This is a genomic window from Segetibacter koreensis DSM 18137 (genome assembly GCF_000374045.1).
Classification (GTDB): domain Bacteria; phylum Bacteroidota; class Bacteroidia; order Chitinophagales; family Chitinophagaceae; genus Segetibacter; species Segetibacter koreensis.
The window spans coordinates 1-115343 of the sequence record NZ_KB893315.1 but is presented as its reverse complement, the minus strand read 5'-3'; the positions used below and the strand labels follow the sequence as shown (position 1 = coordinate 115343).

The following is a 115343-nucleotide window of genomic DNA, read 5'->3' as shown; positions in this document are numbered from 1 at the left end:
ATGTTATGCTTCGTGCAGAAATGTTAACGAGGTTATCAAATGGAGGAAATAAAAAGCTGATCGTAACCCATCCTGAAGCATTGTTTGAAAAAGTTGTTCTTCCAAAGACCCTTTCGGGCAATATTATCCAGATTAAAACAAATGATACCATAAACTTAGATGGGTTGATGGAGTTGTTTGTGATGTATGGCTTTGAACGAACAGACTTTGTTTACGAACCGGGTCAGTTTGCTTTGCGTGGAGGTATTTTGGATATTTATTCTTTCGGCAATGAAAAGCCTTATCGCGTTGAACTTTTTGGTAACGATGTTGACAGTATTAGAATTTTTGATCCTGAAACGCAGCTGAGCGAAAGAAAGCTGATGCAGGTAAGCATTATTCCTAATGTTGATACTCAATTTGATAGCGGTGAGAAAGTATCACTGTTAGAATTTTTGCCTGAAAATACAGTTGTCTGGACTCAGGATTGGCAATTTGCAAAGGAAAGAATTTTAATACAGGAAGAAGATCTTGATTTTTTTGTTGAATTGCAAAAAGAAAGTGCAGGTAAAACTCAGCAGGTTGAAGAAGATGATGATACTAAAGTTCTTAAAAATGTAAGTCTTGAAGATTTTGTAAAAGCTAGCGTAATAGAGCAGCAGCTTGCAACCAGGCACATTGTGGAATTTGAAAGACCCAGTTTCAATAATAGTTTTGAAATCGAGTTCAACACAAAAGAACAACCATCGTTTAACCGTCAATTCGATCTTTTAATCAAAGATCTGAAGCAATGGGAAAAGAAAGGATTCGAGCTGTTTATTTTTGCAGAAAATCCTAAACAGCTTGAAAGGCTTCACAGCATTTTTGAAGATCTGAAAGCTGAAATAACATTTACACCACTTGCAAATGATATCCATCGTGGTTTTATTGATGAAGATCTAAAAGTAGTTTGCTATACTGATCACCAGGTTTTTCAACGATACCACAAATACAAGGTTAAGCAGGCCTATAATAAAAATAAAGCTCTTACGCTACGTACTCTTCGCGAGTTACAACCAGGAGATTATGTTACCCACATTGACCACGGCGTAGGCACTTACAGCGGATTGCAAAAAATTGAAGTAAATGGTCGTTTACAGGAAGCAGTAAGAATCATATATAAAGACAATGATATTCTGTATGTAAACATTAACTCCCTTCATAAAATAAGTAAATACACAGGTAAAGAAGGAAGCGTGCCTAAGGTTAACAAGATCGGCAGCGATGCGTGGCAAAAACTGAAGGAAAAGACCAAAACAAAAGTTAAGGAAATTGCGTTTGACCTTATACAACTATACGCTGAAAGAAAAGCACAACAGGGTTTTGCATTTAGCCCTGATAACTATATGCAAACCGAACTGGAGGCTTCGTTTATATATGAAGACACTCCTGACCAGAGCAAGGCAACAGCCGATGTAAAAAAAGACATGGAAAGTCCTTCGCCAATGGACAGGTTAGTCTGTGGAGATGTTGGCTTTGGTAAAACGGAGGTTGCCGTTCGTGCCGCATTCAAGGCAGTGATAGATGGAAAACAGGCAGCAGTCCTCGTTCCGACAACTATTCTTGCTTTTCAACACTATAAGACTTTTAAAGACCGTTTAAAAGATTTTCCTGTCACAGTAGATTTTGTAAATCGTTTTAAATCCTCAAAAGAGAAAAAAGAAACCCTTCAAAAATTACAGGAAGGTAAAGTTGATATCATTATCGGTACCCACTCCCTGCTTGGTAAGGAAGTTCATTTTAAAGATTTGGGAATAATGGTGATTGACGAGGAACAAAAGTTTGGAGTGGGAGCTAAAGAAAAACTTAAGACCTTAAAAACCAATGTTGACTGCTTAACGTTAACGGCAACACCGATTCCCCGTACGTTGCAGTTTAGCTTGATGGGAGCGAGAGACTTAAGCATCATTAATACACCTCCCCCTAATCGCCAGCCGATACAAACGGAGCTGCACGTTTTTAATGAAGACTTCATTCGTGATGCTATATACTATGAGACCGAAAGAGGAGGACAGGTATTCTTCATTCATAACAGGGTACAAGGTCTGCAAGAAATGGCAGGTTTAATACAGGGGTTATGCCCGGATTTAAGTATTGGATATGCACACGGCCAGTTGGAAGGACATGAACTGGAAGAGAGAATTCTGGATTTTATCGACAAAAAATATGACGTGTTGGTTTGCACCAATATTGTCGAAAGTGGAGTTGACATTCCAAACGTAAATACAATAATCGTAAATAATGCCCACCATTTTGGATTGAGCGATTTGCACCAGTTGCGGGGAAGAGTCGGGCGCAGCAACAAAAAAGCTTTTTGTTATTTGCTCGCTCCTTCGTTAAGTACTCTACCTACTGACAGCCGCAAACGGTTGCAAACATTGGAGCAACACAGCGAGTTGGGCAGCGGCTTCCAGATTGCAATGCGCGACCTCGATATTCGTGGTGCAGGAAATATGCTAGGTGGTGAACAGACAGGTTTTATGGCAGAGATTGGCTTTGAGATGTATCAGAAGATTTTGAACGAGGCAATCAGGGAGTTAAAACGAAGCAAATTCAAAGACTTATTTAAAGAAGAGATTCTAAAACAGGATGAATATGTATCAGATTGCACGATTGATACCGATCTTGAAATTTTAATTCCTGATGCTTATGTTGATAGCATAACTGAACGTTTGTCTCTTTATACACGATTAGATAATTGCGATACTGACAAAGAGCTCGATGAATTCAAAACTGAGTTGCTGGACAGGTTTGGTCAAATACCTCAACCTGTTGAAGATTTATTTACAACGGTTCGTTGCCGTAAAATAGGCGTAGAGCTGGGCTTTGAAAAAATGACTTTAAAAGACAACACACTACGCTGCTACTTTATTAATCGTCCGGATTCTCCCTATTTCGAATCAGATATTTTTAAAAATATTCTTGGTTATTTACAAACCGGGACAAACAAAGCAAAACTTAAACAAGCAGGCAAATTGTTCTTATTGGTTGTTGAGGATATTAAAAATATGGCGGAGATGTATCGATTTCTAAAAATGATGCATAAGGAAGTGATTAAATCTGAGGAAGTTGTAGAAATGTAAGTTCCTTTTATTACTCTGACTTTTTGTAAACCAGCTATAGAAACATCTATTAAACTTCTGTTGCGACGCTCCGTTGGACTGTTCCAGCTACTGTGAAAGTTTTCCAGGCAAAAAGACGTAAGGATAATGAGGACCTGCGATATTCTGAAGGCCCTCATTATTTTTATTTTCAGGAAGGCTTTTTAGATTCCCAAACAAGCGCCGAAGCACCTAAAATAGCGGCGTCGGCTTCTTTTAATTCGCTAAAAATCAATTTCACCTTATTTTGATAGATAGGGAGCACATTTGCTTCCATATGTTCAAGCGTAGGATTTGTAAGTAAGTCGCCTGCTTTGCACAATCCTCCAAACAATATAATTGCTTCAGGGGAGGAAAACATGATAAAATTCGCCAAAGCTTTACCAAGTATTTCACCCGTAAACTTGTAGACTTCGTTGGCTATTTTATCTCCAAGTATTGCACATTCATACACAACGCGGCTGTCTATTTCGTCTTCTTTATAGTTACGTAGAAGGCTAGGTTCGTTAGGATGACTTTCCAGCATTTCAAGTGCTGTCATTTTTACTCCGGTAGCCGAGGCGTAAGTTTCGAGAGAGCCGCGCATACCTGTTCCCTTGTGTAGCCGGCCATTGGGTATAATAATAGTATGACCCAATTCTCCCGCAAATCCATCGTGGCCATAAATGACCTGCCCGTTTGCAACTATGCCACTTCCAACACCTGTACCTAAGGTTATCATTATAAAATCCTTCATGCCTCTTGCAGCACCATACATCATTTCACCTACCGCCGCAGCATTGGCATCGTTGGTAAGGGCAGCAGGCAAACCAAATTTGGCAGTTACCAGGTCAGCAAAAGGAATGATTCCTTTCCATTTTAAGTTGGGAGCATATTCAATAGTACCGTTATAATAGTTGCCATTCGGCGCTCCTATTCCAATTCCTCTTATTAGCTCATCTCCGTTTATAAGGTCAAGAGCAGGTCTTACTGCTTCATACAATGCATCTACATAATCGGTTACATTATCATATTTATTAGTTGATAATGCACCGCGGTATTTGATTTCTCCCCGCGAATCTACAATACCAAAAATGGTATTTGTTCCACCAATGTCTATTCCTAAAGCAAACTGGTGTGTGGTTGGTACTACCATAAAAGAAACTTGTTTCTATTGAAATTTGATTAATTGAATTGATTTAAACGCAAAAGAAATTAAAAAAAAGTATCTAGGCAACTTCTGCTGAAACTGGGATAGAATTAGCTTCATCGGTGACAGTTTCATAATCTATTCCCTGTTTTCTTAATATGCCTTTTACTACAAACGCGAACACTGCAAGATACGCAAAACAAACCACCGGTATCCAGTAAGATTGATGAATTCCGATACCCGGTACATCGCTTTTAGATTGAAGGTAATCAGCAAGTTTTCCCTGCAGGGGTGGTATGATTCCTCCGCCTAAAATCATCATAATTAAAAAAGCCGAACCCTGGCTTGTGTATTTTCCCAACCCGGTAACGGACAGGCTGAATATACACGGCCACATTATAGAGCAAAACAACCCCCCGCTTAAAAAAGCATAGGTAGCAATTGTTCCGGTTGATAATACACCAATCATCGTAGCGGCAGCGCCCAGCACACTAAAAATTAAAAGAGTTCTTGCTGGTTTGTCTTTACTTAAATAAAATGCTGCAATTTGTACCAACACACAAATAATATACAAATACAAAGGGCGCATATCATTTTGAGCAATTGTATTTACTCCTATTACGATTCCAAAAGCAAGGACTGGAACAACACCAAGCAATATTTTGTTTGTTGATTTTGAAAGATTAAAAACCGTAATAGATCCAGCCCATCTTCCAATCATAAGGCTACCCCAATACATTGAAATAAAGGGCGCAACCTGGGATGATTGAAAATTTCCAAAATCAGGTTGTCTTAAAAGTTCGCTGAGGTTACTAACTATTGTTACTTCTGAACCTACATATAAAAACAGAGCAAGCATGCCTAAAACAAGTTGCGGATACTGCATTGCTCCCCATCCTTCCGGTGATTTTCTCGCGCTCATATTAGCAAACAGTAAGCTTATGACCACCACGGCGAATGCACCTGACAGCCATTTCATTCTATAAGTTTCCATATTGTGTTTTACCTCAGCAGTTGCGTTGGTAAGGTCTGTTTTATAGCTGTTGAAAACTGGTGCAAACATTATAATCAATAAGCCGGTTAGTATTAGAAGTGTGAACAATGCTTTGTTAGCTTTTTCTGTTTTTTCTATTAAAATGCCTGAAGGAACTTTTTTAGAAAAATAAAACAAAGCTGCAGCAAATATGAATAATACACCTACACAGGCATACAGGATAATTACTTTATCAAGCGTTAATGCAGCGATCTGCTCTTCTGTGAGTGCCGCTGTGGTACCAAACAACGCAAGGGCAACAATGATGGGGCCTATCATTGTTCCAAAAGAGTTTATACCTCCCCCAAGATTTACGCGGCTTGTACCGGTTGAGGGATCACCTAACGTAATCGCAAAAGGCTGTGCTGCAGTTTGCTGCAGTGAAAATCCTAGGGCTACTATAAACAGACCAACAAGCATACCCGTAAAAGTGTTCGCATTTACCGCAACGATCATAGCAACAGCGCCTAAGGCCGAAAATAACAACCCATATACTATACTTCGTTTATAACCCCACTTTCCTACAAGGTCTTTACCGCCAAAGGAACCATAGGCAAAAAAAGCCAATGCGCCAAGGTAATAGGCACCATAAAAAGCAAAATCAATTAACTGACTTTGAAATTGATCAAGGTTAAAATAATGTTTGCAGAAGGGAATAAAAACGCTGTTGCCAGCAGCTATGAATCCCCAGAAAAAAAAGACGGTAACAAGCGTACCGAGAGCTCCGTAATTTGTTGGAATTCCTTGTGATTGAATATTTTGTGAAGAGGGCATATTCACAGTTGCGCCGGCCATATCATTTGTTTTTGAATTATGAAAGTAGCAGATTTTTTTTATCTGCAAAATTTTCATTTAATTATTTGTTAATCCCAAAATGTTGCTTACTTTGAACGCATATTAATTGTCAATGGAAATCTTACATATTAGTGCAGAATGTTATCCGGTAGCTAAAGCAGGCGGCTTAGGTGATGTAGTTGGGGCGTTACCCAAATATCAAAACAAACTCGGACACACGGCTAGGGTAGTTATGCCTATGTATCGTACTAAATTTTTAAACGAAAATGAATGGGATGTAGACTTTAAAGGTCATCATCATTTGGGTCACCGTCATTTTGATTATACTATTATTAAAGAACGTACCAACAAACTCGGGTTCGATCTTTATCTTGTAGATATTTATGGTTTATTAGACAGGGAGAGAATTTACGGTTACGATGATGATAATGAAAGATTCATTGCATTTCAGATTGCGGTAGTTGACTGGTTAAATCACTGGGCATACAAACCTGATATTGTACATTGCCACGATCACCAGGCCGGACTTGTACCTTTTATGATGAAATATTGTTATGATTTCCTTTATTCTTTAGGTTCAGTTAAAACGATATTAACCATTCATAATGCTGAATACCAGGGGTGGCTGGGAATGGACAAGAAATATTATATACCTTCATTTGACAGTTGGAAACATGGAATGCTCGAGTGGAAGAATAACATTAATGCTCTGGCCAGTGGTATAAAGTGTTCTGATAAGGTAACTACGGTAAGTCCGAGCTATTTAGAAGAGTTGCGGCATTCGGCCAGGGGATTGGAAAATCTGTTTGAGTATGAAAGAGGTAAATGCCTTGGTATTCTCAACGGTATTGATACAGATGTGTGGAATCCTGCAACTGATACTTACATTACTCAAAACTTTTCTTTAGAAGACGTTGCAAGAGGAAAAGAAGAAAATAAGCAAATACTTTGCGATCAGTTCAATCTTGATGTAACCAAACCCTTAATTGTTTTTATTGGCCGGCTTGTAGGAGAAAAGGCGGCAGATGTATTGCCAGATAGCATTCTCGCTTCTATTTACAGTACCCAAAAAAATGTTTGTTTTCTTATTCTTGGAAGTGGAGAGGGTGATGTAGAGTGGAGATTAAATAACCTTGTAGCAGAATTTCCGGGTAATTATAACGTTATGATAGGCTACAATGAGAAGTTAAGTCATCAAATGTATGCTGGCGCAGATTTTTTATTAATGCCAAGTAGAGTGGAACCTTGTGGTTTAAATCAAATGTATGCTATGCGGTACGGGACGGTGCCGATGGTAAGAAGTACAGGAGGTCTTCGTGATACTGTAATCGACATGGGAGATGAAGGAGGTTACGGTATTCGGTTTATTCATGCCTCAGTCGGCGATATAATCCACTCTGTTAACCGTGCAGTGGATGTATTTAAAGAGCGCGACAAACTTGACCTAATGCGTTCGCGAATGATGCAGGTAGACAATAGCTGGGACAGCAGTGCCAAACATTATTTAGAGGTTTACCAAAGCTTATAATAACCCATTTTTAACTTAACAATTAATAACTTAAAACTAACGATCCCAAATATGCTTAACCATTCAAAATCAGTAGTAGCAGTTATACTTGGCGGCGGAGCCGGAACAAGATTGCATCCCCTTACAGCAAGTCGCAGTAAGCCAGCCGTACCTATCGCAGGTAAGTACCGTTTGGTAGACATACCCATTAGTAATTGTATAAACAGTAGCATTAGCCGCATGTTTGTACTTACACAATATAACTCTGCTTCCTTAAACAGGCACATAAAAAATACATATCATTTCAGTGCGTTTAGCAGTGGTTTTGTTGATATCCTTGCTGCAGAGCAAACACCTGATAACCCCAGTTGGTACCAGGGAACAGCCGATGCAGTTCGGCAATCTCTTCGTCACCTGCAAACTTTCGATTTTGAATATGTTCTTATTTTGAGCGGCGACCAGTTGTACCAGATGGATTTTTGTGAAATGCTGGATAATCATAAAGATACTGGCGCCGATATTTCAATTGCAACAATACCGGTAGCAAAGCGTGAAGCTAGTGAGTTTGGTATTCTAAAGGCCGACAAGAATAACATGATTACTTCCTTCATTGAAAAGCCAAAGCAGGAACTTCTTCCTGACTGGGTCAGTGATACGGGGGAGGAGATGAAAGCGCAGGGACGTATCTACCTTGGTTCAATGGGTATTTATGTTTTTAACCGGAAATTACTGTTTGAATTATTGGAAGATACCATGAAAGATTCAACGGATTTCGGGAAACAAATACTCCCCGAATCTATTGGAAAATATAAAGTGGCCAGCTACCAGTATGAAGGTTATTGGACAGATATTGGAAATATTTATTCTTTTTACGAAGCTAATCTCGCCCTTACCGACGATCTTCCGCCTTTTAACCTGTTTGACAATACAAACACTATTTTCACGCGTGCCCGCATGCTTCCGCCGGCAAAATTTACCGATACCCATGTCGAGAAATCTATCGTTGCCGAAGGTTCAATTATTCATGCAGGACGAATAAAGGGTAGTGTGATTGGTATCAGGTCCCGCATAGGAGCAGAGACAGAAATAATAGACAGCTACCTTATGGGTAATGACTATTTTGAAACGTTGGATCAATTGTTAACTAATGAAGAAAAAGGTATTCCTGCTGTTGGCATTGGTCAAAGATGTCATATAGAACATGCCATAATAGATAAGAATTGCCGCATTGGAAATGATGTAAGAATTGTAGGTGGAAACAAAATTGCAAATGTTGAACACGAATTATACACAGTGAAAGATGAAATTGTAGTAGTAAAAAAGAATGCGGTACTTCCTGACGGCTATACAATCGGAGAATAAAATTTTTAAAAATATAATGTAAAACATCCTTTTAAGGATGTTTTTTTGTTACTTTTATCAGGCATGTAATTATTACATATTAACAGCTAACAATTGCTATGGCCCTCGTAACTATAGATCCCGTTGCTCCTGCCCGTAAAAACAAGCCCAATCTCACGCTTTTCCAAATTTTCAATATGAGCTTTGGCTTTTTGGGAATACAGTTTGGTTTTGCTTTACAAAATGCAAATGTTAGCCGGATTTTTCAGACGTTAGGAGCAAAGGTGGATGAAATTCCGATTCTATGGATTGCGGCACCGCTTACAGGATTGCTGGTGCAGCCAATAATTGGATATCTGAGCGACCGCACGTGGCATCCCTATTGGGGAAGACGAAGACCTTTCTTTTTTATAGGATCTATACTTGCTTCACTCGCTTTGTTTACAATGCCCAATTCAACAGCCCTCTGGATGGCTGCTTTGCTGCTTTGGGTACTTGATGCTTCCATCAACATTTCTATGGAGCCATTCCGTGCTTTTGTTGGTGATAAGTTAAACAGCCGCCAGCGAACCACAGGTTTTGCTATGCAAACCTTTTTTATTGGCGTTGGTGCGGTCATTGCTTCTTTGCTCCCTTATTTTTTCACCAATGTTTTAAATATTAGTAATACTGCTCCGGAAGGAGTAATACCAGACTCGGTCAGGTATTCGTTTTATATTGGTGGTCTTGTGTTTTTTAGTGCTGTTTCCTGGACTGTTTTTTCTACTAAAGAAATGCCTCCGGATGATATACAGTCATGGAGTGAAGAAAAAATGCGAAGCAAAGGAATGGTGAATGCTATTACAGAAATTACCAACGGCTTCACAACCATGCCTCCGACTATGCTGCAACTGGCAATTGTTCAGTTCTTTACATGGCTCGCATTTTTTTCTATGTGGATATACACTACTTCAGCAGTTGCTCAAAATGCATTTCATTCTACTGACACTACTTCCAAAGCTTATCAGGACGCAGGTGATTGGGTGGGTGTAATGTTTATGGTCTATAATGCTATTTCGGCAATTACGGCTTTTCTTCTTCCTCTTCTGGCATTGAAAATCCGGCGAAAGTATACACATATGATTTGCCTTATCATTGGCGGTCTCGGTCTTGTTTCTATGCTTTTTATACAAGATAAAACGATGCTTTTGCTTCCAATGGTCGGTATCGGCCTCGCCTGGTCTTCAACCCTGACCATGCCCTATGCGATTCTTGCAGGTGCTCTTCCCGCCCATAAAATGGGATTTTATATGGGCGTATTTAATTTCTTTATTGTCATTCCTCAGATTTTAGCTGCTGCTATTCTCGGTTTTTTTGTAAGAATATTATTTAATGATCAAAGCATTTACGCCCTTGTTATTGGTGGTGTATCGATGATAATAGCAGGTTGGCTTAATGTGTTTGTAAAAGACGCCGACGAATAAGAATTTATGAAAAAAGTTTTTTTATTGCTAGTTGCAATTGGCAGCTATGTGTGGATATTTGGCCAAAGTGCAGAAGTTTACCCTACCCACTGGTGGGCTGGAATGAAAAATCCGAGCGTTCAGCTAATGATACATTCTCCAGATATAGGAGAAGGAAGTGGAGATGTTACTATAAATTATCCGGGAGTTACCCTCAGAAAAGTACATAAAGTAGAAAGTAAAAATTATCTTTTTGCCGATCTTAATATAAGTCAGCAGGCGAAACCAGGAAGTTTTAAAATAACTATAAAAACTTCGGGAAAGCCGCTAGTGGTCAATTACGAGCTTAAAAAAAGAAGAGAAGGCAACGGTATAAAATTTGCCCAGGGCGTTACTTCTTCTGATTTTATCTATTTATTAATGCCTGACCGCTTTAGTAATGGAGATGAAAGCAATGATCGCATTCCGCTAATGAGGGACCAATCGTTGAACAGGGATTCTATTTATCTAAGACACGGAGGCGACATGAAAGGGGTTATTAATCACTTGGATTATTTGCAAAACCTGGGTGTTACAACACTTTGGATGACACCTGTACTTGAAAACGATATGCCTAACCGCACTGAACATGGTTACGCTTTTACCAATCATTATAAAATTGATCCCAGGTTGGGCGGGGAGGAAGCCTATAAAGCATTGAGTGATTCATTGCATAAACGTGGCATGAAGTTGATACAGGATGCGGTATACAATCACGTAGGTATAAAGCATTTTACCGTTATAGATCCTCCTTTGAGAGACTGGCTGCATCAATGGCCCACATTTACTAAGCCTAACTATAAAGACCAGACGCTTTTTGATCCTTATTTTGCAAAAAGAGACCGCAAACAACAAGTGGATGGATGGTTTACCGATGAGATGCCTGATCTAAATCAATCGAATCCTTATGTTGCAAATTTTCTCATTCAGCACGCTATTTATTGTGTAGAAGAATTTGGGGTAGATGGCTGGAGAATAGATACGTACATTTATTGCGATCTTGATTTTATGAACAGATGTAACCAGGCTCTGGCTGATGAGTATCCGAAAATTACAGAATTTGGTGAGGTTTGGGTAGATGGAACGGTAAATGAAGCGTATTTTACAAAAAACAATATTAATACCTCTTTTAAAAGTAACCTTATCGGCGTTACTGATTTTCAAACCCTGTTTCATGGTATACAACCTGCTTTAAAAGAGAAAAACGGGGTAAGTAATTTGTACCAGACACTTAGCAACGACATCCTGTATAAAAACCCGATGAACAATGTTATTTTTCTTGACAATCATGATATGACCAGGTTTTTTTCTCAGGTAGGGGAAAGTGCTGATAAACAAAAAATAGGGATACAATGGTTATTAACCTCCAGGGGAATTCCGCAGATGTATTACGGAACTGAAATATTGATGAGAGGATTTTCTTATCCATACGATGGTAATGTTCGTTTAGATTTTCCCGGAGGTTGGAAAAATGATAAAATAAGTGTTTTTACAGGAGAAGGATTGCAGACGGATCAACAGGAAGTATTAAGTATTACAAAGTCTCTCGCAAATTTCCGTAAGACCTCTTCAGCCATTAAAACCGGTAAAATGACACAGTATGTTCCTGATGATGGCTTGTATGTCTATTTCCGTTATGACAATAACCAGACGATAATGTGCATTATGAATACTAATAACGAAGAAAAGCAAATTGATTTCTCAAGATATGATGAGCGCACTAAAGGTTTTAACATGGCAAGATCAGTAACCGGAAAAAGAACTTACCAAATGAATGCTAATACTTCAATACCAGGAAACTCAATGTGGGTATTGGAACTTAATAAGTAAATTTGGTTATCAAATACTTTATTTGCTAATCACACCCAATTTGTTAGCTGATAGCCTCATGCTTTTAAACGATTTTAGAAGCACTCTGTGCATGTATAATAAATACAAATTTGAACTGACTTTGATTAAACTTACATTTGAAACACCTTAACTGCTTTTATATATGCACCTGCTTCAATTGAGCAATCTTAAAAAATATTACGCTACTCAAAAAGCCGTTGATGACGTTAGTTTTTCTATAGAACAAGGAAGCATCTTTGGGCTGTTAGGCCCTAATGGAGCTGGCAAAACCACTCTCTTGAGAATGATAACCGGCATTTTTTATCCTGATGCCGGGGAAATTATTTTTAATGATAAAAAGTTCGATCCCCTTAACGACAATCTTTATATCGGATACATGCCGGAGGAAAGAGGATTGTATAAAAAGATGAAAATTGGCGAACAAGCGCTGTACCTGGCCCGTCTCAAAGGGTTGAGCAAAAGCGATGCAATGGATAAAATAAAGTTTTGGTTTACAAGACTTGGAATGGAAAGCTGGTGGAATAAAAAAGTAGAAGATCTTAGCAAAGGAATGAGTCAAAAACTTCAGTTTGTGACTACAGTTTTACACGAACCCAAACTTATTATCCTTGATGAGCCATTTAGCGGCCTCGACCCGGTAAATGCCAACCTTATAAAAGACGAAATTTTTGAATTGGCAAAAAAAGGCAGCACGATTATATTTAGTACACATAGAATGGAACAGGTAGAGGAAATTTGCGATCATATTGTTCTGATCAACCAGGGAAAGAAAATACTGGATGGAAGTGTACAAACCATTAAACAACAGTTTAAAGAAAACTTATTTCGTATACAACTTGCCAGCCTGCCTATGTCGATAAACCATCCTTCGTTTGACGTTGTCAAACGAAATGATAACCATTTGACCCTGAAAATAAATGAAAACGGCACAAGCAACGAAGTGTTGCAATATTTTATAAACGAAAATTGTCAGGTAGAAGCTTTTAATGAAATTTTGCCTTCATTGAATGAGGTCTTTATCAGGTTGGTAGAAGGAACAAAAACTTCGAGGCAGTTTCAAACTGTATCAGCATAACTTGTAAAGTTTCCAACAAAATTTTGACACAAATTGTATGAAGAAAATATTACTAATAATACAAAGGGAATATTGGACAAGGGTTCGTAATAAAACATTTATTCTTTCAACTATTCTTACACCTTTATTATTTGCAGGCTTAATAACAACCGTTACCGTTATTTCTATAAAAAATATTGATCACGAAAAAGTAGCAGTAATAGATCATGAAAATTTACTAAATGGCCAGATAGAAAATACAAAAGCTTTGACGTTTGCCTTTCCTAAGGATGTTGACAGCAATAATTATATCGCAAAAGGTTATTCAGCTATTCTTTATACACCCGGCCCTTCTAACAATGGTTACAAACTAATTTCAAAGAAACAATTTGGAATGGTAGCTGAAGGAGATCTTGAAGAAAAAATTAATAAATCTGTTGAAAATAATTTTCTGGCTTCTAAATACCACATAGATGCAAAAGATTTGGAGGCGGACCGAAAGCAAGCAGGCTCAGCACATATTAACCAAACATACCAGGAGGGAACTGAAGTAAAGAAAGGAAACAGCGAGCTTGCATATGGAATTGGGTACGGAAGTGGCTTCCTGATTTACATTACACTTCTTATTTATGGAACGATGGTGATGCGTGGAGTTTCAGAAGAAAAAACAAATCGTATAGCAGAGGTGGTTATTTCTTCGGTAAAACCATTTCAATTGATGATTGGAAAGATTGTGGGTATAGGGGCGGTAGGCCTGACACAGTTTCTAATTTGGATAATATTAATTATAGGACTTACTTCTGCTGCCACAACATTTTTGTCTAAAGAAACCTTGCAGCAGGCGCAGGAGTCGAGCCAGCAAATGCCGGGATCGGGTATGCATGCAGCCTCAGGTGCTGCAACGGGTTTTAATGACATTAAAGAAACTCTCTCAGAGGCGAACTGGTTTTTAATAATTGGATGCTTTTTGTTTTATTTTCTATTTGGCTATCTTTTTTATGCATCATTATTTGCCGCAGTAGGCAGTACCGTAAACGAAGATGCACAGGATGCGCAAAGTCTTCAGCTTCCTATAACTATGCCCATTATTGTTTCTATAGTTATAATGATGAATGCTATTACTAACCCTTCAGGAAGTCTTGCCACCTGGGCAAGTCTTATTCCTTTCTTTTCTCCTATTGTTATGATGGGAAGGATACCCTTCGGCGTGCCTGGAACAGTTCCTTACTGGCAGTTACTATTGAGCATGCTGTTGCTGGTAGCTGGTTTTTTACTGACAACGTGGGTAAGCGCAAAGATCTACCGTACGGGCATACTCATGTATGGGAAAAAAGCCACATGGAGAGAAATAGGCAAATGGGCTTTCAGGAAGAACTAATTTTTTCAATTTAAATTTTCAGGCTTCTTACAAAATACTGCTGTCTTGTAAAACCAGCAAATGTGTTACTGCTCGGCCAGCCACTTCATATATCTTACAGTTTTAAAACGGTTGCTATTCAAAGCCATATCAGTAACCATATCTTGTCTTGATACGTGTTTCCAATCAACAGGAGCGGCAAATTTGTCTTCTGTTTTTTGTAAATGATCGAGGGCAGTTAAGGTAAATGCATGCAGGATCGACATTCGCCTGATTGTATTTTTTTTGTTTCTTTCCGGTGCGTTACATTCCCTGACTAATGAATGAAGTTTTTTACATTCCTCAAGAAAAAAACCTCTTACGTTTTTTATAGATGTGGCTTTATTGAAATAAGTGTAAATTCCGGATTTAGTATCTTTATAAATATCAAAAGCATCATTTGTAAGTTGCCCGACAATCGCGGACTGATAAATGAATTGCAGTTCCTTTTCTGTCCACTCTTCATCAAGTAAAGTGGCAAACATCAGAGATGTGTTTCCATTTTTTTCCCGGCATATGGTTACAATTTCATCCAGCGTTATAGCAGGGTCAAGTTGTTTCGCTGACTCAGACTGCCACTTAAGCGCCACTGTAAGTTGATCTATGTATTTATTGGAAACCTTCCATATTTTATGAAATTCATTGTTTAGAGCTATCAGCAATTTTACATTTCCCGGTAAGCCTTTTTCTGTAGGATTATTAAAAATTATATCAAACACTTCATCCTCTGTCCAGTTATGATCGTCCACTAAATCATCACAAAGTGTTGCCCACGCAGCTACGAGCGTCAGTCTTTTTCGCTCCTCCGCGGTCAGACCTCTTCCTTTTAGTGCTGTGTACATTTCTGCACAACCTAAAATCGTGTACATGGGATAGTAGAAAAGAACTTTCTTTTTTTCTGACGCTGACAATTCGTACCCTAATTTTTTCGAATGAAATGCAACAAGGGGTTTTAAAAAATTGTTTATAAATGCAAGCTGACGGTAACCATCTGTTGTTAATCCTAATCCATATTTCAGTACCTGAAAAGTATTCATCGTTCCCTTTGCCGCGAATATAGATAATATGTACAGGCGAAAAACCCCGAACGGGAATATTCTAAAATCAACAATTAAAAGTAAAAGATGGTTAAAAATAAAATAGCTCGGAGCTTGCTGCGATAAGATGCTATTTTTCTTTCAATAATGTATCTATGGTCTTATAAAATTCCTGCTTATAAGCTTCATAATGCTGGCCTGTTCCCGGGCCAAAAAAACCTGTATCTAATTTTCTGACTTTACCTTTTTTATCAATAATTATTGAAGAAGGAAAGACTTTTATCCTGGTTACTTGCGGTAACGTTTTTTCTGTGCGGAAAGTATCAGAAACAGTTACGCCGGTAATTAAAACAGGGTACTGCACATTGAACCTTTGCTGAAATTTCTTCAGGCTTTTCTGCGATCGTTCAAAGTTTGTCGAGTATTCATATGCCAGTGCTACAATTTCTACACCCTGTTGTTTATTTCTATTGTAATAATCGCTTAGAAAAGCTGTTTCGTCCATACAGTTGGGGCACCAGGAACCCATTAGCTGCACAATTACGACCTTGTTTTTAAATCGCTGGTCATTAATGGAAACAGGGTGTCCATTTAAATCCGGAAAGCGAAAGTCTAGTTTTTCCTCACCGGGCCTCAGGTACATGGCCGCTTCATCAGTCTTGACCTTTGCGCCGGCATCTTTAGTCGCCCACCATTCTTCGCTGTATTTCAACCCCGAAAAATACTTTCCGTGTTGAATCGTGTTTTTATCAGTTATATCAGCGGTAAATAAATAAGCATGAGCGCCATCAAAGCCTGATAATTTCAGTTTGTTGCCCGTTACCACTCCTTCTAGGAAACGATAATCGCCAGTCGGCGTTAAGAAAGTTCCTTCAAGTTTGTCTCCTTTTTGCCGGAATTCTGCAATAGAACTTGTCTCGCCGGTGCTATCACTAGCAAACCTCACCGCCCATCTTCCGTTTATATCTATTTTCGCCGGTCCTTCACTTAAAGTAAAACGCACATTGTTTTTTTCGGCGGTAAAAGGCATCACTTGTTCTGCACCCGCTGTTCCTTTTATCCACATGCCGCTCCATTTCCCCTGGGCTATCGTTGCTTTAAAGGAAGACTCAAAGACAGGCATTTTTATAAAAACAGAGTCTCCCTGGAAACGAACGCTGTCAACACGAAGCCTTTCACCTGCATTAAGAACATATAAAACAGTTCTGTTATCTTTTTGCTCCTTCTCGAAGTTGAACACAATATCATTATGATCCTGTCGGTGGATAACAGCACGCCACTTTGTGGGCATCGAAGAGTTATTCTGAGAATAGGAAAACAGACATAGCCGGTAAAATGCGATAATTAAAAGAAGTGATTTCATAAGATTAGTCAGGCAAATATGAAACTAATGGCGCGAATGATAAGGTTAAAACTTCAGGCATTATGTTTCTTCTCTTTCTCTTTAGGGGCTGCTACCCATACTTTTGCCAGTTCGGCATCAGAAACGGGAAATCCTTTAACCTCAGCAGGAGAAAGAAAGCTTAAAATGTGAGAAATTCTTTCTATTACTTTCTGGTCCGTCACAATTGCAACTTTGTGCCATTGCGCAAAATGCTTTAAACTTACTTTTGCATCCCGCATCCATGCACCGTAACTAAAATTTGTTATTTCTGTTTCAAGCAGCATGAGTAAATTTATTTCACCAAATTCGTTAGCTACTTTCTCTATTGCTGGCATGAACGTTTGCTCATAATCCTCTTTACCGACATGCCCGACGGCACGAACACCTACAACATGTTGCGGAAGATCTTTTATCAGTTGTAACATGCTTTGAAGTTTTGATTCTACATATAATGTTAAACAACTATGCCAGAAATGTTGTTTATTCGAAAGACGATGTGGGTGGAAATTTGAAGCAGGGAAAAGGTAAAATTATACGCCAAATTGCCTTAAATGATGGTCGAGGTGTTTATACATCCCAATTCCCCATTGTTTAGGAGTAAGCTTGCCAAAAAAAGAATGAGGGTGTTTAGTACAATTTGCTTCACCACCGGTAGAGAATCGTGTGACCAGATCAACGAGGCGGGCTTTTTCCTTTTCAAAATTTCGCCGGTCTATAACTAAAAAGCTTTTGTCTGTTGGCGTATTCTTTTTTAAAGGTTTTTCATTTGTAAAAACTGATTTTAAAAACGGCCCCAGAATTCTGCCAATAAACATACGGGGAGGCGTTTTTTGTCCTGTAGCGACTTCTAACGCTGCGCTGCAATGTGCCATCATTTGGGCAACTTCCATCTTTCCCCATAGTCGGGGCGTAGATGGATTGAGTGTGTTAATCCTTCGTATAATGTCTTCCAACGTTGCTGGTTCAAAAATGCTTTTCATTTTCTGTTGAGATTAATAACGCCAATCCTGACACTAATGTAAAAAATTCATGCTCACAATTACTATATTTTAATTTAAATTTCGTTTTCCTTGTCTTTTTTATATGCATCAATTGTAATAATGAACGCAAAAACAATAGATATTGGTATAATGAACAGGAACATAAATAGCATTTTACACTAGCAGGCTAAAGAACTGCCAGGAAATTAGTAGATGATTTCGCAAAGTATTAAGTTGCTTAGCCAGTTGAAAGCATGTAAATAAATTTAATTATGACAGGCGTAGTATTGTGCGGAGGAAAAAGCATGAGAATGGGTACTGACAAGGGTTTACTCGAGCATCAGTCTTTAGCATGGGTAGAACTAGCTGCGAATAAACTTAGCAGTTCAAAGTTGCCTGTTGTTTTATCTGTTAATGGATTGCAATTCTCATCCTATTCAGCAAAATTTTATCAATTTTCTATTATAAAAGATAATACTGCTGTAGAAGTGTATGGCCCTTTAAAAGGCATTTTATCCGTGCACCTCCAATTCCCTGAGCAAGACCTATTCGTGCTTGCATGTGATATGGCAGCGATGCGCACGGAAGTGATAGCTTTTTTGATATCAACAAGTCAGGGTAAAAAAGAAGAAGCTTTTGTTTTTTTGAATGAAACCCTTGCCGAGCCACTTTGTGCAATTTATACTTCTAGGGGTTTGAAAAAAATATATGACCGCTATAAACACGAACAGCTAAAGAAAAACAGCCTTCAGTATGTACTTGAGAATTTAGATACAAATTATTCGACAATTCCCAATAATTGGAAAACCTATTTTAATAATTATAATTCTCCTGATGATTTGGTTAATTTTAAATTGTAACATACTTCACCGAAAAGAAGCATTTATTTTTCATAAAGCATCAATCAGTTTTCGATTAATTTTTGTACTGCATGACAACTGGATTCTTTTTCTCCAGGAATAATCACCTTCAAAAAATTAATAATCGCTTAATCTTTATCCTTTTCTTCATCATTTAATTTTACAAAAGCTGCCCTTCGTGGTCCGGGAAAAGGAACATTATCTCCTTTAATTGCATGCCACAATACCAGGTTAAATTCAAGGTCTGGTGCAGCATCTTCTTTTGCCAGGTTAAAACCTTCAGACCGCCTTTGCCATTCATTCAGGACTGTGTTTTTATCATCCATATTTACATTTGCGGCCTTAGCAACAAATTGAGTGGTATCTGCCACACTCGAAAAAGAACGCCATAGAGGAGTAGCTGCAGCATCATACTGCGTCATAGGAGGAATACCAAGAATTAGTTCCATCGTCCGCAACATAGATGTGGTAGAATACATGGTATGATCTGTATATCCTCTTTTTACAAATCCCCCTGCTAAATAACCTGTTGTACGGTGTGCATCAATATGGTCTGCGCCATTTTGTGCATCATCTTCAATTATAAAAACCGCCGACTGTTTCCATATTGGACTTTTGCTTAAATATTCTACAAACATTCCCACTGCAAGGTCGTTATCAGCTACGTGAGCAATAGGCGTAAGTTTTCCTTTGCGTAACCCTTCTGTATGGTCATTGCTAAATCTAATAGAGTTGAATTGAGGTACCTGGCCAATGGATAATAAAGAGTCGAAATCTCTTTTCCATTGAAAAAACCTTGTTGTATCTCTTACATCCATATTAAAGCCTTCCGAATAAGGGCAAAAGTGACCTTCAAGAGAAGTAATATTTGCTTTACCATCATCGGCAAATTCGCCATAAGTACGGTAAGTAACACCTGCACGTTTGCATTGATCCCATATAAAGCCTCCTTTGTTATTTGCAATGGCCCTTTTGCCTTCGCCGTCATAACTTCCCCCGCGTCCTCCATAGCTGGTTACCCACGTCTTTTCCAGGTAGTCATCGGCGTACGCTCCCATAGACCAATTGTGGCCATCGGCACTCACTTCTCCATCTGCATATAAATTATCCAGCAAAACAAATTGCTTTGCTAACGCATGTTGATTAGGAGTGATTTTTTCGCCAAATAACACAAGTGAGGGATCGCCATTTCCTTCTTTTATATCACCTAAAACCTGGTCGTAAGTACGGTTCTCTTTAATTACATAAAAAACATGCTTAATTGGTGAAGTATCACCTACTTTCATAGGCACAGGATTTCCTGGTTCGCCCTTTGCGATCAATTCTTTGTTTTTGCTATAAGGCGTATTTTGATATACCTTTTGAGAATATAGTGATAATTGTTTTTTAGAAGGAGCGTCGATAATTTTAAGAGTACCTTTAAATAATCCTCCTATATATTGAACTTCTACCTGTCTTGTAGTGTCACCTTTCTGGTAATTTACCTGTTGTTTTGATTGTAAAGGATTTGGACCATATGGATTGGCTTTTGAAGAAAATCCTTTTCCGTTAGCAACAAATATTTTGTTGCCAATAACTTTTACATTGGTTGGGTACCATCCTACCGGAATAAAACCCTTTGATTTGCTGAAGCCGGGTCTGCTGACATCAAATACCGCAAGGCAATTATTGTCTGCATTTGCTATGTATAAAGTTTTTTCGTCACTGCTCAATGCTACGCTATTACTTGTAGAGCCAGAAGGTGCATTTGGATACAGGGCTGTATTTAGCGTTTCTATGACCCTCTGTTTCTTTATATTAATAACACTTACAGAATTATCGTTTGCATTGGCAACAAAAAGAAATTTTCCATTTTTAGAAAGACAGATATCGTTAGGATTATCGCCTACGGAAATTTCATTTGTGACAGATCTTTTTTCAGTATCAAAAACTAATAATTTATCACATCCCCAACATGAAATGTACAATTGCTTTTTATCATTTGATAGCAGGCAACTGTATGCTTCGCCTTGAAAAGGCGTCTTCGATATGACTTTTTTTGTTTGAAGGTCAAGTATATACAATGCATTGTCCTCTTTTGTAACCACATACATCAGTTGAGCAGCATCATCGATCTCAATACCTGCAGGCGATATTTTGTTTGGCCACTTCTCACCTAAAACGAGGCTATCCCTCAGTATTAGTTTATCATGTACAATACTGTATTTCAATATTTGGTTGTCGTTTCCTGCACTTGCATATAAAAATTTTTCATCGCCGCTGAATTTTAAACCAAACCATAATTTTGATACTATTACATTATCTAATATTCTCTCTGTTTTTGGGTTTATCAATTGCAGGCTTTGCACACTTTGACCATTATTAGTAACTGCAATATATTTTTTTGATGAACTAACAGCAATATTTAGCGGTAGGTCGCCCAAAGGAAGGCTGCGACCTACGGGTGAAAGACTCCATCCATTAGGTAAATGGACTGTTTTAAGTTTAATTCTATTTGATTTCTGTGCATAAGTAAGAGAGGCGAGGGCAAGGCAAAAAACAACTGGTAATATTCGCATGTTGTGGCATTTAAAAAAACTAAGATAAACAATGTGTATTACGAGGATATTAATTTTTTAGAACTTCGCACTGTTATTCTTAAAAGTTTCATAAGTTATTTCACAGACCAATTCCTCAGCTTTGATAGATACAATTTGATGTTTTTTTGCGCTATCCATGTCGTTTTGATATATTATTAAGTGACGTTGTACTTTTGCTGCAATGAATCAGAATGAAACGGGGAAAGCTTCTAATAAAAATTTACAACGACGATTGGTAGTCATCGGTGGAGGCGCTGCAGGATTTTTTGGTGCGGTGAATGCGGCAAGAATGAATCCATCTCTAAAGGTTATTATTGTAGAAAAAACGTCTAAACTTCTTTCAAAAGTCAGAGTAAGTGGGGGTGGTCGATGCAATGTGACTCATGCCTGTTTTGAAATTTCCGGACTTGTAAAAAAATATCCACGAGGAACAAATTTTCTTAAAAAAGCTTTTTACCAATTCAACACCAATGATTGTGTACAATGGTTTGAGGAAAGAGGGGTGAAACTAAAAACAGAAGCTGATGGAAGGATGTTTTCAATCACCGATACTTCGCAAACCATTATAGATTGTCTGATGAGGGAAGCAAATAAATTTGGAGTAGAAATATTATTAAATTCTGAAGTAAAAAGTATAAAGCGTGACGAGGCGGGAAGATTTGTAATTGATCTTTCTGGCTCCCGAAATCTGATTTCCGACTTTATTTGTGTTGCCTGCGGAGGTTATCCTAAAAGTTCTATGTTTGAATGGGTAAAAGCTTTAGGACATTCTATTGAAGAGCCTGTGCCATCTCTGTTTACATTTAATATACCCGGCAATCCAATAACTCAACTTATGGGTGTTTCTGTTGAAAAGGCTTCTGTAAAGATTGTTGGAAGTAAATTAGCAGATGAGGGACCGCTACTTATAACGCATTGGGGAATGAGCGGTCCGGCTATTTTGAAGCTATCAGCATGGGGCGCCAGAGAACTTGCAAATAGAAATTATCATTTCAGCATTTTGGTTAACTGGATACCCGAATATAATGAGCATACATTGCGGGAGAGCTGGCACGAAGTAAGGAATGAGCATTCAGCGCAAAAGATCGGCAATAGAAATCCCTTCAGTTTACCTAACAGGCTCTGGTTGTATTTATTACATGAAAGCGGGATAAAGGAAGAGATAAGATGGGCAGATCTGCCGGGAAAAGAGCAAAATAAGCTGATAAAAAATTTAACCGCGCAAGAGTTTGAAGTACACGGAAAAACAACTTTTAAAGAGGAATTTGTAACCTGCGGAGGAATAAAGCTTACTGAGGTAGACCCAAATACAATGCAGAGCAAAGTGGTTACTCAATTATATTTTGCCGGTGAAATACTTGATGTTGACGGAATAACAGGCGGATTTAATTTCCAGCACGCGTGGACAAGCGGCTGGATTGCTGCAAAGGCAATCGCGGGCAATATTGAAAATACTTGATTTTTTTACCGGAGCTGACAGAAAGAATTGGTAGTCAGACGTGAGAAATCAAAAGGGTTTGTTAATGGTAGCAGGTATTTCGTTTTTGAGACATTTTAGCTGATCTTTTATTACTTTTGCAGGCCGGAGCAAAAATCCCGGATTATATTTATGTCAGAAGAAAACGAAATTGTTAACCCAAACGCTGATGCACAGGAGACTGCACCCGTAACCGCTACAGCGGATATTGATGCTACTACAGCGACAACAAATGAACCTGCGCAGGAGCCTGTTGTGGCAGAACAAAGTGCTGCCCCGGCCCGCGAAGCAGAACAACCTAAGGTTGAAACTGCTCACGATGATTTTGACTGGAGTATTGACAAACGCAATGTAAGTACTTACAAAAAAGAAGAAAGAGAAAAGTACGACAGTGTATATGACAACACTTTTGTCCAAATTAATGACGGCGAAATCATTAATGGAAATGTAGTTGCTTTAACTAAGACTGATGTTGTTGTAAACATTGGCTTTAAAAGCGATGGATTGGTTTCCCTTAATGAATTCAGAGATTTGCCTAACCTGAAAGTCGGAGACGATGTTGAGGTTATGGTTGTTGAAAAAGAAGACAGGCAAGGTCACCTTCATCTTAGCCGTAAGTCTGCAAGAATTTTCCGTGCATGGGAGAGAATTGTAGAGGTACACAAAACAGGAGAAGTTATTACCGGCCTGGTTACCAGCAAAACAAAAGGCGGTCTTATCGTTGACGTATTTGGTATGGAAACATTCTTACCAGGTTCTCAAATCGACGTTAAGCCAGTTACCGATTACGACCAGTTTGTTGGTAAAACAATGGAATTTAAAGTTGTTAAGGTTAACGAAGCAATTAAAAATGCCGTTGTATCACACAAAGCTCTTATTGAAAGCGACATCGAAGCTCAAAGAGCTGAAATTATGTCTAAGCTGGAAAAAGGACAGGTATTGGAAGGTACCATCAAAAACATCACAGACTTTGGTGCATTTATGGACCTTGGCGGCTTAGATGGTTTGTTGTACATCACCGACATCAGTTGGGGACGTATCAACCACCCAAGCGAAGTATTGAAACTAGATCAGAGACTGAACGTGGTTGTACTAGATTTCGACGACGACAAAAAGCGTATCAGCCTTGGTTTAAAACAACTTACTCCACACCCTTGGGATGTATTGCCAGAGACAATTAAAGAAGGTGAAGTTGTAAAAGGTAAAGTGGTAAATATTGAAGATTACGGTGCTTTCTTAGAAATCATGCCGGGTGTTGAAGGTCTTGTACACGTAAGTGAAATTACATGGGCAAATACACCAATCAATGCTAAAGAATTCTTTAAGCTTGGTGATGAGTACGAAGCTAAGATTGTGACTCTCGATAAAGATAGCCGGAAAATGAGCCTGTCAATCAAACAGATGAGCGACGACCCATGGAGCACTATCGAAAATAAATTCCCAGAAGGCAGTAAGCACAGTGGTTTGGTTAAAAACATTACCCCTTACGGTGTATTTGTAGAACTTGAGCCAGGTATTGGTGGTATGATACACATCAGCGATCTAAGCTGGTTAAAGCGTTACAATCATCCAGGTGAGTACACGAAGGTTGGTGAGCATATTGATGTGATTATCATGGGAATTGATAAAGAAAACCGCAAGCTTCAGCTAGGTCACAAACAATTGGAAGAAGATCCTTGGAATACTCTGGAAGATACTTTTGGAATTGGATCAATTCACGAAGGTACAGTTACCAGGAAGGATGACAAAGGAGCCACCGTACAATTACCATACGGTCTTGAAGGATTTGCACCTGCCCGTCATTTAATGAAAGAAGATGGAAAGAGCATTGGAATTGATGAACACGCACAATTTATGGTTATTGAATTCGACCGCAATGAAAAACGCATTGTAGTTAGTCATACCCGTATTTGGGAGCAGGCTCAGCAGCAGGAGAAAGATGCAGCAAGAAAAGAGGCTCGTGTAGAAGCGGAAAAAACGAATAAAGCAGTTAAAAACATCCAGACTAAAGTTGAAAAAGCGACTTTGGGTGATTTAGGTGCCTTAGCTTCTATAAGAGACAGGTTACAACAGGAAGAAGGTGATAAATAAAAAATGACATTCTTTGTTATTTAATGTAAAATGCCCCCTGATTCAAAACCGGGGGCATTTTATTTATACTTTCAAAATCAGGTGTTACTTGTTTTTATTAGAGGCGTAAGAAAAATAAAAACAGGCAGACGGATTCCTGATTATGCATCTTCAAGACACCGGCGGCCTGTTAACGATAGGAGTATTTTTTGTTGAAACTATTCCTTTCACTTCTTTGACTAAAAATTTTTTCGTTGAAGTACTGGTTTGTTTCACGCCCTCCTGGCATTAATTACTGGGTACCCTCTTTTGAAAACTTTTTTCATATTTTGTAGTACAACATAAAGTTATATAAATACTTTAATTATATCAAACGTTATTTGTAGTATTATTTTTATAAATTTATAGCATCTGGTTTTAGTTAAATACTCTATCATATTAACTTCAATTTATCTAATTATCAAAAGTGGTGGTAAATAATAATCCAAAACATTTTTTTCTGGTGAAAAAACTATTAAGGTTTTGTCAACATGATAATTAGTCACTCTTGGTCGCTAACGATTGCCTATACTGGTTTAAAACTAAATCAAACTGAATACTCAAAAAACAAGGTTCGGGAAGAACTTTTGTCGAAGAGTCGCGTTTAATCGTTGTTTGGCATCCTTTTTTTATACGTTCATCATGCTGTTTATATTTTGCTTCTATGCATTCACAGAATACTAAAGTATCTTTCGCAGGTCTTATAATAGCGCTCGGAATAATTTATGGTGATATTGGTACGTCTCCCCTGTATGTACTAAATGCCATTACCAATGGAAAAGTAATAAGCGATCTGCTTATAATAGGCAGTCTTTCCTGTATTATCTGGACACTGACCCTTCAGACAACCGTTAAATATGTAATACTAACATTAAACGCGGATAACAGGGGTGAAGGAGGCATTTTTTCCCTCTATGCTTTAGTCAGGCGAAGAAGAAAGTGGCTTGTATTTGCGGCCATAATCGGTGGAGCAGCGCTGCTTGCAGATGGTATGATTACACCTCCTATTTCTGTTACCTCAGCTATTGAGGGGTTAAGGAACATAAGTTTCCTCGGTCATATTTCCAACAGAATTATTGTATACATTGTGCTGGTTATTATATCGGGCCTGTTTTTTTTACAGCAGTTTGGAACTGCATCTATCGGTAAGTTTTTCGGCCCTCTAATGGCCTGTTGGTTTGTAATGCTTGCAGTATTAGGTTGTTTTCATCTTGTGGACGACCTTCACATATTCAAAGCTCTTAACCCATACTATGCATTAAAACTCTTAACAACTTATCCTAAAGGATTTTGGATACTCGGCGCTGTATTTCTTTGTACTACCGGTGCAGAGGCCCTTTATTCTGATCTGGGTCACTGTGGAAAAGAAAATATACGTGTGTCGTGGGTATTTGTAAAAACATGTCTAATTCTTAATTACCTTGGTCAGGGCGCGTGGTTATTAGCTCATTACAAAGGCAAATTGATAACACAGGATATGATCACGGCTGGTTTCAATCCTTTTTATGGCATTATGCCTTCCTGGTTTGTAGTTCCCGGTATTGCTATAGCAACTACAGCGGCAGTTATTGCCAGCCAGGCGCTTATCAGTGGATCTTTTACCCTGATAAGTGAAGCCATTCGTTTAAACCTCTGGCCTAAAATGAAAATAATATATCCTACAGAGGCAAGAGGACAGTTGTATGTTCCTGGAATAAACACGCTTCTATTTTTGGGCTGTGTAGGTATTGTCCTTCATTTTCAAAAATCTACAAATATGGAGGCGGCCTACGGCCTTGCTATTACCATGTGTATGATTGCTACCACTATTCTTTTCTCTAATTTCCTTGTCATACATCGTGCTGCTCCATTACTGGTATATTTATATCTAGCTGTTTATTTAACGATTGAATGTTCTTTTTTAGCTGCCAATCTTGATAAATTTCCCCACGGCGGATATGTTACACTTATTATGGGCGGCTTTCTATTTTCCGTAATGTATGTCTGGTATCGTGCGCGAAAAATAAAAAACAGGTATGTGGAGTTCGTTTCATTAGATGACTACATCGGCAGGCTGGAGGAGCTTAGTAATGATAAATCAATCATTAAGCAAGCAACTCACCTGGTTTATATGACTAGCGCCGATAATTTCAGGGAAATAGAACATAAGATCATATATTCTATTTTATATAAGAAACCAAAAAGGGCAGATATCTACTGGTTTGTGCATGTACATACCGTAGATGACCCTTACACAAGTGAATACAGTGTAAATCACATTATTCCAAACGATATAATAAGGGTAGAGTTCAGATTAGGTTTTAGGGTTCAGCCGAGAATAAATCTGATGTTTCGCCAGGTAGTTAAAGAGCTTGTAGAAAACAAGGAGGTAAACATCACCAGTCGTTATGAAAGCCTTGAACGTAACAATATAGTTGGCGATTTTCAGTTTGTAGTTATGGAGAAATACTTAAGTAACGATAATGATCTTCCTTTCTTAGAAAGAATTATTATGAAATTTCATTTTTGGCTCAAAGATCATAGCCTGTCAGAAGCAAGAAGTTTTGGACTGGATACAAGTTATGTCACGGTGGAGAAATTTGCGCTTGTAGTTGCCCCGATCTCTAATCTTAAACTAAAAAGGACTTTTAAAGAAGAAGAATTTAATTTATAAAGGTTTAACGAAACTTGATCTTTTTAGAACAAATTATTCCACACCTGTTTTTGCAAATGAAGTTTTTTCTAATGTATCACGAGTCTAACATGCAGTTAATCACGCTAAAAAAATAATGGAACGATTTTTTTACGGGTTTAGTTGTTTAATTACTTCTGTGAAAAATAAAAACTGAATACAATGTTTAAAAAGGAATATCTTTCAACTTATATCACCTGGGGATTAATAGCAGCAATAGCTTTTTGCATACCAATGCTAGTTTATTTGAACTTAGACAATTATCAAAATACCTGGTTGCTGTTTTTAGGAAACGGTCTCTTTCTTGTTGTTATTGCAACGTACATGCTCAATTTTAATAAAATGAAGGGAGGAGACGCAAGTACACAGACACAGGTTGCTGCTGGCCATATAGCCACGGCAATAGGAATAATAATCTCCTGCATCGTTGCTGCTATCGCTATTTCTGTTTTTATACCCGATGTATTCAGCTCGGGAATGTCATATAAGGCACTTGAAAATGCACCTTCACAGACAGGTACGGGAAAAACGCATGGATTGATCTTTTTTGTATTTATGTCTGCTATAATTGGTAACGTATGTGGCGGATCATTTGCTTCAATCATGCTGCCTTATACTGCTAAAAGAAATCAAACAAAAGATAGGAAATCAGAGGTTTTAAATAATTAATTGAATAACAGTTAATATAATAGTAGTCAACCTTTTAATGCAACAAAGGGATCTTTTTGATTTAATATAGTTATGGATTCAATAAGAATCCTTTTTTACATCTTTTCTCACGCACTTTCGCAGAAATCTTTGTGTCAGATATCGACGATTTAAGTTAAATGTTTTACGTTCCGATTTTTCTAGTTCCATTGGCAGTTCGAAAGCTTTTCTATAAAAAAGGTCGTTTTGTTAATTTGATTGTAGCATCACTTTCAGTGCGGAAAACTCGAATTTAATTTTTACATGTCAAGCTTTCTGTCCCAATTCTCTCGCGGACTGTATTAAGTAATAAGACGCTTAAAATAATACGAGAAGAAGCAATTCCTACAAATAAGCTATATCATTATCGTGTATATTGTCAATGCATTATTTCACCTTGCCTAAATAGCAAAAAATATGACAAAATCAATTTTTATAGCAACTGTAGAACCGTACAGTGGCAAGTCCGTCGTAGCTCTGGGACTTGTAAATATGCTATTGGCAAAGACTAAAAAAATAGGTTATTTCAAACCCATTATCAATGTTGATCCACGTGAAGGAATGGATGGACATATCGAGACAATTATAGAATATTTTAACCTGGGAGTAAAGTATGAAGACACGTATGCTTTTACAAGGCCGAATGTTATGCGCGAAATGGAAAATGACAGCCTTGGCGCAATATTAAATACCATTATTCGTAAGTTTAAAAAGCTGGAGGAAGATTACGATTTTACAGTTATTGAAGGCAGTGATTTTTTAGGTGAAGGAACCGCATTTGAGTTTGAGCTAAACTTGTCAATAGCTAAAAATCTCAGCGCCCCGGTAATAATTGTTGTCACAGGAGAAAACAAAACGACTGCGGAAATAGTCAGCGCTGTATTAAATGCTTTTCGAAATTTTCAAAGCAGGGAAGTACAGGTTATCGCAATTGTAGTTAACAAGGTGAAACCTGAACAGGCAGACGATGTGCAGCAGCTATTGAAGTTACAGTTAGGCGAAGGAACCATTCTTGCCGTTATTCCTTTAGACAAGGCTTTGTTAGGTCCCTCTATGAAAGAAATCCTTGAGAATTTGAATGGAAAGCTTTTATTTGGGCAGGAAAATCTTTCCAAGCAAGTAGATAATGTGGTTATAGGTGCTATGAACGTTCCTCACTTTCTTAGCCATATAAAAGAAAATGTCTTAATTATTACCCCGGGTGACCGCGGAGATATGATAATTGCAGCATTACAGGCAAACCTCTCTATAAGTTATCCAAAAATCTCCGGTATTGTGCTAACAGCAGGATTTGAACCTGAAGAACCGATACTGAGGTTGCTGGAAGGTCTGCAATCACTTATTCCCATCATACTTGTAACAACCGGAACTTTTGAAACCTCTACAAAAGTTGGTGCGATAAAATCTAAGTTTACTCCTGATAATATTAAAAAAATTCAGCTTGCTATAAGTATTTTCGAACGTACAGTAGATGTGCAGGCGCTAGACCGAAAGATGGTAACTTATAAGTCTGAAGGTATAACGCCCCATATGTTTCAATACCAGCTAGCTAAATGGGCCAAAAAGAAGATTAAGCATATTGTTTTGCCTGAGGGAAATGACGAACGCATACTTAAAGCAACAGCGCGGCTTGTTAATGAAGGAATTGTAACGCTTACTTTATTAGGCGACCCTGTAGAAATTGCAGCATCAGTTAAGCGGTTAGGGCTCGATTTTGATATAAACCGTATTCGAATTATTGATCCGGCTCATTCAGATTTTTACCAGGATTTTGTTAATACCTTATATGAACTAAGAAAGAATAAAAATGTCAATCTCGAAATGGCGCGAGACATGATGACTGATGTGTCGTACTTCGGTACTATGATGGTTTATAAAGGCTTGGCTGACGGTATGGTATCAGGTGCTGTTCATACCACGCAACACACCATACGACCCGCTTTGCAATTCGTAAAAACCAAACCCGGCATTTCAGTTGTTTCTTCTGTGTTTTTTATGTGCCTGCCCGACCGAGTGGCTGTTTTTGGCGACTGTGCTGTTAATCCAAATCCCACAGCAGCCCAATTGGCAGAGATTGCCATATCATCAGCGGAAAGCAGCAAGCGTTTTGGTATTGAGCCCCGCATTGCAATGTTGTCCTATTCTTCAGGTACATCGGGCGAGGGCGAAGATGTAGATAAAGTGCGTGAGGCCACAGAAATTGTAAAACAAAAAAGACCTGACTTGAAAGTGGAAGGGCCAATTCAATATGATGCTGCCGTTGACCCTGTTGTTGGTAAACAGAAACTGCCGAGTTCAGAAGTGGCAGGGCAGGCAAGTGTGCTTATTTTTCCCGATCTGAATACCGGCAATAATACCTATAAAGCTGTACAACGGGAAACAGGTGCGCTTGCAATTGGCCCAATGCTTCAAGGGCTTAATAAACCGGTAAACGACCTGAGCAGGGGGTGCACTGTTGACGATATTTTTAATACGGTCATTATTACTGCTATCCAGGCACAAGACGAATAATACAAATTTTACAATAGTGTAATTTTTCAGGCAACATTAATAGCTTTCATTTTTATTTTAAAATTTTGAAATCTTCAAATTCGCAATCAAATTTTGCTTATGAATATTTTTGTGGTCAATGCCGGAAGCAGTTCAATTAAATACCAGCTATTTAAAATGCCGCATGAAAAACCAGTTTGTAGTGGTCTGCTTGAACGCATAGGACTGGAAGGTTCGGCTATAACACATAAAGTATTTAAAGGCAATGCTGAAAAAGTTATAAAAAAATCAATCGAACTTCCTGATCATGAGGCTGGGTTGCAGGAGGTTGCACGTTTGTTAACTGATAAGCAAACGGGTGTTATTCAAAACCCTGAAGAGATTGAGGTAGTAGGACACAGAGTCGTTCATGGTGGCGAAAGTTTTGCAGCAACAGTAGTTATTAACGCCGAGGTCAAAGAAGAAATCAGAAAGCTTTTTCCGCTTGCGCCTCTTCACAACCCTGCCAATTACATGGGTATAGAAGTTGCAGAAAAGATTTTTACAAAGGCAAAGCAGGTTGCGGTTTTTGACACGGCTTTTCACCAGACTATGCCCGAAAAGGCTTTTCGTTTTGCCATTCCTCAATCTTTTTATACAGATTTTCGTATCCGGGTGTATGGTTTTCATGGTACCAGCCATAAGTACGTGAGTGAACAGGCCGCAAAATATCTCTATAATCCTAAAGCAAAGATCATTAGTATTCATCTTGGTAATGGCTGTAGTATGGCGGCAGTTGATGCAGGTAAATCTATAGACACAAGCATGGGCTTTGGTCCGCTAAGTGGCCTCATTATGGGTACCCGTTCAGGAGATATTGATGCCTCTGTTATTTTTCATTTGGTTGACGAATTAGGTTACGACATAGAGCAGGTAAAAGTTTTGCTTAACAAGCGAAGCGGCATGCATGGACTTACTGCCTTCAGCGATATGCGCGATATATCAAAAGCAATTGCAGAAGGAGACAAGCAATCTGATCTTGCTTACGATATGTATGCCTACCGTATAAAAAAGTACATAGGTTCTTACGCAGCCATATTAAATGGCCTCGATGCTATTGTCTTTACTGCCGGGGTAGGTGAGAACGATGCAAATATCAGAATGCGCATCTGCTCAAATATGGACTTCCTGGGGATTGAGCTTCATGAGGGAAAGAACAACTTGCGTTCAGGAGTTATTCGGGAAATCAATGGTAGGACTTCAAGGGTAAAAATTTTAGTGATACCAACCAACGAAGAACTTGAAATTGCACAACAGTGTTTTGAGTTGTTATGTAATTTGAAACATCAGGTTTAATAGCGGGTAGATACCTTCACATGCCCCAAGAACCGAGTTAAATTTTGGAGTGTCGCTCGCTTTTTTATTTCTGATTCTTAAAAAGAATCAGAAAACGGTAAACAAACGCCTTAATAGTTTTTAGGCAAAGAATATGAAATAAAAGAGAGAGATGACAATTGGCCATCTCTCTCTTAAAAATGTTTTCGGCTGTGATTATACGTTAAACCTGAAGTGCATAATATCACCATCTTCCACTAAATAATCTTTACCCTGTATAGCAAGTTTGCCATTATCACGACAAGCTGCTTCTGACCCATATTTTACAAAATCATCGTACTTGATAACTTCTGCTCTTATGAACCCTTTCTCAAAATCTGTATGAATTACTCCTGCCGCCTGCGGCGCCAGCATACCTTTTGTAATTGTCCACGCTCTTACTTCCTGCACTCCTGCAGTAAAATAAGTGGCAAGGTTTAGCAACCGGTAAGTAGATGTAATAAGCCTCGCAACACCACTTTCGTGCAATCCCATATCTTCTAAAAACAATTGCCTGTCTTCAAAATTTTCCATTACAGCAATTTCACTTTCTATCGATGCACTGATTAAAAGCGTTTCTGCCTTTTCATTTTTTACAGCTGTCTGCAAAGCTTCTGAAAATTTATTTCCGGTAACAACACTTTTCTCATCTACATTACATACATAAATAACAGGTTTCATAGTGAGAAGAAATAAATCAGCTAAATGCTTTTCTTTATCTTCCGCATTTACTTCAAAACTACGCGCATTTTTTCCCTGTTCTAAAAAAGCTTTAAGTTCTCTCAACAGTTCAAGTCCGCGAAGCAGTTCTTTATCACCTTGTTTTGCCATTTTTTCATTTTTGGCAATTTTCTTTTCTATGGTTTCCAGGTCTTTTAGTTGCAATTCTGTATCAATGATTTCTTTATCTCTTACAGGGTTCACACTTCCGTCTACATGAATGATGTTATCGTCCTCGAAACAGCGTAGCACATGTATAATTGCATCAGTGCTTCTGATGTTTCCTAAAAACTGGTTTCCCAAGCCTTCGCCTTTGCTTGCACCTTTTACCAGCCCCGCAATATCAACAATTTCAACTGTAGCAGGTACAACCCTTTGCGGATTTACCAGTTTTTCCAATGCAATCAATCGTTCATCCGGAACGGTGATAACACCAATATTCGGTTCTATTGTACAAAAAGGAAAGTTTGCAGCAACAGCCTTAGCATTGCTTAACGCATTAAATAAAGTTGATTTTCCCACATTTGGCAATCCCACTATACCCGCTTGTAAACCCATAAGTATTTCTAATTTTTAAATTTCTGATTTCTGATTGACACCACCTGGCAACAACAAAAATCGGCGGCAAAAGTAGGTATTGAATGTGGATTTAGGATACTTATAATCGATTTATCATTTTTTTATTGATATTCACGCAATAATTATTTGCATGGCTTTAAACATTGTTTGGATAGCTTTTATAGTAATAGCTTTTATTATAGCAATTATTAAAAGTGTTTTTTTGGGTGATACGACTATTTTCAAAACGTTGGTAGATGGTATTTTCGACTCTGCAAAATCTTCCGTGCTCGATGTTGCGTTTCCACTGGTTGGTACTATGGTTTTTTTTCTCGGTATTATGAACATTGCAGAAAAGGCCGGAGCTATTGGCTGGATTGCACGAAAACTCAATCCTTTTATGAAGCGATTATTTCCTGAAGTGCCGGGTGGACATCCGGCAATGGGGGAGATGGTAATGAACTTTAGTGCCAATATGCTCGGACTTGACAATGCTGCTACACCTTTTGGATTAAAGGCTATGCAAAGCTTACAAACATTAAATCCTGATAAAGAAAAAGCAAGTAATTCCCAGATAATGTTTTTAGTGCTGCATACAAGCGGCCTTACCATTATTCCTTTGTCTATTATAACTTACCGCATAGCGGCAGGTTCAAAAGAGGCTACCAGCATTTTTATACCGTGTGTGTTGGCTACCGTTTGCACCACACTCGCCTCTATTGTCATCGTCAGTTTTATGCAGAAGGTAAAGTGGGATGGCGTTCTACTGGCCTTTATTGGGCTACTGCTGTTATTTGTTAGCGGCACATTATTTTTTGTATCACAAATGTCTGATGCAGAACGTAACATCTTCAGCAACATTGCCGGCAATGCGATACTGCTAACAATTATTGTGGCTATTGTGATATCAGGCGCCATTAAAAAAGTTTCTGTTTTCGATACGTTTATTGAAGGGGCTAAAGAAGGTTTTGGCGTAGTATTAAAAATTATTCCTTACCTCGTAGGTATGCTGGTTGCTATAAGATTATTCAGAGATAGCGGCGCTTTAGGATACATCACTAATGCTATTGCGTATGCGTTACATCTTACCGGAATGAATACTGACTTTGTTCCTTCGTTGCCTGTTGCTATTATGAAACCTTTTAGTGGCAGCGGGGCAAGAGGATTAATGCTGGATGTATTTGCAAACTCGGCATACGGCCCAGATTCATTTGTTGGTAAACTTTCGAGTATTTTCCAGGGCAGCGCTGATACTACTTTTTATATTATTGCACTTTATTTTGGAAGTGTAGGTATCAAAAAAGCAAGGCATGCTGTATGGGCAGGTCTTATGGCTGACTTCATAGGAGTCATTGCGGCTATAATTATTGGTTATTTCTTCTTCAGGTAAACTCTTCTCTAACTCCTCATGCAACTTTCTATTAAATCTTTTGTTCGTGTCTCCAAGTAAAAAGGTGAGCATTAAAATGATAATATATGAACTGATGAACTAATGTTTACAACTACTGTCATATCTCTTACCTTCAATTTGAAAAGTTTTGAAGACAATTTTACGCTAAAGAATTAAAATAAATATTAAGGTACATTTAAATATGAAAAAGTTATTACTCGCCTTGTCCCTGTTAATGAATATCGCCTTCGCACAAACAAGAAATAACGATTGGGAAAATCCACAACTTTTTGAACAAAACAAGGAAAAGCCTCATGCAACCTGTATGTTATTCGATAAAAAGGAAGATGTTATTTCGGATGATTATAACCGCTCACCCTATTATCAATTACTTAACGGCAAGTGGAAGTTTGTCTATGTAGATAAATATGCTAAAAGGCCGACAGATTTTTTTCGCCCTGATTTAGACGATTCAAAAAGTTCAGTTTCATAAAAACCAATAGTAAAAAATGAACATTGATGTAATAAGACAGGATACGCCTGGCTGTTATGATAAAATATTTATCAACAGCGCAGGGTCTTCTTTAATGCCTAATGTGGTGGTAGAGAAAATGACTGAATACCTACACGAGGAAGAACAACTGGGAGGGTATGAGGTGGCGCGGTTAAGAGAAAAAGAAATCAATAAATTTTATAGTGAAATAGCAAAACTCATTAACTGCAATCCTGAAAATATTGCCTTCGCCTATAATGCTACCGATGCTTATGCAAAGGCTTTGTCTTCTATTCCGTTTAAAAAAGGAGATTGTATTCTAACTACCAATGATGATTATATATCTAACCAAATTGCCTTTCTGTCACTGAAGAAAAGGTTTGATATAGCTATAATCAGGGCAAACAATTTAGCTAACGGAGATATAGATATTGAAGATTTTGAAAGAATAATAAAAAAACATAATCCCGTATTAGTTGCTATAACACACATTCCTACAAATTCCGGGCTTGTACAACAGGCAGAAGAGATTGGAAAAATTTGTGCGAGATACGATACCTGGTATTTATTAGACGCATGTCAGTCAGTTGGGCAATTAATTGTTGACGTAGAAAAAATAGGTTGTGATTTTTTAAGCGCAACAGGTAGAAAGTTTCTCCGCGGCCCAAGAGGAACCGGGTTTCTGTACGTGTCAGACAAGGTTTTAAGCAAAGGATTAGAGCCTTTATTTATAGACATGAGAGGCGCAGATTTTATAAATTTTGACGAATACAAAATTCAAAAAAATGCAAAGCGATTCGAGTTGTGGGAAATGTCATATGCTTCACTTGTAGGTTTGACAGAAGCGGTACGTTATGCAAACAATATCGGGCTAGGCAAAATTTTTGAATATAATAAAAAGCTGGTAAAAAGATTAAGAGAAAAGCTTTCACAAATACCTGGATTACGTTTATTAGACCGTGGCTCGGAGTTAAGCAATATACTTACTCTTAAAATAGACAGACGCGAATTGATTGAAATTGAAAACGCTCTAAAAGATGCCAAAATCTTTTATTCTGTAAGTACTAAATATAATTCGATTACTGATTTTTCAAGCGACAAGATTGAGCGTGTTGTCAGACTTTCTCCTCATTATTTCAACACAGATAGTGAAATAGATGTTGTTACCCGGGTAATAGGTTCTATATAAATAACAATCATAGTTGCAGGAACAGGCTAGTGCTTAGCTTTCGTTGTAACGGAAATAAGCTTTCCGGGATAAGTTTTTAAATCAAAAATTTATTTAAATTTAGTTTATCTAAAATCTATGGTTGAATTTACAGCTACTATAAAAAAGTTTGGCGCACAGGGTGAGAAAACCGGCTGGACCTACATAGAGGTGTCTTCGTCCGTTGCCACACAATTAATGCCGGGAAACAAAAAGTCTTTTAGAGTTAAGGGTAGTTTTGATCAGTATGTTTTTGAAGGAATTAGTTTAATACCAATGGGCGGTGGTGACTTTATTATTCCTTTAAACGCGACTATAAGAAAGTGTATACGAAAAAGTAAAGGCGCTCTTCTTACCGTAAAATTAGACGTTGATCAAAGCCCTGTAGTGCTATCAGAAGCATTAATGGAATGTTTACACGATGAACCCGCTGCGCTTTCATTTTTCAATAAGCTTCCGCACTCTCATCAGAAGTATTATAGCAACTGGATTGAAAGCGCTAAAACAGAAGCTACCAAAGCAAAGCGAATTGCGCAGGCTGTTACAGCCTGTGCGCGGGGTCAGCACTATGGTGAAATGATGAGATTTCTAAAAAGTGAAAGAAATGATTTATTGGGAATATGAAAAGTCATTGAAATTCGTTTTTTTTATATTGAAAGGTCTATCTATGTTCCTTATAAAAATTTTTTTCAATCGATTTTTGTAATTGTTCAGTTTCAGTCGCAGTTAATCCTGGAGCCGACATCACTTCACTGGCTTCTTTCAATTGCTCCAGAGTTCTAATGCCAACTACCGCTGAAGTTATTGCAGGATGTCGCAATACGAACTGGATAGCCGTTTGGGCGGAACTACGAAGTGGCCCCGAAATTGTTTTAATTGCTGTGGCTGCTTTTTTGACCTGCTCCTCGTTATAATTTAAATACTGTATCGGCTGTTTATTTACCAGCAATCCACTGGCTACGCTGCCTCTTGCCAGTACTCCAATGTTACTATCCTGTAACAAAGGTAAGCAAGCCTCTTCTGGTCTTCGGTCAAGTAAACTGTATTGCATCATCACACTGACTATGTTTGATCTTTGAACATAGTCTCTTATTACATTAGGCCTGATAGAAGAAATCCCATAATGCCGGATTTTACCTTGCTTCTGCAACATTTCAAACGCTTCAATAGTTTCATCAATAGGATCATCAATAGTGCCACCATGCAATTGATATAGATCAATATAGTCTGTTTGCAATCGTTTAAGGCTTTCTTCTACCTCCCTTAGTATATAATCTTTGTTCGGATTCCAGTCCCAGCCACTACCATCTTTCCGCCATTGGTTACCTACCTTTGTTGCAATTACTACCTCTGCACGTTTTCCCTGTAAAGCTTTTCCTACCAATGTTTCATTCATGCCTTTGTCATACAGATCTGCAGTATCAAAGTAGTTAATGCCATATTCCAAAGCCTGGTGAATGATCTTCTCATTTTCTTCGTTGGTCCCTTTTAACGACATACAGCCAAAACCAATGCAACTGATATTCAAATCTGATTTTCCTAATTTTTTATATTCCATAGTTATAGTATAAAGGTTTGTAAATTAAGTTACCTTTTTTTATAGTCAAAATTCCAATTGCTTAAAAGCTTAATACTTTCTTCGATATCCTATATGTTGAAAACATTATGAGGAAAAAAATAAAAATAAATTAATTAGTAAAACATAGAACAGTAAAGCGTTTCAGCGGCACTGTTAAAAGAATAAAGGAAAAAAGTAAAAGTTTTTTTTGTAGTAATAACTCAAAACGTATTTTTGCGCCGGAGAGATGTCAGAGCGGTTTAATGAGGCGGTCTTGAAAACCGTTGAGGGTTACACCTCCGGGGGTTCGAATCCCTCTCTCTCCGCAGGAAATCAAAAAAAGAGTAGTAAAAGCCGGTAAAATGAATGTTTTACCGGCTTTTTTTGTGTTTTCTCCTTCAAATCATATCAAATAATGTGAAACTGTAGGTGTACAATTCGGGTGACAAATTTTTTTTAGAAATTTGGACACCAGAATCCGAGGTATTAGTTACCAGTAAAGGATTACAGCGATTCGAAATTGCATCTGCAGTGGTGATAAAATTTTGTTCTAATTATAAAAAGGAGGTTTGATATGGAACACAACATAAGTATTCTTTTTTACGCAAGAACTGTAAGAAAAACCAGGGATAATCTGGTGCCGATCTACCTGAGGATCACGATAAATGGAGAGCGACTGGAGCACACGACAAAGCGATATGTTGAAGCTTCTAAATGGTCTAACAAAGCCGGAAAAATGAAAGGAACTCAGGCAGAAGCAAGGGCTTTTAATAGTTTTCTGGATGCTATACGAAACAAAGTGCATGCAACTGAAAGGGAACTAATGCAGGATAGAAAGGTTATAACATACCAGGTTTTTAAAGAGAAATGGTTTGGAGTTGATGTAAAGCACTATATGATCTTGACGGTTTTTCAGCAACACAATGAGCAGGTGGCTCATTTGGTGGGAAAAGACTTTTCCGCTGCCACACTTCAACGTTATAGGACGTCACTCGATCATACCCGTAACTATATACAGTGGAAATATAAATTGCCTGATTTAGATATCAATAAACTCAATTATGAATTTATTAATGATTATGCATTTTGGTTAAAAAGTAAGCGAAACTGCAATCATAACAGCACGATGAAATACCTCGCTAATTTTAAAAAGATTGTATTGTTATGTATCAAAAATGGATGGTTACAAAAAGACCCATTTATAGGATTTAAGCTTACAAAAAAAGAAGTTGAGCGACCCTTTCTTACTGCCGCTGAATTGCAGGAAATAGCTGCAAAACAATTTAAAACACTTCGTTTAGGTCTGGTAAGAGATATTTTTCTTTTCAGCTGCTATACTGGTCTCGCATATGCAGACGTAAAAAAGCTCAAAAGAACTGAAATCGCGGCAGGTGTTGATGGTGAACAATGGATATTTACAAAACGGCAAAAAACGAAGACATCTTCCCGGATACCTCTGTTACCTACTTCCTTGCAACTGTTGATTAGGTATAAGGATCATCCGGAATGCGTGAATGGAAGATTGATGCCGATTTTAAGCAATCAAAAGATGAACGCTTACCTAAAAGAAATTGCAGACACTTGCGGCATTGATAAAAACTTGACTTTTCATATTGCACGACACACTTTTGCAACCACCGTTACCTTAAGCAATGGAGTTCCTATTGAAACTGTTTCAAAAATGCTTGGCCATACCAATCTTCGTACTACCCAGCATTATGCTAAAATATTAGATATAAAGGTAAGTGAGGACATGAAAGCTTTAAGAGAAAGGCTGGGTTACAAATCATAACAGTGCTTAAATCATTGATGGAACAAAAGGTTTTGCTTATCCGTGGGACAGTAAAGACAAAAATGGGGAGCAAGATCAGTGTATTATGTACTACTGATTGTCCTTTTTGATTTTCAGACATTAGGATTTTATGCCACGATTACAAGCGTTTTTTTAATTGCTTACAGCTCTCTTCAGGATTATTTCGATTCCTCTCACGGACGATCATAAGTAAGATTTGGCTTCGATGTTAATGTTAATATCTTTTCTTCATTTCAGTTCACCTATGGTACGATTATGAGTAGAGGATATAGTTAATAGGAAACATTGTCAATTCCTCTATTGTTCGTGTGGCTCTTTTTTTCGGAAAAGATCTTGTCACAGCTTGCGATTGTTAGAGTCCTTAACTGTAAATCGAAGTTTTGGCAGATTCTGATAAAATCTCTTAGAAAAACGTAGGATATAAATGTTTTGTATTTAGATTATTTAAAATAGTTTTTTATTAACCCTTTAAAGGCTTAATTTTTAGCTTTGAAAGTAGGAAGTTGAGTTTATAAAAAAATGACCGTTTTTCTATAAATGTAATACAGTTTGTATCGTACTGAAATGAGTTTAAGTCTAGGCAGTGTAAGTATTTAAATAATAGGGTAGAAGGGGATGATCGATTTATAAAGTGGAGAATTCAGAATATGCTTAATTTTAAGAGTTTTGAATCAGCATTAAGGACCTTGGTAGGAATAGAAATAGTAAGGATGATTAAAAAGGAACAAGTAATTTTTCCTAGGTGTACTTATTTCAAAACATTTTGTTCTATGACAGCATAATTATCAGGGAAAAAGATAATACATACTTTTATTTCGATAGACGCGACAAAGCATTGTTTGTCCTACCCTTCTTAACAAAAGATCGTTTGTTCTTTCCATGGTTCTAAGATTTCTACCCGGTGAAGACCTTTGGTTACTTCTCTAACGTTTGAGATTGGTAGAGCAAAATTGCCATGAGAAATTTCCGTTGTCGAAGGATGAAACTTTTAGAGATATACACCTATTTCGAGGTTTCAGAAATCTGCGAATCAACTTTCTTTGTGGCTCCAGATCATTACCACTTTACCTCTTGTACGCATGGCTTCAATATAACTGATCGCCTGCGGTGTTTCTTTATACGAATATGACCTTTCAATTTTAGGTTTAACTTTTCCCTCCTCAATAAGCGTTGCCAATGTGTTCAAGTCCTTAGTATTCGCTTCAGCGGTAAACTGTACTAATGGTAGCTTACTAATGGCTTTTCGTAGCAGAAGGGTTATCATATGAATTATTGTAGTGAAGCCTATCGTTACTCCTCTCTTTGCCATTCGTCTGTAATCATCGTGGAAAAGATTGCCATTTGCATCAATAACCAAATCATACTTCTCATTATGTTGATGAATGTTTTCCTTATCGTACGCTATTACTTTGTCAGCACCTAAAGACTTGACAAAATCAACATTTCTACTTGAACAAACGCCAGTTACAGTTGCTCCGTAAGCTTTTGCAATCTGCACAGCAAAATGACCGACACCACCTGAAGCACCGTTGATAAGAACACTTTCTTCTTTTACTAGTTTTCCATGTGTTATAAGAGCCTGAAAAGCTGTCAGACCAGCTAGAGGTACACTTGCCATCTCAGCAAAATCACCGCCTGGGGGCATCTTAGCACATTCAGTTTCAGGCACACTAACATATTCCGCAAAGGCACCGCCTTTTAGTGTTTCGCCAAATACCAGATCACCTGCTTTAAACAGCTTTACATCTTTACCCGCTTCCACTATAATACCGGCAAAATCAGCGCCTAAAATTTTATCTTTTGGTTTTAAGAGACCAAATGTAAATCGTGCAAAAAAAGGTTTTCCTCTTAGTATATGCCAATCTGCCGGATTAGCTGAATTGGCAGATACTTTGACCAGAATGTGATCCTTTTTAACCGTAGGCTTTTCTACTTCTTCCAGCCGTAACACTTCAGGACCACCATAAATATCTCTTGTAAATGCTTTCATATTGGCTGTAATTTGAATTGGTTAAAAGTTTTCCTCTATAAGTTCTTTGTTCACCATTAAACCAGTTGTTGTACCCATTGATACCGCATTAGCAACTGTTCGCATTCGTGTAGTACTATCTCCACAAGCATATATGCCTGTGATGGTGGTTCTTTGTGATTCGTCAATTTTGATATAACCTTCAGTAGTAATTTCACATCCCAACACTTCCGGAATAGATGAGTGTTGTATAAATGGAAGTCGGGCATACAAAGCTTTTACGGGTGCTTTCCTTCCATCTTTGAAAATAATGTTTTCGATATAACCGTTTTGCTGTTCAAGCTGCTCAATAACCGTTTCTACTATGTTGATATTGTGCTTTTGAAGCTTCTCTACCTGTTGCATCGTGAGCGTGGATTTACCATTGGTGTAAAGGGTTAAATCATTTGTCCAATTAGAAATAAGAGGTGATAATTCAAAAGCGGTCTCTCCATTGGCAAGAATACCTGTCTTTTGATGTCGTACTTCATAACCGTGACAGTATGGGCAATGAAGCACACTTATCCCCCAACATTCTGCAAAACCCGGTATCTCCGGCATAATATCCTTAATGCCTGTTGCGAAAACCAGTTTTTTTGTTGAGAATGTTTCGCCTGTCTCTATCTGGACTTCAAATCCACTTTCGGTTTTAATGCCACCCACTAGCAATGCATCGAGTAACTCAATTGTCTCATACATTTGCACCTGATCCTTAGCAAGAGTGACGATTTCTTTTGGAGACTTTCCATCATTGGTAAGGAAGTTATGTGAATGGGGAGTTTGTTTATTACAGGGATTTACGCTATCAATAATCAAAACGTTTCTTAACGCCCTGCCCAATGCCATACCGGCCGCGAGACCTGAATAACTACCTCCAACTATTACTACATCATATTGTTTGTTATGAAGCATTTTGTGATTTTAAGTTGCCTAGTATCAGCAGCAATCCTTCTATCGCTAATACTAGCCTGTTTGTTTTTATAAAGTTTCTCTTAGTAATATCTGGGTTTTTCGCAGTAAGCGACAGCCGTTAACTTTATTTGAAGATACTTTCTTTTGAAAACCTACCAGTGAGAAAGTCAAAAATGTACTCCTATGAACATCATCCGCGTTACCGTGAAATTGTGCATACCTGGCCTTCCTGTATTGCAGGAACTAAAAAGGATGCTTTGTTTACGAAGGTCATGAACTAAATCTTTACCATTTAGCACTTCCTCAACGCCGTCTTCAACTTTTTCTGTATATACGTAAAACAGTAACAGTACGCTACTAATGTAATTCATATTCTTAAACCCCAGCCTAAAACAAATACTGGCTTTTCCACAATTCCTTGATTTTTAGTTTAAAAAACGGTTTTCCTAGTGAGGGCGCAAGGCTGGATGGATTTCAATTGTTAAGTTGAAAACGAAATGATGTCTATGAGGCCATCTTTCTGCATTCTTCAGCGCAAGCCTTGCAGGCCTTACATTTTATTATTCTTCATCTTCATTCTCATCACGCCAAGATATAGGCGTAAATACACTTCCTCCGCCATTGGATTTTTTCCATAGAGACTATTCAATCTTTCAGCAGTATGATAGAGCGTCCATTGTCCGCCGCCCGCCAGTCTTGAACCGCCGGGCCTTAGTAAATCGTAATTAAACCCAACGAAAGGCATTAACCGGAAATACCGCATCGTGACCGTAAAAGTCTTCGTTCAACCAGATTTCTTTAATCCCTTTTTGTACCCATTCGTAATGGCTATGAAGCGCAAATCTGTTCTTTCAGCATTCACCCTCTACCAATACTGCATTTTCTCCTTTGTGCTCTATAATTTTATTCATGCCTCACACTGCTGTTGAATTAAATCTGTTGTTTGATGACAATGCTTGGCTGTAAATAGCGGATGCTGTTGTTATATTTACATTTTGGCCAGGATGCAAAAGTTCAGGACTTTTGAAACCATGTGCTACTTGCAGTGCCCAACTTTCGGAAGGATTGTAAAACAATCTTGCGCTCCAGTAATCTTGACGTTTTTACGATTTCTACAATTTCCTAATCCTTTGTTATTGTGCTTTTGTAGGGGAGGTCAGCAAGATTAATGGTGGTGATGCATGTGGGTAGCTGGCTTTTCTTCGTATGGTTTACTTCCATCAATTACATCAAAGTTTGCCATCATGCCTGCCGCATGGTGCTCCAAAATATGGCAATGGTACATCCACGTTCCTGGCCTGTTATCGGGCATCCACGCAATCTTAATATTTGTTCTTGGTTTGAGGTTATAAGTGTCTTTCCATGAAAGATAGTCTGGAGCTTTGCCATTTTCTTCGATAACCTGGAAAAAGAAGCCATGCAAGTGAAACGGGTGATCCATCATACTTGAATTTGACACTTCCCAGACCTGTGTTTCACCTACTACAACAGGCTTGTCATTTACATGCATTTTGCCGTTAACAAGAAAGTTCATTCCGTCCTTTAAACTAGGGCCTACCGATAGAACAACCTTTCTTGAGACAGGAGTATCGTGCGGCGCTAACTGCTCAATTGTCCTTAATTTATCTGGCACGAATGCGACTGAAGGTTTTGGCTCTTTTACTTTTACTGTCGCAAATGTTTGACGTTTTGCTTTAAGAAATGTCATCCGGTTATATCCTAAACTTTCCAGTGCAAAAGTTTCGCCTTCTTCGAAAGGACCTACAACAATGTCTAATCTTTCTCCCGGTGTAATTAATGCTTCGCTTGCTAATATTGGAGCTTCAAGTAACCCGCCGTCTGTTCCAATTATCTTAAATTGTCTACCCTCAAAATGTAAAAGGAAATAGCGTGCACTTGAGGAATTAATAAACCGCCATCTCTCCATTTGACCTCCATGAATTTCTAAAGTAGGATTTTCTTTACCATTGATAAGTAATGTGTCCCCTTCACGTCCATCATGCCTTTCAACTATGCGAGGTATAAACCAGGAAGGTTTAGTAAACTCGTTGCTGGCAGAAAGTTTCATATCATCTATCATAATAACTTTCTCGTCATCTAATACCGGGTCTGTTTCATCTTCCACTACTATAGCGCCATACATTCCTTTTTCTACCTGTACTGTTTCATTGTAATGTGAATGATACCAGAATGTTCCTGCGTCTGGTACAACAAATCTATATTCAAACTCTTCTCCCGGTTCAATAGGCCTTTGTACGCTGTCTGTTCCATCCATTGCTGCCGGTAGCCTTATGCCATGCCAGTGAATGATGGTGGGCTCTTGTAAGTTGTTTTTCACTTTAATTGATACTGTTTCACCTTTTCGTGCCTTGATCGTAGGTCCGGGTAATTGCTGGTTAAATCCCCAGGCCTTTACTGTTTTGCCTGGTGCAATTTCCCAATCGAATTCATTTGTTTCGAGTAGATAATCTACTACTTTAGATTGACTTTGCATATCGTTTGTTTTAGTTTGTTTTAGTAAATGTTTTTACGTGGATAAGGCAAAACTAATATGGGCAATGGGCGTTAGTGTTATACAGTTATGGTTATGATTTGCAAAATTTGTAGAACTTAAAACTTGCTGAACGACTAGCTCAAAACTTAACTTTCACGTGTGCTCGTAACCCAAAATCGAATGTTGTAGATTAGCTTCCAATTAAATATGCCGATACGTAGGTAGTGCTTTGGTAGGCAGCAACAATTAAAAGGCGCCGAAGAAATTATACTCAAATATAATAAAAAACTATTAGATGTTCAATAGCGGATTGGAGAAGCGTGTACTTATTACTTTTTCAAGATCCTATGCAATTGCCTGGCTGTTTTAAATCCGCATTTTGAAGCAATATATTCAATGGTATATTCAGGATTATTAAGCATTGTATTTGCCAACTCCCTGCGTAGCTGCGTATGATATTCCAATATGGTAGAACCAGTCATTTCTTTAAAAACCCTGCTTAGGTTTCTTGGGCTCATACCAACTAAAGAAGCAAGGTCTTCTATAGTATTTTCTTTAGAAAGGTTGTCAATGAGATAATCCTGTACTTGGTGTATTTGGGGATTGATATGATTTCGATAATCTAAATAAATGCTTTGCTGCTTATGCGTTCCACTTCGCCTATGATAAACCACCAGTTCCCTTGCCACCTTATGAGTGAAAAGGGGTCCCTTAAGATTTTCAAGGATACCTAACGCTAAATCAATTCCAGCACTAATGCCTGCACTTGTATAAACGTTATTGCTTTTTATAAACAAAATATCTGCTACCACTTTCGCATCAGAGAACCGTTGTTGTAATGCTTTAACTCGCTTCCAATGTGTTGTACATTCTGTGTTCTTAAGTAAACCTGCTTCACCTAAAGCGAATGCTCCATTACAAATTGAACAAACAGTCATTTTATTTTCCGAACAATCCTTCAACCATTTGAAAAACTCTCGTTCGGCCCGGAAAGAAATGCTATCTACATATTGCCAGCTCATGCCAGGCACAAAAACAAAGTCGTCTTCCTTCAATTGCGCCTCTTTATAATTCAAAACTTTATTAAAGCCAAGTCCTGAAGTAGAAGCTGGTTGATTTTCGTAAGTAAAAAACTTTATTTCTGCCTCAAGGCCATAGGTTTTGGCTTCTGTAAAAACCTGTACTGGGCCTGCAAGATCCAGCAGTTCAACATTCGGAGGTATTATAAATGCTAATGTTCTCATTAAATAAAAATGTCTAAGTAACCATGGGTGTTGTTGAAGTTGCCAACCACTATTTCAACTGGCTAGTTAAAAAATCAGTAAGTATCTGATTGAAAACATCTGGCTGATCCATCATTGGTAAATGCCCGGCATCTTGTATTATAGACAATTTTGCATTTGGAATTATTTTAGCGGCTGCTTCGCCATAAGCCACAGAAAATAATTTATCCTCTTTTCCCCAAATGATAAGTGTTTCATTTTTTATCTGCCGCAAAGATTCATCTGACATTTTGGATACAGCGGATCCTCGTCCTTGTTGAAACGCTTTTTTCCCTCCATTTTCTTTCAGAACAGCTACGGAGTAACAACTATGATTTGGGTCTCTGTTTACAGGATTATGGAGGATATAACGAGAATTAAAACGATTTGCCAAAGAAGATGGAAAAGTATTCATCCATATCGTTCCAACAAGAGGCCAAAAAGAGACTTTTGCACCTAAGCCAGCAGAGTCAACTAAAACAAGTTTATCAACCATTCCTGGGTTGTCTATCGTAAACTGTAAGGCAATAGCACCTCCCTGTGACAATCCAACAATATGTGCGTTAGGTATTTTCAATTCGTTTAGAAACTCTTTGAGCCACTTTGAGAAATAGGGTCGGTCATAAGGAGCATCGGGTTTATCTGATTCGCCATATCCAACGATGTCTGGTACAATTACGTGAAAACGTTTTGCAATATTACCAATCGATGGATACCATGTCACAGCACCAGCACCAGCGCCATGTAGACAAATTACGGGTTTGCCGTTTCCAGCCAAGAAATAAACAGTTTTAACTGAATTAATAGTAACGTCTCGTTGCTCAAGCGGAACCTCCATTATATCAATAAGAGCTTTCCTATAATCGTCTTTTTTTCTTTTCAAGAATTATTCAGTTGTATTTGATATTTAATTACACTTGTATAACGTCGTGAGGTATTATGAATGCTAATATGATTATTAAGTAAAGTAGTACTCTAAATAATCCAGGTTGTAAAAGAAAAACGACGTTATTATTTAAGAGCTTTAACCTCCGATTTTAAAAATAACTTTCTAAACGCGAAATGATATATTTCCGTTTGATTATCTCTAACAGGGTATGCGTTAATAAAAAGCCATCCCTCCTTGCCCATAAAGTTCAATGCGTCAATAATCGTATTGAATTTCTTTAATCTGCCATCGTAGGTTTTAAGCCTGGTGTCACTCCAAAAACTTTTTTCTTCGCCAAAGTCAATATCGATAGTGACCTTGTTGCTTAAAAGCCTGGGAGTGGCAATAATCTGGCAATATTGTTCAACTTTTGAAGTGTCAGCCTGACTGAATGAGGAATAGGACAAGAGTAAAAACAGCCCTATATAAATTGATTTTTTCATTTTAATAATTTCAAAGATTAATAATAGTGTAAAAGTAAAGTGCAGAAGAAGGCTTCGAAGGATAGTTAGATGTCAAAAACGGACATTCCGGGCTTATTAATTACCACCTTGGTTTTTTTTGGCCTTCTAAAAACCAGGAAAAAGTAAACACCCAAAAGCACATCAACTATGAAACAAAATAGCGGATAGTAGGCCGGAACATCAGTTGTTACAAAAGCTGCTTTGTGATGCAGAATATCCCAAATCCCATGAAGGGAGATTCCATAAGCGATTAGCAAATTATTCTTTGAATATCCTATAACTGCAATCAAATAAAAAACTATTGCAACCAGTATCTCCAAGAGGATTGAGCTGACAGGGTTGCCTTTTAATGAAAAGCCAACATAGATAAAGGCAATGGAACATAGACTGGTTGCCGCTACTAACCTCGCAGTAACTTGCTTTGATAGTAAACGAGTGAATACTATTACGAATAATGTTATTGCAATAGCTGAAAGCAGTTGTATCATCTTTTATAATTTTAAAGCTGTTTATAAACTTCATTACATTACCCGTTCGAACATTTCTGTTCTTCCCAAAAGCGTTATGCCTATATACCCTCTTACTTTTAATCTTTTCCCGTCAAAACTCATTTTACAATCATACGTTTTCCCGCTTTCAGGGTCGTAAATCTTGCCATCTTCGTAGCTTCCACCTTTATAGATGAAGTTTGTGAAGAGCTCTGTACCTAAAAGATCTCTTTCCCTTAAAGACGGATTTGGATTTTTCAAGTCTTTCCTTGTGGTTTCAATCCAGATAGATTTCCCGAAATATCTGTCGCCCTTTTTAAAAATTTCAATCTTTGCGTCTTTTTTTGGAGACCAGTAAACTCCAATTATTTTGTCTGCAGCACCTGAACCTGATTTCGCAAATGATAGGGTGAACAGCATGGTTAAAGCAAAACAGAAGATAATGATTTTTATCATTGTTTGTATGTTTTTAGCATTCTAATATTAGTATGGTCAGATACAGGAGAGACACGAGAATAAATTAATTGTAGTCGAGCGTCAACTTTACGCAGTTCTTAAAATTAGTTCCATATAAAGCGGCAATACGTTCAAGACAAGTTTCTATTGGATATAGCTTTTGCTCTGCACCGTATTTTATTATGCTTGCGTTTATAAAAAGATTTTGTTTTGATGTATTAAATGATTTTGGATCTAGTACATGAACTTCATTTATCTGGTCTTTGTCTAAATTTCCTGTTGGGTAAAGGGTTAACCCGTACTTTGAGGTTATGTTTTTTCCACCTACTGAATAGGAGTTTATAGATTTGGGAAGGTTCGCATATAGGTATCGAGGACACTCGCTAATTCAAACTCGTTCAAACTATCAGTCAGCAATACGCCAAGTCTATAGTTTTTTCTAAATAGCATCTTTGATACTATTTTTACAACTGCACCTTTGTTGACAACCAGGCTTTGATGCTCAACCTTAATATCCGGGTGAGGATATGCAACTTCATGAGCAACAGCGTGCATTGTCTCTTCCCCGAACACTCTTTTTATTACGGTCAGGCTTCCTTCAGTAGCGTTCGAAACTCCCGCAGTACTATATAAATATCCGCTTTGGGTAACACTGATATCTTTTACCCAACCTACTTTAGGAAACTGTTTTTGCAAGGTTCTATAGTCAGTAGCATGAGTAGTTATAGGCTTACCATCGTACAATCCTGTCGCAGCCGCTGTTGCTGATCCATCGCAAATAGACAGGATAATATTACTGCCCGTGTAATGCTTCTTTATCCAATTTACGGTAGATGATTTTGGAGGCGTCATTAGATGCACAGTCACATTTGGAATAACAATGACGTCGGGAGTGATGCGCAGTGAATCTATTTCTGAAAAAGAGTAATGAGGAAGAATCAAAAGGCTGTTTATCAGGAGGATGCGGGCTTTTTTCTCCGACACTACATACACGTTGGCTTTTTTAGTAGCACTAAACAAATAAAAGGGAGCCATGAGGTCAAACATTTCTGTACCATCGTTATCGGCAATGATGACAACTGTCTTTTTTGCGCTGTCAAAGGCAGGCTTTGACCGTGATAAATCACTGCCTTTATAGACTTTTAATTTTTGCGAAAAGACTTGCGGAAGAGCAAAATAGAGAACTACACTAATAACCAGCAATACTGTAAAGAGGGTTAATAGTACTTTTTTAATCTTTTTCATAATCTTAATTGTTTGTTTTGCTCATGTAAAGTTGTTACTGATTAAAATGTTTTTTAGGACGATAGTGTGTCAGAAACGGACAAATACGTTTGGTGGGATTTTTAGAATTGATTAAGGCTGCTTTAACACGTTAAAAAGAATAAGGCGCATTGTTAGTGCACCTTATTTTAGAACATCTTAGGTTCATTTGCGTTATCCTTTCAATAGTCTCGGCAATACTGCACGTGTTATCATTAACCTTTACCACACGAGCAGCTTTCACAGGTACATACTTCACATGTACAGTTCGGATTACCACAGGTCTTACTTGTCTGGATTTGGCTTGTTAAGCCTATAAACTTTTTCATAATTTTTTATTGTGATTTAATAAGTCAAAAGTAGATTCTTAGTAGAGCGTTTCTGTTACACAATTATTGATAAGATTTGCAAGATTTTGTGTTCGCATGTTTCATTAACCTCTTGTACTTATTTTGATTTATTTCTTTTCTTCAAAATGCCTCCGCGTTATGAGTCAAGACATCTCTATTTTCATGATAAACTTACGTTTTACTCCGCCTATGGACATTTTGAACGCCGAATTTTCGACTTTCTTTGTTTCTCGCAAAAGCGCATCAGATAGGATAAGCGGCTAGCGTATGGATTGAGACGACAGGAATGGAAGTGGCTACCTGAAATGCAACAGCACTCATGTTGAATATCGGAATTGTTCTATAAAGTGAGTCGTTCTGAGTAGTTACCGATATCACTCGTAGCTCTTAGAGTAATACTTTTGATAAACTTATCATTTATATTATGTTAGAACCAGCGAAAGGAATCGGTTTTCCTGGTCTTGTAAACATTTGTTTTGGTAATCAGCAAGCTTAAGGATGACAAAAAACCTTGTATTGAACCTTGCATTTGAAAAAAAGCCAACAAATAAAATTACGAAAATGTTAGAGGCTACAATGCTAATTGCACGGCAAAAGATGGTAACATAAATTATTTAACCGCAACTGTTTTACTTTGTAAGGTTTGTGCACTAAAATATCCTAACGCTCCACCTTTTATATTAGTCGATGGATTACCCGGTGTTGCGCTTTGGTTTTCGCCTGTCGAACTTTGTGCAAGGCTGAACCAATATTTATAAACAGGATAATCAATACTTAACAAATCAATTCTTACATTATCACCTGCTTTCAATTTCTTTTCGTCGTTGTCGTCGTTACTGAAAAAGTAGAGCGTATTTTCCATTTGTCGTCCATCACTATAGCTGTCATCTCTTACAAAAATTGTTTTTTCCTTTACTCCGTTTACGTATTGAACACAGCGGTAAGCATTACCAATGCCGGGAGGGTCTTTCAAAGATACAGTGGCATATTTGTTTGTTTCGCCAAAGAAAGTTCTTTCAGATATGTATAAACTATCGAAAGGAACCAGCGCCGGCATGGTAGAGGTGGATGTAAAAGTCTGACCTGCGACCTTAACGGTTAAGGTATAGGTATGTCCGGAAACACCTGTAAGTTTATTTTCATAAACGCCGGGACTGGTTTCAGTCAGGGTTACAGGAGCAGCATTGTTGTCTGCAATAGTTACCTGTGCCCCAACGACCCCGTTGAACGTATTATTTTCGCTAAAATTTTTTGTTTGCGTAAGTAACACTTTGCACGAGTTTGGCTGATCGGTCAACACTGCTTCGACGACGTATTTTTTCTCAGCTTCGTTGAGGCCAATGTTTATAACCTTTTGGCAGGATGTGAGGTACACAGCAAACGATATGAAGCTGAATGACAGTACTCTCCGGCTCAATAAAAACCTGTTGCTGTTTTTTGTCGAATAGAATTGGTGCGGTACAAGTGAGTGGCACAACCAAAGCTGAGCAGAGCGCTTTAGTTGGGTAAATAAAGAAGAAATGTATTTTTTATATATCGTTTGCATATGGATTAAAATTTGAAATTGAATGAAACAGAAGGAATGTATTTAAACAGTGCTGTGCGAACCGCTTCTGTTTTTTGCGGGTCATCTTTGCTTTCACGAAACGAAATGGTATAAGCATTTTCTCGACCATAAGCATTGTATAAACTAAAGGCAAGTTCTGACGAATATTTCTTCTTCTTTTTCAGTTGAAGAGTTGCTCCTAAATCAAGACGATGATAATCAGGCATACGATAACCATTGCGTTCAGTGTAATAAAAGATCACCTGGTTATCTACCCTGTATTTGCCGGCAGGAAAGGTAACAGCATCGCCAGTATAGAAGACCCAATTTGCTGAAAGCGTCCACTTCTTACTTAATTGATACATACCAACGATAGCTATATCGTGTGTACGATCTTGCCTTGCGTTGTACCACTGGTCGTTGTTAATGCCATCAATCTTGCGTTCTGTTTTAGAAAGGGTGTAACTGAGCCATCCTGTTAACCTTCCTGTTTGTTTGCGCAGCAACCATTCTATGCCATAAGCTCTTCCTTTACCAAATAATAACTGCGATTCAATTGCATCGCTATTAATATAAATATTGGCTCCGGTACGGTAGTCTATCTGGTTTTGCATGGTTTTGTAATACGCTTCGACCGTAAGTTCGTACTTATTGCCTGCTAAGTTTTTGTACCATCCAAGCGAAACCTGGTCTGAGATTTCCGGCTTTATTACATTCGTGCTGGCCAACCATTTATCGGTAGGGGACCCGGTGGTGGAATTGGATACCAGGTGAAGGTTTTGAACGTTGCGAACATAAGATGCCTTTATAGAAGCCGTTGGATTGAATGAATAACTCAGGGCAACACGTGGCTCGAGGTTTACATACGTTTTTACAATCTCCCCGCTTTTATAACTGAAAGTATTAGTTACGTTTCCTGCTGTATCAAATGCATAATAGTCGCCCTTTCCTACTACGCTAAAGGCTGTAAGACGTGCGCCATACGTTATATTCACATTGTCAGAAGCTTTGGAAGTGTTGGAAGCATACAAGGCGTTCTCCCATGAATACCTTCTCTGGCGGTCAGAGGCATTGATATTGGATGTAATCGACGAAGTGATTTCGCCCGGGCGTATGGTATGGTGAATAGAGTTGAAACCAAAACGCAGGGTGTTGCGTGAACCTGCATACCATTGAAACTCGTGCTTTAAATTAACGTCCCGAATTTGAGAGAAAATATCAAAATCGTTGCTGCCACTACGGATAGAGATTTTATAGTCGTAATTGCTGTATATGAACGAAGTATTGGAGAATAATTTATTGCTGAAAATGTGGTTCCACCTAAGTGTGCCCGTTCCGTTACCCCATAGTAAAGCAAATGTTTCACCTACGCCAAGTTTATCTCTTCCGAAGTAGCCTGATAGATACAACCTGTCTTTTTTACCCAACTGATAATTGAGTTTCATATTAAGGTCGTAGAAGTATAATTGATTTTTGTTGATAGCAGAATCTTTTGAAAGTTTCAGGAACATGTCGACATAAGTTCTTCTACCCGAGACTAAAAAAGACGATTTACCTTTTTGTATCGGCCCTTCGACGTTGAGCTTTGTTGAGATTAAACCAACGCCACCGCTTACATCATAGTCCTGGTTGTTGCCTTCGTTCATTTTTATATCGAGTACGGATGACAACCTGCCACCGTATTGTGCTGGCATACCACCTTTGTAAACGCTAATATCTTTGATAGCATCAGAGTTGAAAGTGGAGAAAAAGCCAAGGAGGTGTGAGGCATTATATACAGTAGCTTCATCTAACAAAATGAGGTTTTGGTCGGCAGCGCCGCCACGTACATAAAAGCTACTGCTGCCTTCGCCTGCTGACTTTATGCCTGGTAAAAGTTGTATCGTTTTCAATACATCTCTTTCTCCTAAAAGCATTGGAATATTTTTAGTTTCGGCTATTGTCAGCTTGTCCATACCCATTTGAGGATTGGAAATGCTACGTCGTCCTGTGCTTCTTACAACTACCGCTTCCAGCTCTCTGGTTTCTTCACTAAGAGACACATTGAGTACTATGTTTTTGTTTAACTCTAATGATTGCTCTTTTGCTTGCTGTCCAACCGCACTTATTTCTAAGGTGTAATTTCCTTTTGTTAGAGTAAGAGAGTAAAATCCATATTCGTTGCTGGTCGTTCCGGTCGTTGTATTCTTTACTCGTACCGAAGCTCCTATAAGTGTTTCACCTGTCTTGGATGAAGTAATGGTGCCACTAATTGTAAATTTTTCCTGCGCATGCAGAGTCGCCGGAAGAGTGAAGACCAGGAATGTAAGTATTGAAAATAATTTTGTACGCACTTTATTGTTTTTTAAGTTTCGAATAGTAGGGGAAGTAAAAGAAGCTGTGTAAATGTTCTTTTTCTGACAGGCGAGCGGCTGCAAAAGTAGATTTAAACGTATACAAGTAGACAACCTCCTCTTTTAATTTTTATAAACGGTTCAGTTACAACATATTTGGCTGCAGTATTTAGGATGAAGGGCAATGATAATCTACAACATCTCTTTTGTAAGATTGTTCGTAGCCATTGAAAACACAAACACTCGTATCCCTATGCAACTTTGATTGCTTCAGATTCATTCGTAGGTTAAAACAGGCTATCGCTTAGGGGCTAATTTTAAATAAACGCCGGTAAGTTGTAATTTTTGCATTCCTCGCCCTCGTTACCGCAACAGCACTCCAATATTCTTTTCTTAAGATATGGGCTGCTGCAATTCCAGCACGAGGAAGCTTCATCTGAAGATCGGTAAAATCCCATTGCTTTTAGCGGATTCAAATCAAATTGATATTGCTCATCAATCTTCAGTTCCGGTTGCATAGATTTTCCTATAAATAGACTGCCAACATGGATAAACCCTGCTTTCGCTATACCTTTTAAGGATGCCTTGTTTTCCGGTGCATGAATTATCCAGTAATGAGAAGTTTCTGCCGGGTTATATCTTATTATGTGCTGCAGCAAAGCGGCATAAATGCCTAAACCTCTGAACGCAACCAATGTTCTAAAGTTCCAAAGGTATCCGTGGTTGTGCGGCAATGCAAATTCGTGATTTAGCTCTCCAATCTTCGCTTTTCCCATTGCCATCCATCCAAACGATGCAGGTTCATCATTAATATATGCGACAAAAGCAAGATTATTATTAGCCAGGCGATTGTTCGCTTCTTCAATAGTAATATCACAAAGCTCAGACAGGAACACAGGATTACTGCTTTCTTCAACCGTCAACCCTGTAGGCATTTTCACTTTAGGAAGTTTGGTTGATGTTGCTATAGTGTAAAGAGACATAAGAATAAGTTAGTTTGGTTTGGTATTAATGTAAACAGGAGACGCTTTTTGCTTCTCCTGTTTATGTTTTGCTTTTACGCACAGCCACAGGTACAACTGATGGAGTTGCAGTCGGTACCACAAATACAATTGCTACTAGTACAGTTTGAGCAATCACAGTTCTCATTTTTGAAGTTAGTTTTCATTTTCGTTTTGGTTTAAATATTAAAAATTATGATGATGTAAAATTACCTGTGCTACGGCTAAGAAATGTTATACAATCATGGAAAAGATTTATATAATTTTTTGAAAAGTAATACATGTTGTTTCTAATTATCTGACGTTTGCCCGCTTGAACCTTTCTAGACACACAGTCTAAACTATCTTGCACTTGAGAATTAGCTTTTTCATTTTTCTACTTTTTTGGTTATGAAATTTTCTACCACAAAGTTGAAAACGAAGTATAACTATTATTGGACGAGAAGATGTCATAAACGGACAACTTATAGGTTATTGAAAATTCGTGTTCTGGCGCATCTGCAATATTATTTCGCCTCGAACGGCTAGATTTGTTCGATGTTTAAAGGGCATTGCTCTCCCCAAGGGGTAATTCTACAAGCTGTATATTTTAAATTAAGATTCAGTTTAAGCTATCGTGATGTGGAAGATTATTGTCAATCTGGGGAGTATTGGTCGACATGCAACAATACAAAGATGGGTATATAAGTTTACTCCATTTGATTGAAGTTGTATTAAAAAAAAGAATAAAATTACTTGGTAATAGCTGGAGGACGGATGAAACTTATATTAAGGTGAAAGGAGATTGGATGTGCTTGTATAGAGCTGTTGATAAGGAAGGAAAGACAGTTGATTTTCTATTAACTAGGAGGAGAAGTAAACTGGCAGCACATAAATTTCTATTGAAAGCAATTAGTAATAATGGGTGTCCCAAAGTGGTTAATATTGATAAGAGTGGAGATAATAAGGAGGCTATCAGAACTTATAATAACAGGTCCTTAAAGAATATAAGGATAAGACAGTGTAATTATTTAAATAATAGGGTAGAAGGGGATCATCGATTTATAAAGTGGAGAATTCAGAATATGTTGTTTTAAGAGTTTTAAATCAGCATCATGGACCTTGATAGGATTAGAAATAGTAAGGATGATTAAAAAGGAACAAGTTACTTTTCCTAGGTGTACTTATTTCAAAACATTTTGTTCTATGACAGCATAATTATCAGGGAAAATGATAATACATACTTTTATTTCAATAGACGCGACAAAGCCATAATTAGTTAGGGTAATCTGATAACCATGAGAGCCGGTAATCTTTCCTATTCTTCAGCTTTTCAATCAACCGCCTCAATTGAAGAAAATTATAGCTATTCTTAAATATACGATCATGAGCAAGTAAAACTAGGTTACCTGCCTTTCTTGTTTTATTGTGTTCAAATAAACTATCCAATTTTTTTATAAGAGTGTCGGCGGTTATAGCAACATTCAAGCTTTTAGGATTTAAACTCCATTCGAAATCCCAACCAATTAAAATAAAACCCGCTTTTCGTAAGGAATCGGCTGCCGCCACACTATTTTGAATATCGGTTTTTTTAACAGTACCAGTACGCCAGATATTCCGCCCGGGCATCCTTGCAATGTTATTAGTAAAATCAAGGCTATCTTCGGTCAATTTAAAATCTGTGACAACAGAATCGGGGCACAGGTAAAACTTATTGAAGTTATTGTGCCATGCATGAGTATATCCATGGTTGCATAGTTCTATATATGGGTCTGCCTTTAGTGCTGCCCATGTTTGTCTTTGCTTTCTGCTATTAAATACATGGTTCCCAATTATAAAAAATGTAACCAAAATTTTTTCGTATTCAACAGTTTGGCTTACATTATTTGTCCCTGTACCTGGCCCGTCATCAAATGTCAGGAATAGCGTTTTCTTAACTTCGTTCGGAGAAACTTTAGAAGCTTTAATTGTCCTGTCTTTATTATTTTTTTTAGCAGTAGCAGAGGGGCGATTACAAGACATTAAAATAGCACCTGAAAATAATATAAGCAGGGGAAATATTAGAACCACTTGCAAGAGCACGATTACCGCCTTCATAAATCTTTGTAGGGATATGTACAGATTTAATTGTTATTACAGCTGCAAACTTTACAAAACGAATCACCCTATAAATCATTTTTCTCTGTTTTCTATACAGCATTAATCAGGCATAGGAGATAACTTACAAAATACAGAATAGAAATTTAAATTGCAACTCGCGAAGAAATTGTATTAGATGCAATTATTTTTGGTTGTGTCCCACTGTGATACTATTTGTTTTGAAGGAGTAAATTTGCTGAATGTGTAAAATTGATTGCTTCCCTAAAAGGGCAATTCTATAAGCGTATATATTAAATTGAGATTTTAGTTTAAGCTGTGGTCGTATGGAAGAGTTATAGTCAATCAGGGAGTATTCGCTAGATCACGCGATAATACAAAGATGGGTATATAAGTTCACTCTATTGCTTACAAACATTTACTGAAAGAGTATGACTTGATAATGATTAATAGAGTGAAATGATCCTAACTAAAAAAGTATATAAATAGAAGGATGTTGCATTGATGGACGGATAAGTTACAAGTTTGTCGTACTGGTTAAGAAATTCGAAAAATAATATTCACTCGATAAATATGGTCAGTTAAAAAATTGGTAGTAAAAATTAGATAAAGATTCATGATAAAATTTAAAAGAAGTTCAATTGTTTCAGGTTCAATATTCCTGTTTTTGCTTGCAGGATGTGCAATAAAAAGTACTGTAAACACCAACAAGGCAAACAGAGCGACGGTAACTGACCAAAACCTGGCATTAACCCCACCTATGGGTTGGAATAGTTGGAATGCATTCGGGGAGAATGTAAATGAGCAGGTTATACGTGAAACAGCAGATGCGATGGTTAAGTCGGGTTTAAAGAATGCAGGCTTTTCTTACGTGGTTATTGATGACATATGGCAGGGAGGAAGAGACTCGTCAACAGGAATGTTATATGCCAATCCGAAAAAGTTTCCATCAGGTATTAAAGCCCTGGCAGATTACGTTCATAGCAAAGGACTTAAGTTCGGCATTTATTCAGATGCAGGTACTAAGACTTGTGGTGAAATGCCCGGCAGCTACGGTTATGAAAAAAAAGATGCAAGACTTTTTGCAGAATGGGGAATTGATTTTTTGAAATATGACTATTGTTTTTGTCCTGATTTCGTTTCCGCTAACAACGATTACAAAATGGCCATTAGCAGGTATAAAGCGATGGGAGATGCGCTTAAGGCGACAGGACGCCCCATTTTATTTAGTATTTGCGAATGGGGTCCACGCTCGCCCTGGCTGTGGGGTAAAGAAGTGGGGGGCCAGATGTGGCGTACATCATACGATATTCATGACATTTGGGATATACCCCGCAATGAAACAAGTCCTATTGGAATTCTTACTTCGATAGATGTAATGGCTGATCTTGGTCGCTTTTCCGGTCCCGGTGGATGGAATGATCCTGACATGCTGGTAGTAGGGCTAAGCAATACAGGATTTATTAAAGGAGGCGGTTGCAATGATATTGAGTATCGCACCCAGATGAGCATGTGGTGCATGTTTTCTGCTCCGTTGATGGTAGGTTGTGATATCCGTAATATGAACGAAGCCACAAAAACTATTATCCTTAATAAAGATATTATAGATATTGACCAGGATTCGTTAGGAAAACAAGGGTATCGTGTAATGAGGAAAGACGGTCTTGAGGCATGGAAGAAACCCCTTTCCGGTAACAGGATCGCCATTGCATTGTTTAACAGAAATTCATCAGATAAGACCATTACTGCTTCCTGGAAGGATTTGGAAATGGAAGCAGGGACACGCTACCATGTATTTGATGTGTGGAAACATTCTACTGAAGGCCGAGCAGACGGAAACCTTTCTGCAAACTTGCAACCTCACGAATGCAAGGTATTTGTTCTTTCAGTTTCTAAAACTTAATAGTAAATTTTACTGCTGTAAAATCGGATAAAATCGGCGATTGACGTTGATATTTGTTTATGGAGTTGTCGGAAGGTTTCCTTTGGGAATTAAGGGTTGTTTATGCCTGTTGTTTGGTGTGCTATCGTACTTGCGGTGGTAGGGCTGGCACATAGTAAAGGGTGTTAGTCAGGGATTAGCGCACAGGTGCCCCTACCCACTAATTTACTGAACAGGCGCTTTTTGTTTTTCCAATAAATATTGTTTTGGCAGCCCGCGCTTACCAAACACTTCAATGGTAAGGAGTGTGCCGGTTTTACAGTAGGGGCATTTGCCTAGCAGTGTGTTTAGGGGTTGAGTTTTTCTCTTTACGTGCAACGCTGTCTGTAAAGCCTGCAACTTGCCGCGTTTCCAGGTGCTGCTTACTATGTCATAGTGCCTGATGCGCACAAAGCGTAAGGGCATTATGTGCTGAGCGAACCTTCGTACAAACTCCTGATTGCTGAGCGTCATCTGCTTCTGAGTGCTGCCATCACGATAGTCTTTGTAGCTAAATCTTACGGTTGCTGCATCTACCTCGTAATGCGATGATTACTGAGAGCTACTTTGTGTGTATACCTAATATTAATGCGGATTTCTTCCACCTAATAATTTCCTTGTAACAACAATTAGGTTTATATTACGTGATGATAAAAACCTTCTGCTTTCTCATTTTACCATTTGCCTTGCCCGCACAAAACGATTATTCTAAATTATTAGATAATTACATGCAGGCAGCCGTTAATGTTAACCAATTCAGTGGTTCTGTTTTAATAGCAAAACATAACAATATCATTTATCAAAAAACATTCGGAACAATTGATTACGCAAATACAAAGCCGTTAGATAGTAACTCAATGTTTGAGTTAGGAAATATTACGGAAGAATTTACTGCTGCAGCTATTTTGTTATTAAAAGAAAAAGGCAAACTGAAACTCACAGATACTATTACCAAATACTTGCCTGAACTTACTTACAACACAGTAACGATAAAAGATTTATTAACCCACACTTCCGGCTTGCCTGATTTTTATGATGAAGGAATGAAAGATAAATGGGGAACTAAAAAGGTTGCTACTAATGATGATGTAGTAAAAAGCCTTGCTGAAACAAAAGCTCCTTTAGCGTGGAAACCCGGAACAAAATATGATGAATACCATTACTACACGGAGTATCCTTTGCTTGCATCTATCATAGAAAAAATATCAGGGCTTTCATACAAAGATTTTATGCAGCAAAATATATTTACTCCATTGCAATTGGAGAATACTAAAGTGTTTGCAGAATTAGAAGCAAATAAAAAGTTGCATGCAAATCATACTGAAAGCGTTTTTTTTGATGAATCAAAACAACAATTTTTTCCGCCGGACAGTTTTACAGCTTTTGGTCCTGAATTGGGTTATGCAACAAATGCTGTAGTTGGAACTATTGGAATTAGCAGTACTGCACATGATTTATTTTTATTCAACAGGGCTTTAGAAAATAATCGTTTGCTTTCGTCTTCAACACAAAAAGAAATGTTTACACCTTATTTTTTAGAAGATTCAATAACCAATATGTATTTTGGTTACGGTGTACTAACGGGAAAAAATGAATTTGGTAATTACGTTCAGCAACGGGATGATGGCAACAATATAACATTGGGTTATATAACTAAAGTCATTAATTATCCTTCGGAAGATTATACAATCATTGTACTCGCTAACAAGGCTAAAGCTTCCTCCAGTATTGCAGGTGTGCTATCTTATATTTTATATAATAAGCAAGTCGTGCCGCCGTATACACACAAACAAGTTTCTATTGATACATCTGTACTTGATAAATATATTGGAGAATATAAAGTGTCTCGTATAGCCAGGGTATATAAAAAAGATGGAACATTATGGACCACAATACCAGGTGAACCTGATTTGAAATTGTTGCCGGAATCTTCTACTAAATTTTTTTCTTCGAATAAAGAATATGACTGGCAAATAGACTTTAAAACAGACGCTTCGGGAAATGTTTTAAAAACATATTTTATATTCAGCGGATTAAAAATAGAAGCAAAAAAGTTGTGACAGTTTAAAGAAGAAAGCACGAACGCACAACAAATGCATTTGTAAAAGCATGGTTCGACAACCCGCAATTGTGCAGCAGTAATTCTTGTCTTCTTATGTTCCAGCCGACATTACGCTGTTCAACATTAGTTCTTATCATCAACTTATGTATTTCAATTAGGCATTTGTACCAGGCTGACTAAGCCATGCCTTCACAAATGCTTCAACCTTGTATGCAAGCTTAATCATCAATTACTGTTAGACTTTTGAATTTTGGACCATTAACATTAAAAAATATAGCAATGACACAAACTATTAGTACCATGGCTTCACCATATCGTTCTGCAGGACGAGCTGCGATTGCCAGCGGCATAGTTGGCATCATAGGCTATGCATTCCTGATCACCGCTGTTACCACACGTACAGAAGTTGCATTATCGTTGAACAATCCTACTTATGTGATGTTTAAAACTCATGATGTGCTTGTTATTTTTCATTTTATTTTTATTATTCCGACAACCTTTGCACTTTATAGATTATCACAACTCCAACCTCGAGCTATCAGCAAGTTAACGCTTCGGTTAGGCGCTGGAGCGGCTTTTTTTACTGCTTTATTTTTGATATTGGGCATCTTCTTAATAATATCAGATGGACTATATTCGGTTCCACAAGGGGTTTTTGGAGTGTGGATGATAATAGTTTGCAAGAATAGGCAGAATATACTTTCAAAAGGATTAAGGTGGTTTGGAATGATAGTAGGTCTTGGACTTATTATTACGGGACTCTTCTTCCCGCTCTATGCAATTTTTGTTAGTTCTACCGTTCTTAAAATTCCAGCAGTAGACCCTTCAGACCCAGCCAATTTTCCAGACCATGTTACTTGGATAAACGAGCATCTTCACTATCTGTTGGATGTAGGCTCCGTCATTGGAATGCTTACGTTTCCTTTTTGGACCCTTTTTATTGGTCGCAAGTTGCTTAGAGAAAAACTTAATAAAGTGTGATAAGTTAAGCTTAATCGTAGCAAAAAGCCATACAACAAGGAGTTTTGCACAAGCGGGGCTGACCTGCTAACAACCAGCATTGGTGCACTTTTGGCAGGAAGATAACCAAAGGAAGAGCATGAGCATAACAGGTTCAACGCAATAATAGCAGCCAAAGTGTTTGAATACCTCAACGGGTTAATACAAAGATGGTTCAGTGAAAAGTACAGGTTAAGAGGAAAGATGGCTACATTAGACAAATACAAAACCTATGTGCACGAAAACCGGAAGCTGTTTATCCAGTGGCAGAAAGGACTTACATATTGAATGAATAACAAGAGGCCGTATGAAGGGAGACTTTCACGTACGGATCTGTGAGCGGCTAAAGCTGAAATGCTTTGGCCTACTCGACCGTTAAGCGTTCGGCTTAAAATCGCTATTTTGCTTTTGCGGTTAATTGGAACTGACGTTTTTCAAATGCCACAACTTCATAAACGTTTAACGTTGGCAGCTATAAGATGTGATTACAAAAAAGGGTTGCTGATTAGTATATAAAGCAAAAGATGAGACTATCAAAACAACTTGTCATATTTTTCCTGTTGACATTTGTAATAGCCTGGATAACCTGGTTTCCTTCTTTTTTGCGTCCGGAATCTTTTCGTTTGTTGCCCTTCGTCGGACTTTTTGCGCCGGCTCTTTCTGCTCTCATTGTTGCTTTCTATTTCGATCGGGCGAACGGGGTTAGAGAGCTGCTTGGCCGGTACAAGCGATTGCGTTTTGGTGTATTGTGGTATATCGTTGCGATCTTGTTGATACCGTTTCTCTTTGTTCTTTCTGGTTGGCTTGATGGGCTTTTTTCTAAAACATCTATTAAAAGCATTCTCCTTCCTACATCTCCATATTTTACTCTGGCTGCTTTGATTTGGTTGATGTTCATAAATTCCGGTGAAGAAATTGGATGGAGAGGGTTCGCATTGCCAAGGCTGCAAAGCCTGTTTAAAAATCCTCTTCTTGCCACGCTTTTACTCGGTATTTTATGGAGCGCCTGGCATCTACCAATTTACCTTACCCCGGGGCAGTCTTCGTTCCCATTGGCTTTATTCTTCTTTTTCACTGTTGGACTTTCTTTTATTTATACAGTTGTTTTCAACAAAACCGGGGAAAGTTTATTTTCTGCTGTACTGCTTCACGCAAGCACTGACATCGTGCCCCGTGTGCTTAATATAACACTATTTAAACCAACTACATGGCTCATTCTTGGAATACTTACTTGGGCAAGTGCGGTCATCCTCAATATTATCAAGATAAAACATAGGCATTAAACTTTAAACCAATCTCTGGTGTTCTTGTGCATCGTGATACCAGACAAAAATAACAGCTGCCAACAAATACATTTGTAAAAGCATGGTTAGCACCCAACAATAAAAAGACAGGAGGCAAAATCATCAGCAACAAAGTGCCTAAAGGTAGTAACTGTATAAAACTAGCATTAAGGCATGCAGCTAATGCAATAGGATACTTAAAAGACACACATCTTTAAAATTTCTTTGAAAAGATACTTTATAGAAAAGGCAGAACAGCAGCAATAAGTTCAACTGCAAGAAAGCTGGCTGTTATTATTTACAACATGATTGTAAAAAAGCCGCCATATAATCCACCTACTCAATACCTGTTTCTTGACCAGAAAAGAAAAATGGGATTGATAAATAAAATGAAAAAGCAAGAAGTATCGCTACTGTTTATAGAAAGCTTTCCCTGTCTTGCATCGTTTTTCCAATTCTATCTGAAAGGGTTTTAGCTGTGGGCCCGGTCACCTGCCCTGAAATAACATTTCCTGTAATATTCATGATTACCTCTGCCTATTCCTTTCCATAATGAAAGATTAATTGGCTTGCATCCTGCACAGCAATAGTGGTGGCCACTTTATTGGATCTTGCAGTAGCTATGCGCTTATTTCCCGGCATTAAAATGAATGGTTGGAAGTTCTGCACCGTTGGCAGCCGTGTTTTTTCTCACGGTCCGTTTTACTTTTACTCGTAAGTCAAAGCTTATTCAACCATTTTCCACTCGATCTACGCAACTCGCAAAATCTTTTCCATCTTACGTCCTTTCGCTAATTCATCCACCAACTTGTCCATATACCTTACCTGTCGGGTTAATGGATTTTCGATTTCTTCCACACGATAGCCACAGATTACACCAGTAATAAGGTGAACATTAAGGTTTATTGTAGCATTTTGAAAGAATTTTTGAAAGGATACTTTTTCTTCAATGAGTTTTTGCAGTTTTTTTTCATCATAACCAGTAAGCCACTCAATTACTTGATGCAATTCTTCTTTAGTTCTGCCTTTCCTCTCGACTTTTGCAACATAATGTGGATATACCGATGCGAATGTCATTTTTGCAAAACGCTCATCGTGATTGTTTGCGTTGTTCATACCTTTATACGTTAATCACACAATTTATCTCAACGTTTCTAAATTACCCCTTTCTTTTTACTAAACTTTTAATCCCACTGAATTTCGCAGCAACCCTCCGGCTCTCAGTAGATTATCCACCACTCCTTTGCCGATGCCTGCGACTACTAAGGCAAATGAAAAGCAATACGGTATTAGGTATTTAAAAAACAAATGTTCATATTTATGGGGATCGTAAAGCTTTATAGTCATATACAGGTACAATTGAGCGACACGAGGGGAGCTTAATTGTACCTGTACAATAGCGAAGTACATCAAACCTTTAGCCACCTATAAGTTTAGCGCGACCGACAGTACCTAATAACAGGGTCACAATGCAAAAGCAAAATAGCTCTTTGAAGAATACAAGAAATACAAAGCTTTTTTCAAGGGGGCTGTCTCAAAGTTGTCTTTAGGATGGCCTCTTGTCGTTACAATATTTTATGCTTCAAATTGTTCCTATTTTACAATGGCGAAGAATAAACATTTGAACAGAACAAAGAATGCTCATTTGTCGCGTTGAACTGTGATGTAGGCGCGTTTACCGGTGCAGTAAAAGACAAAAAGGGATTATTTAAGAATTAAACCGCGGCACTTTATTCAATGCCTAAAGTACCTCCGGTTACAACTGCTGTTTTACCTTTTAGATTATCATTTCTTTTGTTTTACTGATACTGCAATAATGTAAAACCGATGCAATACGACACATAGATATAGCTTTCCTCAAAAGATCGCGTACCTGTCTGTCCCGAATCGAAATCCTGTCTTAATACTCTCCAGAAAATCTTCGGACTTAACAATATCGCAAGGGAACCCATCAGGCTCATTACTTTTAAAAAGGCCTCGCAAACTACTTCATCGGTAACGGTAGCTTTATGTACAAATGAGCGTTCGTGTACGGTGCAGTCCTCTCCAATCAATGCAATAAATCAATGCTCCCCATAGAGTACCTTCCTTATTCAACCTAATACTGTTACCGATAAATACAGGATTATTAGCATGATAAGCGATGCCTGTCGGAATAGTTTCAGGTGGTAATAATTCTTTTATGGTACGCTTTCGGGCTTGTACCTCTTGCAGAAATTTAATTTTTTTTAGTCATACTTCTAGCTTTTACAATTCTATCGAGGTGCCGCTTGCAATTCCTTTTTTCCTGTCATCTTCTGTAAATCTTTGCCCTGTTTCCTGGCAGATATAACCGCCTTCTTGATAATCCATAACAATTTCAATTTTATCTTGCTTCAGGTCCTTAATAGAATACTTTTTTGATAGGTATCCTAAATGCGCACCCAAAGATAGCCTGGTCGATATCTGAAATATTTGACGTTTACAGCAAACAAGCAAGATGGCGGCAATGGAAGGCTGCTAAAAGGGAAATCACATTTTCAGGAACTTGATGGCAGTCACAGTATCCCCTGTCTGCAAACGAAGGAAATACTCTCCTTGCTTCAACTGATTAACCGGTATTTCTAATTTGTTGCTTCCCAAAGCGTCATATTTAGAAACAGATAGGACTGCACCGCTTACATTTATTATAGAAATTACTGCCCTCATTAGTGGGCGGTTTATTGAGAGAGTCATAGTTTCATGAACCGGATTGGGATATAAAGTGGCTTTCAATGCTTCCTGTAAATTCACATCTTTTTCATCTGTAGCAGTCGTGTGCGCTGTTATTGCAGCACTAGTGGACCTGACAGTTATATTAACTTTAGCGGGAGCAGAGGTTTGACATCCCCATGAAACAGTGAAATAAAATGAATCTTTACCTGCATAATCGGCTTTTGGAGTATAAGTTTTCGCGGGACCTGTTCCTTTTAGTGTGCCATTTTTAGGTGCAGTAGTTATAGTATAAACCAAAGGAATTTCACTCTGTCCTGTTAAAGTAATTGTTTCTGCTGTATTTGCATTAGTGGTCAAGCTTTGAGCATTAGCGACGGGATTTGCTTTCCGTATTATGAGATTTCCCAAAGCAGTACCGCCATCAGTAGCCTTGTCTAAATCTCGTAGTAGAGTATACGTGCCTCCTGAAGTTATTTTAAATATTGTACCTCCATCTTTCTTACCTCCTACACTATTGAGGCCATAAAAGCTGCCGTCAGAGCCTTTAACAAGGCTGCCATTGGGGCTGCCTCCATCGTTACCGGAATACAGATGACGAAGCACCGTATACGTGCCGGATGGAGTGCATTTAAAAATGGTTCCATTTTGGTTTGTACCGCCTTTCGTGGTAAGTCCATAAAAGTTGCCATCGTTGCCTTGAACGAGGCTTCCATAGGGGAAAGCTCCATCAGCTCTGAATTCAAAAGAATGCAATTTGGTAAAGGTGCCTGAAGGGGTTATTTTAAAAATAGTACCTTGGTTATAAACTCCGCCTAACGCAGTCAGGCCGTAGAAATTTCCGTCTGAGCCTCTTACAAGGCTGCCACGCGGAGCTGCACCATCAGCGTTATAGTCGAAGCTATGCAAGACAGTTATAGCGCCGGCAGAAGTTGCTTTAAAGATAACGCCTGAAATATTTGCTCCTCCAGACTCCGTCATTCCGTAAAAATTGCCATCTGTTCCCTGCACGAGGCTGCCATACGGCGAGCCGCCTTTATCATTTCCATCAAAAGAATACAATACAGTAAAAGAACCGACTGAACTGACTTTAAAAAATGTACCATAGCCGTTAACGCCACCATGTGAAGTCAGTCCATAAAAACTTCCATCTTTACCTTGTATAAGGTTACCGTGAGGTTGACCGCCATCAAACTTTTCTGTCGCGTATGAATCGTTGAAAGATCGTAAAACAGAATAAGAACCATCAGTGCATAATTTGAATATTGTTCCTGTTCGGTAGAGGCCTCCATCAGTTGTCATACTGTAGTATAATCCGTCCTGTCCTTGCACCAGACTTCCATGAGCCGAACCGCCTTTATCGGTTCCAGGCAAGGAGACAAGTACAGAAAATGAACCTGTTGAACTCATTTTAAAAATAGTACCATTGCTTTGAATGCCGCCCGTGTTTGCTAATCCATAAAAGAAGCCATCATTGCCTTGCACAAGGCTGTTTGGATTTACGCCATCTTTATCCTGACTAAGATGACGTAAAACTGTCAGGTTTCCGGAAGTGGTCACTTTGAAAATAGTACCGGAAAAGTAATTTCCTCCTGACCCGGTTGTACCGTAAAAGTTACCATCACTTCCATGAACGAGGCTGCCTCTGCAAGTGCCACCATCTTTAGAGTAATCTAAATTTCGGAGAAGTGTAAATGTGCCTGTGGATGTAATTTTAAAAATAGTACCGGCACCATTGGTTCCACCCGCGGAAGTAATGCCATAAAAAGTTCCGTCGGTGTTTTTTACAAGACTGCCGTAAGGCGTTGCACCATTGGTATTATTAAAACTTTTTAAAACCGTAAAGGTACCCGTAGGTGTTATTTTAAAAATAGTACCGTAAAATGAACTACTGCCTCCGTTGGTAGTCATGCCATAAAAGTTTCCATCATCACCACGTGCCAAACTGCCTGTCGGATAACTACCATCAGTTGAACCGTTGAATGAATGTAATACTGTTAGTGAGCCAGAAGAAGTAATTTTGAATACTGTTCCTAAATTTCTAACACCTCCATAATAAGTCATTCCATATAAGTTGCCATCAGGAGCCTGTATTAAATTACCGAAAGGGCGATACGCATCAGATGATAGATATTTTATAACAGTAAAAACACCCGCAGAAGTTAGTTTAAAAATTGTTCCCTTATTGTTAGACTCAGAAGGAGTCATACCATAAAAATTGCCGTCACTGGCTTGTAAAAGACTTCCCTCAGGAGCATTGCCGTCAAAGGAGTTAAAATGATGAACAATGGTAACGGCACCAGCAGATGTCATTTTAAAAATAGTCCCTGCTGCATAAGCTCCTCCGTCTGAAGTCATACCATAAAAGTTGCCATCAGTCGCTTTAATTAAATTTCCTTTTGGCGAAATCCCTAATCTTAAAAATGATTTTTTTACTGAAAAACTACTTCCGTTGCTGTTGATTGTAAAAGCTGTACCGCCACCTTGCGGGCCGCCTACCGATGTTAATCCAACTAAAACATCCTGTGCCCTTATCGATAAAATTGTAAAAAAGACTAATGCTATTAAGAATAAAAGACTATAGTATTTTTTAAAACTATAGCCTGCTTTTCTATTAAAGATTGATGTAAATCTAATTGGCGATGATAGATGTTGACCTGGATTTCTGTTAGAAGATGGAGTTACTTTCATAGCGCGGCAATTTTATGTTTTGGTTTAAGTTCTTGTTCATAACACGAAGATGAAACCTTACTTGATGGTAATAAACTCCATCACGTATCAATTGTAATTTCTGTTGAATGAAATAGCAAGGATTGAATTCTCTTACTTCATTTTCATTTGTTAAGGGTAAATCGGAATCAGATGTCGTTCAGCAACTTTTAAAAATTCTATTACCTTGAACTGTGTAGCCTTACCTTTTGGGTTTAAACATCCAGGTAAACTGGTTCTGTCGCAGTTGTAATTTGTATATCCGGTTGTAATTAGATTTGTTGGATGTTTAAAGGTAACAGTTTCCCTAAGGAGATTATTTTACAAGCGGTATATGTTAAATTAAGACTTAGCCTTAGTTAACGTGATGTGGAAGAGTTATTGTCAATGAGGGGAATATTGGTCGATCATGCAACAATACAAAGATGGGTATATAAGTTTACTCCATTGATTGAAGTTGGATTAAAGAAAAGAAGAAAAAAGGTTGGTATAAGTTGGAGGATGGATGAAACGTATATACAGGTAAAAGGAGAGTGGATGTATTTATACAGAGCTGTTGATAAGGAAGGAAAGACAGTAGATTTTTTATTAACAAAAAGAAATAAACTGGCAGCTCATAAGTTTTTTGCTTAAAGCAATTACTAGTAATGGCTGTCCCCAAGCGATTAATATTGATAAGAGCGGAGCGAACAAGGAAGCAATCAGAACCTACAATAAAAGGTGTTTGAAGAAGATAAGAATTAGCCAGTGTAAGTGCGTGAATAATAGGGTAGAGCAAGACCATAGATTCATAAAGTGGTGGATAGGGAATATGGTTGGTTGTAAAAGTTTTGAATCAGCATCACGAACACTAAGCGGGATAGAAATAATAAGGATGATTAAGAAGGACCAAGTATCTTTTCCTATGACAACTTGTTGCAAAACATTCTGTTCTTTGGCTGCATAATAAATGGCTTCAAACGACATTTCTGGACTTATTTCATCAGCTGCGACAAAGTCTCTTAAATTATAGCACTGGACACACCATAGCAGTATAAGGTATTCACTTAAATCTAAACTCAAGGAAAAAGGAATTTGCTTAGATGTGCCGGCGGTTACCATTCGACGATATCTGAATTTCACAAGTATGAAGGTTAATGCTAAATGAAAGCGTTAACAAGAAAATTTTCAAATGGCGAAGCTTTATCCATTACTGTTTGTACTTCTATATCGTAACTAAATATTAAACAACCTTGCATTTCTGAAATGCATTTTATACCTTACTTAATATTTCAAAATCTTTAATATAAAAGAGCAAATATTAATTTAAGACTCTGGTTAAGCCGTTATTAAAGATCACTGATTTATCAATTCAATACTCATATCCATGACAAAAAGAATTACCATTCTAATTGCTACCTTAGCCGTTGCATTTATATCACAAACTACCACCGCCCAGGATCTTCAGAAAGTTGAAAAAGCAATGTCGCTAGTGAAAAGTAATGCGGCGGCGCTTGGGTTGTCTGATGAAAATGTTCTTAACTCCCGTGTTTCAGACACTTATGTAGACGCACTAACAGGCAATACATTGGTGTACCTGCAGCAAACCTACAAAGGTATTGATGTTGATAAAGTAGTGCAGGTTTTAGCTTTTAAAAATGGAAAAGTTGTTTCTGGCACTGGTAAACGGATTGATCTTAGCTTACGAAATGACCGCGATGCCAGTCAGCGAATTAAATCTGTTACACCAGCGATAACTATAGACGATGCTATACATGCAGCAGCTCAGCATCTTCATCTTCCCACACCTTCCGTTAGCCGAAGGGTTGCCCCTGCGAACGGCGATTTCTCTAAGAAAACAGATTTTGGAGACATGGGGATTGCAAAATCTCGGATAACTGCACGAATGCTATGGTTGCCGCAAAATACCTTTGAAAGAGTGAAACTAACGTGGGAGGTTAATATCTCACCAAAAAAGTCCTCAGACAGTTGGCGAATATTGGTAGATGCCCAAACAGGAAATGTCATAAAAAAAGAAAACTATACTATTCCGGATAACTGGAATAGTATAAAAGCAAAGGAAGAAGTTTTAGAAAAGGGGAAGAGTGCTTATAATACTACTTCATCTTCAATAAAGGATAATGATCATGATAATGACTACAGTGTTTATAATAGTAAAAATTATCGCGTAACTCAAGATCCGAAAAATAGTTTGCCATGGAAAAATTTAGGTATTTACCGGGTAATACCTTTTCCTCAAGAAGCGCCAAGTTTTACCAGCAAAGGTTCTGGGTTGGATATTAACCCATGGCAATTATCACCTCAGGGCAGCGGTGCTACTCCTTTTAATTGGAATGAGGACGGATTAGAACGGTATACAAATACCAGGGGCAATAATGTTCTGGCACAGGAAGATTTAGATGGTAATGACGGTGTTGGCAGAAGAGCAGAAGGTTTCCCCATTGGAGATAATATTATTTTTAATTATAAGCCTGATTACAGCAAATTACCTACACAATTCAATAACCAGGGGTTTGCAATTACTAATTTATTTTATTGGAATAATATAATGCACGATCTTTCTTACCAGTACGGATTTAACGAGGTGTCCGGAAATTTTCAACAAAATAACTTACAGAGAGGCGGATTGGGTAATGATTTTGTTTATGCTGATGCTCAAGATGGAGGCAGTTTGGGCAATGCAAATTTCTCCACCCCACCAGATGGGGAGAACCCAAGGATGCAAATGTATTTATTTCCGGGCGATCCGGCTAAGGGCATGACAATTAACTCTCCTTTATCCATAGCCGGAAAAGTTAACGCAGTGGAAGGGGGTATCAGCCCCAAAAACTTACTGCTAAATACCGGACCTGTTACAGGTAATGTAGTTCTCTATAATAGTGCATCCGATACTGCTCATATTGCATGTGATGCGGCGTCTAACATAAATACTTTAAAAGGTAATATAGCCCTTGTAGTGAGAGGATCGTGCGCATTTACCGACAAGGTTTTAAATGCGCAAAAGGCAGGTGCGAAAGCTGTAATAATAATGGATAATATTCCCGGTGAGCCGCTTTTTCCCTGGGGCTCAGTTGATACCACCATTGTTATTCCTGCGATGCTTATAAGCTACGAAGACGGAATTAAGATAAGAACTGTATTAAGTACAGGCACGGCTGTGAATGTTACCTTATTACCTGTATACAAGGATGGCGACCTGGATAATGGCATTATTGCTCACGAGTACACCCATGGCATTTCAATGCGCCTTACAGGCGGGCCTTCCACAACATCGTGCCTGTTTAATGCCGAACAAATGGGTGAGGGATGGAGCGATTATATTTCACTGATGACAATAACTGATTGGCGCAGGGCTCAAGCTAATGATGGGGCCCTTGCAAAAGGTATAGGAAGTTATGTTCTTAATCAGCCTGTAGATGGTCCTGGTATCCGCACTTACCCATACTCAACCGATATGAGAATAAATCCCCACACCTATTCGGATTTATCAAAAAGTGGCGAACCACATTATGTTGGTGAAATTTGGGCGAGTGTACTGTGGGACATGACCTGGAATATCATACAAATGGATGGGATTAACAGGGATATTTTTAATTCAAAAGGCGAAGGCGGTAACTCTATTGTTTATAAACTGGTTATGGAAGGCATGAAGCTGCAACCCTGCAGCCCGGGATTTATTGATGGCCGGAACGCAATTTTAAAAGCTGATACCCTATTATATAATGGAAAATACAGTTGCGTAATATGGCAGACATTTGCGCGCAGGGGAATGGGTCTTGGCGCTTCACAGGGAAATACTAATATTACTGGAGACGAGATTCCTGACTATAATTTAGGAGCAATATCGATAACAAAACATGTGAATAAAGATAGTGTAGAATCAGGGGACAGTTTAACTTATCTTATTGGGCTAAAGGCAAAAACTATTTGTAATGGCGATGTTCCACAAAATTATTTAGTAGCCGATTCTCTACCCGGAAATCTTACTTATGTAGGCAGTGACGGAGTGTATAACGCTGCAAGCAGAACCGTACGGTTTGATAACATTAATATGAAAAACGGGGATAGTATTACATTCAGGATCAAAGTAAAAGTGAATGACAAAAGCTTTTTTCCCGATACGGTTTATTTAAACGATTCTATAAATGACCCTGTAATATCTGATAAATGGATTCCACAAAACGGTAATAACCTCGCATGGACAATACTTGACGCCTCCCCTTATTTCTATTATTATACAAATGACAACTCTACAAAAGATGAAGAAAAGCTGGTTACCAGGCAAGCATATCTCGTTCCCGGTACGAAAACTACTTTTAGCTTTTTCCACAATTTTGCAGCGGATGATTTTAACAACGGAGGGGTAGTAGAAATTACCAGTGACAGTGGGCAAACATGGCTAGATCTTGGACCGTACATGGACGCTACCGGAGTTGTTTACACTGAAACAATAACCGGCAATTCAACATTATCCGGCAGACGAGCCTTTTCAGGTTATGGCATTGGCACTACCACTATAGATCTTAGCGCATTTGCAGGCAAGAAAGTTAAAATCAGGTTTCGCTATGCAACAAGTGACAACAGTTTTGCAGTACCGAATGGAGGCACTGGATGGATTATAGACGATATTGTACTTTCAGCATCTGCTTATGCTATAAATGCAGCCAAATTAATTGATTCTGCAAATAAAACGAAAGGAAGCTCGACTGTAACAACAAAAATAATAATAGGGGAAAATGTACCTCCTGTAGTAAGAATTATAAGTCCTGTTGATGATACAACTTATGCAAGCCCTGCAACAATTCGTTTAATTGCTAAGGCAAAAGACCCTAATGATAGAATAAGTAAAGTAGAGTTTTATAATGGAACGTCATTGTTAAGAACAGAATATATCTATCCGTATACCTACATTTGGAAAAACGTTCAACCTGGCACCTACACCATTACAGCTAAAGCTTATGATGTCAAAGGTCTTTCAGCAACGTCTACCCCTGTTAAAGTAACAGTGTCTGGATCAATAGTGAGCAGCAGACCAATTTATCAAAAAGACAAAACTGATAAAATAGGGGTCACATTAAATCCTAACCCGGCAAGTACCATTTTAAATATTTATACTAATGGATTAGAAATCGGCAAGACATCAAATATATTAGTGATGTCTGCGACTGGCGTTGTATTAAGAAAAATTCAGTCAAATAGATTGGATGGAGTAGTACAGATTGATGTGTCCTCTTTGGTAAAAGGGGTATACACTGTAGAAATTATAAGTGGAGAAAAAGTTTTATACAAACAGTTTGTGAAGCTGTAAGAAGTTGAAATTTCACTTTGCGCAAATAGGTCATTACTATCAAATATACTAGTTATGAGAAATTGTGCTATTGCCTTGATTCTAATAATCCACTCTTTTGCTGTAATGGAAGCCAGAGGACAGTTTTACAACTCTTTTTCCAGCCCGCGTTTATTGGAGCAGGAATCATCAGCGATTGAACTTAAGGATGGTTTTGTTTATGGATTTACTGAAAGCAATAGTGAGAAGAAGTTTCATAAAAACATTTTACTTATAAAAGCTAATGCTTCTGGCAAAATTCTTTGGAGTAAACGTTATGATGCAGGTGCAAGAGTGTCTATAAAATTAGTGGAGATGATAAGTACATTCAATGATGATGTATTAATTTCAGGGGAGATAGGAGGTAACAATGATCCAGACATTAAAAGATGCGTTTTAAAAATCAGCAAAACAGGTAAACTGATATGGGCAAAACAATATAAACTGGGCAACCCACTTTCATTTTATAGTACAGCTTTAGTTCAGCTCCAGGATTCTTCCTTTGTTTTAACCAATGAAACAAAGGAATTTAATCCTAGTTTGATGAATATTAGTAAGAACGGAGACGTCCTTAATGCAATAAAAATAGCAAATAGAAAAATTGAGGATGTTACATCTATAACTGCGAAAGGAAATACAGTAGATTTTGTAACAGGAAATTCAAATGTCGCAAATTTTAATTTTAAGACTGGAAAGGTATCTTGGCAAAGGCAGTATAAAACGTCAAATCAGTTTACTGGGCTCTTAAGCTCACGTTGTAGAAATGGAGATATTGTTTATTTGGCAGGCCGTACTTATGGTGGTGTACTAAAAGGCACTTCAAGGATTTTTCGCACTGACGCTGATGGTAAATTAATATGGGCAAAAAATTTAAAAGCTACTTATGATAACACTGGATCTCTATTTTCCATTTTTGATATAGTAACACAAATTTCCATTCATGAAGATATAAATGGTAATATAGTTGCTTTTGTTATGGCAGAGTCCACATCAGGTTTAATGGTAGTATTTAATGCAGCAGGTAAATACCTTTATCATCGTTTTTTTAACACCCCTCGTAACTTCATTACCGAAACAAGTAGTGGCCGTTATTTACATACAAATACGCCCTTTTGGGGGTTTCCGCAAAATCCTCTTATATCCTATCGCTCATTATCTACTCTCTCAAAATGCGATTCTACAATTGTTGTTACAATAACTAATGGGACAGACTCCGCCACTGCTTTAAATCCGCTCACTTTTGAAACTATCCACATAAGTCCATCTGAAATTCCTATTTCCGTATTTAATGCCAATATTAAGACAAATGTGTATTGTAGTTTAGAACCTGAAGGAAAAAACAAACCTCCAACTGTAAGCCTCTCTATTCCTTATAATATCTTAAAGTACACTGCACCTGCCAGAATTAAACTTAATGCTACTGCAAGTGACGATCGTATAATAACTAAAGTTCAGTTTTATAATGGTTCTACCTTATTACATACAGAAGATGATTATCCTTATGGGTTTTTATGGACAGATGTGCCTATAGGAAGTTACACTCTCTTAGCGAAAGCATTTGATGACAGTGGCAATGTAACAACATCTAACAGTATTAAGATATTGGTAGTAAAAGAAAATTTAGAACCTTTTGTAAGTATTGTAAGTCCTGTTGATAGTACAACTTATTTCGCTCCTGCCTCTCCTCGTTTAATTGCAGCGGCGAGGGATGTAAACGATAAAATAAGTAAGGTTGAGTTCTATGAGGGAACAACACTACTAAGAACAGAATACATTTATCCATATACTTATACATGGAGTGATGTTCAACCTGGGACTTACAGGATAACTGCCAAAGCTTATAATGTTAACGGTTTAACAGCTACATCCAAAGTTGTTACAATTAAAGTGATAAATGAAACAATCGTAAGCAATAAATTAATTGTAAATAGTAAGTGGGGTCCAAACAGTTCTTTAAGTCTGAAACTAGGTCCAAATCCTGCAAATAATATATTAAGAGTCTCTATCAAGGGATTGCAGCAAGGTAGTAAGGCAAGTATCTCCATTATGTCTGCCTTAGGAGTTGTGGTGAAAACGATTGATGTAAATGCATCAAATCAGGTAGTACAACTTGATGTATCTTCCCTTGTCAGGGGAATATATATTGTAAAAGTTACGAGCGGAGACAGGGTTATGTACAAGCAATTTATAAAACTGTAAGGAAGCAGCCTTAGCAATATCTATTTCTTCTTACAATTGGTTTTTCATAGAATATTGGATTAGAACGGGGCAGGATTGGTTGTGTTGCATCTGTGATACTATTTGTATTTGTAGGGTAAATTTGTTGGATGTTTAAAAGGGCATTGCTTTCCCAAGGGGTAGTTCTACAAGCCGTATATTTTAAATTAAGATTTAGTTTAAGCTATCGTGATGTGGAAGAGTTATTGTCAATCAGGGGAGTATCGGTCGATCATGCAACAATACAAAGATGGGCATATAGGTTTACTCCATTGATTGAAGTTGGATTAAAGAAGAAAAAAGGTTGGTGTAAGTTGGAGGATGGATGAAACTTATATAAAGGTAAACGGAGAGTGGATGTATTTATATAGATCCGTTGACAAGGAAGGAAAGACAGTTGACTTTCTATTAACAAATAGAAGGAATAAGCTGGTGGCACATAAATTTCTAGTAAAAGATAGAGGTAATAGTGTCAGCCCCAAAGTAATTAATATAGATAAAAGCGGAGCCAATAAGGAAGCTATCAAAACTTACAATAAGATGTGTTTAAAGAAAATAAAATCAGACAGAACAAGGATTTAAATAATAGGGTAGAGGGAGATCATCGATTTATAAAATAGCGAACGTTTTTAGTATTAGGGTTCAAAGATTTCGAATCAGTAAAGGACATTGGCAGGTATAGAAATGATAAGGATGATTAAGAAGGAACAAGTAACTTTTCCTATGGCAACTTGTTACACAACATTTTGTTCTTTGGCCCCCTAACCGTTGGACTTAGAAGTCATTGCAGCAGATGCGACAGAACCTAGAGGTCTTACAAACAACGGATGTTTCATTAATGCATATTTCATTTCGTAATAATCATTTGCTTTGTATCAATCTTATCGCCAATTACATAAAAAGTGTAATTATAGGTACCTGTAGGAAGGCAGCAGGCGGAATTTGAAAGATATATCCAGGCTGGCGGTGGCTTTCTTGGCATTCACGCTGCAGCGGATTGTGAATACGAATGGCCGTGGTACGGGCGGCTTGTAGGTGCATGGTTTCTTGACCATCCAATGCCTAATAATGTTCAAAAGGGAAAATTGTATGTAACAGATAAAAACAGCTTTGCAACTAAAGGAATGCCGGATGAATTTGAACGAACTGATGAATTTTACAGCTTCAAACAAATAGATCCAACGATAAACGTTCTGGTAAAAATTGATGAAAAATCTTACCAGGGAGGAAAGAACGGAAGCGATCATCCGATGAGTTGGTACCACAGCTTCGATGGAGGCCGTTCTTTTTATACTAATATGGGGCATACAGATGAAACTTTTTCGGAGCCTCTTTTCTTAGATCATGTATGGGCCGGCTTGCAGTATGCAACGGGTGGTGATGAACCTGTCGCCTTGGATTATTCAAAAGCGAAGCCGGAAGAAAATCGCTTTTCAAAGGTGGTATTGGCCGAAAAGCTGAATGAGCCGATGGAGTTGAGCGTGCTCAACGACGATCATATCTTGCTTATTGAACGACATGGTGCGGTAAAGCTTTACAATATAAAAACAAAGCAACTGAAAACTATTGCAAACATTGAGGTAAGCACAAAATATACGGACAAAGAAGGCAAGGTAACAGAGGCAGAAGATGGATTGCTTGGATTGAACAAAGATCCTAATTTCGCCACCAATCATTGGATATACCTCTATTATTCTGACCCTGTAAAATCAGCTAATGTTTTAACGAGATATACACTGAACGGCGAGGTACTTGACCTGGCATCGAAAAAGCTTTTATTGGAAGTAGCTACGCAAAGAGAGCAATGCTGCCACACAGGTGGGTCTATTGCCTGGGATAACAGCAACAACCTTTATTTATCAACCGGTGATAATACAAGCCCAAGAGCAACGCCTTATGCACCTATTGATGAAAGTGGAGGAAGGTCTCCATGGGATGCTCAGAAGTCATCAGCAAATACTAATGATCTTCGCGGTAAAATTTTGCGAATTACACCACGATCAAACGGAACGTATACCATTCCAGAAGGAAATCTTTTTAAAAAAGGTGAGGCACAGACAAGACCCGAGATTTATGTGATGGGTAATAGGAATCCCTTCCGGATTTCGGTCGATAAGAAAACAAACTTCCTTTACTGGGGTGAAGTAGGACCTGACGCTAACGATCCCGATTCTCTGCGCGGACCTGCAGGTCACGATGAAATAGGGCAAGCGAGAAAAGCGGGCAATTTTGGCTGGCCCTATTTTGTTGGAGATAATAAGGCTTATAACTACTACGATTTTGCCAGCAGTAGATCAGGCTTGAAATACGATCCCCAAAAGCCTGTTAACAATTCTCCTAATAATACCGGCCTCAAAGAACTACCTCCGGCTCAAAAAGCCTTTATTTGGTATCCTTATGCAGCATCGAAAGAATTTCCTCTAGTAGGAACCGGCGGCCGAAATGCTATGGCTGGTCCCGTGTTTTATAGTGATGACTTCAAAAATGCTATGCATGCATTACCTAAATATTATAATGGAAAATTGTTGACTTATGATTGGATGCGGGGCTGGATCATGGCAGTAACAATGGATAAAGATGGCAACTATGTATCAATGGAACGATTCATGCCAAGCTATAAATTCAGCAATCCTATGGATATGGGGTTCGCATCTAATGGCGACCTCTATATGCTTGAGTATGGCTCAGGGTGGTTTACTGCGAATGATGACGCCCGTCTAATCAGAATCGAATACAATGGCGGCGACAGAAAGCCGACTATTCAATTAACTGCAGACAAAATGGGTGGCTCTATCCCATTAACTGCAAACCTTTCTTCGAAAGGAACAAAGGACGCAGATGGCGATACGGTACAATATTCGTGGAAGATTACTTCTAAAAACGGTTATTTAAAAACCATTAATGGACCCGATGCTAAACTTACTTTTTCTAAGGCTGGTATATACAAAGCAACCTTAACCGCTTCTGATAATAAAGGTGGGGTTTCATCTCAATCCATGGAGTTAACAGCAGGTAATGAGCCGCCGTTAGTTGCGTTTAACATTGGTAAAAACAATAAAACGTTTTATGTCCCCGATAAAACCTACAACTACAAGGTAGAAGTAAAAGATAAAGAAGATGGCTCACTAGACAATGGTAAAATAAAACCTTCCGAAGTGGTAGTGAACATTGATTACCTGGCAGAAGGCTTTGATAAAGCAGAGATTGTGCAAGGGCACCGAACAGCAGAAGAGGCGATAAGTTCTTCGAAAGGTTTGAAATTAATACAAGGAAGTGATTGTAAAGCTTGCCACTCAGATTATAAAAAATCAATTGGGCCTGCCTTCTTTGCTGTTGCTACCCAGTATAATGGCAAGTCGGGAATGATGGAAAGCCTGACTAAAAAAGTGATCTCCGGAGGGAAGGGTGCCTGGGGCGATATACCTATGGCGGCACATCCTCAGCTTTCCGCAGAAGATGCATCAGAAATGATTAAATACGTCCTGAGCCTGTCGCAGGCTAAAACGAAAACAAAAACATTACCTGCGCAAGGTACTTATACGACAAAACAGCAGGCAAACGATAAAGGTCAGGGAGTTTACATTTTCCGGGCGGCTTATACCGATAGGGGCGCTAATGGCTTACCTGGCATTCCTGCTGAAGGTACCTTTACGCTTCGCAATCCTTCTATCAATCCAAGCAAATACGACGTGTTTAGCGATGTTACTAAAATGAGTTATGGTGGAAATAATTTTGTTATTCCTTCCAAATCCGGCAGTTACGTTGGTCTTAAGCAAATCGATCTTACAGCCATTACACGAGTTGAGGTAACAGCGATGGCGCCTAAGGCACAATTAAATGCGCAGGGAGGAGTCATCGAAATGCATATGGATGCACCAAATGGAAAGTTGCTGGGTAAAACAAATTTTATAGGTGATATTAGTGGCGGGAATGGCGGCGCTCTAGGTTTTGGCGGCAAGCCCGTATCGCTCGAATTAACACCTACTAAAGGAACACACGACATTTACCTCGTATTTCAGAATCGTACAACTAAAGGTGGTTCCTTGATGGTTGTTATGAATACTGTCTTTAAAACGGCTGATGCAGGCATTTCTCAAAATGTTCAGAAAGATGTTTCAAAAACAGATCTTAACGACTATATTGGAAAATATAAAATGAGTGGCCTGCCTTTCCCTTACATCGAAGTAGCTGTAAAAGATAGCAAACTGATGATGAAGGCGGGCGAAAACGATGGTGCTATCACTCCGATGGATGCAGCAGGTACATTTGATGCAGGCGGAAAAGCAACGCTCTCTTTCATTCGTTATGAAAAGAAAAAAGTCATCAAGCTGCAAATGGAAGCAAGCGGTTTTAAGTTCGAAGGAGATAAAGAATAACCATCAAAAAGGATAATAAAACAAGCATCCTGCCTTCGCTAAGTTGGAAGAGTGCTTGTTATTTCATTATTGCTACGACGCGCTATTACAAAATGTTTTTGAGAGAAGAATTAAATGAATTCGCTACGGCGAAATGATAACCAGTTTGAATTTAAGTAACTGAAATACCTAAAGCCATATGAAAAGAATCTTATTTGCATATCTTTTGCTTATTTCTGTAAGTGCAATTGCCCAATCAGCACTTCAGTCAGTTCATCCCGCAACATTTCATTTGACAACAACTGGCTTTTTATTAAAGACAGTAGTATTAATGTGGATGGAATAAACTTCAATGATTCTAAATGGCGTCAACTTAATTTGCCACACGAAACAAAGCTATTATATTTATCAAAAGATCCTTCAAGAGCAACTACATTGACAGTAAAGAATGCAATACCTATTTATTTCAACAAGTAGAATAATTACAATGAAAAGACTTATTCCGGCTGCAGCGGCATTATTAGCATCAACGGTGATGGTTGCTCAACCAAAGCAACGTGCAACAGACGATAATTTATATGCAGGATTTGTGGCCCCGCCCAACTCAGCGAAGCCTCGTGTGTGGTGGCACTGGATGCAGGGAAATATTACCAAAGATGGCATCCGCAAAGATCTGATGTGGATGGACAGAGCAGGGATCGGCGGCTTTCAAAACTTCGATGCAAACCTGGCAACACCGCAAGTGGTTGAGAAGCGATTGGTTTATATGACACCGGAATGGAAAGATGCGTACCGGTTTATGACGAAGCTCACCGACTCCCTGCATATGGAAATGGGCATTGCAGGCTCACCAGGATGGAGCGAAAGCGGCGGATCATGGGTAAAGCCGGAAGACGGTATGAAGAAAATTGTATGGACGGAAACACGTGTAAAAGGTGGTGCATCAAATATCAATGTACCAAAGCCGTCCGGCATAACCGGACCTTTTCAAAACATTCCCAAACAACCTGAGTTTGGAATGAGTAGTTCAACAGAAGCAGTACCAGCTTATTATAAGGATGTTGCGGTGATAGCTTACAAAATGCCTGAAGCGGATAAGTCATTAAGCGAGTTAAATGCAGTAGTTACGTCAAGCGGTGGCAATTTCAATTTGCAACAATTAACGGATGGCAATCTTGAAAAAACAAGCCTTCTGCCACCAGATACAACGAAGGGTTTTGCATGGATACAGTTTGCTTTTCCACAGCCGCAAACCATTAGGGCAATTAGCATGGTAGGAGGCGGAAATGCAGGCAATTTCGGTTTTGGAGGCGATGCAAAAGACGCCCGCACATTGGAAGTAAGTGATGACGGTATTAACTTCAAAGTGTTTTGTACTATACCTATCGGCGCTGTGTTACAACAAACGATTACAATACCTGAAACAACTGCAAAATATTTCCGCATTACCTTGAAAAATCCGCCACCCATTATGGACCTCGCTGCTGCATTCATGGGTGGCAAACCGGCACCTCCTAAGCCTTCTCCCGGAACGCAGATAGCAGAGATTGTTTTACATCCTGTTATCCGGGTCAACATGTTCGAAGAAAAGGATGCTTTTTCACCCGCGGCAGAATTATATCAAAAAGCAACACCATCTACCAATGATGTGGTAAACACAACTGATGTAATCGATCTTACTAATAAGCTGAATGCAGATGGTGCACTGAACTGGACTGCTCCTGCCGGCAACTGGAATGTTGTTCGGTTTGGTTATTCATTAACCGGTATTACCAATCATCCAGCAACACCTGAAGCGACAGGTCTGGAGGTAGATAAATTAGATCCGGTGGCTGTAAAAAAATATTTCACTACTTATCTCGATCAATACAAAGACGCAACCGGTGGCTTGATGGGAAACAAAGGAGGATTGCAATTTGTTGTAACTGATAGCTGGGAAGCCGGTGCACAAAACTGGACGCCTAATTTAATGCAGGAGTTTCAAAAACGCCGGGGTTATAGCATGTTGCCGTGGATGCCTGTACTTACAGGACATATAGTGAAAAGCTCCGAAGCAAGCGAACAATTTTTATTTGATTACAGAAAAACATTGAGTGATTTAGTTGCTGAATATCACTACGACGGGTTAACCAACATCTTGACACAATATGGGATGAAGCGTTATACAGAATCGCATGAAAGCGGTCGTGCATTAATTGCAGATGGTATGGAAGTTAAACGTAAAGCGGCCGTACCGATGTCTGCTATGTGGACACCAAATGTATTTATGAATGGCGGCGATCAAACCGGTTACCAGGCCGATGATAGAGAGTCTGCTTCTGTAGCTCATTTGTATGGTCAAAACTTAGCAGCAGCAGAATCAATGACTGCTTTCGGACTTGGCGGTGCCGCTTATTCTTATGCGCCGGAAAATTTAAAACCTACGGCCGATTTGGAGTTTGCGAGTGGAATTAACCGTTTTATGATCCACTCCAGCGTGCATCAACCGATAGATGACAAAATACCTGGCCTTAGCCTCGGACCATTCGGCCAATGGTTTAATCGCCACGAAACATGGGCTAATAAAGCTAAAGTCTGGACGACTTATCTTGCACGCACTGCTTACATGTTGCAGCAGGGAAAGTTTGTTGCTGATATCGTATATTATTATGGTGAGGATAATAATATCACTGCATTGTTCGGTAAGAAATTGCCTGATATTCCCGAAGGTTATAATTACGACTTTATCAATGCTGATGCATTGATCAACCTGTTATCTGTAAAAGATGGCAAGTTGGTTACGCCGAGCGGCATGAGCTACCGCGTGCTGGTATTAGACAGCAATGCAAGCAAAATGTCGTTACCTGTTTTAAGAAAAATAAGAGACCTGGTACAAGCAGGAGCAACAGTTACCGGAGTCAAACCGGAAAGCACGCCGAGTTTGAGTGATGATCAAAAAGAATTTCAGAGCATAGTGAATGAAGTATGGAACAGCAATAATGCAAAAGTATTTACGGGTAAAACGCTTGGCGATTTAATGCCTGCGTTAAGCATTATCCCAGACTTTCAGTATAACAAACCAACGGCAAATACGAAACTGTTGTATGTACATCGCAGGTTATCTGATGGTGATGGGTATTGGGTAAATAACCGCGGCAACAATACTGAAAATGTAGAAGCGACCTTTCGTGTAACGGGGAAAGCGCCGGAGATATGGCATCCGGAAACAGGGAAAACAGAAAGCGCTTCTTATACGATTGCTGATGGTATCACCAAAGTGACTTTGCGATTGGATCCCAATGATGCGGTATTTGTAGTATTCCGAAAAAACACAACTAAAACATCCGTTACTCTAACATCAACAACTGAAAAAGAAATAGCAATTACTGGAGGTCCATGGAATGTAGCTTTTCAGCCTAATCGCGGCGCCCCGGCAAATGTAACTTTTAATCAATTGAGTTCCTACACCGACAATACTGATGTAGGCATCAAATATTTCTCGGGTACTGCTACTTATACAAAGACCATCAATGTATCCTCAAATCAGTTGCTTAAAGGCTCACAGGTGTGGTTAGACCTGGGTGAAGTAAAGAATTTAGCAGAAGTGATGGTAAACGGAAGGCCATTAGGTGTGGTTTGGAAAAAGCCATTTCGTGTGGATGTAACCAATGCGTTGAAAGCAGGTGCAAACAAAGTAGGAATAAAGGTTACGAACCTATGGGTAAACAGATTGATTGGAGATGCACAGCCAGGTGTAACCAGCAAGATTACCTATACATCTATGCCCTTTTACCAGGCTAATTCACCCTTGCTGCCATCGGGTTTATTAGGGCCAGTAAGAATAATTGCAATAAACTAAATTCAAACAGTGGATTGACGACCAACTTTATTTACTTTCTGATCGTCAATACGCGCAATCGTTGCTTCAGTGATTATACCGATAAAATGAACCATAACCGGCATTGTTAGGACCAGCTACTACAGAATTTTTAGAAACTATGTTTACGATGTCACCACAGCAACTATAAATTTTTTTACCACCTGGTTAAAATTGCTTCCTATTGCATGTCGCTCTTTTTTAAGTTCTAATATGTCTTTAGAAAATTGTTAGCTGATTGGTTACGATATTTAATTATTACCGGTTTTTGCAAAGTCACTATTCGTAAATAATTGCTAAGGAACTTTCGGTACTTTATTTCTGGAGTTTTTCCAAACGTTCCAAGCTAGAATAATCATTCTCATAACCATCATTTTCTTTTTCACCTCATTCTCCGGCTTCTTCATAATGCAAACTGTGATGTTAACGGTCATTTTTTCTTCCCTGTTGTGACCCCGTACGAGTTCCGAGTGAAGGGGCAAGATTGTCAAACGTATAACGTTTGTACATCTTGCCATGTGCGGTACAAGGCACATTAATGCGTTGCCGAGAATTCGAAATCTTTTTATATAAGTAAGGAAATGAATTGAAGAAAGCGTATGTTTGAACAGCTATTAAAAAAGAGTTCGGTTGATGTGAGAAGTTTCTTTTTAATAAATCCATTTTTTTGACAGAATCACTGTTTGTGTTTTTGCTTTTTATACACCCCATTTCCATCTTTGTACAGCAAAAAAATCTCGCTCTAATAAAGGTAGAATCGATAAGATTTATGAACAATGGGCGGCAAAATTTTAGCCATGTCAAATGCTTTTTGAAATGATGACAAACCTTTAAGGAAAGCATTTTAAATCACCCCTTCCGTCCCCTCAAGGGGAAACGGTTTTTTTAGGATATTAGTTCCTTCTAAATGGTTTCAAAAAGAAGGAGACCTGCAGCTGTAAATTCTAGTACAACGCATGGGATGTGCCCTGAAATTTATGGATGTCAAAACAGAAAAATGGCGTAACATTTTCGTATTCCGTTGTAAGCTCTCTGGTAACATTTCTTTCGTCTATCCCTGGTTTAATCACTGTTATTTCAATGAACTCCTCATCCGTAAATTTCACCTTTTTTATATCGTAAGTTTTATCATTGTCGTAGCTAGCCAAAAATAAGGCGTTGCTTTACTTGTGAATTGTATTAAACAACTTCCAATTTCATTCATTTTTTGTGTACGTTGTTGCCTTTTGTAATGCGTTCGGCTAACTTTAGATACATGCAATAAGAACAGTTGATATAAGTCGTGTTGTTTTTGCTTTCACCATTTTTAGGCTTGAAATAGTCGTTAACTGCTAACGTGAAATTGATTACCTGTCTATCATCTTTAAATTAATTAATAACTGCATCTTTTGTAATTCGTCTTACGAGTACCATAGCTTTAAATTTTAGTTGTAAGTGAATAGAAACTCGCCATAAAGCCTCGTTCAAACTATCGTAGCAACCCGGCCCCTAAAACAGTCTGAATGGAAGCAAGGTTTTTATGAAAAAAATACCGCCCCCTTCAATTGAAAAATAATGAAGCAGGTGGTGCAGATTTTTTTCATAAAACCAGTGACAAGCCGAAGTTCACGAAGGCGTAGACCTTGCTTGCAGGAAGACTGTTAGGATCTTTGCGAAGGATTGATGAATGAGTCTGTAACCCAACTATTTAAGTTTATGAGATGACTGTCATACTTATTATAATAACAATTAAAAGAAGCCTATTACAACGGCACGTTTTCTGATGAAATGGAACGTTTTCTGCAAACGCTAAGACAAAGGAGTTTGCAAAATTAAATGAAGATGAAGTCGCGTCCACGAAAAAAGTATGATTAGAAGTTTCTTCAATAACGCAATAGATTGTTTTTGAAAATTTTTTACAGAACGTTCGATAAAAGCAAACAAGCCTTTCATATCGATCATCTTCGGCCAACTTCCTAACACCATTTAGTAAAGCATCATCTCCAGCACCTTAACTGCTGTTTCTAACAAACTTTGTAAAAATTTTTTTGTGCAAAAACCTTGCTTTCCGAAATGGTGTTGTTAGCCCCGGTTGTTGATTGAAATGAAAAAGTTGTATGCATTAGTAAAACATCCAACAATTCTACCATTGCCGCGTCATCTTCAGCACTCTTACGTTTTACTAAGGGGTTTAAGATGTGCAGCTACAATACTTTAAAATTCTCCAGTTAACCTTTTAGCAGCAGGATACTGTTTAAGTTAGAATTATAGTGGTTTTACATATTTTCTTAATTTTTATTTGAATTGAATTGCAATGTTTTAAAAGGGGTACTATGACCCTTGGGACTGTTCTCAATATTTATTCTTCACATATTTGTAAAAGATTAAGGGTATGATACAAGTCAAAGAGGAATGTGATTTTTATAAATAAAATGTGTGTTATGGATAAAGCTTTTAGAAAATCAGGAGAGGATCAATATCCTCAAAAAATTTATGCCCATCAGTTAATAACGATCGATGACTTACTGCAGTTTAAAAAACAACTATTAGAAGAACTGCTGGCAGCATTTAAATCTCAAACGGCAGTCCAAAAAAAGTGGATGAAGTCTCATGAAGTCAGGAGACTTCTTAAGATTTCTCCCGGTACTTTGCAAACACTTAAATCTTCAGGCGTTATTCCTTACACAAAAATTGGAGGTGTTCATTTCTACGATTACGGCGATATACAACGGGTACTCGAGTCCGGTAAAATCAACAATAATTTAGGGTAGTTATTCAAGAAATACAATGACCAGAAGCTTCTGACAATGTTGAATTTTTTAAAAGTGTTGCAAGGAATTGTGGATTGAAAAAGGTGTGGTGCTTAAGTATTATCTATGCAACTCTTACTTAGATTCAAGTTGTCTTTTTTCACGGTACCACAATCACAAGATTATTACCTTCTCCATCATATGCTCCTCGTGCATTTTTGAAGAATGATGTGATTTGGATAAGCCTTGATGATTGCCGTCCTTCCCAAACAACTTCATATCCCCTCTATTTCGGATTATGATTCACATCCGTTGCCGCTTTAACTATACAATTTTTTCGGGACGGCACGCAAAGAGGTTTTTTCAGAAGGAGCGGAAAAAGTTGAATGCCCAATCAATTTAGAATTGTCCTTGGTTTGCAACTGTGGAATATAACACGGAACTCTTAAAGTCTATTTTGAATTTTCTGTTTTTTTGTCCTAGCATTCCATGACAGATTGCTGCAGTAAAAGGTTATAAGAAGAAACTCGTAATACATCATCTTTGACCAGAACTTCCGTAATTTTAGATAAAATTTGTTGTTATTTGACTTGATCTAAAAGGGTGAAAATTCGGGTGACATTCACTAATAGCCGTTCTTCTGATTTGATTTTCAGTGTATTAGGAACAGAGTTCTGTTCCCTCTCTCTCCGCTGAAACGCTTATCAAAAACAGTTAAAAGCCTACAAATCAATGATTTTTAGGCTTTATTTTTTTATTTAACTTGTGAAACCCGGGCAAAAACGAACAAATTTCTAGTGAGTAAATCGTGAGTTCAATAATTTTCTGAAAAAATACTCACTGGAATTGCATAACTCGATGATTACCAACTAGTTCAATTATTGAACATCTTGTCTTCAGATGGCTATTAGTTTAATTTTATTACATTCTAAATTTAAAGCCATGTTAGAAGAAAGTTTTGGATTATTATTTTATTTAAAAAAGCCAAAAAACTACTCAAAAGGACTATTACCTATTTATTTAAGAATAACCGTGGACGGCATCGTAAAAGAATTATCGCTAAATAGAAGATGGGAAAAGCATAGATGGAATTCAAATGCTTCAAAACCGATAGGAACAAAGGAAGATGCCCGGGAACTTACCATGTTTCTTGAAGCACTGCAGGTGAAAGTTTACCAAGTGAAAAGGCAAATAATGGAAGCTGGGGAACAAATTACAGCTAGCCTAGTAATGGATTTTGTCTCAGGAAAACAGCAAAGGGGTAAAATGTTGCTTAAAATTTTTAGGGATCATAATGACAGAATGAAAGCTCTTATTGGCAAGGATTATGCAAAGGAACGTATACAAGGTTTGAAACTGCTTTAAAACATACGAAATCTTTTATCAAATGGAAGTATAATCAGGAAGATATAAATATTTATGCATTGAATAGTGAGTTTGTAAATGAAATGTCTTTTTGGTATAAGACCGTTCGTCATTGCAGTCACAATACAACAATGAAATATATCAGCAATCTGAAAAAAGTTGTTATTCTTTGTATAAACAATGGTTGGCTTGTAAAAGATCCTTTTGCTTCCTTCAGTTTAAAACTGGAGGATAAGGAGCCTGTATATCTTGCAAAAGAAGAAATTCAACGTTTAATAGAAAAGGACATTAACAACATTAGGCTGCAACGGGTAAGGGATATATTTATATTTTGTTGTTTTACAGGATTAGCATTTATTGATGTAAAGCAATTAAAACGTTCGGAGGTTTGTATTGGAATTGATGGACAGTTTTGGATACTAAAAAACAGGCAAAAGTCTGCTGTTCCTTCAAGAATTCCTTTGCTTCCTATCGCTATTCAAATCCTTGAAAAATATCAGGAAGATCCGGGGTGTATTGCAAAAGACGTTTTGCTGCCTGTTCTAAGCAATCAGAAGTATAATTCTTATTTGAAAGAGCTTTCTGATATAAGCAATATTCATAAGCCTTTAACTAGTCATTCTGCAAGACATACTTTTGGCACAACAGTAACTTTGGCAAACAGGGTACCGATAGAATCGGTGAAGGAAATGATGGGGCATAAACATATAAAGCAAACTCTTCATTATGCCCGTGTGCTTCCTATTAAATTAAGCGAAGACATGCAATTACTGAAAGAAAGACTTGAGAACTCGAACTTTATTAATACAAACACAAATTTGTTAAAAACCGTATTTCAAAATTAAATAATGCAAGTAAATCATCCTTTGTGCTTACTAAGCAAGATGTTTCTGTATCAAAATAATTTGCACGTAATACGTCTATAAATAGGAAGGCTGGATAGAAATCCAGCCTCCATGACTTCGCCCTCTTGATGTTTAGATTACTCTAGAATAGCCAAAAAATGCTCACCCATTGCTCCAAAATTCAGTCCAATTGCTCGAAGGCACTTTGTGCGTTCGGCATTATAATTTGCTAAATGTTAATGTCTTATTTGCTGTCTTAATATTGAGTATGCCTCCAACTTCAAAAGTATATTGCTGAGAAGAGCGAATATGATCAACAAATAAAGTTCCCCAAGATGTTTCACCAACTTTTGTCATTGCTAAAACGGGAATTGATATTGTTTGATTTGCACCAATTGAATACTCATTTCTCCCTATCTCATTGGTCGGTGTGTTTCCAATGAAAGTTCCAGTAGTTGAGTTTGTGGGAGTAAAAGTTATGACAACATCATTTTGAATTGAGGATGGTTTAGTTGTTGTCAAACCAGATGTATTATCCTTAACAACTATCATTCTCCATTTGCCGTTTAAAGCAGAAGGGACTGGGCTTGACGAATTTGACTTTTTACAAGCAACTTGTGTCAAACCGATGATTACAGCAAAAAATAATACTCTTCTCATTTAACGCCGTTTTCATAATTGACAATTGTTAGTTTCGAAACGTTGCTTATACTGACGTACCACGATTTGAATGGGTGACGAATAGGAATTCGTTGCTCCCTGCGCAGCCATTATCAAATCCATTCCCCATTGAGTACCATCGGCTATTAATCAATAATCAGTTCTTGTTCTAGCGTGACGTAATTCTATCGAGCTTGAAGTTGCATTTAGGAAAAGAAAAAAATCAACTGGCAAGTTGGAGGATGGATGAAACTTATATAAAGGTAAAAGGACAGTGGATGTATTTATATAGAGCTGTTGATAAGGAAGGAAATACCGTGGATTTTCTATTAACTAGGAGGAGAAGTAACTAGAAGCGGATAAAGGATGATTAAAAAGCAACAAGTTACCTTTACTAGGTGTACTTATTTAAAAACATTTTATTGTGTGGCGGTATAATTATCCTGAAAAATGATAATACATACTTTTATGTCGACAAACGCGACAAAGCCTTGACGCGATATAATCAACAAGACTTGCGAGGTCCAGATTAATCGCCGCTCAGTGTTGAGTATTTTGCCACCTCTTGTACATCTTAAGCATGCCCACGATCTCTCATCGCTTTCTTTTTAAGCGCTTTTTTTATTGTGACTACCCAAGATTGAAGTCAGGTGAATAGATTTAAAAATAATATGAAAAAAAATGTAAAATATTTGCTTGCGATAATGTATTTGTATAATAAGTTTGTTGACCTTTATTGATAGTTGTTTCTAACCTGTTTATAAACATGAGCTTCCAATGAAAAATCCAATTTCTGGGCTATATAAATATCAGCATTTGCCGTTGTTGGCAAAGTTTATTTTGGATAGCCATATTTATGACTTTGCAGTCGAGCAATTACATTATGCAAGGCAATATAACGCACCACTATTAAAGTTTTTAAACCATCTCCCAGATGAACACTTATTGGAACTTTCAAGTACTTCACTTAAAGAATTATTCACCTGTCTCATTAACAATAAGGGAGGTGACTACATTGCTAGCGCAACTAAAAAATGGTTGACCAATCAGTTAGAAATGGTAGGTAAACATGATATTTCCGCCGAAGACATAACATTGGTATTTCATATAAGGGGTAAGTCCCTAATAAATTATGCTTTTAAGTTTTACGATCATGAGATACAAATACAAGAGTTGCTTGCGGAGATTAATGATTTCTTGTTAGCCTCTACTACAAAGTCACTCGACACCTATATAGACATTCTTAAAGAGCAAATACACGAAGAAGAAGAGTTTAGGTCGAAACTATCTGATGCCCTTCCGGGCTTCATTTATTGTTATGACGTCAAATATAAAGTGCAAACTTTTACCAACGATAAGTTAAAGGATATCTTGGGCTTCACAAGTGTTGAAATGAAAAGTAGGAGTGATAACTTTTATCAACCTATCACTCATCCAGAAGACTGGGAAAAAACTTTTGATTGCCGCCAGAAATATTCGGAAGGGGATGGCGAAATATGTGCTTTTGAATGCAGGGTAAAAGACACCTATGGTATTTATAAATGGTTGCGTTATTACGAGACAATTTTAAGAATGGACCCAAACGATGGCGTACGAGAAATAATAGGCGTTGCGTTTGATATATCTGTCGAAAAAGAAATTGCAGAGGCACTCGCAATGAGAAAAGAAGAACTTCTTGAGGCACAAAGCATAGCCCACATAGGTAGTTTCGAATGGCATATTTCCGGTCAAAATTCTACTACCAATACTCCAGAAATTTACAAGATCTTCGAAATGGAAAAGATGGAGAAGTTTGAAGAGTTTGTGAATCACGTTCATCATGATGATATTGAAAAAGTGCAAGATGCAATAAACTTATCTTTTAAAACAGGACATTACGACTGTGTTTATAGGTATTGGAGAAATGGAAAGAAAAAAATAATATGGTCAAAAGGTGTAGTTACTATTGATGAAGGCAAGCCGGTAAAAATGGTAGGTACGGTGCAGGATGTTACAACGATAAAAAGGATTGAGGAAGAATTAAAACAAAAAACGATTGAACTTGAAAAATCAAACGAAAGCCTTCAACAATTTGCAGCCGTTGCAAGTCATGATTTAAAAGAACCTTTGAGGAAAATATCTGTTTACGGCTCTAAGGTATTAGCAGCCGAAAAAGATAAACTAACGGAACTGTCGCAAACGGCGTTAAGTAAAATTTTTGACAGCACAGGTAGAATGCAACGTATGATTGATGACATTCTACAGTTTTCTTTTTTAGATGGGAATCAACTGAAACAACAAACAAACTTAGAGGAATTGTTGTCAGAAGTCAAGGAGTTATTATCAGAAACAATACTAAATAAGAAAGCAGAAATTGTAACAGATGGATTACCGGATGCACTTGTAATAGCTCCTCAAATACGTCAGCTGTTTCAAAACTTAATTGCTAACGCATTAAAGTTCTCCAAAGTAGACGATGTGCCAAGAATTACAATCACCCATACTTATTATATTGATAGCCCCGCTGCATCAGTGGTTACCACGAGATTAGAAATCTGTATAGCCGATAACGGAATTGGATTTGATGACAGGGATAGTGAGAAAATATTCGGCTTGTTTTATAGATTACATAATAAAGCTCAATTTGAAGGTACAGGCTTAGGGTTATCTATCTGTAAAAAAATAGTTGATCAGCATTCAGGAACAATTGAAGCGAAATCTAAAATCGGTGAAGGTTCAAAGTTTATCATACAATTGCCTCAGTAAAAAACTTAATATATTAAAGAGGCTGTATCACTTTTGCCTGCTCTTTTTATTAATGGAAACCCGCTGGAGATTATGATAGTGTTCGAAAGAAGCTAAAATATCCTTTGTCAGCACTTTCGAATAAAACGTATTAAAAGTATATTGCATTACGCTCTGGCAATTTAAAAAGCCAGAACAAGTGTATTGGAGAAATTGAGGCAATAAGGGCATTGGGCGTAAATTTTATGAAGCCTATCATTATCATAGTAATTCTTTTTACATTTTTTTCTTGCTCTAAGCAAGACTTAAATAAACGACCCTATTTTAGTTTTGATAACACGGCTAAGCAGTGGTTCTCAGGATTAAAAGTAAATGACACTTTGAGGTTTTTAAGTAATTTTGGAAATACGCGTATTTATCATGTTTCTAATATTGAAACCACAAAGCAGCATGCACAAGATTGTGATTGGACAACAGGAAATTGCACTATATACTTTGACTATGATAAAAGAGTAATTTACTTTGAACGGGTGGACAGTTTTTCTAGCCCGACAAAGATCACTATGTATGTGTATCCTTCTGACAGCGTTGATTATAAAAACTTAACCCCAAACATTACTGCTAAAGTCAGAATATACGGGGACTTTGACGATTACAATGGACAGCCACTATCAAACGGAGATAGAAGATTACTTACATTTCCAAATGTTTATCAGCCTGTACCATTTCAAACTTTTGTGGGTGCAACAAAAACTTATAACGAAGTTCTTAAGTTCAACTCAAACAATCCAAATACCTATCACGACATTGGTTGGGACAGGTATTATAACGTGGACAAAGTATGGTATGACAGAAAGTTTGGTTTTGTCTATTTCAAAGACATTTTAGGGCAGGCTTGGGTGCGACAGAACTAAAGCTATTGCCAATATCCGGTTTTGCGTGATGACGGCTTAACGAGCAATACTTATTCAGTGTTTTTCAATTAAGATTTGTGCTATATTTAGCAGACAAACAGAAATGCCTCCATACAAAGCAAACCATTATGGAAATTGAAGCAAGACCAAAAGTTAAACTTAATCTCTCCCCAGTTGACAAATCGTTAGAGATGACGAGTAAAATATTCTTAGTTGTTATTTGGGGTTTGACACTTTATACTTTTTTAAAATTGCCAACAATAATTCCAACCCATTTTAATGCTTCCGGACAGGTGGATAGTTACGGTAACAAAAAGACGTTGATAATTTTACCGTTACTTGCGACAATTATTTATTTTGTCTTGACGCAAATCAATAAGCATCCCAGAGGCTTCACTTATTTGATAAAGATTACGGAGGACAATGCTGAAAAACAATATGCTATTGCGACAAGAATGTATAGATTTTTGAAATTGGCAACTTTGGTGATTTTTTCTTTGATTATACTTTTCACATATTTGACAACAATTGGAGTGACAAATGGATTAGGATTTTGGTTTTTACCACTTACTGAAGTACTTTTATTAATTCCGACGGCAATAGGAATAATGAAATCACTTGAGAAAAAGAACAAGGTGGCCTGACATTCACAATAAAAAGATACCCTTTAGCTGCCACTAATTAATGGTTATGGCAATCATATTAAGTTGTCAGGAAGTGGATTACCTGGTTTTATGATAGATCAGGGATCGCATCAATAGGATTTTGTTGTATAGATACGATGCCCAGTACGAATAGACCGGGCTGCAAGCATTAGCAAGACCCGCCTGTTTTTAAGGGCAATTTCAATTAGCTTCGTACACCTATCTTTTTTTTCTTGAGCTTGTTTTGGAACTAAAAAGGTTTTATCATCAGCAAAAGGCCTATAAATAGATGGAACAGAGATGTCATTTAAGCGCGCGTAAACAGTTAATTGTTCACCATCATGAAGCCAGTAATTAAGGGTGACCGCTAAATTAGAGTTTATTTCCCACCTTTTATTCGATTTGCTTCTGTCTCCAGTCCCGTTTTCCGCTGCCTCGCACTGCTGATTTGGTTACTTCCGAAGCGATAAGTAAAGTTGACACGGAAGGTTTGACTTTCCCATCTGCCTGAAAGTCTCGCATATAAACCTGCCATATCGGTGGTGCCTGACCAACGTGAAGTATGAAATATATCTGTTGTACTTATTTTAATACTTGCCTTTTTTTGCATAAACATCTTTTGAAATCCAATATCGGCAGCTCCCATAGCTTTTGACTTAATAGTACCATCAAGTCCGGGACCATTGAACCATCCGTTGATTTCAGCAGTATAATCGTGCCCTAAAGTGAAGGCGCTTTGAAGATATCCACCATACCCAAATATACTTAGGTCAATGTTTTGGTTGGTAAACTGTCCTTTGAACTTTTGATAGTTGGCATAGAAATTAGCGTAACCTGACCACCATTTGGCAAGTGGAAGTGCAGAGCCGACACTGAAAGAATAAATTTGTTGTGTGGCAAGATTACGTTGTTGCACAAAAGTTGCATTTTTATTAGTTGTATCTATGAATTGGGCGCGGTAATCCTTTATATGGCTATACCCTACAGTAGTGGTGATAGTCCCCATAAATGTATGAGAAAGCTCTACATTATCTGTGTATTGTGGTTTTAAAAAAGCATTGCCTTTTTCATATGTTAATTCATCGAGCTTATTCTCAAACGGATTGAGATCTTGGTAAGAAGGACGGTCTATACGTCGGCTGTAAGTAAGGTTGAGCGTATTTTTCTGGTTAAGATTATAGGTAAATGCTGCGCTTGGGAAAAGGTCAAGATAGTGTCGTTTTATATTGTTATCAGCTTGTTGTATTCCGTCATCACGAGTTAGGTCTCCCTCACTATTTGTTTGCTCAACCCGGAAACCCGTTTGCATAGTCACTTTTTTGCCAAGGGGACGGTTATAATTCACATAAGCCGCATTTACATCTTCTATGTATTTAAATCGATTACTTCGTTGCATGTTTTTTACAGGTACTCCATTTTCATCGGTAAAGAATTCGAAGGCATTTTGGGTTTTTACATATGAGGTTTTGGCACCAAATCCTAATTTCCCTTTCCATTGATTTTTTTCTACGTCTACTTTGGCAGCATAAATGTCAATGTCGATAGGCGTATTGTTTCGGTTAATTATACTGTAAAGAGGGTTGTCGTTTGCATCAGAATAATAATTGGGCTGGTAGCTGCGGCCCTTGCTTCGAAACACCCCGTAATCGCCGTCGAAGTTAATTTCAGTATTACTGGTATCCGCATACCGGTAGTTAATATTACCATTGAAATTCGTGCGTTTGCCAGGGACAGAATTGGTAGCATTAAGCGTTTTTACATGGTTGCCGGAGGGTTTGTATGATATCATCGTACGACTATCGTTAGTCCAGTCCCCATCGGCAAAGTTGCCGTTTAACATGAAGCCTATGGTATTCTTGGGATTGATAAAATAATCAGTACCAACTTTTACATTATAGCTTTTATTTCGGTTAATCATTTGACTTCTTTGGTCAAATATGGTATCGTTTTGAATACGATATATATCGATTGTGTTATGATAATTACCCAAATCCATTCCTGCATTACCAAATACATTAATAAGTTTATCCCGATAGTTTAGATTTAAGCTTCCATTACCTTTTGGTGTTTCACCTTGTACGAAGCCTGCATTTACAGATCCATTGGTCCCGTATTTTTTATTCTTCTTTAAACGAATGTTTACAATACCCGCATTACCGCTGGCATCGTATTTTGCGCTTGGATTACTTATCATTTCGATTGCTTCAATATCATTACTGTTTATGCTCCTTAAATAAGCAGCAAGGCTCTTGGTATCCAATTGAGTCATTTTGCCATCTATGTATACTTTAACACCAGTTTTTCCTTTCATACTTATGTTGTCATTATTATCAACCCGCATACCAGGGCTTTTTTGCAGCAGCTCAAGTGCGTTGCTTCCCTGGGCGTTTATGCTGCCTTCAACGTTGAAAACCGTTTTGTCTGCCTTGATTTCGATTAAAGGTCTATGCGCTGTAACGCTTACATCTTCTAGTTTTTTTGAGGAAGGCTTCAAAGTTGTCACTTCATTGAAATTTTTATTAAGGCTGAAAAGATGGCTGTATTTGTTTGAATAGCCCACGATAGTATACAAAAGCACATAGGTCTGTTGAGCTGGAATCTGCATCTCAAACTTTCCTGCCGTATTACTGATTTCTGATTTTACAAGAGTGCTATCCTTTGCCTTTAGCACTGAAATAGTAACATGAGCCAAAGCATTGCCATTATTATCTTTAACAGTTCCGGAAACAGTGTAAGAGCCTTGAGCAAATGCTGTCAATGAAATAAAGCTTAAAAAAAGAGAAAGAAATATGTAGAGGGCTTTCATGCAAAATTATTTGTTATGTAACGCAAAGTAGAAGGTTCTGTTACAAAAAGTCTTTTAATAAAGGACGAGACGTCTTTTTTGATGATGAAAGGCATAAGTTGACCATCATAGTATAAGGAGGATATGATGTATGGAGCCCTCGCAGAAAGGAATTACATAATGACTGAATTACAAATTATGTGGAGGGATATATAATTTTGTAATTCGTGCTCTGATGTCCAGATCGTAATATATAAATGATACTTGAATAACATAATTGTAAGTAATTAGTATGAAGGAAGTCCGCATACAACTCGTTCGTTCTAATAATAGCGACCAGGCTCTAAAAACAGGATTTCAGAAAGCAAGGTTTTTTCAAAAAAAAATACTACCGCATGCTATTAAAAACATAGAAGTGCAGGAAGTGGAGATTTTTTTTGAAAAACCGGTGGCAAGCCGTAGGAGCGAAGGCGCAGACCTTGCTTTCGGAAATGCTGGTAGGAACTTTGCGAAGGATTGATATGGATGAGTTTATAATTCTCTTAATACCGTTTCGAAAATATTAAGGAAATCAAAGAGAAGGTTTCAGTTTAAGAGTTGTTTATCTATCAGGTGATTGCAATTCCTTCTGTGTAAAAAAATATATGTTTAAACTTTGACATGGCTTTTAAAAGAAGTCTTATATTTCCGGTTCGAAACTAACCATATAACGATAGATGCTGTTAAGCTGGAATGAGATCAAAAGCGGAGCCTTAGAATTTACACAAGAATGGAAAGACTAAGTAAGCGAAGATGCAGAAGGTAAATCCTTCTGGGATGATTTTTTCAACGTCTTCGGCACGAACGGTAGAAAAGTAGCACAGTTTGAACAACCTGCACAACGCAAAAAGTTCCTCCATAATTACATTCCACCATTCCATTCTGCACTTTCTGTTCATTATAATTATGAACCTTAATGAGACTTGAAGGTTTTTTATTTTTGCAACCATTGTTCATACAGTTGGATAGTTCTTGATTTGATTTCTTCAATTTTCCTGAAAAGGGATTGTTTGCTGACTTCATTCAGGACTATCCACGCTTTCATATCGTCAAACTGATGTAAAGTGTGCAAACGTGTTACGGCCTGGTTAAAGTTGTTTCCGATCGCATTCAGTTCATTTTTCAGCTTAACCATCTCTGCCAAAAAATCATCTGCCGATTGATTTCTATAGGTAAAAACCATGGGTTTTCCGAGAGTTACTTTGCGAATGTACTCACTCAATTTTCGGCAGGTGCTTGTTCTAAACTTCTTTTGCAATTGAGCATATTCCTCTGGTTTAAATCGAATTGTTACAATTCTGCTGTCAGAAGCTGTTTGCTGATTTTTCATTTTCTCGCTCTCTTTATCTTTTGAAAATAGTTAGCTGTCTTTGTCTTTTCCCCGCCCGAGTTCCGAGGCAAAAGGGGCAAATCTTCCAATTGTATGACAATTGAACATCTTGCCAGTTGCAGACATCGCAACTTGATTCCCTAAAATACAGGGATTAACTGCCTGTTTAAATTCGGTGTTTAAATTTTTATCGGTCTTTGCACTGATTAAAGTCGTCAGATTTTTGAAAAGAGTTTTAAGGCAAGTTTTAAATCTCTTTCCGTCACTAGCAATCATATTTGGTATCAAGTTCAATGGAAGAATTATATGATAGGGAATTTTTTAAATGAGTTTAAAACACAATTTCACTCTCACGAGTTTTCGTTATATGACATCTTGTCTGGTTTTAAAAAAACCATTGTGGTTTCTCGTAGAGTTATATTAGATCGAAGTAAACCTTACTTGCGGAAACTGCTTATCGTATGTTTAATACAATGATCAACTCTGACTTTCATACTACTCAATTTACTTTTTCCATTTGAATTTATTAAATTGGTAAAGATAGCGGGTCGCTGAGGTTAAGACAAGATGTTTAATTATTGAACAAGTGATAAAATTCTCCTTTTTGAGAGTGATAATATTCTAACACTTATTAACCTTAAAGTTAATTCCCATTGACAATATCGGCGGGGTTTATAGTACTCTACTTAAAATGAATTTTTGACGGCTTCCTTAATACTTACGTATCTGTTTAATCAACTTGTTTCACCGTCGTTAATGTTCTAGTGATTATTCTTGCAAACTGTGCGCAGATAAAGATTCATTATAGTTTAAAATATTTATAATTAAAAGCTCCAGACGCTTACACGTCCATTTGACGCCGTCTGAAAAGCTGGTGCAATACCATAGCCATACCAATTACAAAATACCATAATTTTGCGGATAAGAAAGCTGTCGGTTAACCTACTTAATAATACTTTTATATTCGGCAAAGCAAATGATGTCAACAGTATAAAATATCTTATTCTTCCCATGGTATTGTCTCTGAATGTAATTGTAGTGGACAGTCTTTATTAAATGTAGTAATGTTTTTCTATCTGCCTGTACAGTACACCAACATTTATGCATGGTAAATACTCGAGTTGGCTACTTTGCGGCTACAATTTTTACCAATAGACCTTGGATTAAACCAAGAGTTTTGTCTTCTAACGCTATAAAATACTCTTTTTTCTAATTAAAAAAAGGTATCATTTGATCGTTTTTTTTTAAATGTTATATACTAATTTTAGTGTGATAATGAGGATGCGAGAATAATTCAAAAACCACCGAGTTATGGGAGCAATACTAAGGCTGGTTAACTTGATTCATCCGGTTCTAATAATGTTATATCCCCGGACAAATCTTATTAAAGCAAAACAGATGTGTCGAAGTATGAATTGCTTTTAAAAGCAGGCCAGATATTAGGTAATTATCCTTTATTAAAAAAGGGCTATTGAGGGCTTTCTATTTTAAAAAAGAAATGGACGTGACAGTGTGGTTTATGAAAGAGGGCGTTATCTGTTTCCAGTTTTTTACCCGGAGCGTCGAACAATCCAGGTTTATCTTAACCAGCCTCAGTAAAGAAATGAATTCGTCTTTTTCTAAAATAGCCTTAAAATAATTTTTGGACTTTATATAGATGTAATGCCAAGGATAAGAACGATAAAGCCTTCCTTTTGGAAAGATCAGAAACTTGGCAGAATGAAACGTGATGTAAGATTAATGTTCATTGGTCTGTGGAATTTGGCAGACGATGAAGGTGTTGTCTGTGCCGATTCCTGTATAATAAAATCTGAACTGTTTCCTTTCGATGAAGACCTACGGGTTAAAACTATTAATGAATGGATTGCCCAGCTAACGGAAGCCCTTATGATAATACCTTTCACTTTCAATGGTGAAAGCTATTACGTCATTCGCACTTTCAAAGCCCATCAGTCCATCAATAGGCCTCTGGAGTCTAAAATTCCATCGGAAATCATTCAGAACGTACTCACTGAACATTCACTGAATACTCACGGAGTAATCACTGCTGGAAAGGAAAGGAATGGAAAGGAGAGTAATAGGAAGGGAAAGGAAGGCGATGAGCTTTTTTTTAAAAATCCTTTTTCAGAAAATTTTTAAAAGAATGGGATTTATGGAAAAAATTTAAAAAAGACGAATTGAATTTTTCTTACAAAACCGTTTTAAGCGAACAGGCTGCCATTAACGAACTGGTCAATTTAAGTAAAGGAGATGAGGCCGCGGCGAAAAAAATTATTCATCAATCAATTGCCAATGGATGGAAGGGATTTTTTGAATTAAAAATTGAAAGCCATGGAAATTCAAAAGGCTACCGAAACCCAGTTGGGGAAGACGAATCCGTACAGGCAGCATTCGCAAAAATTGATAGAATGTGTGATTAAGATGGACGTGCCGGAAGTTAAAGCAGAGGCAAAAATGGATTTTGTGAGCCTCGTTAGTGACTTAATGCCCGGGGGTAATCCAACTTATCTTGAAGTGATTAAATATCCTATGATTAAAAGTTTGCTGGCTGAACTTGGTAAAAAAACAATGCTTAAGGTGCTTTTTCTTTTGGTGAAAGATTTCTGTAGCAGCGTTAATGTTGTAAGGAATATGAACCAGGATCAGGCTAACGGAATTCTTATCAGCTTTTGTACTTAACTTCATCTTTAATTTAATAATCATGGGTAGTTGGCCGCCGGGATGTTCAGTGATATCCTGCCATCGACAATACCTAACATTAGGCGCAAGTTATAAAGCACTTAAACAATAGTGATAAACCCTCGATTAGCTACATGTATGACAAATATTAAAGAAATTATCACGATAGGACAACTAGAAATAAAGTTTCTTCTCGAAGCTTCAGATACCAATGGAACATTGACAATGTTTGAGTTTTTAGTACCTGTTGGTGCTAAAGTCCCTATGGCCCACTATCACGAATGTTTTGATGAAACTGTTTATGGACTTGAAGGTATTATGACCTTTACTGTTGATGGAAAAACGGTTGAATTAGAAAAAGGACAATCTTTATTTATTCCAAAAGGTGTCGTACACGGATTTAATAACTTAGGCCAGCAAAATTCTAAAGCTTTAGCAGTATCAACGCCTGGGTTAATAGGGTCAGAGTATTTTAAGGAACTCGCTGATATTGTAAATGTAGGCGGACTCCCGATATTGAAATGATAAAAATTGTCTTTAAGAAGCACGGACTTGTACCGGTTATGAAACTGTAGTAAGAAAGTAAAGACCAACCTGCCACTAACAATGCATCCTATGTACCTTTATAGGAGTTGAACGAGCTAATATAGTAGTAGGTATTTCTCCTTTATTGATTTATTACGCTTAGTCCTTGTGTAAGGAGTGGCGTAAAACAGGTGCTACAGTCTTTGCAGAAGAAAACACTTCGCTTTTTGATTATTGTACGATAACAAATTTTGTTTAGTAGACAGAACTTATAATAACAGGTCCTTAAAGAAGACAAGGATAAGACAGTGTAAGTATTTAAATAATAGGGTAGAAGGGGATCATAGATTTATAAAGTGGAGAATTCAGAATATGCTTGGTTTTAAGAGTTTTGAATCAACATCAAGGACGTTGGTAGGAATAGAAATAGTAAGGATGATTAAAAAGGAACAAGTTACTTTTCCTAGGTGTACTTATTTCAAAACATTTTGTTCTATGGCGGCATAAATTATCAGGGAATATGATAATACATACTTTTATTTTGACAGACGCGACAAAACCGGAAATCTCCCGTTTAGTAAAATGAGTTGAATTTATCGATGCTGTTTAGTTTTTTCTACAAGCAATTAGAGGAATAATTGTGTTAAGAGCAGCGTGGCATCGATGCAGCTACTACCTTTATTCTTAAACACAGATCAATAAAAGAATTTAAGGCTTAGTCGCAGCATAAAAAGTTGACAAATATCAAAAGATGTAATTCTTGCCTAAAATTTATATTTACTTTCTCTTTGCTGATGTAATAGAAACTATACCTTTAAAGAAAGGACAAGTGATGAAAGATTTGATAAGAAAAGGTATTTACTTTATAACAGCATGTGCTACCTCTCAGAGTGGTCAGCTTGCCCCGACACATCTGGTCAATTTCCAGGAAAATCCCTAGTCAGCTTGCACGGAATGTGGGGTAACTTCAGCGGGATCTCCAGTTGGGTTTCTGATTCACTTTTTTGATAGGGATGTCATTCGAAATAAATGCTCAGGTTGTAACTGGGCTTTATGAGTATCCATACCGATACAAGATGCTTTGGCCTTGGGAAATTTGTTTTAATTTTATTCATACTGTTCAGGTTTCTATAGTGAAATTAAAAGTTAGTGTAGCTGCTCTAAAACTCGCTACTTTTTTAACCGCCTCAACAGTTCTTAAAGATTATATGAATTCTTTGCAATATGTCGGCGAACGGAACGCAGCTTAAGATTCCTTGTCAATGAAGCTGTATATCTTAATCAAGGTGAAGGTAACTCTATTGCTTGCGGATCGTAAACACTTTTGGGTTAGGCACTATGCAAAAGGAATCTTGCTACATATGTTGGCTCAAAATTAATAAAAAGCTCTATGCTATGAAAAATCTTTACAAACTATTATTAATTAATTTCATGACAATATATTCATTTACTGCTTGTACTAAAGAAGGCGAGAAAATTAGTCAAACTTGTTATTTGACGAAAGTTGTGACTCATCTGGAAAATAGAGATGCAAGGCCATATGCTATTGGTGATAATTCCACTGAATACTTATATGATAACAATGGTAAATTAATTCAGATTAACAGTTACAGTGATACTATAGGAACTTTGTCATTTTTTACAAAATTTATATACAATAATGATTATGTAATTAAAATTACGCCCTGGGAAGGCGCTGATACTGCAATTGTTATATACAATTCCGATAATTTAGTAACTAGATTAAACAATTATCACAAATATTATCACAATTCCGGTGTTGACTATTATCTGGATAACTATATTGTATATACTTATGATATAAATAAAAAGTACTTAATTGCTGATACTACCTATGCACGAGATTTGGATTATAGGGGTATATCATATCGAAGATATGAATATGATAATAATGGCAACTGTTTCAAACGAACTTATTTTGATAGAAATTATGATTTCAATACATTATCAGATTTTAAATGTTATTCTATATCAGAATCTGAGTTCAGCAGTGTTTTATCCCCTTATTTGAATGTGTCAAAGAATGTTCCGACTCCTCAAATGAAATTTTGTCCAAGTAAAGAAGTATTGAAAAATGGTCTAGGTGAGATTGTAAATAATGAAGATGTAATAAACTACACATATGTGCCAAATGAATTTAATTATCCAACTAAATCCATTGAGACATTTGGAAACAAAACAATAACGTCAAAATATTTTTACATGTGTCAGTAATCGGCGTATTGAAATTATCGAAAGTTGATGAATGAGATGAGAAAAGGCCTGTTTGAAATGTGAGCTATGTAAACAATCTATCCCAAATCCCCTTTGTCTCCTAAGATCTTTTGAAGTATGTGGAGAGGTATTATCCATAAGAGGAGTAGCAGTGGAGTGCGCCATGAACTTTCTGCTGCATGAATAACAGCAGAGAGGTGCTCCTTAGAACCGGCTTGCAGGAGTAGGTTTCAAACCAGTGCGTGCGGCTTTAGTTAAGAGCATTGGTCGTGAGCGACGCCTGAAAAGTTAGTTCAAACTCGCAGGTGACTATGCAAAAGGTGACCGCAAGGGAACCATCGATGAGGTATCGAGATACTCCTGACGATGTCAAAAACGAATTACTCGACTAAAATATAATTTATTTAATTACAGCGACTATTTCTAAATATCACTTTTTGATTGTGGCAAAATTCTGATGTTCCAATTATATTTTTCTACGGATTGTTGTTTTATGTGGACTATTACCACTACTGTAGGTATAGCGATATAAAGAACACTGTACACAATGTCTAGTCCTAAAATAGCTTTAGAGCAACCTAAATTAGGATGACAGAAAAACGAAAGCCGAAAAAGGGGTCCTGTCCCCTTAGCATGCACCCCTATATTCGTAGGAGCAAGGAAGAAATGGAACTAATTGTTGAAGAGATCCTCTGGCTCACTAAAGATCTTGTCAGCCTGCAAAAAATATGGGCTAAACAGGAATACCCTAAAGTTTTGGATCACTCGCCTTAGTGTTGGAGATTTGACTGATAAAATGAATAAGTCGATGTCATCGAGCATTTTGGGCGATAAAAAAGAGCGGAGTATAAACAGCAAATCAGTCAGTTAGAAAAATCTTTGGAATATGCGAGACTAAAAATCCTTGGATTAGAAACAATGATTAAGGTGACTGAGGAAGACCTGCAAAAAAAAATCATAAAAAAGCCTGGTAGCCAAACGGTCAAAAGAATAAAGCAAGCTTATCCTATGCTAAAGGCGCACGTAATTAAAATGGGCGGTGACCAGCTTTTCGACCTTCTCAGTTTTCACGGTCTACTAATTACGCGCAGATAGCGTGGCATAGTCACCACTGACTCATTTCAATGGTTAAAGAAATATCCAAATTTTAATTGAGCATTGATCTGTACGCTTTGGAACTGGTTTCGGTAGCTGACATTACTTATGTTAAGACGGGAGAAGGTTACAGCTATTTGTCATTGATAACAGACGTTTACTCCCGGAAGATCCTCGTATACTCCTTATATCCAAGCCTAGAAAGCGCCGGTTGTATACCATGACCTGCTGCGGTGTTTGATAATAATAGGAGATTTCGCAAATATTGACCACCCAATTTCGCTAAGAACATTATCTTCCTAATAAAGAATTGACTAAGCAAAATAATTAGTTAGGGTAATCTGATAACCATGAGAGCCGGTATTCTTTTCTATTCTTCAGCTTTTCAATCAACCGCCTTAATTGAAGAGCATTATAGCTATTTTTAAATATACGATCATGAGCAAGTAAAACTAAGTTACCTGCCTTTCGGGTTTTATTGTTTTCAAATAAGCTATCTAATTTTTTAACAAGAGTGTCGGCGGTTGTAGAAACATACGAGCTTTTAGGATTTAAAGTCCATTCGAAATCCCACCCAATTAAAATAAAACCGGCTTTTTGAAGTGAATCGGCTGCCACCATACTATTTTGAATATCGGTTTTTCTAACAGTACCAGTACGCCAGATATTCCGGCCAGGCGTCCTTGCAATATTATTAGTGAAACCAAGGCTATCTTTCGTCCTTTTAAAATCTGTGATAACAGAATCGGGGCATAGGTAAAACTTATTGAAGTTATTGTGCCATGCATGAGTATATCCATGGTTGCACAGTTCTATATATGGGTCCGCCTTTAGTGCTGCCCATGTTTGTCTTTGCTTTCTGCTACTAAATACATGTTTTCCAATTATAAAAAATGTAACCAAAGTCTTTTCGTATTCAACAGTTTGGCGTACATTATTTGTTCCTATACCCGGCCCGTCATCAAATGTAAGGAATAGCGTTTTCTTAACTTCGTTCGGAGAAAATTTAGAATCTTTAATTGTGCTGTCTTTATTATTCTTTTTATCAGTACCAGAGGGGCTATTACAAGACATTAAAATAGCACCTGAAAATAATATAAGCAGGGGAAATGTTAGAACCACTTGCCAGATCGTGATTACCGCCTTCATAAATTTCCGTAGGGATAGAGAACGGATTTCATTGTTATCACAGCTGCAAAGTTTACAAAACGTATTAACCGATAAATCATTTTTCTCTATTTTCTATCCAGAATTAATCAGCCATAGGAGATGACTCCCAAAATACGGAATAGAAATTTAAATTGCAACCCAGCGAAGAAATTGTAGTACATGCCAATATTTTTTGGTTGTGTCCACCTCTTTCTAAAGCATAGGCTACAAAATAATGACCGTTTGTGATCGTCTTTCCATCATTTGCCTGTTTAAACATATATTTAAGTGTATGAATGTAAGCGGCACCAGCCAGCCTTGCTTTTTCCTGTTCCTGCTCCATTTCCTCGCTTAAAGGTTTATTTTTTGAGATGTCTCCTATGATCGAAATCGGAATGATGGCTGAAGTAAGGGCTGTAAAGCGATCGCCATTGTAAGGATCATGCCGATGGAATGTGCGCGCGACAATACTTATGTTTATTGTGTAATTTCCACTTCCTGACAACTTAATATTATTACCATAACCATTTATTAGTGGCAGCCATGCGAAGGGTATTGTTTTATTGTCAGTAACGCATCCGTTTATATTAACTATAGAAGCTTGTATATTAAGAGAAGGAATCACTCTGCCATCAGCTCCATCTAAAACAAAAAGTGAAAGGTGAGCATCACCGGTTGAGTTTTGCCACGAAACGGAATGATTGCTGTAGTCTTACCATCCTTCAGGCGCTGTTACAGCATATACAATTTTATATTCTCCTGCACGCATTTGTCCACTTACCCCAGTTTGTTGCAATATCCAATCCATGCATTTATTTAAAGCATCTCCTTCAGCACGTGCATCAGCAAGTTGTGGTTTTGTCGCCGTCTCGGCTTTTTTGCAGTTATAGGTAGTTGAGGTTTGGTTGTTTCATAGATATGTATTTGTGAAAGCAATGGGTTGAAGATGAAGCAAAAGAGAATAAAAAATAACAACTTAGTATCACTGGTATTGATAAATGGAAATTGGCGATTTTGCATAGCGGATAATTACGAGCAGTATGTCAAAACTGAAATAAAATTTTGCCATTGAAACAATATTCGGCGGGTTGCTTGTATCTATTTAATAATACATACTACTATCCACTATTACAATTAAACAAGCAGGAAATGTAATCTGTATAAGCTTTTAGAGTGTAGTTAAGCATTGTTATCCGAATGGTTTCCTTTCGAATGTTACTTACTTGTATTTTTTGTGATTACATACGTAAATAAATGCACGTTAGATTCTGAAAGCATTAATGCGTAAATTTCGAATATAAAGAAAAACCTTTTCACTGACCCTTTTGTTATTAAAGATGTGCATAGCTGGTGTGAAAGATACAGTATGATGACAAACAAAAATACTGTTACTTCAAACTTACTTCTTATTTTAAAATGTTTTTTTATCAGAAACAATGTCTAATTATTAATTAAAAACCATCAAAAATTATGAAAGAAAAAGCAGTTGCAGCCGGACCAGACGCAAACAAAAAAGACGAAGACCTTCAAAAAAATACCGAGATATCTGAGGGGCAATTTTTAACCAGTAATCAAGGCGTTCGTATCAACGATGACCAAAACTCATTAAAGGCCGGCCCACGAGGGGCTACTTTGCTCGAAGATTTTTTGTTTCGTGAAAAAATGACTCATTTTGATCATGAACGTATTCCTGAAAGAATTGTTCATGCCCGTGGGTCTGCGGCCCATGGCGTTTTTAGAGTTTATGAGTCAATGAGCAAATATACAAAAGCAGGTTTCTTAAATGACCCCTCTGTTGAAACTCCAGTGTTTGTGCGCTTTTCAACGGTCGCCGGTTCCAGGGGGTCTACTGACTTGGCTCGAGATGTAAGAGGATTTGCGGTTAAGTTTTATACAGAGGAAGGCAACTTTGACCTTGTTGGGAATAACATTCCCGTATTTTTCATACAGGATGCTATTAAGTTTCCTGACTTTGTTCATGCAGTTAAACCAGAACCTCATAATGAAGTCCCGCAAGCTGCTTCGGCACACGATACTTTCTGGGATTTTGTTTCACTTAATACCGAAGCTACACATATGGTAATGTGGGCAATGAGCGACCGTGCACTTCCAAGAAGTTTACGGATGATGGAAGGTTTTGGCGTACATACCTTCCGTTTTGTTAATGCCGAAGGTACTGCCTCTTTTGTAAAGTTTCATTGGAAGCCACTACTCGGCGTTCACGCTGTTGGGTGGGATGAGGCGCAGAATATTTCAGGCAAAGACTCTGACTTCCACCGTAAGGATTTGTATGAAGCAATCGAAAACGGCGATTACCCTGAATGGGAGTTTGGTGTTCAAATTGTTCCGGAAGAAGATGAGCACAAATTTGAATTCGACTTGCTTGATCCTACCAAAATAATCCCGGAAGAATTGGTGCCTGTAATGCGAATTGGCAAGATGACACTCAATCGCAATCCTGATAATTTCTTTGCGGAAACAGAACAAGTGGCTTTTCATATAGGGCATGTTGTTCCTGGAATTGATTTTACGAATGATCCCCTTCTTCAAGGCCGATTGTTCTCTTATACCGACACACAGTTGTCTCGACTTGGAGGACCTAATTTTCATGAGATACCTATCAATCGCTCAATTGCTCCTGTTCATAACAACCAACGGGATGGTATTCATCGAATGACCATTAACAAAGGCAAAAGCAGTTATCATCCGAATTCAGTAGGTGGCGGCTGTCCTTTCCAGGCAGGAAAAATGGACGGTGGCTTTAGTTCTTATGCTGAAAAAATAGATTCACGAAAAGTAAGGGAACGCAGTGCCAGTTTTTTCGACCATTTCAGCCAGGCTACTCTTTTCTTTAATAGTCAATCAGAGGCTGAGCAAATGCACATTGTAGATGCATTACGATTTGAACTGGGCAAAGTAGAAACAGTGGAGATCCGGTTGAGAATGTTGATGGTGCTTAAACAGGTTGATGTAGGACTTGCTTCAAAAGTGGCTTATGGACTAGGATTAACTGTTCCGGAAACACCTGAAATTATTAATCATGCTATTCCTGCAGACGCAGAACCTAAGGCATACCAGCCGGTAAAGGTAGAAAGTTCACTGAAAAAGTCTGCAGCGCTTAGCATGAGCAATGCTCCAAAAGATTCTATCCGTACCCGCAAGATTGCTTTCCTTGTTGCCGATGGCGTAGATGAGGCGTCTTTAACCACCGTTAAACAAGCTCTTTTAGCCGAAGGTGCAATGGTGGAAGTTATAGCCCCAAGAGGAGTATTGGTTAGTGCAAATAAAAAAGATATCAAGGTAGACAAAACTCTGCTTACCACTGCATCCGTTTTATATGATGCAGTGTTTGTACCCGGTGGTGCTACGAGTGTTGCTGCTCTCTTAGAAGAAGGAGATGCAGTTCATTTTTTAAATGAAGCGTATAAACATTGTAAAGCAATTTCAGCATTTAATGACGCAAGGAAATTGCTGGAAGAAACATACTTCGCAAAGAAATTACCAGAGCACAACGAGGACAAAGTTGCAATGAAGGAAGGTGTTGTTATAGGATCTAATGCAGATGAACTTGCTAAACATTTTATTAAAGCTGTTGCTCAACATCGTTTTTGGGAACGCGAGAAAAAAGGTAAGGTGCCGGCTTAAGTTAATTTTATTGGTTGAACGTAAAATAGCCCCCAAGCGGGGCTATTCTTATATTTATGACTAAGACCTTGGCTCAGTAAAGTTTGCATTATAATAAGCAACATGAATGCTGTTCTTAATAAAATTAGCAAGTAAAAATCTCAATGTCAATTCAATTTCCGAAAAATTGAAGATAGATCTTAGGTAATTCAATTAGGAGTAGCTAGTTCAGCTGCATCCTGTATTCCAATACCAAAACAAATAAAAAAAGTTAGTAATTGCTACAAAAATTTCAAATTGTATGACGATTAGTTATGATGAAAATAAAAGAGACATACTCACCTCAATTGAATATTATTTTACTTCTTTTATGAGCGCGAGTCAAGACTTATACTTATAAATAAATGAAGTATTTTGCTTCGTAAGACTTATAAATATACAATAGGATTTAGCTTTTGTAAAAAAACCCAACTAAAATTTAAATAATAGGGGGCGATAACATCTGCGTTCGGTTTTTCCCCCAAACTTCACAGCAAAAAAGCCCCCTTTTGTAGATATCAAATTGCTTATGAGTGCTGCATCATTCTAATTTTTTTTGCAAGTGTTGTAGACAGTTTTCATTTTAAATTAAAAATTAGAAAAAAAGAGTTCGCGAATCTATTGAGCAAAAAGCAAAAGTTGTTGCCGAAGGTGGCAAACAGAAATTGACCATAACAAGAGAGTTTGATTTGTCGGTCGAATTGCTTTTTAAAGCATATTCAAAAGCTAAACTTGTTGAACAATTAATGGGAACTAAAGTACTAAACCGAAAAGGAAGAGAAACAATAGGTTGACGAGTTATTAATGATCATTTTTACCTCAACATAGCTGAAGAATAAGTGCTGAAAAGAAGGATATCATGTAACTTATTAATAAATTTGAGCTGAACTGAACTCGGATTTTCGCTTTCTGCAGAATTACCTGTTCCGTTGATTGTAAATCACTTCATAAAAGAAACGGTAGAAACAAATAATTATAATAAAATATTAATAATTATAATATAACATTAATAATTATAATAAAACATTAATAATTATGCCTGAACCCAAAAAAATAAGTTTTGATACTTCAATACTTCAACTTGGAAATAATACAGGAATTTGTGTTCCTAATGAAGTTGTGGAGGGGCTTGGAGCGGGGAAAAAGCCTCCTGTAAATGTTACGATAAATGATTATTCTTACAGAAATACTATAGCTGTAATGGGCGGTATATTTATGATCGGTGTAAGTGCACATACGTAGCAAGACCGGGATAAAAGGGGGTGATAAAGTAAAGGTAACCTTAGAACTTGACACAAAACCTCGGGAGGTAGAATTTCCGGCAGACTTTCAAAGGCTGCTTGATGATAACCTCAAAGCCAAACAAGTCTTTGACACACTTTCCTATAGCAACAAACAACGATATCTTTTGGCGATAGGTCAAGCTAAAACAGAAGAAACGAGGCAAAGAAGAATGGAAAAGGCCATCAACGGTCTGAGCCAAGGCGAAAAATAATGTAATGGAAGATTGATAGTCAGTAGAGCGACTAACCTACTCGAGCTTCTTTTATATCTGGGGCTAGATGTTCAACGAATAACTCCACAGTAGTAAGCCATATTTGTAGAATAATACTGAAGTCGTTTTTCGACTTTTGGAAGAAAATGGTGAAATCAAAATTGACTTCACTCATATTGGCCCAGTGCCGGAAATTGAACGTTATGATGTTTGCGAAAAGGGTGGATGGGTCATATCGATATATTAGTGAAACTCATTAATGAGGGAAACGGATTACCTGTATAAAGACCAACAGAAGGGTCGATGCTGGTAATTTGATTTTATCCTGACCTTACGAAAAGGCTATTTGACAAAACTACCATCATGCAGGCAAATGTGAAACTATCAACACAACTCTTTATTTATTTCCTTTTGGCGTTCTTAATTGCTTGGGGAACATGGTTTCCTTCATTTTTGCATCCAAAATCTCTTCGTTTGCTTTCCTTTGTTGGGCTTTTTGCACCAGCTATTTCTGCTATAATTGTTTCGTTTTATTATGATAAGGCCAAAGGAATTAGAGAGCTGTTTGGCAGGTTTACACGATTTCGTTTTGGGTTATTGTGGTATATAATTGCAATTTTATTGATGCCATTTCTTTTTACCCTATCTTTTTTGCTAGATGGTTTTTTGATCCAAACCTCTTTTAATAATATTCTCCTTCCGACGTCTCCTTATTTCGCTCTTGCTGCATTTATATGGTTGACGTTTATTAATTCCGGGGAGGAAATTGGATGGAAGGGTTTTGCTTTACCCAGATTACAAACATTGTTTAAAACTCCTCTTGCTGCTACACTTGTACTGGGGATTTTATGGAGTACATGGCATTTGCCAATTTACCTTACACCAGGCCAGTCATCTTTCCCGGTAGTACTATTCTTTCTATTTACAGTTGGACTCTCATTTATTTACACTGTTGTTTTTAATAAAACAACAGGCAGTTTGTTTTCAGCAATACTGCTTCATGCAGCTACCGATGTCGTTCCCCGAGTGCTTAATATTACACTTTTTAAACTAACTACCTGGCTTATCCTTGGAATACTAACCTGGGTTCGTGCAACAGTATTTATTTTCACTATGAAACGTAGTCGGCGCTCTTTCCCGGTTTCGTAATGTGCGGTCGATAACAGGCGAAATGTTTTAAAATACTTTAATAGTACAGACAGCAAAGCGTTTTGTATAACGTGTTTCTATTGGACAATAGACGGGATTATGTTCTGACGAGCTTTTTAGAATCATAAAAAACAATAAAATTGGTTAGGCGAGCGAAAAGACCGGCAAAGTCATACTCAAAACTTCAATTGACTGTGCTTTTCCTTTTGTACTTCCAGCCAGCGGTGTTTTTTCTTTATTTCCGAATAAAATCCACTCCATTACCGTCAGGTAATTTTCCATCGTAAGAAATATTTTTGAAACCATCATCGGAAATTCAAAGCAGATAAAAGCGCAATCGAATTGGCAAAGAATGTAGTCACCACCGATGCCACAGTGTTATTGTTAGGAGAAACAGGAACAGGCAAAGAAGTATTCGCCCAAGCTGTTGACAAGACAACCAATAGCAGGATTTATTCACTAAAAGAGACAACTTTTTTCCGGACGGGTCAGATTGCTGTAATCTTCAATTTCGGCTTGACATCATAATTTTAGCTTTAGTTCTTAACTTCAATTTCTAAAACATATTCGGCTTCAGTTGTCGGCGGAAGTTTTTCAAATATCCTAACAACGCGGAGCCCTGTTCGTTAGTGGCAAGTTTAAAAAATCATCGCTTTTAATAGTTATAGACATATATGGCGATATACAAATCTAAAATCGGACTTGAATTTGTAGTTCCATTGACCGTAATTATTGCCGGGACAGGAATTATAGTGGCATATGAAAAAATTTGGATTGCATTAGCATTAGTTCTTCTCCTCGTTACTTTCATAGTTTATATGTTTCTAACAACCTATTACGAAGTTGGTAATAACACTTTGAAAATAAAATGCGGGTTTTTCGTTGACAAAACAATAAATCTCGACACAATCAGACAAATCAATGAAACAAATAATCCTGTAAGTTCTCCTGCAACTTCACTTGACAGGCTTGAAATTACTTATAACAAGTACGACGTAGTTATTATTTCACCTAAAGATAAATGTGCATTTATCAATCACCTGATACAAGTTAACCATCTCATTAAGGTGACTTTAAAGGAAAAATCAAAGTAGACCATAGCACTGTTTAAAACCTTTTGATGGGAACGAAAAAAGACCAGAATCTCGCAAAGACAAAAACCTCCCGCTAACAAGGGTATCCTATGTACCTTTTATAGTAGTTGAACGAGTTATATAATAGTAGGTTTTTAAAAAAAATCTTTTGAAAGAGAAAGACTTATTGTAGTAACAACCTTTCTCGTCGCAAGAGTTTTCCTTATTTCAAATTTAGATATTTTTTTAAAATCAACATATCCAGCATCCTATGAGTAGTTAGATAATCTTAGTTTTTAAGCTAAAATAAACGGTACAATTCTCCTTTATTTTTATTGATTTTTTGCGCTTAGTCCTTTTGAAGGGAGTGGCGTAAAACAGGTGCTACAGTCTTGCTGCAAAGAACAATTATCTTACAATAAATATAAAATGGCCTAGAAAGGGCAGGCATAAAAAAGGATGTAAGCTTTCAAGCGGTGAGGCATAGCTTTGCAACTCATCTGCTTGAAAAGGGAATTGATGTAATGTATATAAAAGATATTTAAAGCATTCTAATATTAAAACGACCAGCGATATTTACATGTAAGAAAGGAGCAATTTTACAATAGTCAGTGTTTTGGATGACCTGTGGAAGAAAGGAGGAATAGAATGGTAATAAATCAATTGCCACAATAACTATTGAAAAAAGCCAAAGCAGTAGTAATGACTATCAAAGAGATAGAAAATTGCTTAATTTTAAAAGCCAGCACTATTTAAGGGTTAGCGGTCATGCAAAAACGTGCTAATCATGATTTACAATATTTTAAACGGAGATTCACTTGCGCATAGTTTTCCAGACGCTAAAATTGAAGGAGATATAATAGTTGTTAGAGAAGCACTTATGGATGGCGACTTATCAGGCGACAATTTGAATGATTTTTGGCGATCAAGAGCCAAATACTATGGATCGACAGAAGCTGAATACCATAGCAGCGTTGCAAAAGAACTTGAAAAGATAATTAATGCGCCTGACAATACCGAATTCAATCTTTGGTTTGAGTATGACTTGTTCTGCCAGGTTAATNTGTGGTTNGTTATTTCAATCATCAATAGTTTGTCAATAAAGAAAAAAGTTTATGCTGTTTATACTTCTTATTTGGGCAGAAATGATAAACAGTTTTGGAATGGATTTGG

Annotated in this window: 84 protein-coding genes, 1 tRNA gene and 9 pseudogenes (1 of these 94 running past the window's edge); 58 read left to right on the top strand and 36 right to left on the bottom strand. The window is 37.7% G+C overall.

The genetic code is table 11. The features are described 5' to 3' along the window. Positions 1–3101: the 3' portion of a transcription-repair coupling factor gene (gene mfd / locus B154_RS0103040; protein ID WP_018611792.1), read on the top strand. 313 nt of this gene lie to the left of the window's left edge; 3101 of the gene's 3414 nt are visible here — the last part of the coding sequence; the start codon falls outside the window, past its left edge; the stop codon is at positions 3099–3101. Positions 3102–3270: 169 nt separating this feature from the next. Here the strand turns inward: mfd and B154_RS0103035 are convergent, their stop codons facing one another. Further along, positions 3271–4254: an ROK family protein gene (locus tag B154_RS0103035; RefSeq protein ID WP_018611790.1), complete on the bottom strand. Its 984-nt coding sequence runs from the start codon at positions 4252–4254 to the stop codon at positions 3271–3273. Positions 4255–4327: 73 nt separating this feature from the next. Then, positions 4328–6076, bottom strand: a complete 1749-nt coding sequence (locus tag B154_RS27555; protein WP_245542540.1) for an MFS transporter — start codon at positions 6074–6076, stop codon at positions 4328–4330. Between the two features lie 112 nt (positions 6077–6188). On the opposite strand from B154_RS27555, the gene B154_RS0103025 reads away from it, so the two are divergent. The 6 genes from B154_RS0103025 to B154_RS0103000 all read left to right on the top strand — a co-directional run bounded on the left by B154_RS0103025 (position 6189) and on the right by B154_RS0103000 (position 14688). Next, entirely contained in the window at positions 6189–7604 is a 1416-nt protein-coding gene (locus B154_RS0103025; RefSeq protein ID WP_018611786.1) for a glycogen synthase, read from the top strand. Between the two features lie 51 nt (positions 7605–7655). Then, positions 7656–8945 carry a glucose-1-phosphate adenylyltransferase gene (locus tag B154_RS0103020; RefSeq protein WP_018611784.1) on the top strand — a complete coding sequence of 430 codons (1290 nt, stop codon included), beginning with the start codon at positions 7656–7658 and terminating at the stop codon, positions 8943–8945. A gap of 98 nt (positions 8946–9043) precedes the next feature. After that, a complete protein-coding gene (locus B154_RS0103015) occupies positions 9044–10387 on the top strand; it encodes an MFS transporter (protein ID WP_018611782.1) in 1344 nt (447 codons plus the stop codon). Between the two features lie 6 nt (positions 10388–10393). Further along, a complete protein-coding gene (locus B154_RS0103010; RefSeq protein ID WP_018611781.1) occupies positions 10394–12235 on the top strand; it encodes an alpha-amylase family glycosyl hydrolase in 1842 nt (613 codons plus the stop codon). Between the two features lie 163 nt (positions 12236–12398). Beyond that, positions 12399–13331, top strand: a complete 933-nt coding sequence (locus B154_RS0103005; RefSeq protein WP_018611779.1) for an ABC transporter ATP-binding protein — start codon at positions 12399–12401, stop codon at positions 13329–13331. A gap of 37 nt (positions 13332–13368) precedes the next feature. Continuing rightward, positions 13369–14688, top strand: a complete 1320-nt coding sequence (locus tag B154_RS0103000) for an ABC transporter permease (RefSeq protein ID WP_018611777.1) — start codon at positions 13369–13371, stop codon at positions 14686–14688. A 65-nt stretch (positions 14689–14753) separates the two neighbouring features. Here the strand turns inward: B154_RS0103000 and B154_RS0102995 are convergent, their stop codons facing one another. From B154_RS0102995 to B154_RS0102980, 4 genes are all read right to left on the bottom strand, one after another. Next, positions 14754–15743, bottom strand: coding sequence for a class 1 isoprenoid biosynthesis enzyme (locus B154_RS0102995; RefSeq protein WP_018611774.1), 990 nt, complete (start codon positions 15741–15743; stop codon positions 14754–14756). A gap of 130 nt (positions 15744–15873) precedes the next feature. Then, positions 15874–17034: a peroxiredoxin family protein gene (locus B154_RS0102990; RefSeq protein ID WP_018611772.1), complete on the bottom strand. Its 1161-nt coding sequence runs from the start codon at positions 17032–17034 to the stop codon at positions 15874–15876. 125 nt (positions 17035–17159) lie between these two features. Further along, positions 17160–17552 carry a SpoIIAA family protein gene (locus B154_RS0102985; protein ID WP_018611770.1) on the bottom strand — a complete coding sequence of 131 codons (393 nt, stop codon included), beginning with the start codon at positions 17550–17552 and terminating at the stop codon, positions 17160–17162. Between the two features lie 105 nt (positions 17553–17657). Continuing rightward, positions 17658–18107: a DUF1569 domain-containing protein gene (locus B154_RS0102980; RefSeq protein WP_018611768.1), complete on the bottom strand. Its 450-nt coding sequence runs from the start codon at positions 18105–18107 to the stop codon at positions 17658–17660. 272 nt (positions 18108–18379) lie between these two features. Between B154_RS0102980 and B154_RS0102975 the strand changes: the two genes are divergently transcribed. After that, positions 18380–18967 (top strand): molybdenum cofactor guanylyltransferase, encoded by a 588-nt coding sequence (locus tag B154_RS0102975; protein WP_018611766.1) that lies wholly within the window; start codon positions 18380–18382, stop codon positions 18965–18967. Positions 18968–19095: 128 nt separating this feature from the next. Here B154_RS0102975 and B154_RS0102970 read toward each other — a convergent pair whose 3' ends face one another. Beyond that, positions 19096–21525, bottom strand: a complete 2430-nt coding sequence (locus B154_RS0102970) for a bifunctional YncE family protein/alkaline phosphatase family protein (RefSeq protein WP_018611764.1) — start codon at positions 21523–21525, stop codon at positions 19096–19098. A gap of 202 nt (positions 21526–21727) precedes the next feature. Between B154_RS0102970 and B154_RS0102965 the strand changes: the two genes are divergently transcribed. The 6 genes from B154_RS0102965 to B154_RS0102935 all read left to right on the top strand — a co-directional run bounded on the left by B154_RS0102965 (position 21728) and on the right by B154_RS0102935 (position 32315). Further along, positions 21728–23005 (top strand): BaiN/RdsA family NAD(P)/FAD-dependent oxidoreductase, encoded by a 1278-nt coding sequence (locus B154_RS0102965; protein WP_051084272.1) that lies wholly within the window; start codon positions 21728–21730, stop codon positions 23003–23005. 150 nt (positions 23006–23155) lie between these two features. Continuing rightward, positions 23156–25114, top strand: coding sequence for a 30S ribosomal protein S1 (gene rpsA, locus B154_RS0102960; protein WP_018611761.1), 1959 nt, complete (start codon positions 23156–23158; stop codon positions 25112–25114). Positions 25115–25796: 682 nt separating this feature from the next. Then, positions 25797–27785 (top strand): KUP/HAK/KT family potassium transporter, encoded by a 1989-nt coding sequence (locus tag B154_RS0102950; RefSeq protein WP_018611757.1) that lies wholly within the window; start codon positions 25797–25799, stop codon positions 27783–27785. Positions 27786–27965: 180 nt separating this feature from the next. Beyond that, positions 27966–28472: a hypothetical protein gene (locus tag B154_RS0102945; protein WP_018611755.1), complete on the top strand. Its 507-nt coding sequence runs from the start codon at positions 27966–27968 to the stop codon at positions 28470–28472. 435 nt (positions 28473–28907) lie between these two features. Beyond that, positions 28908–31001 (top strand): phosphate acetyltransferase, encoded by a 2094-nt coding sequence (gene pta / locus B154_RS0102940; RefSeq protein WP_018611754.1) that lies wholly within the window; start codon positions 28908–28910, stop codon positions 30999–31001. A gap of 99 nt (positions 31002–31100) precedes the next feature. Next, complete coding sequence (locus B154_RS0102935; protein WP_018611752.1) at positions 31101–32315, top strand: acetate/propionate family kinase; 1215 nt, start codon at positions 31101–31103, stop codon at positions 32313–32315. Between the two features lie 195 nt (positions 32316–32510). On the opposite strand, the gene ychF is transcribed toward B154_RS0102935, so the two are convergent. Further along, on the bottom strand, positions 32511–33611 hold the full coding sequence (gene ychF / locus B154_RS0102930; protein ID WP_018611751.1) for a redox-regulated ATPase YchF: 1101 nt from the start codon (positions 33609–33611) through the stop codon (positions 32511–32513). Between the two features lie 151 nt (positions 33612–33762). Between ychF and B154_RS0102925 the strand changes: the two genes are divergently transcribed. The 4 genes from B154_RS0102925 (at position 33763) to B154_RS0102910 (ending at position 37325) form a co-directional block, all read left to right on the top strand. Then, positions 33763–35001, top strand: a complete 1239-nt coding sequence (locus B154_RS0102925; RefSeq protein ID WP_018611749.1) for a nucleoside recognition domain-containing protein — start codon at positions 33763–33765, stop codon at positions 34999–35001. Between the two features lie 202 nt (positions 35002–35203). Next, complete coding sequence (locus B154_RS0102920) at positions 35204–35494, top strand: hypothetical protein (protein ID WP_157580422.1); 291 nt, start codon at positions 35204–35206, stop codon at positions 35492–35494. 16 nt (positions 35495–35510) lie between these two features. Next, on the top strand, positions 35511–36683 hold the full coding sequence (locus B154_RS0102915; RefSeq protein WP_018611746.1) for an aminotransferase class V-fold PLP-dependent enzyme: 1173 nt from the start codon (positions 35511–35513) through the stop codon (positions 36681–36683). 117 nt (positions 36684–36800) lie between these two features. Then, a complete protein-coding gene (locus tag B154_RS0102910; protein WP_018611743.1) occupies positions 36801–37325 on the top strand; it encodes a YdeI/OmpD-associated family protein in 525 nt (174 codons plus the stop codon). A 37-nt stretch (positions 37326–37362) separates the two neighbouring features. On the opposite strand, the gene B154_RS0102905 is transcribed toward B154_RS0102910, so the two are convergent. Further along, positions 37363–38259, bottom strand: coding sequence for an aldo/keto reductase (locus tag B154_RS0102905; RefSeq protein ID WP_018611741.1), 897 nt, complete (start codon positions 38257–38259; stop codon positions 37363–37365). 241 nt (positions 38260–38500) lie between these two features. Here B154_RS0102905 and B154_RS0102900 point away from each other — a divergent pair. The 3 genes and pseudogenes from B154_RS0102900 to B154_RS31765 form a co-directional block, all read left to right on the top strand. After that, positions 38501–38585, top strand: a tRNA-Ser gene (locus B154_RS0102900). Between the two features lie 248 nt (positions 38586–38833). Further along, positions 38834–40051, top strand: coding sequence for a site-specific integrase (locus B154_RS0102895; RefSeq protein ID WP_018611739.1), 1218 nt, complete (start codon positions 38834–38836; stop codon positions 40049–40051). Between the two features lie 605 nt (positions 40052–40656). Then, a pseudogene (locus B154_RS31765) lies at positions 40657–40854 on the top strand (DDE-type integrase/transposase/recombinase); the annotation flags it as partial. A 248-nt stretch (positions 40855–41102) separates the two neighbouring features. Here B154_RS31765 and B154_RS0102890 read toward each other — a convergent pair. The 14 genes from B154_RS0102890 to B154_RS0102815 form a co-directional block, all read right to left on the bottom strand. Beyond that, positions 41103–42062 (bottom strand): NAD(P)-dependent alcohol dehydrogenase, encoded by a 960-nt coding sequence (locus B154_RS0102890; RefSeq protein ID WP_018611738.1) that lies wholly within the window; start codon positions 42060–42062, stop codon positions 41103–41105. Positions 42063–42083: 21 nt separating this feature from the next. Beyond that, positions 42084–42992 (bottom strand): NAD(P)/FAD-dependent oxidoreductase, encoded by a 909-nt coding sequence (locus B154_RS0102885; protein ID WP_018611736.1) that lies wholly within the window; start codon positions 42990–42992, stop codon positions 42084–42086. Between the two features lie 167 nt (positions 42993–43159). Next, positions 43160–43363, bottom strand: a complete 204-nt coding sequence (locus B154_RS0102880; protein WP_018611733.1) for a hypothetical protein — start codon at positions 43361–43363, stop codon at positions 43160–43162. Between the two features lie 179 nt (positions 43364–43542). Next, positions 43543–43737 carry a hypothetical protein gene (locus B154_RS30495; RefSeq protein ID WP_157580419.1) on the bottom strand — a complete coding sequence of 65 codons (195 nt, stop codon included), beginning with the start codon at positions 43735–43737 and terminating at the stop codon, positions 43543–43545. A gap of 420 nt (positions 43738–44157) precedes the next feature. Further along, positions 44158–45486 (bottom strand): multicopper oxidase family protein, encoded by a 1329-nt coding sequence (locus B154_RS0102865; RefSeq protein ID WP_018611727.1) that lies wholly within the window; start codon positions 45484–45486, stop codon positions 44158–44160. A 329-nt stretch (positions 45487–45815) separates the two neighbouring features. Next, entirely contained in the window at positions 45816–46730 is a 915-nt protein-coding gene (locus B154_RS0102860) for a GlxA family transcriptional regulator (protein WP_018611725.1), read from the bottom strand. A 49-nt stretch (positions 46731–46779) separates the two neighbouring features. Beyond that, complete coding sequence (locus tag B154_RS0102855; RefSeq protein WP_033410999.1) at positions 46780–47631, bottom strand: alpha/beta fold hydrolase; 852 nt, start codon at positions 47629–47631, stop codon at positions 46780–46782. 128 nt (positions 47632–47759) lie between these two features. Then, a complete protein-coding gene (locus B154_RS27545; RefSeq protein ID WP_018611721.1) occupies positions 47760–48119 on the bottom strand; it encodes a hypothetical protein in 360 nt (119 codons plus the stop codon). A gap of 65 nt (positions 48120–48184) precedes the next feature. After that, entirely contained in the window at positions 48185–48628 is a 444-nt protein-coding gene (locus B154_RS0102845) for a DUF6010 family protein (protein ID WP_018611719.1), read from the bottom strand. A gap of 33 nt (positions 48629–48661) precedes the next feature. Further along, positions 48662–49084, bottom strand: a complete 423-nt coding sequence (locus B154_RS0102840) for a DUF2147 domain-containing protein (RefSeq protein ID WP_018611717.1) — start codon at positions 49082–49084, stop codon at positions 48662–48664. Between the two features lie 339 nt (positions 49085–49423). Continuing rightward, a complete protein-coding gene (locus B154_RS0102835; RefSeq protein ID WP_018611715.1) occupies positions 49424–50329 on the bottom strand; it encodes a DJ-1/PfpI family protein in 906 nt (301 codons plus the stop codon). A gap of 978 nt (positions 50330–51307) precedes the next feature. Continuing rightward, positions 51308–52243, bottom strand: coding sequence for a DUF4249 domain-containing protein (locus tag B154_RS0102825; protein ID WP_018611711.1), 936 nt, complete (start codon positions 52241–52243; stop codon positions 51308–51310). Positions 52244–52248: 5 nt separating this feature from the next. Beyond that, positions 52249–54576: a TonB-dependent receptor gene (locus B154_RS0102820; RefSeq protein ID WP_026259916.1), complete on the bottom strand. Its 2328-nt coding sequence runs from the start codon at positions 54574–54576 to the stop codon at positions 52249–52251. 317 nt (positions 54577–54893) lie between these two features. Beyond that, complete coding sequence (locus tag B154_RS0102815; RefSeq protein WP_018611706.1) at positions 54894–55559, bottom strand: GNAT family N-acetyltransferase; 666 nt, start codon at positions 55557–55559, stop codon at positions 54894–54896. 555 nt (positions 55560–56114) lie between these two features. Between B154_RS0102815 and B154_RS32125 the strand changes: the two are divergent. Continuing rightward, positions 56115–56774, top strand: a pseudogene (locus tag B154_RS32125) (IS6 family transposase). A 57-nt stretch (positions 56775–56831) separates the two neighbouring features. Here B154_RS32125 and B154_RS27535 read toward each other — a convergent pair. Next, complete coding sequence (locus tag B154_RS27535; RefSeq protein ID WP_018611702.1) at positions 56832–57653, bottom strand: polysaccharide deacetylase family protein; 822 nt, start codon at positions 57651–57653, stop codon at positions 56832–56834. Positions 57654–58269: 616 nt separating this feature from the next. Here B154_RS27535 and B154_RS0102795 point away from each other — a divergent pair. Beyond that, positions 58270–59556, top strand: a complete 1287-nt coding sequence (locus B154_RS0102795) for a glycoside hydrolase family 27 protein (protein ID WP_018611700.1) — start codon at positions 58270–58272, stop codon at positions 59554–59556. Between the two features lie 204 nt (positions 59557–59760). Here the strand turns inward: B154_RS0102795 and B154_RS32915 are convergent. After that, positions 59761–60155 (bottom strand): annotated as a pseudogene (locus B154_RS32915) (transposase); the annotation flags it as partial. Positions 60156–60221: 66 nt separating this feature from the next. Here B154_RS32915 and B154_RS0102785 point away from each other — a divergent pair. From B154_RS0102785 to B154_RS30485, 3 genes are all read left to right on the top strand, one after another. Continuing rightward, the gene (locus B154_RS0102785) at positions 60222–61634 is read left to right on the top strand and encodes a serine hydrolase (protein ID WP_018611696.1); all 1413 of its coding nucleotides are present in this window, start codon (positions 60222–60224) and stop codon (positions 61632–61634) included. A gap of 302 nt (positions 61635–61936) precedes the next feature. After that, positions 61937–62617: a hypothetical protein gene (locus tag B154_RS0102780; RefSeq protein ID WP_157580416.1), complete on the top strand. Its 681-nt coding sequence runs from the start codon at positions 61937–61939 to the stop codon at positions 62615–62617. A gap of 542 nt (positions 62618–63159) precedes the next feature. Further along, entirely contained in the window at positions 63160–63918 is a 759-nt protein-coding gene (locus B154_RS30485) for a CPBP family intramembrane glutamic endopeptidase (RefSeq protein WP_018611693.1), read from the top strand. Between the two features lie 750 nt (positions 63919–64668). On the opposite strand, the gene B154_RS0102755 is transcribed toward B154_RS30485, so the two are convergent. The 3 genes from B154_RS0102755 to B154_RS0102745 form a co-directional block, all read right to left on the bottom strand. Continuing rightward, on the bottom strand, positions 64669–65034 hold the full coding sequence (locus B154_RS0102755) for a DUF2200 domain-containing protein (RefSeq protein WP_018611684.1): 366 nt from the start codon (positions 65032–65034) through the stop codon (positions 64669–64671). Between the two features lie 60 nt (positions 65035–65094). Beyond that, a complete protein-coding gene (locus tag B154_RS32120) occupies positions 65095–65343 on the bottom strand; it encodes a hypothetical protein (protein WP_157580410.1) in 249 nt (82 codons plus the stop codon). Positions 65344–66429: 1086 nt separating this feature from the next. Then, positions 66430–69300, bottom strand: coding sequence for a choice-of-anchor tandem repeat GloVer-containing protein (locus B154_RS0102745; RefSeq protein ID WP_018611681.1), 2871 nt, complete (start codon positions 69298–69300; stop codon positions 66430–66432). A gap of 303 nt (positions 69301–69603) precedes the next feature. Here B154_RS0102745 and B154_RS29995 point away from each other — a divergent pair. From B154_RS29995 to B154_RS0102705, 8 genes and pseudogenes are all read left to right on the top strand, one after another. After that, a pseudogene (locus tag B154_RS29995) lies at positions 69604–70264 on the top strand (IS6 family transposase). A 420-nt stretch (positions 70265–70684) separates the two neighbouring features. Further along, positions 70685–74626 carry a M36 family metallopeptidase gene (locus tag B154_RS0102735; protein ID WP_018611675.1) on the top strand — a complete coding sequence of 1314 codons (3942 nt, stop codon included), beginning with the start codon at positions 70685–70687 and terminating at the stop codon, positions 74624–74626. Between the two features lie 54 nt (positions 74627–74680). Continuing rightward, a complete protein-coding gene (locus B154_RS32685) occupies positions 74681–76843 on the top strand; it encodes a T9SS type A sorting domain-containing protein (RefSeq protein WP_018611673.1) in 2163 nt (720 codons plus the stop codon). Between the two features lie 128 nt (positions 76844–76971). After that, positions 76972–77626: pseudogene (locus B154_RS31240) on the top strand (IS6 family transposase). A 173-nt stretch (positions 77627–77799) separates the two neighbouring features. Beyond that, positions 77800–78219 (top strand): annotated as a pseudogene (locus tag B154_RS33560) (ThuA domain-containing protein); the annotation flags it as partial. 111 nt (positions 78220–78330) lie between these two features. Continuing rightward, positions 78331–81237 carry a PQQ-dependent sugar dehydrogenase gene (locus B154_RS27510; RefSeq protein WP_281166847.1) on the top strand — a complete coding sequence of 969 codons (2907 nt, stop codon included), beginning with the start codon at positions 78331–78333 and terminating at the stop codon, positions 81235–81237. A gap of 178 nt (positions 81238–81415) precedes the next feature. Beyond that, entirely contained in the window at positions 81416–81562 is a 147-nt protein-coding gene (locus tag B154_RS32115) for a hypothetical protein (protein ID WP_018611666.1), read from the top strand. Positions 81563–81703: 141 nt separating this feature from the next. Further along, positions 81704–85054, top strand: a complete 3351-nt coding sequence (locus tag B154_RS0102705; RefSeq protein ID WP_033410992.1) for a glycosyl hydrolase — start codon at positions 81704–81706, stop codon at positions 85052–85054. A gap of 441 nt (positions 85055–85495) precedes the next feature. On the opposite strand, the gene B154_RS0102690 is transcribed toward B154_RS0102705, so the two are convergent. Continuing rightward, on the bottom strand, positions 85496–85735 hold the full coding sequence (locus B154_RS0102690) for a hypothetical protein (RefSeq protein WP_157580407.1): 240 nt from the start codon (positions 85733–85735) through the stop codon (positions 85496–85498). A 537-nt stretch (positions 85736–86272) separates the two neighbouring features. After that, a pseudogene (locus B154_RS31740) lies at positions 86273–86422 on the bottom strand (single-stranded DNA-binding protein); the annotation flags it as partial. A 1070-nt stretch (positions 86423–87492) separates the two neighbouring features. On the opposite strand from B154_RS31740, the gene B154_RS0102670 reads away from it, so the two are divergent. The 3 genes from B154_RS0102670 to B154_RS32905 all read left to right on the top strand — a co-directional run bounded on the left by B154_RS0102670 (position 87493) and on the right by B154_RS32905 (position 90011). Beyond that, the gene (locus B154_RS0102670) at positions 87493–87822 is read left to right on the top strand and encodes a helix-turn-helix domain-containing protein (protein ID WP_018611658.1); all 330 of its coding nucleotides are present in this window, start codon (positions 87493–87495) and stop codon (positions 87820–87822) included. 921 nt (positions 87823–88743) lie between these two features. After that, a complete protein-coding gene (locus B154_RS32910; protein WP_211217446.1) occupies positions 88744–89166 on the top strand; it encodes an Arm DNA-binding domain-containing protein in 423 nt (140 codons plus the stop codon). 17 nt (positions 89167–89183) lie between these two features. Next, entirely contained in the window at positions 89184–90011 is an 828-nt protein-coding gene (locus tag B154_RS32905) for a site-specific integrase (RefSeq protein ID WP_245542543.1), read from the top strand. 219 nt (positions 90012–90230) lie between these two features. Here B154_RS32905 and B154_RS0102660 read toward each other — a convergent pair whose 3' ends face one another. Continuing rightward, positions 90231–90671: a hypothetical protein gene (locus B154_RS0102660; protein WP_018611657.1), complete on the bottom strand. Its 441-nt coding sequence runs from the start codon at positions 90669–90671 to the stop codon at positions 90231–90233. Between the two features lie 233 nt (positions 90672–90904). Between B154_RS0102660 and B154_RS31230 the strand changes: the two are divergent. The 4 genes and pseudogenes from B154_RS31230 to B154_RS0102645 form a co-directional block, all read left to right on the top strand. Beyond that, positions 90905–91015, top strand: a pseudogene (locus B154_RS31230) (DDE-type integrase/transposase/recombinase); the annotation flags it as partial. Positions 91016–91448: 433 nt separating this feature from the next. After that, entirely contained in the window at positions 91449–93416 is a 1968-nt protein-coding gene (locus B154_RS30480; protein ID WP_018611655.1) for a PAS domain-containing sensor histidine kinase, read from the top strand. A gap of 224 nt (positions 93417–93640) precedes the next feature. Then, on the top strand, positions 93641–94309 hold the full coding sequence (locus B154_RS0102650) for a hypothetical protein (RefSeq protein WP_018611654.1): 669 nt from the start codon (positions 93641–93643) through the stop codon (positions 94307–94309). A gap of 128 nt (positions 94310–94437) precedes the next feature. Continuing rightward, positions 94438–94953, top strand: coding sequence for a DUF1648 domain-containing protein (locus tag B154_RS0102645; protein WP_018611653.1), 516 nt, complete (start codon positions 94438–94440; stop codon positions 94951–94953). Between the two features lie 379 nt (positions 94954–95332). Here B154_RS0102645 and B154_RS0102640 read toward each other — a convergent pair whose 3' ends face one another. Further along, positions 95333–97759, bottom strand: a complete 2427-nt coding sequence (locus B154_RS0102640; RefSeq protein WP_018611652.1) for a TonB-dependent receptor — start codon at positions 97757–97759, stop codon at positions 95333–95335. A 271-nt stretch (positions 97760–98030) separates the two neighbouring features. Between B154_RS0102640 and B154_RS0102635 the strand changes: the two genes are divergently transcribed. After that, positions 98031–98258: a hypothetical protein gene (locus tag B154_RS0102635; protein ID WP_018611651.1), complete on the top strand. Its 228-nt coding sequence runs from the start codon at positions 98031–98033 to the stop codon at positions 98256–98258. 453 nt (positions 98259–98711) lie between these two features. Here B154_RS0102635 and B154_RS0102630 read toward each other — a convergent pair whose 3' ends face one another. Beyond that, positions 98712–99107, bottom strand: a complete 396-nt coding sequence (locus B154_RS0102630) for a plasmid mobilization protein (RefSeq protein WP_018611650.1) — start codon at positions 99105–99107, stop codon at positions 98712–98714. A 1662-nt stretch (positions 99108–100769) separates the two neighbouring features. Here B154_RS0102630 and B154_RS27495 point away from each other — a divergent pair. From B154_RS27495 to B154_RS0102575, 8 genes and pseudogenes are all read left to right on the top strand, one after another. Continuing rightward, positions 100770–101246, top strand: a complete 477-nt coding sequence (locus tag B154_RS27495) for a hypothetical protein (RefSeq protein ID WP_018611648.1) — start codon at positions 100770–100772, stop codon at positions 101244–101246. 38 nt (positions 101247–101284) lie between these two features. Further along, the gene (locus B154_RS0102610) at positions 101285–101527 is read left to right on the top strand and encodes a hypothetical protein (protein WP_018611646.1); all 243 of its coding nucleotides are present in this window, start codon (positions 101285–101287) and stop codon (positions 101525–101527) included. Further along, positions 101520–101786, top strand: a complete 267-nt coding sequence (locus tag B154_RS0102605; RefSeq protein ID WP_157580404.1) for a hypothetical protein — start codon at positions 101520–101522, stop codon at positions 101784–101786. Before B154_RS0102610 ends, B154_RS0102605 begins: the two co-directional genes overlap by 8 nt. 111 nt (positions 101787–101897) lie before the next feature. Next, a complete protein-coding gene (locus B154_RS29985; RefSeq protein ID WP_157580401.1) occupies positions 101898–102311 on the top strand; it encodes a cupin domain-containing protein in 414 nt (137 codons plus the stop codon). A gap of 297 nt (positions 102312–102608) precedes the next feature. Continuing rightward, a pseudogene (locus B154_RS31225) lies at positions 102609–102818 on the top strand (DDE-type integrase/transposase/recombinase); the annotation flags it as partial. Positions 102819–103071: 253 nt separating this feature from the next. Further along, positions 103072–103251 carry a hypothetical protein gene (locus B154_RS0102595; RefSeq protein ID WP_018611643.1) on the top strand — a complete coding sequence of 60 codons (180 nt, stop codon included), beginning with the start codon at positions 103072–103074 and terminating at the stop codon, positions 103249–103251. Between the two features lie 455 nt (positions 103252–103706). After that, positions 103707–104546 (top strand): hypothetical protein, encoded by an 840-nt coding sequence (locus B154_RS0102585; RefSeq protein WP_157580397.1) that lies wholly within the window; start codon positions 103707–103709, stop codon positions 104544–104546. A gap of 918 nt (positions 104547–105464) precedes the next feature. Continuing rightward, on the top strand, positions 105465–105641 hold the full coding sequence (locus tag B154_RS0102575; RefSeq protein ID WP_157580394.1) for a hypothetical protein: 177 nt from the start codon (positions 105465–105467) through the stop codon (positions 105639–105641). A 327-nt stretch (positions 105642–105968) separates the two neighbouring features. Here B154_RS0102575 and B154_RS0102570 read toward each other — a convergent pair whose 3' ends face one another. Next, a complete protein-coding gene (locus tag B154_RS0102570; protein WP_018611638.1) occupies positions 105969–106790 on the bottom strand; it encodes a polysaccharide deacetylase family protein in 822 nt (273 codons plus the stop codon). Between the two features lie 103 nt (positions 106791–106893). Next, positions 106894–107415, bottom strand: a complete 522-nt coding sequence (locus B154_RS0102565; protein ID WP_018611637.1) for a hypothetical protein — start codon at positions 107413–107415, stop codon at positions 106894–106896. An 845-nt stretch (positions 107416–108260) separates the two neighbouring features. Here B154_RS0102565 and B154_RS0102555 point away from each other — a divergent pair. The 4 genes from B154_RS0102555 to B154_RS0102535 all read left to right on the top strand — a co-directional run bounded on the left by B154_RS0102555 (position 108261) and on the right by B154_RS0102535 (position 113097). Next, a complete protein-coding gene (locus B154_RS0102555) occupies positions 108261–110435 on the top strand; it encodes a catalase (protein WP_018611635.1) in 2175 nt (724 codons plus the stop codon). 1053 nt (positions 110436–111488) lie between these two features. Then, on the top strand, positions 111489–111695 hold the full coding sequence (locus B154_RS33265) for a DUF1905 domain-containing protein (protein WP_245542539.1): 207 nt from the start codon (positions 111489–111491) through the stop codon (positions 111693–111695). Next, a complete protein-coding gene (locus tag B154_RS33260) occupies positions 111682–111948 on the top strand; it encodes a YdeI/OmpD-associated family protein (RefSeq protein ID WP_245542538.1) in 267 nt (88 codons plus the stop codon). The genes B154_RS33265 and B154_RS33260 overlap by 14 nt, the downstream gene beginning before the upstream one ends. A gap of 363 nt (positions 111949–112311) precedes the next feature. Continuing rightward, entirely contained in the window at positions 112312–113097 is a 786-nt protein-coding gene (locus tag B154_RS0102535; RefSeq protein WP_018611632.1) for a CPBP family intramembrane glutamic endopeptidase, read from the top strand. A gap of 144 nt (positions 113098–113241) precedes the next feature. Here B154_RS0102535 and B154_RS32110 read toward each other — a convergent pair whose 3' ends face one another. Beyond that, complete coding sequence (locus B154_RS32110; protein WP_018611631.1) at positions 113242–113379, bottom strand: hypothetical protein; 138 nt, start codon at positions 113377–113379, stop codon at positions 113242–113244. 60 nt (positions 113380–113439) lie between these two features. Between B154_RS32110 and B154_RS33255 the strand changes: the two genes are divergently transcribed. From B154_RS33255 to B154_RS33690, 4 genes are all read left to right on the top strand, one after another. Next, on the top strand, positions 113440–113625 hold the full coding sequence (locus tag B154_RS33255; RefSeq protein ID WP_018611628.1) for a sigma 54-interacting transcriptional regulator: 186 nt from the start codon (positions 113440–113442) through the stop codon (positions 113623–113625). Positions 113626–113771: 146 nt separating this feature from the next. Beyond that, complete coding sequence (locus B154_RS0102520; protein ID WP_018611627.1) at positions 113772–114191, top strand: PH domain-containing protein; 420 nt, start codon at positions 113772–113774, stop codon at positions 114189–114191. Between the two features lie 455 nt (positions 114192–114646). Further along, the gene (locus tag B154_RS33760; RefSeq protein ID WP_425423100.1) at positions 114647–114715 is read left to right on the top strand and encodes a hypothetical protein; all 69 of its coding nucleotides are present in this window, start codon (positions 114647–114649) and stop codon (positions 114713–114715) included. A gap of 242 nt (positions 114716–114957) precedes the next feature. Beyond that, positions 114958–115343 (top strand): DUF1835 domain-containing protein (locus tag B154_RS33690; protein WP_018611625.1); only part of this gene is annotated, 386 nt, incomplete at its 3' end.

What these genes read in the sequence shown, in the direction of transcription:
- B154_RS0102950 (WP_018611757.1), top strand. Translation starts at nt 25,797, where the DNA reads ATGCATTCACAGAATACTAAAGTATCTTTCGCAGGTCTTATAATAGCG.
- B154_RS0102840 (WP_018611717.1), bottom strand. Translation starts at nt 49,084, where the DNA reads ATGATAAAAATCATTATCTTCTGTTTTGCTTTAACCATGCTGTTCACC.
- B154_RS27495 (WP_018611648.1), top strand. Translation starts at nt 100,770, where the DNA reads ATGCCAAGGATAAGAACGATAAAGCCTTCCTTTTGGAAAGATCAGAAA.
- B154_RS0103000 (WP_018611777.1), top strand. Translation starts at nt 13,369, where the DNA reads ATGAAGAAAATATTACTAATAATACAAAGGGAATATTGGACAAGGGTT.
- B154_RS30495 (WP_157580419.1), bottom strand. Translation starts at nt 43,737, where the DNA reads ATGCCTTTCGTTGGGTTTAATTACGATTTACTAAGGCCCGGCGGTTCA.
- B154_RS27535 (WP_018611702.1), bottom strand. Translation starts at nt 57,653, where the DNA reads ATGAAGGCGGTAATCGTGCTCTTGCAAGTGGTTCTAATATTTCCCCTG.
- B154_RS0102885 (WP_018611736.1), bottom strand. Translation starts at nt 42,992, where the DNA reads ATGCTTCATAACAAACAATATGATGTAGTAATAGTTGGAGGTAGTTAT.
- B154_RS27510 (WP_281166847.1), top strand. Translation starts at nt 78,331, where the DNA reads ATGGAGTTGAGCGTGCTCAACGACGATCATATCTTGCTTATTGAACGA.
- B154_RS0102920 (WP_157580422.1), top strand. Translation starts at nt 35,204, where the DNA reads ATGAAAAAGTTATTACTCGCCTTGTCCCTGTTAATGAATATCGCCTTC.
- B154_RS0102935 (WP_018611752.1), top strand. Translation starts at nt 31,101, where the DNA reads ATGAATATTTTTGTGGTCAATGCCGGAAGCAGTTCAATTAAATACCAG.
- B154_RS0102890 (WP_018611738.1), bottom strand. Translation starts at nt 42,062, where the DNA reads ATGAAAGCATTTACAAGAGATATTTATGGTGGTCCTGAAGTGTTACGG.
- B154_RS0102660 (WP_018611657.1), bottom strand. Translation starts at nt 90,671, where the DNA reads ATGAGAAGAGTATTATTTTTTGCTGTAATCATCGGTTTGACACAAGTT.
- B154_RS0102865 (WP_018611727.1), bottom strand. Translation starts at nt 45,486, where the DNA reads ATGCAAAGTCAATCTAAAGTAGTAGATTATCTACTCGAAACAAATGAA.
- B154_RS30480 (WP_018611655.1), top strand. Translation starts at nt 91,449, where the DNA reads ATGAAAAATCCAATTTCTGGGCTATATAAATATCAGCATTTGCCGTTG.
- B154_RS0102965 (WP_051084272.1), top strand. Translation starts at nt 21,728, where the DNA reads ATGAATCAGAATGAAACGGGGAAAGCTTCTAATAAAAATTTACAACGA.
- B154_RS0102835 (WP_018611715.1), bottom strand. Translation starts at nt 50,329, where the DNA reads ATGAAAAAGATTAAAAAAGTACTATTAACCCTCTTTACAGTATTGCTG.
- B154_RS0102705 (WP_033410992.1), top strand. Translation starts at nt 81,704, where the DNA reads ATGAAAAGACTTATTCCGGCTGCAGCGGCATTATTAGCATCAACGGTG.
- B154_RS0102585 (WP_157580397.1), top strand. Translation starts at nt 103,707, where the DNA reads ATGAAAAATCTTTACAAACTATTATTAATTAATTTCATGACAATATAT.
- B154_RS0103015 (WP_018611782.1), top strand. Translation starts at nt 9,044, where the DNA reads ATGGCCCTCGTAACTATAGATCCCGTTGCTCCTGCCCGTAAAAACAAG.
- B154_RS0102945 (WP_018611755.1), top strand. Translation starts at nt 27,966, where the DNA reads ATGTTTAAAAAGGAATATCTTTCAACTTATATCACCTGGGGATTAATA.
- B154_RS30485 (WP_018611693.1), top strand. Translation starts at nt 63,160, where the DNA reads ATGAGACTATCAAAACAACTTGTCATATTTTTCCTGTTGACATTTGTA.
- B154_RS0103010 (WP_018611781.1), top strand. Translation starts at nt 10,394, where the DNA reads ATGAAAAAAGTTTTTTTATTGCTAGTTGCAATTGGCAGCTATGTGTGG.
- B154_RS0102915 (WP_018611746.1), top strand. Translation starts at nt 35,511, where the DNA reads ATGAACATTGATGTAATAAGACAGGATACGCCTGGCTGTTATGATAAA.
- B154_RS0102825 (WP_018611711.1), bottom strand. Translation starts at nt 52,243, where the DNA reads ATGCAAACGATATATAAAAAATACATTTCTTCTTTATTTACCCAACTA.
- rpsA (WP_018611761.1), top strand. Translation starts at nt 23,156, where the DNA reads ATGTCAGAAGAAAACGAAATTGTTAACCCAAACGCTGATGCACAGGAG.
- B154_RS0103005 (WP_018611779.1), top strand. Translation starts at nt 12,399, where the DNA reads ATGCACCTGCTTCAATTGAGCAATCTTAAAAAATATTACGCTACTCAA.
- B154_RS0103035 (WP_018611790.1), bottom strand. Translation starts at nt 4,254, where the DNA reads ATGGTAGTACCAACCACACACCAGTTTGCTTTAGGAATAGACATTGGT.
- B154_RS0102780 (WP_157580416.1), top strand. Translation starts at nt 61,937, where the DNA reads ATGGCTTCACCATATCGTTCTGCAGGACGAGCTGCGATTGCCAGCGGC.
- B154_RS0102735 (WP_018611675.1), top strand. Translation starts at nt 70,685, where the DNA reads ATGACAAAAAGAATTACCATTCTAATTGCTACCTTAGCCGTTGCATTT.
- B154_RS27545 (WP_018611721.1), bottom strand. Translation starts at nt 48,119, where the DNA reads ATGAAAAAATCAATTTATATAGGGCTGTTTTTACTCTTGTCCTATTCC.
- pta (WP_018611754.1), top strand. Translation starts at nt 28,908, where the DNA reads ATGACAAAATCAATTTTTATAGCAACTGTAGAACCGTACAGTGGCAAG.
- B154_RS0102570 (WP_018611638.1), bottom strand. Translation starts at nt 106,790, where the DNA reads ATGAAGGCGGTAATCACGATCTGGCAAGTGGTTCTAACATTTCCCCTG.
- B154_RS0102785 (WP_018611696.1), top strand. Translation starts at nt 60,222, where the DNA reads ATGATAAAAACCTTCTGCTTTCTCATTTTACCATTTGCCTTGCCCGCA.
- B154_RS32685 (WP_018611673.1), top strand. Translation starts at nt 74,681, where the DNA reads ATGAGAAATTGTGCTATTGCCTTGATTCTAATAATCCACTCTTTTGCT.
- B154_RS0102640 (WP_018611652.1), bottom strand. Translation starts at nt 97,759, where the DNA reads ATGAAAGCCCTCTACATATTTCTTTCTCTTTTTTTAAGCTTTATTTCA.
- B154_RS0102990 (WP_018611772.1), bottom strand. Translation starts at nt 17,034, where the DNA reads ATGCCCACAAAGTGGCGTGCTGTTATCCACCGACAGGATCATAATGAT.
- B154_RS0102635 (WP_018611651.1), top strand. Translation starts at nt 98,031, where the DNA reads ATGAAGGAAGTCCGCATACAACTCGTTCGTTCTAATAATAGCGACCAG.
- B154_RS0102815 (WP_018611706.1), bottom strand. Translation starts at nt 55,559, where the DNA reads ATGTCTCTTTACACTATAGCAACATCAACCAAACTTCCTAAAGTGAAA.
- B154_RS0102630 (WP_018611650.1), bottom strand. Translation starts at nt 99,107, where the DNA reads ATGAAAAATCAGCAAACAGCTTCTGACAGCAGAATTGTAACAATTCGA.
- B154_RS0102845 (WP_018611719.1), bottom strand. Translation starts at nt 48,628, where the DNA reads ATGATACAACTGCTTTCAGCTATTGCAATAACATTATTCGTAATAGTA.
- B154_RS0102575 (WP_157580394.1), top strand. Translation starts at nt 105,465, where the DNA reads ATGATTAAGGTGACTGAGGAAGACCTGCAAAAAAAAATCATAAAAAAG.
- B154_RS32110 (WP_018611631.1), bottom strand. Translation starts at nt 113,379, where the DNA reads ATGGAAAATTACCTGACGGTAATGGAGTGGATTTTATTCGGAAATAAA.
- B154_RS33265 (WP_245542539.1), top strand. Translation starts at nt 111,489, where the DNA reads ATGCCTGAACCCAAAAAAATAAGTTTTGATACTTCAATACTTCAACTT.
- B154_RS0102860 (WP_018611725.1), bottom strand. Translation starts at nt 46,730, where the DNA reads ATGAGAACATTAGCATTTATAATACCTCCGAATGTTGAACTGCTGGAT.
- B154_RS0102650 (WP_018611654.1), top strand. Translation starts at nt 93,641, where the DNA reads ATGAAGCCTATCATTATCATAGTAATTCTTTTTACATTTTTTTCTTGC.
- B154_RS0102995 (WP_018611774.1), bottom strand. Translation starts at nt 15,743, where the DNA reads ATGAATACTTTTCAGGTACTGAAATATGGATTAGGATTAACAACAGAT.
- B154_RS0103020 (WP_018611784.1), top strand. Translation starts at nt 7,656, where the DNA reads ATGCTTAACCATTCAAAATCAGTAGTAGCAGTTATACTTGGCGGCGGA.
- B154_RS0102555 (WP_018611635.1), top strand. Translation starts at nt 108,261, where the DNA reads ATGAAAGAAAAAGCAGTTGCAGCCGGACCAGACGCAAACAAAAAAGAC.
- B154_RS0102755 (WP_018611684.1), bottom strand. Translation starts at nt 65,034, where the DNA reads ATGAACAACGCAAACAATCACGATGAGCGTTTTGCAAAAATGACATTC.
- B154_RS0102905 (WP_018611741.1), bottom strand. Translation starts at nt 38,259, where the DNA reads ATGGAATATAAAAAATTAGGAAAATCAGATTTGAATATCAGTTGCATT.
- B154_RS0102985 (WP_018611770.1), bottom strand. Translation starts at nt 17,552, where the DNA reads ATGTTACAACTGATAAAAGATCTTCCGCAACATGTTGTAGGTGTTCGT.
- B154_RS0102670 (WP_018611658.1), top strand. Translation starts at nt 87,493, where the DNA reads ATGGATAAAGCTTTTAGAAAATCAGGAGAGGATCAATATCCTCAAAAA.
- B154_RS0102895 (WP_018611739.1), top strand. Translation starts at nt 38,834, where the DNA reads ATGGAACACAACATAAGTATTCTTTTTTACGCAAGAACTGTAAGAAAA.
- B154_RS0102645 (WP_018611653.1), top strand. Translation starts at nt 94,438, where the DNA reads ATGGAAATTGAAGCAAGACCAAAAGTTAAACTTAATCTCTCCCCAGTT.
- B154_RS0102520 (WP_018611627.1), top strand. Translation starts at nt 113,772, where the DNA reads ATGGCGATATACAAATCTAAAATCGGACTTGAATTTGTAGTTCCATTG.
- B154_RS0102925 (WP_018611749.1), top strand. Translation starts at nt 33,763, where the DNA reads ATGGCTTTAAACATTGTTTGGATAGCTTTTATAGTAATAGCTTTTATT.
- B154_RS0102535 (WP_018611632.1), top strand. Translation starts at nt 112,312, where the DNA reads ATGCAGGCAAATGTGAAACTATCAACACAACTCTTTATTTATTTCCTT.
- B154_RS32910 (WP_211217446.1), top strand. Translation starts at nt 88,744, where the DNA reads ATGTTAGAAGAAAGTTTTGGATTATTATTTTATTTAAAAAAGCCAAAA.
- B154_RS32115 (WP_018611666.1), top strand. Translation starts at nt 81,416, where the DNA reads ATGAAAAGAATCTTATTTGCATATCTTTTGCTTATTTCTGTAAGTGCA.
- B154_RS0102795 (WP_018611700.1), top strand. Translation starts at nt 58,270, where the DNA reads ATGATAAAATTTAAAAGAAGTTCAATTGTTTCAGGTTCAATATTCCTG.
- B154_RS27555 (WP_245542540.1), bottom strand. Translation starts at nt 6,076, where the DNA reads ATGGCCGGCGCAACTGTGAATATGCCCTCTTCACAAAATATTCAATCA.
- B154_RS0103025 (WP_018611786.1), top strand. Translation starts at nt 6,189, where the DNA reads ATGGAAATCTTACATATTAGTGCAGAATGTTATCCGGTAGCTAAAGCA.
- B154_RS0102880 (WP_018611733.1), bottom strand. Translation starts at nt 43,363, where the DNA reads ATGAATTACATTAGTAGCGTACTGTTACTGTTTTACGTATATACAGAA.
- ychF (WP_018611751.1), bottom strand. Translation starts at nt 33,611, where the DNA reads ATGGGTTTACAAGCGGGTATAGTGGGATTGCCAAATGTGGGAAAATCA.
- B154_RS0102975 (WP_018611766.1), top strand. Translation starts at nt 18,380, where the DNA reads ATGACAGGCGTAGTATTGTGCGGAGGAAAAAGCATGAGAATGGGTACT.
- B154_RS0102980 (WP_018611768.1), bottom strand. Translation starts at nt 18,107, where the DNA reads ATGAAAAGCATTTTTGAACCAGCAACGTTGGAAGACATTATACGAAGG.
- B154_RS0102690 (WP_157580407.1), bottom strand. Translation starts at nt 85,735, where the DNA reads ATGGATTTATTAAAAAGAAACTTCTCACATCAACCGAACTCTTTTTTA.
- B154_RS0102970 (WP_018611764.1), bottom strand. Translation starts at nt 21,525, where the DNA reads ATGCGAATATTACCAGTTGTTTTTTGCCTTGCCCTCGCCTCTCTTACT.
- B154_RS0102745 (WP_018611681.1), bottom strand. Translation starts at nt 69,300, where the DNA reads ATGAAAGTAACTCCATCTTCTAACAGAAATCCAGGTCAACATCTATCA.
- B154_RS0102910 (WP_018611743.1), top strand. Translation starts at nt 36,801, where the DNA reads ATGGTTGAATTTACAGCTACTATAAAAAAGTTTGGCGCACAGGGTGAG.